Here is a 90,052-nt window from a genome sequence, read left to right as displayed (position 1 = left end):
CCTTCATCGCCGTCGCCAGAAAGCTGCTCATAACCCTCAACGCCATCGTTCGAGATCAAAAACCCTACCACCCGTAAACACAGTTGCCGGGTCTCGCTTTGCTCGCCTGGAATGACGAAGGTTTGGGGTTATTTCACAGCGCTAAGAATTGCTCTTTCCCAGCGAAAGTGTTGTGTCCCGTGAGATTGTTTAGAAGCTCGATGGGGCTTTTGTATCCGAGGCATCGCAAGCGGGTTCGGTTATAGGCCTCGACGAAGTCGCGGATGTAGGCGTTGCGCTGTTCGTGGTCGTCGAAGCAGTTCTTGCCCTGGTTTCTGCCATTGGCGGTCTTGGCGTTGAGGTGATCTTCCAGGCGCCGGTTGAAGCGTTCGACCATGCCGTTGGTCTGGGGCCGGTATGGCCGCGTGAGCCGATGGCGGATCGCATGAGCGGCGCAGATCTGATCGAAGGCGTGACGTCCCGTCCCTAAGGTCCGTTTTCGCCAGCGCGCATCACCGAACCGGTCGGTGAACTCCGAGCCATTGTCAGACAGCACGGTGTGAACGCGCAGCGGAAAGACGGCCAGAAAGCGCTCGAAGAAGGCGGCCGCGTTGGCCGCACTGCGTGCGTAGAGGATTTCCAGATAGACGAAGCGCGTGGCCCGGTCGATGGCGACGAAGGCATAGGCGCGCCGCTTGTCGAGGCGTGTGAGGTATTTGACGTCGACATGGATGAAGCCGGCGGGCCGATCGGTCTCGAAGGCCGCGCTGGGCACGCGTTCGCGCCCGGGCCGGGCCGAGACGCCATGGCGGCGCCAGCACCGGTGAAGCGCGGCCCTGGACAGATCGCGCTTCACGCAGCGGCGCATGACTTCGAGCGCGTCGTCGAGCGACAGGGCGAGTTGCGTGCGAAGCTCGACGGCCAGCGCCTCTTCAACCGGGCTCAACGAGGTTTTCAGTGTATGCGGCGTGTGGGGGCGATCCTCGACATGATCGCGCTTTCGCCAGCGCCGGATCGTCACCTCTGAAACGCCGAGCTCGCGCGAAAGCTCAGAAACCGGCTTGCCGCAAGTCTGGATGTAACGCCGGGTCGCCGGCGTCGTACGGGCATTCGCGTGAAGACGCAGCTCCATCACACCGCTCCAACTCTGGACCGGAGGTAATCTACACCAACGCGAACGCCCCAGGTATCGAAACAATCGTCCGATATGGAACACGAAAGCTGGGACCTAGAGATCGTGGAGCGCTCTCATCCGATGACGCCGCCCCGTCCTCTCCTGGATCCTGACTTTCGTCAGGAAAGAGGACGAGAGAGGGAGAAGAAAACATCCCCTCCCGCGTCACAGCCCCTACCCTTGCCGGGCTCTTTCTCACGTGTGAACCCGCAACACCCCGCGAGCCCGCAAAACCGGCGCCGTGATAGTCGTAATAGTAGGAGGCGATCACCGCGTTTTCCGGCCGGGGGAGTCTCACCGGACCCCGCGTCGGCGCACCGCACCCGATTTGTGACCTCGCCCCTCGCCAAGCGGGGGGTCTCGCCCTAAACCTTCCTACCGCATGTTTAAAACACTTGGACATATCGCTCGCCTGATGCGCGCGGCCTGGACGCTTGCGCGCCACGACGCAATCTTTCCGGCCGAGTACCAGCAGAGCCTGCCGGCTCCGGCGCGCGTTCTCGGCCGGTTCGCGCGCCTGATCGCCATTCGCGACCGGGCGTCCAATCCCGGCGAGCGCCTGGCCCGCGCGCTGGAGGAGCTGGGTCCGTCCTATGTGAAATTCGGCCAGGTCCTGGCCACACGCGCGGACGTGATCGGGGTTGAGTTCGCGCGCGGCCTGTCGCGCCTGCAGGACCGGATGGAGCCGTTCGGCGACGCGCGTGCCCGCGAGATCCTGCAGAGCGAGCTTGGCGCGCCGGTCGAGACGCTGTTTGCCGAGTTCGGCCCGCCGGTCGCGGCAGCCTCCATCGCCCAGGTGCACAAGGCGGTCACGCGCGATGGCGATACGGTCGCGGTGAAGATCTTGCGGCCCGATGTCGAGGCGCGCATCTATCGCGACATTGCCGCCCTGCGCCTCGGCGCGAAACTGGCCGAGGGGCTGCTTCCAAAATCGCGCCGGCTGGAGCCGCGTGCCTTTGTCGAAACCATTGCCCGCTCGCTGCGCCTCGAACTCGATTTCCGCCTCGAAGCCGCCTCTGCGAGCGAGCTGAAGGAAGCCGCGGCGGCTGCGGAGAATTTCTTCATCCCCGACGTGGAATGGGCGTTGACCACCCGGCGCGTGCTCGTCACCGAATGGATCGACGCCATTCCCCTGACCGATATCGAGCGGGTCCGCGCGGCCGACATCGATCCGCTCAAGCTGTCCGAAGACATTACCGACGCCTTCCTGTCGACGGCGCTCGACCGGGGCGTCTTTCATGCCGACATGCATGCGGGCAATCTGTTCGTGACCGAGACCGGCCAGCTCTGGGCGGTCGATTTCGGCATCATGGGCCGGCTCGAAGCGTCCGAGCGGCGCTATCTCGCCCTCATCCTGCATGGCTTCCTGACGAAGAATTACGAGGCTGCGGCCGAAGCCCATTTCAGCGCCGGCTACGTGCCCGGCCGCCATTCCAAGGCCGATTTCGCCAGCGCGCTGCGCGCTGTCGCCGAGCCGATCTTCGGCAAGAAGGCGAGCGAAGTGCCGATGAGCCGCGTGCTGATGCAGCTGTTCGAGATCACCGATCTGTTCGACATGCGTCTGCAGCCCCAGCTCGTCCTGTTGCAGAAGACCATGGTGCAGGCCGAAGGCGTATGCCGCCTCCTGTCGAGCGAACACAATATGTGGAAGGCGTCGGAGGCCTCGGTCGAGCGCTTCATGCGCCGCGAGCTCGGTCCGGAGGGCCTGGTGCTCGACCTGGTCGAGGATCTCAAGCGCGCCCGCAATGCGGTGCGGCGGCTGCCCGACACGCTGGCAACGCTGGAAGCGGCCGCCGATGCCGTGGTGGCGATGGAAGCGCGCAGCGCCGAACGCGCCGCCCGGCGCAGGAAGCAGCGCCCGCTGTGGATCACCGCTGCGATCGTCGGCGCAGCGGCCTGTACCGGCGCGGTCCTGGCCGCCGCGATCCTGCTCTAGACCGGCGCGGGACCGCCCCGTGACCGGGCGCTGGTTTCAGGCTAACACTGCGCTGTGCAGCCCCCGGGGCGCGAAGGATTTGAAGAACGGCCATGAGTGACAAGCGCATTCTCCTGATCATCGGCGGCGGAATCGCCGCCTACAAGTCGCTCGAACTGATCCGCGAGCTGAAACGGCGCGCCATTGCCAGCCGCGCCATCCTGACCTCCGCAGCCAAGCAGTTCGTCACGCCGATGAGTGTCTCCGCGCTGTCGGGAGACAAGGTCTATGACGATCTGTTCTCCCTGACCGACGAGGCGGAGATGGGCCATATCGAGCTGTCGCGTTCGGCCGACCTCATCGTTGTCTGCCCGGCCACGGCCGATCTGATGGCCAAGGCCGCTCACGGCATCTGCGACGATCTGGCGACCACGACGCTGCTGGCCACCGACACCGCGATCGTGATGGCGCCAGCCATGAATGTGCGCATGTGGCAGCACGAGGCGACGCAAGCCAATGCCGCCACGCTGCGCAGCCGCGGCGTCGAGATCATCGATCCCGACGAGGGGGAGATGGCGTGCGGGGAATTCGGCCCGGGCCGGCTTGCCGAACCGGTCAGGATTGCCGACGTGATCGAGGCGCGGGTGTCGGCATGATCACCCGGCCGCTGACCGGCAAACGCATCGTCATCACGGCCGGACCCACGCTGGAGCCGATCGACCCGGTACGCTTCCTGTCCAACCGGTCCTCGGGCAAGCAAGGCTATGCCATCGCCCAGACGCTCGCCAATGCGGGCGCCGACGTCATCCTCGTCTCAGGGCCGACCGCGCTGGATGTGCCGGAGGGCGTTCAGCGTATCGATGTGGAGAGTGCGCGCGACATGCTGCACGCGGTGGAGTCCGCGTTGCCGGCCGATGTCTTCATAGCCGTGGCCGCCGTGGCCGACTGGCGCCCCGCCGAGGTCTCCTCGCGCAAGCTGAAGGGCGAGAAGACCGCCCGCGCCGCGATCGAGCTGGTCGAAAACCCCGACATCCTCAAGACCATCGCCCATCTTGGGGCCAGACGGCCGCGCCTCGTGATCGGGTTTGCAGCCGAGACCCACGATGTCGAGGCCGAGGCCGCCGCCAAGCGCAAGCGCAAGGGCTGCGACTGGATTCTTGCCAACGACGTGTCCGGCGACGTGATGGGCGGAGACGCGAACGCGGCCCTGCTCATTACCGAAGAGCAGAGCGAACACTGGCCGCGGGCGCCGAAAGGCGAAATCGCGCAACGCCTGACCGACCGGATCGCACGATTGTTTTCCACACCGGCTTCTTGCTAGGCTGACGCTCATCCAGCACGCACCGGCATTTCGGGCCAGCGCGTGGAGCGATCAGAAGAGATGATGCGATGAAATCACTTGTCCTGACCGGCGCCGCACTGGCGGCCCTCGGTTTCACCGGCGCGGCCTCAGCCGAATGCTACGCGATCAACGCAGAAAGCGAAGCCACCCCGCTTGACGGATATTCTCTGGAAACAGAGTCCAACCGCGAAGGCCTGATGGCCCCGCCGCCTGTCGGCGAAGATACGGTTGGCCTGCTCTGCGACCGGGCGACCATCGTGCCGCTGGAAAACGATTTCGAGATCCTGCGCCACAGCCTGCCGCTCTACATTCGCACGACCGGCGACGGCGACACGGTGCGCATGCTCTCGCTCGGCTATGAAGACGGCAATTATGTCGTCCAGATGCCCCAGGGCGAGCTGCAGGGCGATGAGCGCGAACAGATCATTGCCGCGCTGGAAGGGTTCAACGAGGGCGAGGCGGCCATCAACGCGTATCTCGCCGCCCAGGAAGCCGAAGCCAACGGCGAAACACCGCAATAAGCGGCTGACGTGATGGCGCGAACCGGGCTAGGAGAGGGCTAATCTGTCCTGTTCTAGCCCGGTTGTGCCCATGTCCGAGTCCAGTCCCGTCACCGTTCGAATTAAAGCGCTGCCCCATTTCGAAGGGCTCGACCTGCCGCGCTACCAGACACCCGGCTCGGCAGGCATGGATCTGCCGGCCGCGATACCCGAAGACGAGCCGGTCGTGCTCCAGCCGGGCGAATGGCAGCTGATTCCGGTCGGGCTCGCCATCGCTCTGCCCAACGGTTACGAGGCGCAGATTCGGCCCCGCTCCGGGCTGGCCGCCAAGTTCGGCATTTCCTGCGTGAACACGCCCGGAACCGTAGATGCCGACTATCGCGGCGAGCTCCGCGTCAACCTCATCAATCACGGCAGGGAACGGTTCATCGTGCGGCGCGGCGAGCGTATCGCGCAGATGATCATCGCCCCGGTCACCCAGGCCAGGCTCGAAGCCGTCGAGACGCTGGACGAAACCAGCCGCGGCGAAGGCGGCTTCGGTTCCACCGGCGTCTAGCTCAGCAGACCCGGCGGCAGCGGATCGCAATAGCTGCGCACGTCGAAAATCCGCGGATCGACGACAAGGTCGCTCGGCGCCAGCCCGCGCGACAGTTCCAGCCCCTCCAGGGAGCGGGCCCGCGACAGCGCGACATAGGCCTGACCATGGGCGAACAGGCGCCCCGGCAGGTCGAGAAAGACCTGATCCAGCGTCAGGCCTTGCGCCTTGTGGATCGTCATCGCCCAGGCCAGGCGCAACGGATATTGCTCGAAGGCGCCGAGCGTTTCCTTTTTCAGAGCCTCGGTCTTGGCGTCGAAGCCGTAGCGGTGCCGCTCCCATTTGACCGGCTCCACGGTGTGGATGTCGCCATTGACCCGGACCCGCACACCCTCGGCAGAGAAACTTGCCACCTCTCCCAGAGAGCCGTTGACCCAGCGGCCCGCCGGATCGTTGCGGATGAGCATGACCCGGGCGCCCGGTTTGAGGATGAGCGGGTCGTCGGTCGGACGCACCCTCTCCTCGAACTCGCCCTCCACCTTTCCGGGCAGGAGCCGCGGCTCCCCCACCAGCGCGTCGAGGCGGGCCGAATTGATCCGGGCGGCCGCGGCATTGGTCGGTGTCAGGACCACGTGGGTGGCACTGGCCTCGAGTGCGCTGCGCCCGGTGACGCGTTCATTGAGCGTACGCCCCTGTTCGCGCCGGATCTCACCCTCACGGATCGCGTTGAGGATCTCGATGAAATCGGGATCGCTCTGCCGGTAGACGGTCTCGAGCTCCACGAGGGTGAAGCCCGCATCGCGAAAGGCCGGCGTGTGGAAGAAGAAGGGGCCGCCATAGGCCATCTCCAGATAGCCCGCCTCCTCGCCCTGCACGATCGGGGGAAGCTGGGCCAGGTCGCCCACCAGCACCATCTGCACCCCGCCAAAGGGGGCGGAGACATCCCGGTTCATGCGCAGCGCCGCATCGATGGCCCACATCATGTCGGACCGGACCATGGAGATCTCGTCGATCACCAGCACCTTCAGCGCCTTGATCGCGCGGGCATTCTTCAGCCGCTTCACATCGCCGGGCTGGATCAGCCGCGGCGGCAGCCGGAAGAAGGAATGCAGGGTCTGCCCGCCGGCATGCATCGCGGCCACGCCGGTCGGCGCCAGAACCGCCGCGTCCGGCCCGAGCCGTTTCAGCAGCGCTCGAGTCAGCGTCGTCTTGCCCGTCCCGGCCCGCCCGGTCAGGAAGACATTCGCCCTTGTGTCGACGATATAGTCGAGCAGGCGGGCCTGTTCTTCGGACAGGGAAGGCGAAAGCGGAGCGTTCACGGGGCGGGATGTCCTGGCTGACAGAGGCGACGCGGCCAGCTTGACGCGCTTTGCCCGTCCGCGCCACAGCGCGAACTGTCCCCCTCCCATCCCGGCCATGCTAGAAAAGCGGCTCGCCCCGCCTGGAGCCCGACATGTCCGTCGATATCGACCGCCACGCCCGCCATATCCTGCTCAGGGAGATTGGCGGCCCCGGCCAGCAGAAGCTCGGCCGCGCATCGGTGTTGATCGTCGGCGCCGGCGGCCTGGGCTCGCCTGCTGCGCTCTACCTGGCCGCCGCCGGCATTGGCCGCCTGCGAATTGTCGACCCCGATACGGTCAGCTTGGACAATCTCCAGCGCCAGATCCTGTTTCGCAGTGGCGATGTCGGCGCCTCGAAAGCCGAGCGAGCGGCGGCAACGCTGGCCGCGCTCGACCCGAATGTGACCGTGGAACCGGTTGTCGGGCGCGCGACATCCGGGACGCTGCCAGACCTGATGGACGGGATGAGCCTCGTCCTGGACGGCTGCGACAGTTTCGAGACCCGTTTCGCGGTCAATGGGGCTGCGGTGGACGCCGGCCTGCCGCTCATCTCGGGCGCCGTCGGCCGCTGGGACGGTCAGGTCGGCGTCTTCGCGCCGCATCTGGGACCCGATCAACCCTGCTATCAATGTCTCGTGCCGGAGGCGCCGCCCGATGCGGCCACCTGCGCCGAAGTCGGCATTGTGGGCGCCCTCACCGGCGTCATCGGCTCACTCATGGCTCTGGAAGCCATCAAGCTGGTTACCGGGGCCGGGACGCCGCTGCTGGGCCGGTTGCACATCCAGGACACGCTGGCGGCCGAGGCCCGTGTTGTGCGCGTGGCCAGGGACCCGGCCTGCGCTGTCTGTGGAAATAGAAATTCCTAATTCTTGCGTGATTTGGGTGGTGGGGGCTTAGTCGAGGTCCCGCCGGTCGCCTTTCCAGCCCTGCCGCCGGACTCTTTCGGCGACCCACTCTCGTTAACCTTTGTAGGTCTGTCGGAAGGCGGACGTGATTTGGGGCCGTCACTCTTTCTATCGGGCATGTCAATTAACCTCAGAATCTTCGTTGTGTGTTGTAGCGCTAAGATTCTCGGCTTGAGCACTAAAGCCCCAGATTGCGAGAATCAGACCAAGTATCACGGCTCCTAGAGAAGCTAGATTTAGCAGATTCGTCGTGATCGAGTAGAATTTACACTGAGAAATCGCACGGCGCTCTTTTGTATCGTCAAATTGGCCATCGTCAATCTCGGCCTTTCTACGAAGATAGTCTTCATCCCACTGATTAATTTCTGCCTTTTTTAGCTGGGAAGAAGCGAGGTAAGATAAGAGGTTGGCTAAAAGCGTGACGACGAAGCACCCTACTGCGAAGTAAATAACGGGCGAGAAGCGACCAAAAATCTCTGCCAATGAAATAACAACTGCGACGGCGCCACCACTTAGTAGCGTGATAGCCTTATCAAACGATCGTTCTTGCTCAGCTAAGAGGGAGAGCAATGTTTGACGATGTTGCAAAAAATCGGATTTCAGAAGTGCGAGCTTCTGGCCTTTATCCACTTCCCAGCCCCCCGATCTACAAGCACGCGAGTCGGTCTCGAGCTTGATGTGTGAAGTGCCTCAAGCGTGAGCATTTATAATTATAACCACTTAAATGCGCTGAGACTACTCCGGCGGTTCGTCCTTGGCGTCACGCGGACGCCGCCGCGACACCCGGTCCTGGAAGATCGCCGCCAGTGCCGCGCCCGTCATCAGGCCAGCTATGACGCCATAGGCGATATTGCCCACCAGCCAGGCGATCAGCGGCATCGCGACAACTCCGGCCGCAAAGCCGGCTATCAACGCCTTGATGCGTGTTCGGGTGCCCTGGCCTTCAGACGCCATCAGCGGCGTTTCCTGACCTTCTTTTCACCGCGGCGCGCCAGGAACAGCACACCGGCGAACGCGACGGCGAATGCCACCCCGACGGCCGCGCCGCTGAGCCAGCTGCCCATCAGAATCGAGAACAGGGCGCCCAGCAGCACCGCGATGCCGATCAGCATCACGAAGACGCGGGGCGGGGGAAGAGTCGATTTATTCTGTTTCACCAGTGATATCCCGATAGAGCGTCCAGATCATGCGTTCGGTCGTGATGAAACCCCAATCCCGGTCCTCATGGAAGTCCGAGAGGGGGTTGGCGGCCTGAATGGCGTCGAGGCCCATGCCCTGATCGACCAGCTCCGCGACGCGGGCGCGCGCCTGCGTCAGCATGTCGATGCTCGCTTCCAGATCGGTCTCATCGGAGAGCGGGCCGTGACCGGCAATGATCTGCGTGTCGGCCTCGGCGCGATCGACGATCATCTGCATGCCGTCGATATAGCCCTGCACCGTCCCGCCATTGTCCAGATCGATATACGGGTAGCGGCCGGAGAAGAGCAGGTCACCGGCGTGGATCACATTGGCATCCTCGAAATGGATGAAGAGGTCGCCATCGGTATGAGCGTTCGGCGCGTGATAGAATCGCGCAGTCTGGCCGTTCATCGTGACGAAGTCGCCTTCCCCCACATTGACCGTGGGCAGGTAAGTGCCGGACAGCGGATCGGGGGTGTTTCCGGAGAGCTGCGACGTCACCGGATCGACCAGGGCCGGGCGGACATTGGGATGGGCCATCACCGTGGCGCCGCGCTCGGCAAAATAGGCATTGCCCTGCACATGGTCGCCGTGGAGATGGGTGTTCAGCACCAGATCGACCTCCCGGCCGTCCGAAAGCGCCTTCTGGGCCTCGTCCAGCAGCGGGGCGAACGGCGCCATCTGCGTGTCGATCATGAAGACCCCGTCTTCGCCGATCAGCACGCCGACATTGCCGGCCCGGTCGGTACGCAGCTCGTAAATCCCGTGCCCGAGATCGGTAGTCGCAACCTCGACCTCCTGCTGGGCGAACGATGCGGCGGTCAGCGCGGTGGTAACGGCAAGCGCGGTAGCAAGCGTGCGGATCATGAAAACCTCTCCGTCCAGATTGTCTCTGCAGGGCGAAGATGGGGCGGTGCGGGGCCGACGTCCAGCACTGTCGCCTTAACCTGCGATTCACCGTGTCGCCCGACACTCGATGCCATGCGGCTCTTGAGTGTGATTCTCCTTCTGGCAAGTCTCGCCGCCGGGCTTCCCCCGGCGATGGCGCAGAGCTGTGACACCCATTCAGGACTGCCCGTTCCCCGCTTTGTCTCGCTCAAGTTCGAAAGCGTGAACGGCCGGTCCGGACCCTCGCTCGGCCATCCGATCGCCTGGGAATATGTCCGGGCCGGCCTGCCCATGGAAGTGACGGCGGAGACAGCCGACTGGCGCCGGGTTCGCGATCCGGGCGGCGAGGAGACCTGGATGCACCGGCGTGTGCTGTCCGGCCGCCGTTCGGTCCTGCTTCAGGAGGACACCGCGCTTCGGGCCCGCCCCGAGACCGAAGGGGTCATCGAAGCCGAAGCCGAGGGAGGCGCGGTTCTCTGGCTTGAACGTTGCCGGACCGGCTGGTGCCGGGTGGAAGCAGGCGGAGAGCGCGGCTGGGTTCCTGCCCGGGCCCTGTGGGGCGTCTACGAGCATGAACGCGATCCGGCCGCCGAGCCGCCTGCGTCCGCGCAGTGCACCTCCGCAGGCATCGACGACAGCACCGGGCTGAGCGACTAGTCCGCCTGCCTCTTTTCTCGTGTATGATCCATGCTAGACAGGAGCTGACAGCACCCCCCGGGGCGCGCCGGGCCGGCTCATGGCCCAGCCAATCAAGGACCCATCCCTCTTGACCCAGTTTGAACGCAAGAACAGCTATTCCTACGAAGACCTTCTGGCCTGCGGCCATGGCGAGCTTTTCGGGCCGGGCAACGCCCAGCTGCCCCTGCCGCCAATGCTGATGTTCGACCGCATCGAGACCATAACCCAGGATGGCGGCGCTCACGGCAAGGGTCACATCGTCGCCGAGCTCGACATCGATCCGGAGCTCTGGTTCTTCAAATGCCATTTCGAAGGCGATCCGGTGATGCCGGGCTGCCTGGGCCTGGACGCAATGTGGCAGCTGGTCGGCTTTTTCCTTGGCTGGTCGGGTGCGCCCGGCAAGGGCCGCGCGCTGGGCGTGGGCGAGGTGAAATTCACCGGCCAGGTCACGCCCGGCGTCAAACGCGTGCGATATGTGATTGATCTCAAGCGGGTCATCATGCGCAAGCTTGTACTCGGCATTGCCGATGGCCACGTGGAAGCTGACGGGCAGGTTATCTACACTGCCAAGGACATGCGGGTCGGTCTGTTCCGCCCGGAAGAAATGTCGAAATCGGGAGCGAGTGCATGAGGCGAGTTGTCGTCACGGGCATCGGGATCGTTTCTGCCATTGGCGAAAACGCCGATGCGGTTGCCAATAGCTTGAAGGCCGGCAAGTCAGGCGTCGTCAAGGCGCAAGACTATGCCGATCTCGGTTTTCGGTGCCAGGTTCACGCGCGTCCTTCGGTTAATCCGGCCGAGCATGTGGACAAGCGCGCCTACCGCTTCATGGGCGAAGGCTCAGGCTGGTGCTACATGTCGATGGAGCAGGCCATTGCCGATGCCGGCCTGGCGCCCGATGAGGTCAGCCATGAGCGCACTGGCCTGATCGTCGGCACCGGCGGCCCTTCGACCGAGGCGATCGTCAAGGCTGCCGACATCACGCGCGAAAAAGGTCCCAAGCGGATCGGTCCGTTTGCCGTACCCAAGGCGATGTGCTCCACCGCGTCGGCCACGCTCGCCACGCCGTTCAAGATCAAGGGCCTGAACTATTCGATCAGCTCGGCCTGCACGACCTCGCTGCACTGCATGGGCGCGGCTGCCGAGCAGATTGCCTGGGGCAAGCAGGACATCGTCTTCGCCGGCGGCGGGGAAGAGCTCGAATGGTCGCTGTCCAACCTCTTCGATGCGATGGGAGCGATGAGCAGCGGCTATAACGAGACGCCGGAGAAGGCCTCGCGGCCGTTCGACAAGAACCGTGACGGCTTCGTCATTGCCGGCGGCGCCGGTATCGTGGTGCTTGAGGAATATGAGCGGGCCAAGGCCCGCGGCGCCACGATCTACGCCGAAATCCTGGGTTATGGCGCGACCAGCGACGGGTATGACATGGTCGCCCCGTCCGGCGAAGGCGCCGCGCGGTCGATGAAGCTCGCCCTGGATGAAGCCAAGGGTCGCACGGTCGACTATATCAACCCGCATGCCACGGCAACGCCGGTCGGCGACATCGCAGAGGCACGCGCCATCCGCGAAGTCTTCGGCGCGAAGCCTCCGCTTATCTCGGGCACCAAGTCGATGACCGGCCACTGCCTCGGCGGCGCCGGCGTCCAGGAAGCGATCTATTGCCTCCTCATGATGCGTGACGGCTTCGTGGCGCCCTCGATCAATATCGAGGAGATGGACCCGGAAATCGGCGATCTGCCTGTCGTCACCGAAACGAAGCACCAGGAGGTCAATACCTGCCTGTCCAATTCCTTCGGTTTTGGCGGCACGAACGGGACGCTGATCATGGGCCGGCCGGACTAGGCCTGGCGTTCACACGCGCATGAAAAAGGCCGCGGCTATACCGCGGCCCTTTTTGCTTGTCACGTTTCCCAAAGTCCCGGACGCGCTCGAAGAGCGCGGACCGGGGATACAGACTTGTCTGCCTATTCCGCCTTCACCCGGACAGGCTCCGCGAACATCGGCGCGATCTGCAAATTCTTGGCCCAGTTCAGCTTTTCGAAAATCAGAAGAGCCGTCCCGTTATAGTCGACGATGCGGTTGATCAGACCCTTGCGCGGCAGGTGCAGGGCGCTGGCCGGATAGTCGTGGTGATGGCCGTGAATGGCTTCTCCGCCGGTCAGCAGCGCGAGCATCCATTCCAGCCAGGCCGGCGCCTTGAGATGGCCGACCACATTCACACCCAGCGTTGTGGCGTGAAACTGCACACCACGCGCCGTCACGGCCGAGGCATGCAGCAGGAAGGTCAGGAGCAGCGAACCGCCCGCCACCGCCACGATGGCGTAGATCGCCGCCGGCACGAGCAGGTGGATCAGCAGGCTCATCAGATTGTAGTTGCGGTCGACGAAAGACACGCCCGGGATGTCGCGCAGCCACATCGCCAGGGGACGCTTCATGTCATTGCGGTCGCGCCAGATCAGCCAGCCGATCCAGGCCCAGGCCTTGCTCTCGTGCGGATTGTGCGGATCGCCCGGCTTGTCGGACAGGCGGTGGTGCTGGGAGTGGTAATTGACCCAGTCCTTGATCTCGCCCTGCATGGCGACGAGGCAATGCACGAGCGTGAGAATCTGGGCCGGCCATTTCAGCTCACCCGCCTTGTGCTGCCAGATCCGGTGCAGGACGCCGATACCCAGATTGCACACGACCAGCGTGGCGGCACCGACGGCCATTGCGAGCGGCACGAACCACCAGGAGAAAGCGAGACTGTCGAGGGCAAGGCCCGCGACGATCGCGCCAACGACGCCGACGACGCCGAGCAGCGGATAGATGATGGCAGCAAACACGCTGGGCCAGTTCAGGTTGGCCCAGGTCTTTTCGATGGATTGGGAGCGGGCGATCGGGGTTCGGCTCATGGAACGACAAGTCCTAGTCGACGGAGACCGCGGAGTGCACGGCCTCGGCAGGGGCAGATCAGAAGTGTCTCACGGTCTGGCAGCACTCAAAAGAGCACGGCTCACTTACAGAAACACAATTCCTGTTGTTGAAAGCTTGCGCAAGCGCGCAAGGCGTGGCTCGACGCGTGAAAGTCCATCTTGTATGTCCAGACGGGAGTTGAAGATTGGGCGGCAGTCCCGCCGCAGAGCGGACGCAACGCCAAGCCGTTGTGTTCTGGATATCCGACAAAGAGGGCCATTCCATGTCCGACACCGTTTTCCCCGCCGGCGATCTGATGAAGGGCAAGCGCGGCCTCGTCATGGGCGTCGCGAACAAGAACTCCATTGCCTGGGGGATTGCCCGGCAGCTGCATGCCCAGGGCGCGGAACTGGCCTTCTCCTACCAGGACGAAGCGCTGGAAAAGCGCGTGCGTCCGCTGGTTGAAAGCCTCGGCGACGAGCCTTTCATGGTGACCGCCGACGTGTCTGACGACGCCTCCATGGAAGCCTGCTTCAAGACCCTTGAAGACAAGTGGGGCAGACTGGATTTCCTGGTCCATGCGATCGCCTTTGCCGGCAAGGACGAGCTGCAGGGCAGCTTCACCCACAATACGACGCGCGAAGGCTTCAGGCGCGCCATGGATATTTCGGCGTATTCCTTCGTAGATGCCTCGCGCCGCGCCAGCGCCCTCATGCCTTCGAAGGAAGAAGGCGGCGGCTCGATCATCTCGATGACCTATCTCGGCTCCGAACGCGTCGTGCCCAATTACAACGTGATGGGCGTGGCCAAGGCGGCCCTGGAAGCCTCGACCCGCTACATCGCCCGCGATCTCGGCCCGCTCGGGATTCGCGTGAACGCGATCTCGGCCGGCCCGATGCGCACACTGGCCATGGCCGGTATTTCCGGCGGCCGCACCCTGATGAAGACGGGCAAGGACTGGTCCATGCTCAAGGAAGACACCACGATCGAAGGCGTGGCCGGCTCCGCCCTCTACCTGCTCTCCGATCTCGGTAAATCGTGCACCGGCGAAGTCCTGCATGTCGATGCCGGTTTTCACGCGGTCGGCGTCCCCGATATCGAGGACGGATCCTAGAACGGCGAAGGCAACCGCCGCGTCGTCCCGGAGCCGTGCGCCGGAGTGACAGCAGCGGGTTCGACCGTGGCCCTACCGGTCTGCCGCGCGCCGCGCGACCAGACGGGCGCGATAGGCACGAAATGCGGCCAAGCGGCTCGGCGGATGGCCTTCGGCCTCGCCCAGCGCGATGGCCCTGTCCAGCGCGGCCAGGGCATCCTCGTAGCGCTGGGTCTGTGCCAGCGCATTGGCGCGCACCGCCACGACCTCGACATTGTCCGGATAGCGCGCTTCGAGCGCGTCGAACACGGCGTGTGATGCAGCCTCCTCACCGGCGAGCGCCAGTTGAAAACCGGCCAGCCCCAGCTCCATCGCCTGTGGCACGAAGCGCCATCCCAGCGCCGTCTCCCGGTCGTCGAACCAGGCCCGGACACCGGCTGGGCCGCCGCGCCGGCCGGCTTCGACCACGGCGCCTTGCTGGTCGGCGAACGGGTAGATGAAGCCGAGCGCCCGGTGCAGGCCCTCGGGCACGTTGGTAAAATGGTTCTCGCCTGGACGGATTTCGAACGTCCAGTCGAGCCCGGTTGGGTCGCGGGCCTCAAGTTCGGCAGCGAAGCGCTCGCCGTCCGGTACGGTCGCGCCGCCATCGGTCTCGCCCACGCCCATGTACAGGACGCGGCCGGCCATCGGCGTCATCGCCGCCTCGTCCAGCCGGTCGAACAGGATCCGCTCGGCGACCCAGGTGCTGGCGCCCAGCGCGATGTACGCGTCAAAGGCTTCCGGCGCGGTCAGCAGCTGATTCAGCGTCATCACCCCGCCGAAAGAATGGCCGAATAACAGCTCGACGCCATTGGTGCGGTAGCGCGCCTCGATCAGCGGAAGCACCTCTGCGGTAACGTGGGCCAGATAGGCATCACCGCCGCCGGTGCCCGGATAGCCGGCGTCGGCGGCCGGAACCAGGTCGAGATTGCGCTCCGGATTGTACAGCCCGACCACGAGATGCTCGGGGATGCGGCCCCAGCGTGCATGGTAATCCAGGGTCGCGGCGACCAGATCGAACTGCCAGATCGCGTCGGTCAGGACGAAGACCGGATAGGTCCGGCCCGGCTCGGCCGCGTAGCTGGACGGGACCTGCACGATCAGACGCCGGGTCTCGCCGAGCCGATCGGACTCGATTTCCAGGTCCGTCCGGCGTTGCGTCAGTCCAGCCGGGTCTGCCCAGGCCGGCATTGCAAGACCGAAAACGGCAACCAGGATTACGGCGCGCAACATCATGGGGAGCCTCCTGAACTCGGCAATGTCCGGTCTAGCGCGCCACGTCGCGCGCCGTCTTGCACGATCGTGACCCCGGGTCAGGCGCCGAACCAGGCGGCAAAGGCGCTGGCGGGCAGACCGATCTGCCGGCGGAAGGCATTGGCGAAATGGCTCTGATCGGCGAAGCCGCAGTCCAGCGCGATGTCGGCCAGACCCTCTCCGGCCTGGATTCGTCCCTTGGCCAGTTCGAGCCGGCTGCGCAGAAGCAGGTCGTGAGGCGTGCTTCCGGTCAGGCGGCGGAAGCGGCGAAAGAAGTACCCTCGGCTGGTTCCGGCCTCTGAGACCAGATCGTCGAGGCTCGTTACAACCGCGCTGGCGCCGTACATCCGGTCCAGAAGCGGCGTCAGGCCGGCCCGTCCGATCAGTGTATCCCCGGGCAGCCCGGGCACTGTGTAGCGCGCGGCAAGCTGGTCGATGATCGCATCCATTACCGAGGCTGCGGCGGCCGGATCCGGACGGCTGGCCCGCATCAGCTCGTACATTGCGCCGGTCAGCCGGCCCAGCGCCGGATCGCGGAACCGTGCCACCCGCCGGACGCCGGCGTTCCCGGGATGGCGCGCAGCGAGACGCTCCGGTGCGATATGCAGGTGCAGGGCCTGGATCAGGCGCCCGGACCAGGTCACGGTCTCGGCGGTCCGGGCGGGATAGAGGCCGAGCGTCCCCCGCGCGGCGAAGAAGCGCTCCTGCCCGGCGCCGTGGCGTCGAGAAATCTCGGTCTCGGTCTCCGGATAGTAGGACAGCACGTGCCATCTGCGCCGGGCCAGGTCGAGCTCACACCCTGCCGATTTCTGCCACTCGGCGCTCCAGCCCGGCCCATTGAAGGGCCGGGCGGTCAGAAGCGTGTTCTCGGGAATGCGAGCCTGCACGTGCACTCCGATCCTGATTGTGCCAGCATTCACCTTGCGCCGAGCCCACACCCCGGGGCAAGCCGGTGTGAGGCCTCGAACGTGCAGGCAGCCTAGCGGCCCGGTATGGAACCCCGCCGTAGCTTCAGGCCGAAGAGCGGTCTCAGAACGTTCACCCGGCGCACGATCTCGAAGCCGATGATCGCCCCGCCAAAGGTCGCGAGCGTCAGGAGCGCGAACTCGGTCCAGACCCCGAAGCCGAGCCTGGTCAGCGCGTAGCCGGCGGCGACGGTGATCGTCTGGTGCAGGATGTAGACTGGAAAGACCGCCTCGGTGAGGTAGCGCCGCGCCGGTCCGTCCGCCGAGAGGAAACGCCGGGCAACTCCCAGCAGGGTGAGAATGGCCGTCCAGGCATAGACCACCCGTCCGGAGCGCGCGGCCCACAGTTCGACGGGGCCGGTCGTGAATGCTTCCCAGTTTTGCCAAACGACCGTGAGCCCGGCGCCAAGAACAAGTGTCAGCGTCAAGGCGTAGGGCAGGGTCCGGTCCACGCATTGCCAGAAGCGCTCGCTGCGCGCCGCGAACACCCCGTAAAGCAGATAGGTCAGGCTGATTGCGTGATTGGCCCAGTCCTCGACCAGGTTGTGCGTGGTCTCGAAATGAGGAACCAGCAGGACCCGGTAGGCCAGGAATGGCAGGACAGGAAGGGTCAGCGCCACCAGCGGCCCGAGGCGCGTGGCAAGCAGAGCGCCGAACGCGGCACCGGGGCCTCGCCCGACCCGTTTGAGCAGTCGCAGGACCGGCGCAAGCAGAAGTGCGTAGACGAAGAGATAGACGACGTACCAGAGGTGGTTCCATGTCGGGACCTCGATCCCGGCTATCTCCCATCCGATGATGTAGCGCGGCCAGAACGCGAGGAGTCCCTGCTCGATCTCGCCCGCCTCGCGCAACTGAAAGTAGGTCTGGGGCATCACCACGACGATCATGCCGAACACGATCACCGGAAGCAGACGGACGATTCGTTCACGCGCAAAGCGCCATGCACCCCCATGCTTGTCGTGGAGATAGGCGAACGCCACCCCGGAGATGAAGAAGAGCAGCGAGAGGCGCCAGGGATTGAGCAGGCTCATGAGCGGCTCGGCGCCCGGTCCTGCATGCACGCTTTTCACGTGCCACTCCCAGGGCGTGTAGAACATGCCCACGTGGTAGAAGACCAGCAGGGCGAATGCGATGATACGCAGCCAGTCCAGATCGTAGCGGCGGGTAGAATGCGTGCCGGCGGGCATGGTCGGGGTCTCTCCTCAGATCGTGCGCTCAGGAGGCCCTGTTTCGACGCTGGCGGCACGCCTGAAGGGACGGGGGGAGGGCCGGCGGGATGGACGGTGCCACGCCGGGGACAATCGGCGGCATGTCCGGGGCAAGCGGCGTGCAGAGACGCTAGGCGGAGACGGCGACACCCGCCATGATCGCCCTCTTCTTGAACCGCCGCTGCGATCCTGACCATGACGACCCCCGATCTTGAACACCGTGTCCTGCGCCACGCCTTCGCCTGCTTCGCGATTGCCTCGGTCGGTTTCTGGCTGGTCAACGGTCTTTCCGCGGCGGAGGAATGGCGTCGCGCCGGCGAGACCGGGGGCTGGGTCCGCGCTCTTGTCCTCGAAGGCACCAGCAACCTGACCATCCTCGCCCTGTTCGTGCCCGTGGCCCTGCTTGAACGCCGCGCCCCTGCCACGCTGGACTCCTGGCGCACCTCGCTGCCTATCCATCTTCTGGGCGGGACGGTGTTTTCCCTGGTCCATATCGCGGCCATGAACGCCATGCGCACGGTGTTGTGGCCGGTTCTTTTCGGGCGGCAGTACGGGCTGGACGGCCAGCTCTGGGGCGAACTGGTCTATGAATACCGCAAGGACGTGCTGTCCTATGCGCTGATCCTGGCAATTCTCGCGGTCTTCCGGGCGCGTGAAGACGCGGTGCAGCAGGCCCGCGCTGCCCGCAGGGATGCCCGGGCCGAGAATATCATCACACTGCGCTGCGGCGGGCGCGAACTGCGCCTCCCGGCCGGCGAAATTCTGTCAGCTGCGGCTGCGGGCAACTACGCCGAAATCCGCACGCGCGCCGGCAGCCACCTCGCCCGCATCACGCTGACCGAGCTGGAGCGGCTGCTGAACGAGGCCGGCCGCGACCCGGTGCGGGTGCATCGCTCCCATCTTGTGGCCCGCCAGGCGGTGCGTGAGATCATCCCGGCCGCAGACGGTGATGCGGAGGCGGTCCTGGAGGACGGCGCCTGCATCCCGGTCAGCCGGCGCTTTCGCGACCGCCTGAAGGGCTGACCCCGTCCCGACCGTCCCTACCGCGACAGCCTTCTTTTCCACAGGCGAAATCTCGCAGGCAACGGAGAGTGTTTAGGATTTGGTTGTGAGCGTCCGTATAAGCCCTCCCCGGAGCAGGGTTATCACCCCTGCGGGGACAAAAGGGACATCCATGAAACTTGCTATGATTACCGGAGCGAGCCTGCTCGCGTTGACCGTTGGCGCACCGGCCCTGAGCGATCCCGGCGAGGATCGAATTGCCGAACTTGAAGCGCGCATCGAGCAACTTGAAGAGACTAATCGCCGCCTGCTCGACTATCTCGAGGCGCAAGGCGCGCTGGACCCGCGCGCTCCGGCCGCGACCGCTGCACCGGCCCGCGACCTGACCCATACGGCAGCGCGCGAGACCGATGACCCGGAAGTGCTGACGCGTCCCGAAGCTGCGCCAGGCGCAGAGCCGTCGCGTACGCTCGGCGACCAGTTCGTCGGCATGAACTCGGCCTATTCCTTCGCCATGCTCGACCACGCCGAGACGACGAATACGCGGCAACTTGTCCAGCTACGGGCGATCCAGAGCGGTGAACTGAACAACCGGGTCACCCTCGGTGGCGAGATCACCGTGCTGGCCGACTATCAGGAATCCAATTCCAACACGAAATTCGGGTGGCTGATGCGTCACCCGACCTCGGCCAACCAGATTGGCGAGACGGTGTCAGAGTTCGTGATTCACAATGCGCAGATCGCGGTTACTGGCCGGCTGACGAACGATATCACCAGCTATGTCGAGCTTCTTTACGATCCTGAGCAGAGCTTCGGCTCGGGCACATTGACCGATCTCAACCGCAACCAGATCCAGCTGCGCCGGGGCTGGGTGATGTGGGGCAATCTGGACGAGCGCCCGGTCTACGTCGCCGTCGGCAAGATGGACACGCCCTTTGGCCTGAACGACACGGTCAGCCCGTTCACCAACTCCACGAACTGGCATGCCTTTGCCGGCCTCGCCTATGGGGGTCTCGCCGGCTACTACAATAATGGCCTCCACTTGCGGGCCATGGCGATCCAGGGCGGGGCTCAGTTCCGCGCTCACAACGCGCCGGTCGAAGACACCGCCGTGCCGAGCCGCGTGAACAATTTCGCGCTCGACGCCAACTACACCGCAGCGCTCGATGCGGGCAGCGTCATGGTCGGGGCGAGCTACACCCATGCGAGCGCGTATTGCCAGGCTTATCCGGTCTTCCACTTCAACCCGTGCGACGACAACAACCCGGCCTGGGCCGTCTATTCGCGCGCCGAACTCGGGGCGTTCGAGTTTCTCGCCGAGTATGGTAGCACGACCGATGCCTGGCCCGGCACGGCCTCGCCGGTGCCGTTCTATACCCAGTTCGAAGCGGTCAAGGCGGAGTCGTTCACCCTGGGCGGGCGCTACTGGATGACTCTTCACCGCGAGGACGATTTCGCACTTAGCGCCGATTTCAGCCGCTTCATCTCCGGCGATGACGGCGCGCCGTGGGAACGTCAGGACCAGTACGTACTCGGGGCCTCCTACTTCGTGGTGCCGAACGTCAATCTGTTCGGCGAAATCATCCACACCAAAGGCTGGGTGCCGCTCAACTTCCTGTCTGGCGGCAACTTTGCCAACGGGACGAGCTGGTCGGAGTCCGACGCCGAGACCAATGTGATCGCGGTCGGCGTACAGGCGGCGTTCTAGCGTCTCCGCCTCACCGGCAGACCTCTGGCCTGACCCGGCGCAGCCGAAGCGCAACAAAAAACCCCGCCAGCTTCTGCTGGCGGGGTTTTCATATTCCAGGCTTTGAAAGCCGGAGGCGGGAGGATCAGCCCTCGTCGCCCTTGGCCATTTCTTCGCCCGTCTCCTGGTCGACTTCCTTCATCGACAGGCGGACCTTGCCGCGATCATCGAAGCCGAGAAGCTTCACGTAGACTTCCTGGCCTTCGGAGACGACGTCCTTGGGATGGTTGACGCGCTCTTCCTTCAGCTGGGAGACGTGAACCAGCCCGTCCTTGGGACCGAAGAAATTCACGAAGGCGCCAAAGTCCATGACCTTGACGACCTTGCCCTTGTAGATCTGGCCCTCTTCCGGCTCGGCGGTGAGACCGTGGATCCAGTCGAGCGCCGCCTTGATCGAGGCGCCGTCCGAGGACGAGACCTTGATCACGCCATCGTCGTTGACGTCGACCTTGGCACCGGTTTCTTCCACGATCTGGCGAATGACCTTGCCGCCCGAACCGATCACGTCACGGATCTTGTCGACCGGGATGGTGATCGTCTCGATACGCGGCGCGTACTGGCCGACTTCTTCGCGGGCGCCGGTCAGGGCCTTGTTCATCTCGTCCAGGATATGGGCCCGGCCGCCTTTGGCCTGGTCCAGAGCCGTCTGCATGATGTCCTGGGTAATCCCGGCGATCTTGATGTCCATCTGCAGGCTGGTGACACCCATCTCGGTGCCGGCCACCTTGAAGTCCATGTCGCCGAGGTGATCCTCGTCACCCAGAATGTCGGACAGGACGGCAACCCCGTCCGGATCCTTGATCAGACCCATGGCGATGCCGGACACCGGGCGTGCGATCGGCACGCCGGCATCCATGAGGGCGAGCGAGCCGCCGCACACGGTCGCCATGGAGGACGATCCGTTGGATTCGGTGATCTCGGAGACCAGGCGCACGGTGTACGGGAAATCCTCGACGCCCGGCATGACGGCGCGAAGGGCTCGCCAGGCCAGCTTGCCGTGGCCGATTTCGCGGCGGCCGGGAGCGAGGCGGAAGCTGGTTTCACCGACGGAGTAGGGCGGGAAGTTGTAATGGAGCATGAAGCGCTCCTTGTACGTCCCCGTCAGCGCGTCGATGAACTGCTCGTCCTCGCCGGTGCCCAGCGTTGCGACGACCAGCGCCTGGGTCTCGCCACGCGTGAACAGGGCCGAACCGTGCGTGCGCGGCAGGATGCCGGCTTCGGACACGATCGAGCGGACCTCGTCCAGCTTGCGGCCGTCGATCCGTTTGCCGGTCTTGATGATGCCGCCGCGGACGACGCTGGATTCAACGCCCTTCAGCACATCCTTGAGAACCGCCTTGTCGACGCCATCCGGATTGTCCTCGCTAGCAGCAAACGCATCGACCGCTTTTTGCTTGGCGGCACCGACGGCTTCCTGACGCGCGGTCTTGTCCTTGATCTTGTAAGCCTTCTCGATGTCGGACCCGACGAGGTCCTTCACCTTGGCTGCAAGATCGGAATGATCTTCCGGCGTGTAGTCCCACGGCTCTTTCGCCGCTTTTTCGGCAAGATTGATGATCGCGTCGATCACCGGCTGGAAGGCCTCGTGGCCCGCCATGACGGCACCGAGCATGATCTCCTCCGAGAGCTCCTTGGCTTCGGATTCGACCATCATCACCGCATCGCCGGTGCCCGCGACCACGAGATCGAGCTCGCTGTCGTCAAGATCGGCCACGCTCGGGTTGATGACGTATTCGCCATTCATGTAGCCCACGCGCGCAGCGCCGATCGGGCCCAAGAAGGGCAGGCCGGACAGAACCAGCGCGGCAGACGCGCCGATCATGGCCGGAATATCGGGATCGTTTTCCAGATCGTGGGACAGAACGGTCAGCATCACCTGGACTTCGTTCTTGAACCCCTTCGGGAAGAGCGGGCGGATCGGCCGGTCGATCAGGCGAGACGTCAGCGTCTCCTTGTCGGTCGGACGGCCCTCGCGCTTGAAGAAGCCGCCGGGGATCTTGCCCGCGGCGAAATACTTCTCCTGATAGTTCACGGTCAGCGGGAAGAAGTCCGCGCCCGGCTTGGCTTCTTTCACGCCAACAGCGGTCGCGAGGACAGACGTCTCGCCATAAGTGACCAGCACCGCACCGTCAGCCTGACGGGCCATGCGGCCGGTTTCCAGGGTCAGCTCGCGGCCGGCCCACTCAATCGTCTCTTTTTGAATATCGAACATGTTCTCTCATACGTACGGATGGATCCCGGCGGTGTCGGGATAGTGAAACGCCGGCGCGCCCGTTGGCGGCCGGCGTTTCGCATGGGTCGGTCTAGCGACGCAGTCCCAGCTTCGCGATCAGGGCCTTGTAGCGATCGTTATCGATACGGGCCAGATAGTCGAGAAGCCGGCGGCGCTGGGAAACCAGCTTCAAGAGCCCCCGCCGGGAATGGTTGTCTTTCTTGTGGGTCTTGAAGTGTTCTGTGAGGTTGGCGATCCGCTCGGTCAGCACCGCAACCTGGACTTCCGGAGATCCGGTGTCGTTGGCTTCGCGGGCATTTTCCTTGATCAGTTCGGCTTTGCGTTCAGCGGTGATCGACATGTGTTTCGGTCTCGTCTCGGTATCGGGTGGATGTCAAAGGCCCGGCCGGGATACCGTCCAGCAGGGTCCATCTTCGAACGGGCCTTATCAACGAAAGGGCGCACGAAGGCAAGGAGAATACCCTTCGCGGGCGCTGGCCCTTACAGGCCTCAGCCTGTCGTGTGTCGCAACTCTTATATGGGCAGTGTCCCGGTAGCTGCCAAGGGGTGCGGCGGCTGCCGCTAACCCCACTGGAAGACACGGACGGGGGCGAACCTGCCTGCTTTCGCCTCGCCGATCGCGATAGCCCGGTCATGGCCCATGGCCAGTGCGGCGCGCGAATAGTCCTTGCCGGCAATTTCGCGCGGCTGGCGGGCGGCCTTGAGGGACTGAGCCGCGTTCGGCAGCAGCACGATGGCACGACCCTGGCGCAACTCGAAAACCTCGTCCTCGGTGACAGCGACACTGGGCAGCTCGGCCAGGGCCGTCTCCAGCGGAAGCAGGGCTTCATCGGCGCGCCCCTCTTCGGCCAGGGCGCGCAGCCCATCCAGGGTGATCGAATTGGCAGCATCGAAGGGGCCGACCTTGACGCGGCGCAGTGCCGCGACATGGGCGACCGTACCCAGCTCGGCGGCCAGATCGCGCGCCAGGGCTCTGACATAGGCGCCCTTGCCACAGCCCATCTCCAGCACTGCGAGATCCGCCTCGGGCATGCCGAGGAGGTGCAGGTGTGAGATTTCGATCTCTCGCGCTTGCAGCTCGACCGTTTCTCCGGCCCGCGCCAGATCGTAGGCGCGTTCGCCATCGACCTTGATGGCCGAATAGGCGGGCGGAATCTGCTCGATCGTGCCGGTGAATGCGGGAAGTGCGGCGCGCAGCGCTTCCTCGTCCGGGCGGACCGGACTATCCCGGACCACTTCGCCCTCGGCATCGAAGGTCGTGGTTTCCTCGCCCCAGCGCACCGTGAAGCGGTAAACCTTGCCCGCTTCCTGAGCGAATGGCACGGTCTTGGTCGCTTCGCCCAGGGCGATGGGAAGGACGCCGCTGGCGAGCGGGTCCAGCGTCCCGGCATGGCCGGCTTTTTTCGCATCGAAGATACGCCGGACCGCCGACACCGCTTGTGTCGACGTCATGTCGAGCGGCTTGTCCAGATTGATCCAGCCGTGGACCGGCCGGCCCTTCTTGCGCCGTGCCATGGCTAGCTCTCGCCTCCATCGCCCTCGAGATCGCGCTTTACGCCCGGTCGGTCGAGAATTTCTTCCACATGCTGGGCTTCCTCGAACCGGTCGTCGGGCCGGAAGACCAACTTGGGCGTGAACTTCATCTCGATCTGGCGGCCCAGCTCTTTCTGAATGAAGCCATGGGCCCGGTTGAGGCCGGCCGCCACGACGTTCGGGTCTTCCAGACCCAGGGCGGAGATGAACACCGTCGCATGGCGCATGTCCGGACTCATGCGCGCCTCGGTGATGGTGATCGAGACACCATCGAGCGCGCGGTCATGCAGATGACCCTCGGCAATGATGTCGGCAACCGCGCGGCGGACAAGTTCACCGCCGCGCAACTGGCGCTGGGATTGGGTCTTCATGGGTGTGTCCTCGTTTCCGCTCGGACGGGCCGGGATCGAACCGGAGCGCCCCTGGAAAGGGGGCGGGTGATACGCGCTCGGCTGCAAGCTGGCAAGCCCTAGCCGCGCACCACCATGAGGCCGCCGGCAAAAAGAAGCGCAACTCCTGCAATACGGATCCAGTTGGCCGGCCTTACCTCCAGCCCGAGAAGGCCGTAATGGTCGAGAACAAGCGAAAGCGTCAGTTGCGCCGCGATCAGGGTTGCGAAGAATGCGCCCGCGCCGATCTTGGGTGTCGCCCAGGCTGCGGTGGACACGAACAGCGCACCCAGCACGCCGCCGGCTATCCACAGGTGGGGCGGGACCCGCGATACTGTCTCTGCACTCGGCAAGCCGGTGCGGATGACGAGCGCGCCGACAATCGCGAAGAGCACAGTCGCCCCGGCGGTGAAACTGACAAGGGCGGCCCGCAGGGGTGAACCGAGGAGAGCCGCGAGCTGGCTGTTGAACGCGGGCTGGGTCGCCACTGCTCCGCCGGCGAGGGTCACCATCAAGATGGGAAAAAGCTGGGAGAGATTCATCAAACCCCTTTCAAATTCCTGGGTCCGTCACAAGGCAAACCCGGTCCGCGCAAGAGCGTTCCGCGTCTGGCCGCATTGTCTGCGTTGACTCTGAATTGAATTCAATTCAGTTTCATTCCAGAATACGGGAGAAGCTCGATGACGAGTCCGCCAGTCGCCCATCCGACCGGTGCCGCACCGCGTGTCCGGCCCCGCGGCCGGGAGAGCCGGGAGAGGCTGATCGATGCGGCCCGGAGCGTCCTCATTGGTGGCGAGGGACATGCCGAAATGTCCGAGATCGCTGCGCGGGCCGGTGTGTCTGCGGGGCTGGCCTATCACCACTTCGGCTCGAAGGATGGGCTCGTCTCCGCTGTCGTGGAGGACTTCTACGCCCGCTACGACCGGACGGCGAACGCGACCTATCGCGGTGAAAGCTGGCCGCAGCGGGAAATACAGCGCGTACGCGCCAGCGTGCGCTTCCTCGTCGAGGATCCGTTCACCGCGACCCTGTTCGGGCCGCTCGGCCGCTCGACACCGGTTGTCAACGCCGAGGCAAGTTGCATGGCCCGGCTGGTCGAACGCGGCAGCCAGAATATCGCCCGCGGGCAGGCAGACGGGGACCTGCCCCGTCAGGTCGATCCGCACCTGGCCGCTGCCTTCGTCCTGGGCGGCCTGCGCCAGAGTGTCGGCGCGGCCCTCCTTATGGAAATCAGGCCCGATCCCGAGCGGCTGGCCGGCGCCATCTGGATTCTTATTGCGCAAAGTCTGGGCCTGAGAGAAGGGAGCAAGTCATGACCGAACCGCGCGGCAAGACGGTCGAACGTTCCAGCGATCTGTTTACGGCCGACCTCGCCGGCACCCACCGGCGCTCCACTGTCCAGACAATCGCGCCGGACCCCGAGACGCTCGCGCTCTACGACCGGGACGGATTCGTGATTTTGAAGGGCCTGATCGAGACGCAAGTCCGCGAGCGCGCGGAAGACGCCCTGCGCGGTGTGCTGGGCCCGACCGGACGTAATAATTTCGAAGGGTTCAACACCCAGCGCGCCTATGCGCTTCTAGCCAAGACACGGGCGCTCGATCCACTCATCGCCCATCCGCAGATTCTTGGATTCCTTGAGGCGCGCCTGCACGCGCATCCGCTTCTTTCCGCCTGTCTGGCCATCAATATCGGCCCGGGTGAATCATCGCAGCTACCTCACGCCGACGACGGTTTCTACCCTGACATGCGGCCCGATGCCCGCCATGGCCTTTCCGTGATCTGGGCTTTCGATTCGTTTACCCGGGAGAATGGCGCGACGTGCGGCTGGCCTGGCAGCCATCTCTGGCCGGCCGGCCGCGAGCCCGGCCCGCAGGACCCTGCTGTCACCGCCATCATGGACCCCGGCGACGCGCTGGTCTTTCACGGCGGGTTCTGGCACGCCGGCGGTGAGAATGTCACCGGCCGGAGCCGGCTCGCCCTGACCGCGCAATATTGCGCCCCGTGGCTGCGAACGCAGGAGGCCATGGCTCTGGCGGTCCCGCCGAACGCCGTGGCCGGGCTCGAACCGCCGCTGCCTTCCCTGCTGGGCTACCAGATCCATCCTCCGTTCATGGGTCACGTGGACGGCATGCATCCCAGGCGGCTCTTGGGCACCTGACACAGAAAAGGGCGGCCCGCCGGGAGCCGCCCTTTTCGTGACATTCGCGAAGATCGCAGCTCTAGAGCGTGCGTTTGAACTCTTCCACGGTGAAGCACTCGATCTTATCGCCGACCTGGATGTCGTGATAATTCTCGAAGCCCATGCCGCACTCTGTCCCGGCGCGCACTTCACTGACCTCGTCCTTGAAGCGCTTCAGCGTAGACAGCTGGCCTTCGTGGATGACCGTGTCGTTGCGCAGCAGGCGCACACCCGAACCGCGGCGCACCACGCCTTCGGTGACGCGGCAACCGGCGACCTTGCCCAGCTTGGAAATATTGAAGACTTCCAGCACTTCGGCATAGCCGATGAAGGTCTCGCGCTTTTCAGGCGCAAGCAGGCCTTCCATCGTGTTCTTCACATCGTCGAGAACATCGTAGATCACCGAGTAGTAGCGGATCTCCACGCCCTCGGCCTCGGCCAGCTCTCGGGCCTGCTTGTTGGCGCGCACATTGAAGGCGAAGATCGGCGACCCGGAGGTCTTGGCCAGCAGAACGTCGGATTCCGACACGCCGCCCGGCGCCGCGTGAATCACGCGGGCGCGCACTTCTTCGTTGCCGAGCTTTTCGAGCGAACTCGAGATCGCTTCGGCTGACCCTTGCACGTCCGCCTTCACGACCAGGGCCAGCTCCTGGACCTCGTTGTCCTTGAGCTTAGCCATCATCTGCTCGAGCGAAGCTCCGCCCGAGCTCATGCCGGAGGACTTGTCGCGGCGCTGGCGCTGGCGATAGTCGACGAGCTCGCGGGCCCGGGACTCGCTCTCGACCACGGCAAAGAGTTCACCGGGTTCCGGCGCGCCGTCCAGGCCGAGAATCTCCGCCGGCAAAGACGGCCCGGCATCCTTCATCTGCTGGCCGCGCTCGTTAACCAGCGCACGCACCTTGCCCCACTGGGAACCGGCCACGACGATCTGGCCGCGTGACAGCGTGCCGCGCTTGACCAGGACCGTGGCAACAGGGCCGCGGCCCTTGTCCACCTGGGACTCGATGACGACACCTTCGGCCGACCGGTCGGGATTGGCCTTCAGCTCGAGAATTTCCGACTGCAGGGTGATGGCTTCGGCCAGCTCTTCCAGGCCCTGCTTCTTGAGCGCGGACACCGGTATGGCTTGGACTTCGCCGCCCATCTGCTCGACGACGATCTCGTACTGCAACAGCTGCTGCAGGACCTTGTCCGGATTGGCGTCGGGTTTGTCGACCTTGTTCACGGCAACGATGATCGGCACACCCGACGCCTTGGCGTGATTAATGGCCTCGATCGTCTGCGGCATGACGCCGTCATCGGCCGCCACCACGAGGATGACGATATCGGTCGCCTGGGCGCCGCGCGAACGCATCGCGGAAAAGGCCGCGTGGCCCGGCGTATCCAGGAAGGTGATCTTGTCGCCGCTCTTGAGCTGAACCTGATAGGCACCGATGTGCTGGGTGATCCCGCCGGCTTCACCTGCGGCCACGTCAGTCGACCGCAGGGCGTCTAGCAGGGAGGTCTTGCCGTGGTCGACGTGGCCCATGACGGCCACGACCGGGGCACGCGGCTGCTTGCTCTCTTCGGGATCTTCCGAGGAAATGAAGCCAGTTTCCACGTCGGCTTCGGACACCCGTTTCACCGTGTGGCCGAATTCTTCCACGATCAGCTCGGCGTCATCGGCGTCGAGCGTATCGTTGGCACGCACCATCTGGCCCTGCTGCATCAGGAATTTCACGATATCGGCAGCGCGCTCCGCCATCCGGTTGGCGAGTTCCTGAACAGTGATGTGTTCGGGCACGACGACTTCGCGAGCAACCTTGTCGCGGCCCTTGCCCTGTTGAGCACGGCGTTGCTTCTCGCGTTCGCGCGCCCGGCGCATCGAGGCGAGCGAACGCTGGCGATCAGAGTCGTCCTCTACGATGTTCTGGATCGTGAGCTTGCCCTGGCGGCGCTTGGGCTCCTTGGAGCGGGTCGCGGACGACTTCTCCGGCGCCGCGGCTTTTTTCTTCACGCGACCGCCCATCTCTTCGAGCAGGCTGCGCTCGTCTCCGCCGGCATCGCCGTCGTGCTCTTTGGGCGCGCGGTCCTTCTCCGGCTTGCGCGAGGGCTTGGCACGGTCGGCATCTTCAGGCGGCATCGCGGCAGCCGCGTTCTCGGCCTGGATGCGCGCCTCTTCCTCGGCTTTCAGACGGGCCGCTTCTTCCTCGCGCGCCTTGCGTTCTTCATCTTCGGCGCGCTTCTGCTTCTCGAGCTCCTCGCGCTGCTCGCGATCGCGGCGCTCAAGCTCATCGGCCTCGGCCTTGCGCTTGGCATCACGGTCGGCCGCTTCGGAACGAGCACGCATGATCGCCTGCTGACGCTTCAGCAATTCCTCTTCGGACAAACCGAGCTGCTTGGCCTTGGCAGACAACGCAGCGCGCGCGGCGCGCGCCTTGTCCTTGGAGGTCTGCGGCGTCTCCGGCTTGGCATCCTGGACCGGCTTGTCTGCGCCGGGACCGCCAGTGCGCTTGCGCTTCTTCTCCACAACGACCTGTTTGGACCGGCCGCGGGCAAAGCTCTGCTGCACCGTGCCTGAGCCGGAGCCGCCTCGGTTGCCACCCAGGGAGAGGGGCTTGCGCCCGGAAGTGTTGCGTTCGTCAGCGTCGCTCATGCACGTCCTTGTTCGCGGCTCTTATGCGACGGGTCGCCGAGGGGCGGCCGCGCGCCCATCGCCGTCTTGTTCAAGACTATACTGGTCCGGTAAGACCAGACCCGGACTTGAAGGCTCGCTAACCTAGCCAGCTTCAGGCCCGTTTCAACCGTTCTCTGCGCCTTCACGCCGATCCTCACGATCGGGATCGGGCTTGGCAAAGCCAGCCAGACGCTGGAGCGTCTGGCGCAATCCCCGCGCTTCCGAGCCCTCGGCCATCAGCGCGTGCACCACGCGGTCGCGACCAAGAGCCGCGCCCAGCGCGTCGCTGGAGAACCGGTCCACGACCAACAGGCCGGGATGGATGGCCTCGGCCAGCCGGTCCAGTTTCTCCCGACCGTCGCGAGCGCCGTCGCTCGCTTCGATCCGCAATCCCGGCCGCGCCTTGGCTTTCAGGCCCAGGCGGACCGCATCGAACCCGGACGCCAGCGTCCCGGAGCGGCGCGCTAACCCCAGAAGAGATAACGCGCGTGCCTCCAGAAGCGCCTCAAACCGGTCTGCCAGATCCGGCGGAGCCTCGACCTGACGTTCGAACGCGCGGGAAAAAAGCCGCTTGGCAACAGCCTTCTCCACACTGGCCCGGTCGGCACTGACCCAGCCGCCACGCCCGGGAAGACGCGCGGCCACGTCGGGAACCAGAACGCCGTCAGGGTCCAGAGCCACACGAAGCAGCTCTGCCTCGGGGCGAACCTGCCCGCTAACGACGCAGCGCCGTTCGCGCGGTGTCTTCACCCGATCGTGCCTGGCGCCGCGGCTCACTTCTCCTCTTCGTCCTCCGAGTCATCGGCGGCGAGGAGATCTGCAAGATCGACGCCCAGGCGCTCGGCCTCGGCTTCCAGATCGGACAGGTCGAGATCGGCGATGTCAGCCTCACTCGGTTCGCTGTCCGTCTCTGCCGCCGGTGCGTCCTCGGACTCCGCTTCGGTCTCGTCCGCGCCATCCTCGGACGTCTCGTCGTCCTCGGCCTGTTCCAGCTCGGCCGGATCGATCCAGCCAGCCGCGACCCGCGCCCGCATGATCATGGCTTCAGCTTCGTCACCGCCGACATTCATGCCGTCCAGGAAACCGGGCTCGCGCACCCGCTCTCCGTCCCGCGTCTCATACCAGCCGCGCAAGTCGTCGGGCACGAGGCCGGCCAGATCATCGACGCTCTGGACGTCGTTTTCACCCAGGCGCACCGCGATCGGCAGCGTCACGCCTTCGATTTCCAGAACCGCATCCTCGACGCCCAGCTCCTTGCGCTTGGTGTCCATCTCGGCGGACTGCCGCTCCAGGAATTCACGCGCCCGGGTCTGGATTTCGGCCGCCGTATCGTCGTCGAAACCTTCGATCATCGCGATCTCTTCCAGATCGACGAAGGCGAGGTCTTCAAGATCGGCAAAACCTTCTGTGGCCAACAGTTGGGCAATGACCTCGTCGACATCAAGAGCTTCCGTGAAGAGCTGCGTGCGCGTGGCAAACTCTTTTTGCCGGCGCTCCGACTCCTCTTCCTCGGTCAGGATGTCGATCGACCAGCCGGTCAGCTGGCTTGCCAGGCGCACATTCTGCCCGCGTCGGCCGATGGCAAGCGAAAGCTGGTCGTCGGGAACCACAACCTCGATGCGCTGGTCGTCTTCGTCCAGCACGACCTTGCTGACTTCCGCCGGCTGCAGCGCGTTCACGATGAAGGTCGCCGGGTCCGGATTGAACGGAATGATGTCGATCTTCTCGCCGGCAAGCTCGTTCACGACCGCCTGAACGCGCGATCCGCGCATGCCGACGCAGGCCCCGACCGGATCGATCGAGCTGTCATTGGAAATCACGGCGATTTTCGCACGGCTACCCGGATCCCGGGCCACGCGCGGGATTTCGATAATGCCTTCGTAGACCTCCGGGACCTCCTGGGCGAACAGGGCCGCCATGAAGTCGGGATGGGCGCGTGACAGGAAAATCTGCGGCCCGCGAACCTGCTCGGACACATCATAGATGAAGGCGCGTACGCGGTCGCCATTCTGCAGATTCTCGCGCGGAATCGATTCGTTGCGTCGGATGATGCCCTCGGCCTTGCCGAGATCGACGATGACGTTTCCGTATTCGACTCGCTTGACGATGCCGTTGACGATCTCGCCCACGCGGTCCTTGTACTCTTCGTACTGGCGCTGGCGCTCGGCCTCGCGAACCTTCTGCGTGATCACCTGCTTCGCGGTCTGGGACGCGACGCGGCCGAATTCGATCGGGGGAAGCTCTTCGGCGAATTCGGTGCCGATCTCGGCGTTCTTGTCGAGCTTGCGGCCCTCCTCCAGCGAAATCTGCTGGTTTTCGTTCTCGACCTCGTCGGCGACCGTCGTGACGCGCGTCAGGCGCATCTCACCGGTCTTGGGATCGATAGAGCAGCGGATATCGAGCTCGGCGCCGTAGCGCGAGCGCGCAGCCTTCTGGATCGCCTCCTCGATCGCGCCGAGCACGATGGATTCGTCGATCATCTTTTCCGATGCGACCGCTTTTGCGATCTGCAGGAGTTCCAGGCGGTTTGCGCTGACCCCGATGGCCATGATGGGCTTCCTCGTCTTCGTGTTTACTGTTCGTCGTCAGTGTCGGGAATAGTCTCGGATTGCGCCGCCTCGGCTGCGCTCGAAGAACTCGCCTTCAAGCTCGCATCCATCAAGGCGTCGGTCAGGATGAGCTTGGCGTCGGCAATCCAGGCGAACGGCAGGACGGCGGTCTCGTCTTCGTTCTCGATGTTGATGAGGACAGCATCCTCTTCGATGCCGGCCAGCTCGCCGCGGAAGCGCTTGCGCCCCTCTACGAGCCGGTCAAGTTCGATCTTGGCGTGAAAGCCTTCCCAGCGCGCGAAGTGCGCCAGCGTTGTCAGCGGCCGGTCGATGCCGGGCGAGGAGACTTCAAGGACGTACTCGCTCTTGATCGGGTCGACGTCTTCGAGAACCGCATTCATTGCGCGCGACAGCCGGGCGCAGTCTTCCACATTCATCTGGCCATCATGGCGCTCGGCCATGATCTGAGCGATCTGACGCTTTCCGCCCTGGACGCGCACGCGCACGATTTCCATGCCCAGCTCCTGGGCGATGGGCTCGGCCAGGGCCAGAAGGGTTTCGTCCTGAGAAGTTTTTGTCTTCACGCCAACACTTCGAATGCTGAGACCGGATTGCCCCGATCGGGGCAACAAAAAAGCGGCCCCCGTTCAGGAGCCGCCCGAAACGCCATCCGGCGTTACGAACCTTGCGAGAGGGCTTATACTCCCCCGAACCCGTTTAGGCAATGGCGATGCTGCGTGGCGGCAAAGCTCGCCGGGACATCACGCATGGCGCTTCACGAAATCCATGAAGACCGGAGCGCAGTCTCCCAGATTCTTCCGCTCGTAGCGGGTCGTCATGTGATCGACCGGGGCCTTGCGCCAGTCATCGGCTGAACGCGCGGTCCATTCCAGCCCGGGCGTGGCGAGCAGGATGGGCAGGGCATGATCGGCATAGATCGTCACATCGGTCGCCACGCGAAGCCGCCCGCCCGGCTTCAGAACCCGTGCCAGATGCCCCGCCGTGCCGGTCTGCACGAAACGGCGCTTGTGATGACGCGCCTTCGGCCAGGGATCGGGGAAAAGCAGGAAGACCCGGTCGAACACCGCATCGGGCATGCGTTCGAGTTCGTCGCGCGCGTCGCCGCGCTTGACGCGAACATTGGTCAGCCCCTCATCCTCGATGCCGCTCAGCGCCTTTGCGACCCCGTTCAGGAACGGTTCGATCCCGATGAAACCAGCCTCGCGATCATGCCGGGCCTGACCGATGAGATGCTCGGCCGCACCGAATCCGATTTCGAGAATATGGCGGTCGTGGCCAGGCAGGAGCTCGGACGGGACAGGCACTTGCCTGTCCGGCCAGTCGAGCTTTGGCAGGAGCGAGTCCACCAGCGCCTGCTGGCGCGGCCCCAGCTTGTGGCCCTGCGCGCGTCCGAACAGGCGCCGCTTCACGGGAGGGGAGGTATCGGTCATGGCGCGCGGTATAGGCAGGTTGCGGGCGTCTTCAAAGCGCACAGTTACACACAACGGGCCGAAGCATGTCGGCCCGCCGGTTTCACGTGAAACACGCTGTGTTCAGGCGAGTTTCTTCAGCTCGTCGACGAGATCGGTCTTTTCCCAGGAAAAGCCCCCGTCTGCATCGGGTTCACGCCCGAAATGACCATAGGCAGCCGTGCGTGCGTAGATCGGACGATTCAGCTGGAGATGGGTCCGGATTCCGCGCGGCGACAGATTGACGAGCTCGCGAAGGCGCAGCTCCAGCTTTTCCTCATCCACATCGCCGGTGCCGTGGGTATCGACATAAAGCGAGAGCGGTTTGGCCACCCCGATCGCATAGGACAGCTGGATCGTGCATTTCCTGGCCAGGCCCGCAGCCACGACATTCTTGGCAAGGTAACGCGAGACATAGGCCGCCGACCGGTCGACCTTCGTCGGGTCTTTCCCGGAGAAGGCCCCGCCGCCGTGCGGTGCCGCACCGCCATAGGTGTCCACGATGATCTTGCGTCCGGTCAGGCCGGCGTCGCCATCAGGACCGCCAATCACGAACTTGCCGGTCGGATTCACGTAGAACTCATCTTCCGGCGGAAACCAGCCATCCGGCAGGACCTGCTGAACGACCGGACGGACCAACTCGCGGATATCATCGAGCGACACGCCGTCGCGGTGTTGGGTGGAGACGACCACGGACGTCACGGCAACCGGTTTGCCGTTCTCGTACTTCAGCGTGACCTGCGATTTGGCATCCGGTTCGAACTCCGGGCGCTCGCCGGTTTTGCGCAGGCGCGCCATTTCCTTGAGAATCTGGTGCGAATAGACGATCGGCGCCGGCATCAATTCCGGCGTCTCGTCGGTCGCGAAGCCGAACATGATGCCTTGGTCGCCCGCACCTTCTTCTTCAAAGCTGCCCGAGCCTTCGTCCACGCCCTGGGCAATGTCGGCGGACTGTTCGTGAAGCAGGTTCATGAAGCGGGCATGCTTCCAGTGGAAGCCATCCTGCTCGTACCCGATATCCTTGACGGCCTGACGGGCTGCCGCTTCGATTTCGCCGTCATCAATGTCGCCCGCGCAGCGAATCTCGCCGGCCAGCACGATCTGATTGGTCGTCGTCAGAGTTTCGCACGCCACGCGCGCAACCGGGTCCTTGGACAGCAAAAGATCGACGATCGTGTCGGAGACACGGTCGCATACCTTGTCCGGGTGTCCTTCTGAGACAGATTCACTGGTGAAGAGATAGCTGGATCGCGCCACGATTTCGGGCTCCCATATAAAGATTGCTTTATATGGCCGTTTTAAAGCCTTTCGTGACCCCGAAAGCAAGGGCGGAACGCGATTAAACCTCTTCGTTCTCGTCCGCGCCGGCCTCGGCTTCTTCAGCCGCGAGGGTTCTGACAAGCTCGAGAATCCGCCTGCGCACCTTGGAATCGCGGATACGAGCGAAGGCCTGAGCCAACTGAACGCCGTCTGCAGACTGGATGAAATCGTCGATAATCGGCGTCTGGTCGCCTTCGGCAAATCCCGACTGGCCGGCATTCTCGCTGGCGCCCTCGAAAAAGAAGGAGACAGGAACATCGAGCACGCGGGCCAGATTCCACAGACGCCCCGCGCCGATGCGATTGGCCCCGCGCTCGTATTTCTGCACCTGCTGGAATGTGACACCCAGCTCCTCGCCCAGTTTCTCCTGACTCATGTTCAAGAGCTGGCGGCGCAGGCGCACGCGCGATCCGACATGACGGTCGACAGCATTCGGGCCGCGGGGATTGGTGCTCATGATCGGCTATTCCTTGTGACCAATCTGGACGAAGACTCAAACTCTACAAGTCTCGGCGCCTGAAACGCGCCTCGGTTGATACCGCCTTGCGCCAAGGTTACCCAAGTCGCGCGTAAATCCGCGGCGCATGAATCAAAAGCAGCATTACGATAAATGCGATAACCCAAGGTGAATCACCATGGGTCGCGTAGAACGGTTTGGCTATCGCTGCAAGCAACCGGATATCTAGCGCTTGGCTGGATTGAAGTCCTGTAAGTTGTGTTCCTCGCCCGAGAGGATCAACCAGTCCGGAGACTCCCGCTGAGGCTGACCGGACCATGGGAAGGCCAGTCTCGATTGAGCGGTACCGGGCAATATTGAAATGCTGATATGGACCGGAGGCTTGGCCGTACCAGGAATCATTCGAAATATTCAGCAACCATGCGGCTTCTGATTGTGCACCGCGGATGAACCCGGGGAAAATCACCTCATAACAAATGAGTGGCAAGAAAGGTGGTAGACCGTTAACTTCCAACACGCTGGCTCCCTCGCCCGGGGTATAAAAAGGCGAGTTTGTAGACAGCGAAGTAAAACCTAAAATTTCTGTTAGATTCCGGATCGGATTGCCTTCGCCGAAAGGAACAAGGCGTGCCTTGTCATAAACGGCGCTGAGGCGCGGCTCACCCGATACCCAGTCGAGAACGGCGAGCGAGTTATAGTAGAGATAGGGACGCGCCCCGGTCTCTACCCGGGCGGTGCCCAGTATCAGGGGAACCGGTCCGAGCGTCTCGCCAATGCGCGATACCAGCTCCGGCTCACGCAGGATCAGGCCCGGAACAGCACCCTCCGGCCAGACGACCGCAGACATGTGTTCCAGTCCCGGTGACGCGGACAGGGCGAGATACTCATCCAGGATCGCCGCTCGGGCCTCGTAGTCGCGTTCCGACTGAGCGAGACCAAGCTTCACGATCCTGAGCTCGGCCCCGGTTTCCTCGATGTCGGTTGCCGACAGCCGGATTGCGCCGAACGCGAACAGGCCCGCGAGCGCAATCACGGCAGCGGCAGGCACGAGGAAGCGGACCGGCGTCCGGCCGCTCCCGCTCAGAGCGGCCGGACTTGAAAGGGTCAGAAGCGTCAGTGCCGAAAGCCCGTTGATCCCGATCACGCTTGCCGTCTGGCTGATCGGCTCGCCAGCAATCCAGACCTGGCCGGGAATATTCCAGGGAAAGCCGGAGAGGATGTGCGCGCGCAGATATTCAGCGAGTGTCAGCAGAGCCGCGAACAGAACCACCCGCACAGGGCCCCGCCGCGATAGGCGCACATAGGCTGCGCTGGCGAGGGCCCAGAACAAGGCGAGCCCGGCCGGCATGAGGATAAGCGGTACCCAGAAGAAATAGGCGTAGGGTTCGCCGCGCTCGATAAAGGCGTTGGCGACCCAGTACACGCTGGCGAGAAACAGGCCCGCCGCGAACATCCAGCCCCGATACAGGCCCGACCGGACCGGACGCGCTTTGGTGCGCGCATCGTCCAGCATGAAAATGAGCAGGCACAGGCCGGCCAGATACACGGGCTGGATATGGAAGGGCGCGAATGCGAGGGAGGAGACCGCGCCGGCCAGGAAGAGGAGGGCCCCTGACGCGCGGCAATCCAGGGTTCGCAGCCGGGCGCGCCCTCTCCGCCACGCCTGGGCCGGGGACACCACGCCTATTTGCCGACGAGGTCGGCTTCAGTCTCGACCTGGTAGGGGCGGACACGAAGGCGCTTGATGCGGCGCGGATCGGAATCGAGAATCTCGAACTCGAAACCTGACGGGTGACGGATCACCTCACCGCGCTCGGGAATTCTGCCGGCCAGCATGAAGACGAGACCGCCGAGCGTATCGACATCCTGCTCCTCCTCCTCGCTAGCGACATCGCGCCCCACCACTTCTTCGAAATCTTCGATGGCAGCGCGAGCGTCGGCCTCCCAGACATCCGGGCCCTTGGCCTTGATCGCCGGAGTCAGCGTCTCGTCGTGTTCGTCCTCGATATCGCCGACAATGGGCTCAAGCAGGTCCTCGAGGGTCACAAGACCGTCCGTGCCGCCAAACTCGTCGACCACCAGCGCCATGTGCATCCGCCGGCTCTGCATGCGCAGCAGCAGATCGGTCGCGCGCATGGAGGGCGGAGCGTAGAGCAGGGGGCGGCGAATCTGCGGCAGAATCTGAAGCTCGGCCCAGTTGGTGGACCGATTTCCGTGCTCGTCGCCCGTCAGATGCGTGATCACATCCTTGATGTGAGCCACCCCGATCGGATCATCGAGCGTATCGCGATAGATCGGAAGGCGGGAATGCGCGGCATTGGAGAAGATGACGGCCAGCTCGTGCAGCGGCGTTTCGACGTCAACCGCGGTAATATCGGCCCGCGGCACCATCACATCGCTGACACGCAGCCGGTCGAAAGCCTGCGCATTGGCCAGCAGGGCGCTCTCCGTCACCGGAGCAGGGTCTGCTGGCAGGGGTGTTTCGCCCGATCCGTTGCGGCCGCCAAGCGCACCGCGGAAACGGGCGAACAAACTTCGAGATTGTGGGTCGTCGTCACTCATTGTCGTTCTGGTATCAAATAGGGATCGGCAATGCCGAGTTCGGCCAGGACCGCTGTCTCCAGCGCTTCCATGGCTTCTGCGGCGGCGTCTTCATCATGGGTATACCCATTGAGATGAAGGAAACCATGAAGGGCAAGATGGGCGGCACGATCGCGTAACGCAATACCGGCCGCGCCCGCTTCGGCAACACAGGTCTGGTAGGCCAGCGCGATATCACCAGGATATCCCTCGCGCTCGGGCGCGGGAAAGGACAGCACGTTGGTGGGTCGCGGCCTGGCGCGGTACTGACCGTTCAGGACCTCGACTGTCTCGTCGCCGGTAAACAGGATAACCGCCGTGCCCGGCCGCCGCTCCGTCATGCGTGAAGCTGCGATCTGTATGGCGCGTTCGCAGACCGCCTCGAGGTCGTCGATCTCGGTCCAGGCGTCGTAATCGGTCACGAACTCACACAGCGGCTCACTCATCACTTCATATCCGCGCGTTCATAGGCATCGACAATCCGGGCCACCAGATCGTGCCGGACCACATCCTTGCGTGTGAAGCGATGGATCGCAATGCCCTGCACGCCCTCGAGAATGTTCAGCGCATGGGCCAGGCCTGACGGGTCCCGGGGGTGCAAATCCGTCTGGGAGGGATCCCCGGTGATCGCCATGCGCGAGCCCTCGCCCATCCGGGTCAGCACCATGCGCATCTGGGCCACGGTCGCGTTCTGCGCCTCGTCGCAGATGACGAAGGCGCGGTTCAGCGTCCGGCCGCGCATGAAGGCGAGCGGGGCGACCTCGACCCGGCCTTCCTCGCGCATCTTGTCGGAGAGTTTCTGGCCAAGCGCGTCGCGCAGCGAATCCCAGATCGGCAACAGGTAGGGATCGATCTTTTCGCTCAGATCGCCGGGCAGGAAGCCGAGACGCTCGCCAGCCTCGACCGCAGGCCGTGTAATGACCAGCCGCTCGATCTCGCCGAGTGCCAGCTGGGCTGCGCCGTAAGCCACGGCGAGCAGGGTCTTGCCGGTGCCTGCAGGCCCGACACCGAAGACCATATCGTAGTCCCGCTCGTTCTTGAGCATGCGGATATAGTCGCGTTGCCCGTCCGTGCGGCCGGCAAAACTGGTTCCGCGCGGCACGCGGATGACGGCATCAATCTCGCTGTCCGGCGCATCGTCGCCCATCAGCGTGGCGGCACGCACTTCGGCCGGGTCGATCTGGAGACCGTCGCCGGCGCGGGCATAGAGCGCGTTGAGCACGCGTTTGGCTTCCGTGCGCGCACGCGCATCGTCGCCGGTGATCACGATCTGGCCGCCGCCTGGCGCCTCCAGGCGGATGCCGATCTCGCGCTCGATAATGGCGAAGTTCTCGTGTCCGGGCCCGGCGACAGCGCGCACCTGCTCTCCGTCCTCGAAGTGCACGGTCTCGGCTGCGGCGCGGCGGGGTCTGCGCGGTTTGGCTGAACGGCTCACGCGGCGCTCCGTTTCCCGCCCGACAGGCGGCCCGCCAGGGCATTCCTGGATGCGGCCACGATTTCGACCTCGACGATCTGGCCGATAAGCTCGGCCGGACCGTCGCAGTGAACGGCCTGCAGGTAGGGGCTGCGCCCGCCGATCTGGCCGTCGCGCCGGCCCTTGCGCTCGAACAGGACCGGCAAGGTGCGGCCGATCGTGGACCGGTTGAACGCTTCCTGCTGTTCGTTGAGCAGGGCCTGGAGCTGGAGCAGGCGCTGCGAAGCCACGGCCTCGTCCACCTGACCCCCGAGCGAGGCGGCTGGCGTGCCCGGCCGGCGCGAATACTTGAACGAGAAGCAGGCCGCGTAGTCCACTTGGCGGACTAGATCCATCGTCGCCTCGAAATCCGCCTCGGTCTCTCCGGGAAAGCCGACGATCATGTCACCGGAAATGGCGATGTCCGGGCGCGCCTCGCGCATGCGAGCGATCACGTCGAGATACTCCGCCGCGCTGTGCTTGCGGTTCATCGCGCGCAGGATCCGGTCCGATCCCGACTGCACCGGCAAGTGGAAGTAGGGCATCAGCTTGGGCTCGTCCGCGAAGGCGGCGATCAGGTCGTCATCCATGTCGCGCGGATGCGAGGTGGTGAAGCGGATACGTTCGATACCGCCGATCAGCGCCAGGTGACGCACGAGCTGGCCCAGCCCCCAGCTACCCTCGGCCTCGCGGCCGCCCGGCGCCGCGCCGTGATACGCATTGACGTTCTGACCCAGCAGGGTCACTTCGCGGATGCCCTTGGCCGCGAGGGCCCGCACCTCCGCCACGATCTGGTCGACCGGACGCGACCACTCCGCGCCCCGCGTATAGGGGACCACGCAGAAGGTGCAGAACTTGTCGCAGCCTTCCTGCACGGTGACGAAGGCTGAATAGCCCTCGATCTGGCGGTCGGGAATGGCGAGCGCGTCAAACTTGTCTTCGACCTCGAACTCGGTATCGAGACCCTCGCCCCGGCCGCGGTGCACGCTGGCAATGAGCTCGGGCAGTTTGTGATAGGTTTGCGGACCGACCACCAGATCGACCACGGGCGCCCGGCGCTGGATCTCCGCGCCCTCGGCCTGGGCCACGCAACCTGCTACTGCGACCGTCATCGAAGATCCGGCCGCCGCCTTCTCTTCCTTCATCGGCTTCAGGCGGCCAAGCTCGGAATAGACTTTCTCGGCAGCCTTCTCGCGGATATGGCAGGTGTTGAGGATGACCAGGTCGGCATCGTCCGGTCGGTCCGCTGGCTCGTAGCCGAGCGGGGTCAGGACATCGCGCATGCGGTCTGAGTCGTACACGTTCATCTGACACCCGTAGGTTTTGATGAACAGCTTCTTGCGCGGGCGGGCCGCAGCGGACATTTCGGGTTCGGACGTCGAGCTATCGGTCATGCGTGCGGGCCGGCCTCCCTGCCGGCATGTCAAAAGGCCAAAAAGCCCGCACGGAGGTCGCGCGGGCTTATCCACAGCTCAATATCTAACGACAACGCGCGTCCTGCGAAAGGGGGCGCAGGTGCAAGACGCGGTCTCCGCGCTCAAGCCTCGTCGTTCTTGAGAGGAACGCCGTACAGTTCGAGACGGTGATCGACCAGCTTGTAGCCAAGCTTCTTGGCGATCGCTTCCTGCAGACGCTCGATCTCCTCGTCGACGAATTCCAGCACCTCGCCCGATTTCAGATCGATCAGGTGATCGTGATGGTCCTCGGTCGCTTCCTCATAGCGGGAGCGTCCGTCGCGGAAATCATGCCGCTCGATGATCCCGGCCTCTTCAAACAGGCGCACCGTTCTGTAGACCGTGGCGAGCGAGATTCGCGGATCTTCGGCCGAGGCCCGCCGGTGAAGTTCTTCCGCGTCCGGGTGGTCTTCAGACACCGACAGGACGCGCGCGATAACGCGGCGCTGCTCGGTCATGCGCAGACCCTTGTCGATGCAGAGCTTCTCAATCCGGTCTGGCAAGGTGTCCTCCGTTGAAGAGCAGGCAGGCGTCACGCCGATCGTCAATTGGTTTAGAGTGATACCGGCACGCGCGATGCTCTGTCCATAGCCGCGTCAGCCACCCGTCCTCGTTCAGCCCAGCATCTTCTCGAGAATCCGGGCGTCGGCCCCGTCCGGGTAATAGGCGTTGCGTCGCCCGCACGTGGTGTAGCCGCAAGCCTCGTACAGTCTGATGGCGGCATTGTTGCGCTCTGAAACCTCAAGAAAAATCCGCTCCGCCCCTTGAGCCGCCGCAAACGCTTCAGCCCCCTCCAGAAGCGACTGGCCCAGCCCGGTCCGGCGAAACTGCGGGCGCACGCACAGGGTCAAAAGCTCGCTCTCCCCGGCAACGGCACGCACCAGCGCGAATCCGGCCGGCTCGCCCTCTTCGCTCATGACCAACGCCCTGACGCCGGGCGAGGCGAGCAGATCGCGCATCTCGGCCTGGCTCCACGGCCGGTCGAAGCTGGTCTCGTGCAGCGCTGCGAGCAGGGCAGCACCCTCAAGGCCGGTGTCGAATGAAGGTTTCACCGGCGCGCTCACGCTACCGGCTCCGGATCGCGTCCACCCGGCACCTTGGCATCGGGCGGGCGCGCGTAGAGCGGTGCCGGCGGCGGAGCGTCATGCGACGCCTCCCCGGTCAACGCAGAAAGCGCCTTCAGGGGCGGCTCCACGATGAAATGAGCCGGGTCCGCACCCAGAAGGACGGCCCCCGAGCCGGTCATGTGAATATCGCCATAGGCGCTCAGGGCCGCACGCGCATCCTCAACCCCGCCCCGTTCGACCCCGCTGACCGGCGCCCCGTCGGTGAATACCTGCCACAGCAGGTCGCCCCGGCGGGCATCGTGAATGGCGGCGACGCTCCAGTGACGATCCGGGTCCGCCCGCCGCGCCCAGGCCTGCAGGGAGGAAATGCCGAGGGCCTTGGCGCCCGTCGCCAGCGCCAGCCCCCGCGCGAACGCCACGCCCACGCGTGTTCCGGCAAAGCTGCCCGGGCCGGTTGCGACACCGATCCGGTCCAGCGCACCCGGCACTATCCCGGCCTGCTTGAGCAGAGCCTGGACCATTGGCGCCAGACGTTCGGCATGGCCGCGGCCGATCGGTTCTCCAGCCTCGTGCCAGGCTGCATCCGGCCCGACGAGGCCCGCGGCGCACCACGGGCCTGTGGTATCGATCACCAGAACTGTCATGGCGTCATGGTGCTCATCTCTGCCGGCTATTTCATCAGCCGAGCGGCCTCGTCGAAGGTGAGGCGCGGAGAGCGCGGGAACAGCTTATCGGTCGTGCCATACCCCAGATTGCACAGGAAGTTGGAACGCCAGCTTCCCATCTCCGGATCGCCTTCAAAAAATTCCTTGTCGACGCCGGACTTGTCGAAGCCAGACATCGGACCACAATCGAGCCCGAGCGAACGCGCGGCCATGATCAGGTAGGCGCCCTGCAGCGAACCATTGCGGAAGCCGTTTTCAAAGCGTGCATCTTCGCTCTCGAACCAGTCCTTGGCCTCGGGCGCATGGGGGAAGAGCTCGGGCACCTTCTCGTGGAAGGTCCAGTCCCAGGCCACAATAACCGTCACCGGCGCCGACAGCGTCTTGTCTACGTTGGACTCGATCAGGTGCTCGCGCAGGCGCTCCTGGCTCTCGCCCTTCAGGAAGACGAAACGCGCCGGGCTCTGGTTTGCACTTGTCGGCGCAAACTTGAGCAGGTCGTAGAGCGCGTAGAGCGTTGTATCCGGGACATCGCGTTCTTCCCAGGAATAGAAGGTCCGCGCGCCGCGAAACAGCTGGTCGAGCGCATGGTCGGGCAGGACGCCGTGACGATCTTCCAGAGCGAGCGGGGCGCTGTCTGCGTGAGCGGTTTCTGGCATGGGAACTCCTTCGATCAAGCCGTTCAGGGGACAAGAATAGATTGAATGTCGACGCGGCACAGCGAACAGGCCGCGAAAGGGTGGCTGCAGGCTGAAGCCGGACCGGCCGGTCTAAAGAACCGCTTCGACCGAGCTGACCTCGGGCACATAATGCTTCAACAGGTTCTCGATGCCCTGTTTCAAGGTCGCGGTCGAGGAGGGACAACCGGCACAGGCGCCGCGCATGGTCAGGCGGACCGTTCCGGACGCCTCGTCGTAATCGTGGAATGTGATGTCGCCGCCATCCTGGGCCACGGCGGGGCGCACCCGCGTGTCGATGATTTCCTTGATCTCGCGGACCACCCCGGCCGCTTCACCGGTATATTCGGTGTGGCCGCCGGACTCCTCGCGGCTGAACAGCGGCCTCTCCGACTGGATCACATCCATGATCGTGCCGAGAACTGCCGGCTTCATGTGAATCCACTCGACTGCGGGATCTTTGGTCACGGACACATAATCGGCGCCGGCAAAGACGCGTGTGACGCCATCAACGCGGAACAACTCCCTGGCCAGCAGGGAGTTCTCGGCATCTTCGGGTGTAGGAAAGTCGCGCGGCTCGTCCGCTGACACGTCCTGGCCAGGCAGGAATTTCAGCGTATGCGGATTGGGCGTTTCTTCGGTCTGGATGAACATAGGGCCGGGCCTTCTCTGTATCGTTCCTTGTCCCTCAGGTGGCGGTTTTCACCGTCCGGTTCAAGCGCGCAGGTTAGGCCAGCCGGTCAATCTCCTCGCGAGACAGCGTTCCGGGGACCACTGTGACCGGGATTTTGCGTCCGGTGAACAAGCCCCGCCCGCGCGCCATTGTGGAAATAAGCGGTCCGGGCGTGTCATCGATTTTCGAGCTCGACAGGATCAGCACCGCAATCTGGCGATCGGCCTCGATCACGTCTCGCAACATGACCAGAAGCTCGCCCTCGCGCAGCAGCATTTCCGGCCGGGTACCGGTTTCGGCCTCCACGTCCTCGGCCAGCGATTCCAGGGCGGCTTCGGCCGCGTCGGTCGCCTCGCGCCGCATCGTTTCGCCAACGCCCAGCCAGTGCTCGAAATTCGTCGGCTCCACCACGGTCAGCAATGTGACCCGGCCGCCGCTATGTTTGGCCCGGCGCGCCGCGAAGTAGGCCGCGTTGGCTGATTCTTCACTGGTGTCGGCAATGACCAGAAATTTGCGGATATCGTCCATGACGGGACGGTGACTGCTTCTTGACGCTTCTGCAAGAGGGCGCGAAGCAGACCGAAGAGCAAAACGAGGCTGCAATGAGCGCACCAACCTTGGACGAGACAGGCGCAGAAGACCGGGCGCTGGCCAAACTCGAAGACCGGCGCAGCCTCACCGGCAAGACTCGCTCAGTGCGCCTTTATGGTGACCGGATCGAGGTTTGCGAACCTGGGGAAACCCTTCAGCGCATCCGCTTGGACTCCGTGACGCAGGTTCGCATGTCGGTGGAGATGGCCGGCCGCGATACGCAGGTCGTGTGCCGGGTCGCCTCCAAATCCACACAGATCGTGTTCGGAAGCCGGAGCCTGTCGGGACCGGGCAGCTGGCAGAATAACGCGGTCGAATTTCGCGGCCTGGTTCTCGCGCTTCACAAGGCGCTGCAGCCGAGAAAGCTCGCTGTGCGCTTCGTGGAAGGCCAGACGCTGGGTTTCCGGCTGATCATGGGCGCGGCAGGTTTGAGCCTTGCAACGGGCGGCGTGGTCTTTGCCGGCTACATGCTGAGTGTGGCCGGAAGTGCGATGCTGGCGGCGGCGGCTCTGCCCTTCATCGTCATCGGCGGCTATCTGGCCTGGGTCTTCCGGCCTGGAGTACCGCTACCCTACAATCCCGACCAGCTCATCGCCCGGTTCGAACGCGCGCCGGAGCCGGATGCCGGTCGGGCGTCTCCAGACTAGCCCAACCGGGCCTTGAGCGCCTGAGCGAATCGCGCGCCCATGCCCGGACCTTGTTCAGGGTAGAGATAGGGCTCGATCAGCTCCAGCTCCATCAGCTTCAGCAAGCCGTCCAGACCGCGGGCCATGTCCACCCGGGCGTAGAGAAAACCGGGCTCGCCGCAGAGCTCGCGCGCGGCAGCCAGGATGTCGCTTGCCACCGCGATCTGATCCGGGGTGGCGGTATGGGTCTGCTCGACGCCGCCATAAACCGACTGGACGCGGTAATCGCCGGACCGGGGCCGTTTGAGAACGGCATGCGAGAAACTGCCTTCGAAGAAGATCAGCGAGTACTCGCCTTCCTCTGCAATGCTCGGCAGGAAGGGCTGGATCATCGCCTCCCGCGGCGGCAGGTCTTCGGCCGGCGGCAGCGGGTCCGCGCGCTTGATCCGAGCCTGGCGCCAGGCGCCGGCGCCCACAAGCGGTTTGACGACGATCTCGTCGCAATCGAGCGTCGCGAATGCCTGCGTGATGGCCGTCTCGTCGGCACGGTCGGCCCAGACCGTGTCGATGACCGGAATGCCAGCCTCTGACAGCGCCTGAAGATAGCGCTTGTCCATATTCCATTCTGCGGTCCGCGAACTGTTCAGCACCCGACACTGGCTTTCCCAATCGCCTAGTGCTCGCAGGAATTTTTCCGGCCTGGATGTGTAATCCCACACCGTTCCGATGACGATGGCCGTGAACTGTGACGCGTCGAAACCGCTGTCCCATACGACCGGCTCGAGGTGATAGCCCTGGGCCCGGCAGGCCGGCTCAAGTTCTGCAAACTCGAGCTCGAATTCATACTGGTCGCCGCGCTCCTGGGCATGGCCCGCGACCATGTCGCCGGATATGAGAAAGGCAATACGCGTCACCGCAACGCTCCCGGACACCGAGGATAAAAAACTGCCCCGGCTTGCTCTGGCAATCGGCCTTGAAAGTCAAACGCCTTCGTCCATCCGATGCGCGCGGTGACAGCCCGGTCGGGACCGGTGCGGTTGAGGTCATGGAAGGAGCACGCTAAGTCCAGCTGCGCTTTCATGCCTTTTCCTTCTTTCTGTCAGGATACCGAGACCCACCATGACCGAGACCCGCTACGACGTGCTTGGCGTCGGCAACGCCATTGTCGATGTGATCGCCCGCTGCTCCGACGACTTCCTCGTCGAGCACGGCATCGAAAAGGGCGGCATGACCCTGATCGATGAAGACCAGGCGACCTCGCTCTATGCCGCGATGGGCGAAGGTACCGAAATTTCCGGGGGCTCTGGCGCGAACACGCTCGCCGGCATCGCCAGCTTCGGCGGACGCGGCGCCTATATCGGCAAGGTGGCCGAGGACGCGCTGGGCGACACGTTCGACCGCGAGATCCGGACCATCGGCGTGGACTACCAGACCTCGCGCTTGGTCGGCGGGGCGGCTACCGCGCGCTGTCTGGTCAATGTGACCGAAGACGCGCAGCGCTCGATGTGCACCTTTCTGGGCGCATCGACCTTTTTTTCCGACGAGGATCTCGACAAGTCGCGCATCGAGGCTGCCCACATCACCTATCTCGAGGGCTATCTGTTCGACCGGGAAGAAGCCAAGCGCGCCTTCGTCCGCGCGGCTGAGATCGCCAAGGCGGCCAACCGCAAGGTCTCGCTGACCCTGTCCGACGGCTTCTGCGTCGATCGCCACCGGGCAAGCTTCCGCCAGCTCGTCGACAACCACATCGACATTCTGTTTGCCAACGAGGACGAGCTCAAATCGCTCTACGAGACCGACGATTTTGATACCGCGCTCTCCCGCGTTCGCGAGGAAGCTGCCGTTGCCGCTGTCACGCGCTCTGAAAAGGGCGCCGTCATCGTCTCTGGCGAGACGACCGTGAAGGTCCCGGCTGAACCCGTCGCGCAGCTGGTCGACACTACGGGGGCGGGCGACCAGTTCGCCGCCGGCTTCCTTCTGGGCATGGCGCGCGGCGCCGATCTTGAAACCTGCGGCCGGCTTGGCGTGATCGCCGCAGCAGAGATCATTTCCCACATGGGCGCGCGCCCCGAGGTCGAATTGAAGACGCTCGCCACCAGGCACGGGATCGAGATTCCCGCCCCCCTCGACTAGGCTCGAAATGCGAATCTGGCGTGCCCGTCAAAGTGTTAACGACGGGTAGCGCCAGCCTTAACGCGATTTTCAGCACATTGTCCGATTGTCCACGTCCAGCGTGACGTGCGTGGGCCGATTTTGTCGTCCGTGCAGTCCTAACCAGTCTTGCCCGATGGGTCCTGCATGGCTCCGATTCGACATGCCGTTTCAAGGATGATGCGCTCACTCGTAGCGAAGTTCACGGTGCTGTGCGGGATTATCCTGATAGCCGCGATCTCGATGCTGGTGGTCATCCAGTACCAGTCCACGGTGCGGGACAATCACCGCTCCAGCCAGGTCCATGCGAGCCTGATCACCGAGTTGTTCGCCAACGGCATTTCCGGTCAGCTGGGCGCAGATAATCGCGCCGGCCTCAACGGACGGCTGCGCGAATTTGCCGGACGTGAGGATGTCGCCTCTGTCTATGTGGTCGACGCGATGCGCGAAGTCATCGGCGCGGCCGGGCCGGGTGTGCCCGCGCTGGGCGTGCGCGCTAGCGAGAATCTGTTGCAGAGCGCGATCGGCGCGGTCGACAGCCGCATGATGATCGCCGACGGCACCATTCAGATCGCCGCGCCCATCTTCGCCGACGGCCGTCTGGCTGGCGCGACCCATGTGACCGTTCCCATCGCAGCCGTGGCCCGCCCCGCCGGCGAACTCCTGCTGCGTCAGGCGATCATCGGCCTGGGATCCATGCTCATCTTCCTGCCGCTGGTCGCCCTGGCCGTGCGTCAGGCCCTCGGCCCGATCAAGACGCTCACCGAAGCGGCGCGCCTGGCCTCCTCGCGCAAGCTGGATCTGCGCATCGACGTGCATACCGGCGACGAGCTGGAAGTGCTCGCAAACTCCTTCAACCGCATGTTCGGCCGCCTCGAAGCCTCGGTGAAGCGCATCCAGCGTCTGGCCTATGTCGATATGGTCACCGAGCTGCCCAACCGTGAACGCTTCCGCAAGGAGCTTGAGCGCGTTTGCGCGCACGCCCAGGATGACGATGCCGATGGCGGCGCGGTTCTTTTCCTCGATCTCGACCGGTTCAAGCGGGTCAACGACTCGCTGGGTATCGGCGAGGGCGACCGGCTGCTCGAAGCGGTCGCCCGCCGCTTGCGTGAAGCGGCGCGCGCCTGGGATCTTTCCAACGGCGAGGGGCGCGAGCCCTCCATGGTGGCGCGCCTGGGCGGGGACGAGTTCACCCTGCTCCTGCCCACCCTCTCCGACCCGGCCGATGCGGCCCGGGTTGCCCATCGGGTCGTGGATGCGATCCGCCGCCCGTTCGAGATTTCCGGTCACCAGGTCTTCCTCGGCCTGTCGGTCGGTGTCGCGCTTTTCCCGCGCGATGGCTCCGACCCCGAAACGCTTCTGCGCCACGCCGATCTTGCCATGGCCACCGCCAAGCGGTCAGGCGGGAATGCCTACGAATTCTTCGAATCTAAGATGAACCAGAGCGCATTCGAGCGTCTGGTGCTGGAGAACGAGCTGCGCGAAGCCGTGCGCGAGGAGCAGCTGGTCGTCTACTACCAGCCCAAAGTCTTCATGACTGACGGCCGCTTTGCCGGCTGCGAGGCGCTGGTGCGCTGGCAGCACCCGACCGCGGGCCTGCTGTCCCCGGGCGCCTTTATCCAGGCTGCCGAAGAGTGCGGCCTGATCGGGGAAATCGGCGATTATGTCCTGCGCCGGACGTGCACCCAGTTTGCCGAGCTCTACAGGCAGGGCATGGCCTATCCGGTCGCGGTCAACGTTTCGGCGATGCAGTTCGAGAGCGAAGGCTTTGCCGACACCGTGCTCGACGCGCTCAACTCCAGCGGTCTGCCGCCTCACCTGCTGGAGCTGGAACTGACCGAATCCACGGCGATGCGCGATCCCGAGCGCGTAATTCACCAGATCGAACCGCTGCGCCAGCTGGGCGTGACCTTCGCCATCGACGATTTCGGCACGGGCCATTCCTCGCTCTCCTATCTGACGCGCATGCCATTCGACGTGTTCAAGATCGACCAGAGCTTCGTGCGTCACATGGAAAGCGACCCGCACGCGAAGATCGTGGTGGAAACCATTCTGGCCATGGCCAAGTCGTTGAAACTGAAAACGGTTGCCGAGGGCGTGGAAACGACCGAACAGCTGGCTTTCCTGCGCGGACAGGGCGCCACCCTGGCCCAGGGCTATCTGTTCGGACGCCCGATGCCCTTGCCCGACCTGGTGCGCTTTGCCGAGCCGGAAAACGCAGCGGCGGCGCGAATCGCGCAATAGGCCGACGCGCGCCGCCTGTGTCAAAAATCACACTTACAAATCCTTTCTCGAATTTAATTGAACAAACGCGCTGGTCCGTGTCATAAATGTCGCTGCAGGCCTTGAAGCTCTGACGCGGCGCCGTCCCCCCGCTGCGCGCTCAGATGTTTTGCCCGCAGCCGCGATCCCCTTCGCGGTAAAGTGCCCGGCGGCGGGCCTCCCCCTTCCGCCGCCGGGCATACCCCGCTCCCCCTTGAAGCGCGCTTGCAGAAGACGTCCCGAAGCCAGACGGCCGAGGATCGCAGCTTTGCGCTATGGTCGGGCGATCTGGCACGCTACATAGCGGGCATGAGTGATTTCGACCCTTCCAGCGACGGCGGCGCAGCGGGCAGCGAAGACATCGTGGCCCGTCTGCTCGATGAAATACCCCTGCTCTACAAGGCTCGCGCCTTTGCCGAGAGCATCAAGGACCCCGCCTTCTTTTCCCGCCTCGGCGAGCCGCTCGACCGGCGCGAGATGACACTGGCCCGCGCCTATCTCGACGGGCTGGGCTTTCCTGAGGCCGAGCCGGCCAGCCTGGGCGACTGGGAGGACGCGATCGCAGCCGCGGAAGCCGGCGACGTCGATGGCGGCGCCTGGGAAGCCGAAGAAATGATCCGCACCGGTCTTGTCGAAGCCGCGCTGGCGCGGCTGGACGAAGAAGCGTTACAGGCCGCGCAGATGCTGGTGGCGTCGAAGATCGGAGAAATAGCGCGCGAGGCCGCAGAGGCGGCCGGCGCAATTGACGACGTCTTCGACGAATCCGTCATCAACGCAGCAGCGGGCGGGCTGGTCCAGGCCGCCAATGGCGCGGTGCTCGTGCTTCTGGCCGAAGCCGAGGACCAGGAACCCCCGCACCCCTTCCTGGCGCGCTGGCGTCTCTATGTACGCGGACGCTGGCCGGTGGGCCTGGCCGGCGCCACCCTCAATATTCTCTGATCAGATAGTCCAGAAGGAGGCCGGTCGTGAGCGGGCTGACCATTGCTACTTGGAACATCAATTCGGTACGCCTGCGCGCGCCGCTCGTCGCCAATTTCGCCGAGCAGGCCGATCCTGACGTGATCTGCCTGCAGGAGATCAAGTGCCAGGAAGATCAATTCCCCTACAAGGCATTCGCCCAGATGGGCTACCCACATGTCCACGTCACCGGCCAGAAGGGCATGCATGGGGTGGCCACGGTCTCGCGCCTGCCGATGGAGACGCTCGACGGTCAGGAGATCTGCTCCAGGCTGGAGGCCCGGGCCCAGCGCGTGCGCGTCCAGGGGATCGAGATCCAGAACTACTACATTCCGGCGGGTGGCGACGAGCCGGACCCGGAGATCAACCCGCGCTTCGCGCACAAGCTGGATTTTCTGGAGAAGCTTGAAGCCTATTTTGCGCGCCGCTCCCGGGAGGATCCAGACATCGTCGCCGTCGGAGATTTCAATATCGCGCCGCACGAAAACGATGTCTGGTCTCACAAGCAACTACTCAAAGTCGTCTCCCACACCCCGGTTGAAACGGAAGGGCTGGAGCGGGTTCGAGCGGCGGCCGATTTCATCGACGTGGCCCGCGCCCTTGCTGGCGAGGATGAGAAAATTTTCACCTGGTGGAGCTATCGCAACCGCGACTGGCGTAAATCCAATCGCGGCCGCCGCCTCGACCATATCTGGGTGACCCCGCCGCTCCGCGCAGCCGCGCTGTCAGCGGGACGATCGGCCTTCACCGTCTGGGACCATACGCGCGACTGGGAAAAGCCGTCCGACCATGCCCCGGTCACGCTGCGCCTGCACCTTTAAAGCTGCAGGCGGTAGCCGCCGCTCTCCGTGACCAGGAGCCGGGCCTTCGATCCCTCCGGCTCTATCTTCTGGCGCAGCCGGTAGACATGGGTTTCCAGCGTGTGCGTGTTGGCCTCGCGGTGATAGCCCCAGACCTTGTCCAACAATTCCTCGCGGGCGATCGTCTCTCCGCCAGCGCGGTACAAGTATTTCAGGATATTGGTTTCCTTCTCGGTCAGGCGGACCTTCCGGTCGCCCTCCAGGAGCAGTTTCATGGAGGGCTTGAACTGGTACGGGCCGAGCTGGAGCACGGCATCCTCGCTCTGTTCGTGACGGCGCAGATGCGTGTTCAGACGTTCCAGCAGGACGACAAAGCTGACCGGCTTGGCGATGAAGTCGCTCGCGCCCGACCTCAGGCCCAGCACGTGATCTGCATCGCCCGACTGCGCGGTCAGGAGAATAACCGGCTTGGTCACGCCATTCTTGCGCAGGATGCGGCACGCCTCGCGCCCGTCCATATCCGGCAAACCGACATCCAGGATCACGATATCGACCTGTTCGTCCTGTGCCAGCTTGATTCCAGGCTTTGCCGAATCGGCCGTCAGCACGGCGAACTCGTCGTCATAAGAAAATTGATCGGCCAGGGCGTCGCGCAGGTCCGCGTCGTCGTCCACGATCAGCACCGTTCGCTTGGCCGCCATGTCAGCTCCTGTGATCTTGCCGGCCTTGGCCAGGCAGAGTTTTCCCGTCGAGACAAAATTGCCGGGCAATTCTTGCCGCGTCGAGGATGGCGCCGCATCAAATTGCTCGATTATGCGAGACCTGCTTCTAGCACCAACTCGGCCCCGGACTTGCTTGAAAAGATTGTGAGCCCATCGTGAAAGGGCAACACCCCGTGGTGGGGGCGGTGGCGGGACATCCGCGGAATCGGCGGTTTCGCGCCGGCGAGCCGGGCGTCCCGCGCCGACCCGCTCTGTCTGAAGAGCGAGCGGCAGCTCGCGCAGGCCTGGACCGCGGTCTTCCTTCTTCTTTTTTAAACCTTCGCTGCGACCAGACCCGCCGAATGGCATGGCTTACGATGTCTCGCCTTGCCGGACGCGCGCGTGTAAGCCTGTCGCTCATGATTCTGCGCGCCACCAAAGACGGCTGGTTCGAATACGGACCCACACCCGATAAGCTGACCCGCGTGCGGTGCGCACTCGGGAAGAACGGGCTGGTCGCTGCCGAAGACAAGCGCGAGGGCGATGGCGCCTCGCCCGTCGGCCATTGGCCAATCCGGCGCGCGCTCTTCCGGCCCGATCGGTTGGCCCGGCCCCATACCCGGCTCGTGATCGATCCGACACAGCCGGAGGATGGCTGGTGCGATTCTCCCGAAGATCCCGCCTATAACCGTCCGGTACGCCTGCCCTATGCGGCCAGTTGCGAGACGCTCCAGCGTCAGGACGAGCTCTACGACATCGTCGTGATTCTCGGTCATAACGACGATCCGCCGGTACCCGGGCTGGGATCGGCGATCTTCCTGCACTGTGCGAAGCCCGGCTATCCGCCGACACTGGGGTGCGTGGCGCTCGCAAAGGAGGACCTGATCGACGTGCTGGGCAAGGTTTCGCCCGGCGACCGGCTCGAGATCACGGTGTGAAAGCCGGGCTTGTCCGACTTGAAGCGGGCACGGCGACCGGCCACATCGAGGCTGGCATTTGAAAACAGTAGGATAAAAGGACAGGCGCGATGAGCGAAGAACGCCAGTTTCCCGGATGGCGCGGCACGACCATTCTGTGCGTACGCAAGAACGGGGCGCTTGCCCTGGTGGGCGACGGCCAGGTCTCCATCGGCAATACGATCGTCAAGGCGACGGCACGCAAGGTGCGCCCTCTGGCGGGTGGCTCGGTCGTGGCCGGATTTGCCGGCACCACAGCCGACGCGTTTGCCCTGTTCGAGCGTCTCGAAGCCAAGCTTGAAAGCCACCCCGGACAGCTCGCACGCGCCTGCGTGGAGCTTGCCAAGGACTGGCGCACGGATCGCTACATGCGCCGGCTCGAAGCCATGCTCATCGTGGCCGACAAGGATGAAACCTACATCCTGACCGGTGCCGGCGACGTGCTCGAACCCGAACATGGCATCGCCGCGATCGGGTCGGGCGGCAATTTCGCGCTGTCGGCGGCTCGCGCCCTCATGGACTACGAGTCGGACGCCGAGACCATTGCCCGCAAGGCGATGAAGATCGCAGCCGAAATCTGCGTCTTCTCCAACGAGAACCTGACAGTGGAGACATTGTAGCGAATGTCTCCACCCGAGGCGGTGCGGGCTGTAGACTTATTCACTCTCGACAGGACAGCCCACCAACCGCCAGCGGAAAGACGCGCATCACCCGCCCGGGCTGAGGGGGCGTGGTAGTCGTGATAGTAGTAGGAGTCGCATCGGCTCGGCCCAGGGAATTTTCTCACGCATTGGCACGTAAGGGCGCTACTCGCTGGCGAAAATCTGCCCCTCATCCCGAAAGGCCTTGAATTCCAGAGCATTTCCGCTGGGGTCGCGCACGAACATCGTAGCCTGCTCACCCGGCTGGTCTTGGAAGCGCACATGCGGATCGACCAGGAAGTCGGCCCCGGCCCGCTTCAAACGCTCCGACAGCTCTTCCCAATCGGTCCAGTCCAGGATCAGGCCGAAATGGCGCACCGGGATCGCCTTGCCGTCCACCGGATTGGTCTCGCCGCGCCCGCACTCTTCCGGAGACAGGTGGGCGACGACCTGATGGCCGTAGAAATCGAAGTCGATCCAGTGCTCGCTTTCCCGGCCGGTCTCGCAGCCCATCGTCCCGGCATAGAAGCGCCTGGCACTTTCAAGATCGTGAACCGGAAAGGCCAGGTGGAAGCGGGGACGGGCAGGTTGGTTCGTCATAAGGGGCAGCTCCGGTCTTTTGTGCGGCGAAGCGCGAGACTACATGAATGCGTCCTTGCCAGAAAATGTGATTGACTGACCCATGACCGACTTTTCCCCGCGCGAAATCGTCCACGAACTCGACCGGCACATTATCGGCCAGCACGAGGCGAAGAAGGCCGTGGCGATCGCCCTGCGCAATCGCTGGCGCCGCAAACGCCTGCCGGAGTCCCTTCAGGAAGAGGTCACGCCGAAGAATATCTTGATGATCGGCCCGACCGGGGTCGGCAAGACGGAAATCTCCCGCCGCCTCGCCAAGCTCGCCGGCGCGCCCTTCCTCAAGGTGGAAGCCACCAAGTTCACCGAGGTCGGCTATGTAGGCCGGGATGTGGACTCCATTGCCCGGGATCTGGTCGAGGTGTCCATCGGGATCGTCCGCGACAGGAAACGGGAGGAGGTTCGCGCCAAGGCTCACTCGGCAGCCGAACGCCGCGTGATCGAGGCTCTGGTGGGTGACAATGCCGGCGAGTCGACTCGCGAAAGCTTCCGCAAGAAGCTCCTTTCCGGCGAGCTCGACGACCGGGAGATCGAGATCGAGGTCACCGACGATGCCGCCGGCGGTCCCGGCCTCGACATCCCCGGAATGCCCGGCTCGGTCTCGATGATCAATCTGTCCGACCTTCTGGGTAAGGGTTTCGGCAAGCAGAAGAAGACGCTGCGCACCACGGTCAAGCAGGCCTATGAGCCGCTGATCGCGGAGGAGGCCGACAAGCTGATCGACGAGAGCCAGATCCAGCAGGAGGCGCTACGCCTGGCGGAAAACGAAGGGATCATCTTTCTCGACGAGATCGACAAGATTGCTGCGCGCGCGGAAGGACGCGGTGCCGATGTCAGCCGGGAAGGTGTTCAACGCGATCTTCTCCCACTCATCGAGGGTGCCACCGTGGCGACAAAGTACGGACCGGTGAAAACCGACCACATGCTGTTTATCGCTTCCGGCGCGTTCCACGTTACCAAGCCGAGCGATTTGCTCCCAGAGCTGCAGGGCCGCCTACCCATACGCGTCGAGCTCAAGGCGCTCACGCGAGATGATTTCCGCGCCATCCTGACGGAGCCTGAAGCCAGCCTCGTCACGCAATACATCGAGCTGATCAAGACCGAGGAGGTCTCATTGATCATCGAGGACAGCGCCATCGATGCCGTTGCCGATTACGCCGCCGAAGTGAATGCAAGCGTGGAGAATATCGGCGCGCGCCGTCTTCAGACCATCATGGAAAAACTGGTTGAAGAGATCAGCTACACCGCGTCGGATCGGGCCGGTGAAACGATCACGATCGATGCCGACTATGTGCGCGAACGTGTCGACAGCCTCGCCAAGAATGCCGACCTCTCGAAATTCATTCTCTAGCTCCAGGCAGCGGTGAGAAACAGAAAAGGCGCAGCCAGCGGCTGCGCCAATCCTGTCCGTCCGAGAGCGTCGATCAGAAGGATTTGCCGACAGACAAGACGACTTGGGATTCCACTCCCTCGCCCTCTTCGCTCGTGTCGACATAGGCAAGACCCCAGTCGAGTCCGTAGCCCGAGGCTGTCAGCCCGAGCGTCCAGTCGATCTTGTCGTCACCATCGCCGTCCGGATCTCCGAAAGCGCCGGTTTCATACCCCACGCCGAAGACGAGCCCGAGCCCGGACTCACCCAGCGGGGCACTGCCGGAATAGAAGACATAGAGATTGTCATCGTTGCCGATATTGTCTTGCTCCGGTGCGTAGGCAACGCCGACAGAGGACTCCACGATACCCGTGGCGCCCGTGAGACTGGCGTAGACTTCGCCATAGGCCGTGTCTTCCTGGCCGGGATAGACATAAGCCAGCACGCCGACATCGAAGCTGAGCCCTTCGGTGAGCTCTGCGCCATATCCGGCATAGAGATCAACCTCTACCTCAGAATCGCCGACCGGTTCGATGCTCGAGCCCCAGGCCCCCACGTAGAGGCCGCTGTCAAAGCCGAGATCGAGCCCGCCCTGGAGCGCCAGTGTCTCATCGCTCAGAGAGACACCGCGGAAGCGATAGTCGGAAACGAAGGCGACATTGGCTTCCACCTCAGGCGCGGTCTGGGCCTGAGCGGCCGGAAGAAGCACGAAGCTGGCAGCTGTCGCCAGGAGTGCGAGATGTGTACGCATGATTGAAACTCCCCATACTTAAGTGTCTAAGGTTGTTAGTGTTGGCGGCTCCGGGGTGTGACGTGGCGTGACACCCCGGGCAAATCGCTCCGCCTATTCAGCCGGCTCTGGTTCCACGAATTCTGGATAGGCCGGATGGCCCAGCTCGCTGAGATCGCCGCCAGCCGCTTCGCTGGCCCGGTCCAGGCGAATTCCAAGCAGCATCTTCAACACCAGCCACACGACAAAGCTGGTCGCGAAGACGAAAGCGCCGATGGCGACAACACCGACGAACTGTCCGAAATAGCTCGCGGAATCGTTCGTAAAGGGAACGACCATCGTGCCCCAGATTCCGGCGAAGAGGTGGACCGGTATCGCACCCACCACGTCGTCGAGCCGAATTTTCTCCATGAGGATGGTGCCGTAGGTGGCGATGGCCGCACCGACGGACCCGATGACGATCGCTTCGATCACGGTGGGTGTCAGCGGCTCAGCGGTAATCGACACCAGGCCGGCCAAGGCGCCGTTCAGTGTCATAACCAGATTGGCCTTGCCCCTATTGACCACCATGGACAGCAAGTACGCGACCACGACACCTGCGGCGGCGGCCATGTTCGTGTTCACGAATATCTGAGCCACTGCTGTCGCATCGGCTGCGCTTCCAAGGGCCAGCTGGGATGCACCATTGAAGCCGAACCAACCCATCCAGAGAATGAATACACCGAGCGTTGCCATGGGCAGGCTGGAGCCGTGCATCGGGACAGGTTTGCCGTCGACGAAGCGGCCTGTGCGCGCACCGAGCAGAATCACGCCCGCCAGCGCCGCCCAGCCTCCGGTGGAGTGAACGAGAGTGGAACCGGCGAAGTCAGAGAACCCGAACTGGGAATCGAGCCAGCCCGCTCCCCACTCCCAAGAGCCCTGGATCGGGTAGATCACGCCGGTCAGAACCACCACGAAAAGGAAGAAAGGGGCAATTCTGACACGTTCGGCAACCGCGCCGGAGACGATGGACGCCGCCGTTGCGACGAACACCATCTGGAAAAACCAGTCGGACGCGCTCGCATAACCGGTCGACAAATCGATCGATTCGTCTCCGGTCAGCTCGCTCGGCGACCAGGGTACCGGGACCCCGAAATAGCCTCCCGAGGCGTCGACATTGAGGTACATCAGATTGTACCCGATGAGGAAAAACATGAGGCCGGCGATCGAGTAGAGGCCAATGTTTTTAAGACAGATGACCGCGGCATGCTTGGATCGGACAAGTCCCGCTTCAAGCATTGCGAAGCCGGCAGCCATCCACATCACGAGGAATCCGCCGATCAGAAAGAGCAGCGTATTGAAAACGTAACTCACATCCGGCGCGATCGCGGCATGAGCCGGCGCTGCGCCGACGCCCAGAGCACTCAGCGAGATGAGGCCGGTTAAGACTGGCCGCTTCCGGACAGATTGAAAGAGGTCGCGATGTCTCATGAAACTCCCCCGAGATTCGATTGCGGTTGCGGCGCGTCGCCCATACAGGCGATGTGAGCGCGAACCGGATGACGCTGAAAATGGACGGGGAGGCCTGACGTCTGACGCCGGTATCGACGCGTCGCCGCGATGCTGTCTTGCAATCATGACCGTCTCCCGTTTGCGGTGCGACGGCCTTTGACGTGTATCTGGTCCCAGGGACTCTGAACGGTCCCGTCAGGCATCGGAGTAAACGGTTGCAGGAAAATTTGTGCGTCGCAACAAGTTTCTTACACTTTTGTAACTGCGAACCCGCCATATCCGAGAGCAGGCCGCGCCAATGGCGTAATTTAGGATAGGCAAAAAAAATGGCGGCTCGTGAGCCGCCAAAGGTTCCAGACACAGCCATTCGGCCGCGACTAGACGCTTCCATAGCGATCTAATTCTGCCAAGAAAAATCTATCGATTGGCATAGAGTTGTCTCGTTTGAAGGTCGTTACCAACAGAGGTGAAACTGTTCCGATTTTTTTGAGGCAATACTTTGTTATCTCGGCTTTTTGTCGACCCGACAGAGTTTTATTCCCCACACGGATCGTCCGTATCGCGACGAAAAATCGGGTCGGTTGCCGCCGCCTCGAAGGCGATTTCTTAAGATTTATGTTGCGTCGCAGCAACACAATCTGACGCCGAACTGGGGGGGGGCTGGCGCCGCATGAAGACGAGCTTACGACCCCGATATCCGGAGATTCCGTGTTCTAAGGCCGTCTCAGCATCACGTAAAAGGCTCCAGATCCGCCGTGCCGGGGGGCTGCGCTTGCGTACCCTGAGACGATGGAAGCGAACGCCGACTCGCCAAGCCAACCGGTGAAGGAGCGGCGCAGGACACCCGGTAATTTGCGCTCATCCGGAGTCCAGGCCTGGAAACGACGCGCATCCAGCGCGCGCTGACCAGCACCTTTACCGGTGATGACGAGCACTGTCCGGCAGCCCTCGTCGCGAGAACGGCGAAGGAAGGAAAGGAGCGACCTGCGGGCCGAGGCTTCGGTCATCCCGTGCAGGTCGATACGCGCTTCGACTTCGATACGACCCCGGCGGACACGCTTCTCATTTCCCCGTTCAGCAGGACGACGCGGCGCTTCATGAGGCGGACCCTGATCGATGAACTGTGCGAAAGCCTGGCGTGAAACGCCGGTAGGCGCGGGACGTTCGGCTGGACCTTGCACGGAATTGATTTCAGGCGGAGCAGTTCGACCCTCCAAGGGCCGTACCGTCCTCGTGACCGAGCGCCAGACAGACTCGTCATCAGGGTTCAAGCCGCGGCCTCGGTCGCGCCGGCTCATGAGGTGCGGGCAATCCGGGCAGCCAGTGCGTTTGGCAATAGCACGAACCAGCGCGCTTGAGCATTCTGACGCCCGGCCCGGAATCCGGCCTCATCGCCCCAACCCACAAACAGGTCACCGCGCAGCGGACCCTGAATGGCTCCGCCTGCGTCCTGTGCGACGACAAGCCCCGACCAATCAGGATCGCCGTAGACCGCTGCGTCGAGAAAGATGGGGACACCCCACGCGTGATAGGCAGGATCCACGGCAAGGCTTGCCATCGGCGTCAACGGCGCGCCTTGTGCGCCGGCCGGGCCAACCGAGCTGTCGCCAAGAGGCTGGAGTTGAAAGAAGACGTAGCGCGGGTTCTCGTTGAAAAGCTCGGTCCACGCCTGTGGGCCGCGCGCGTTGAGCCAGGCCTCGATATCATCCTTGGATGCATTATGAGGCGAGAGGGCCCCCCGATTGATCAATACCCGCCCGATCGAGACGTAGGGCAAGCCATTGTGGGCGGCGAAAGCCGCGCGGGCCTGGCTTCCGTCCGGATAGACAAGCCGTCCCGAGCCCTGGACCTGAAGAAAGAAGATATCGACCGGACGTCCCCACGCGAGCGGGACGCCAAGGTCATAGCGCTCGATCTCTTCGCGCGGGCGATAGGGCTCGAAAGTCTCGGCGCTGGCGCGCCCGACAATACGCTGACCTTCAAGCCCGGCAATGAACTGTCCCAGATCTCCGGTCAGAAGGTCTCCGGGACGCGCCCGGATCGCCATCGAAAACTCCTCGTCCGGCCGGCTTCGAACCTCGACCAGGGGTTCATAGTACGCTGTGAGCTGGCCGGTTCCCGAGAGGGCGAGCGGAGTAAAGGCCCGTTCGAAGAAGTTCCGGGCCGCCACGGCAGTAGTAGCACTTTGGTGAAGGCGCACGGCTTCAGCGCAAACGCCGCGCCAATCCCCGGCAGCCCCAGCATAAGTAACGCGCTCGCTCATCGGAGCGTGGTCGGGCCGGGCCGCGATTCGCTGGCAGCTTTGTACCAGCGCAGACAATGCTCCGCGCGGGTCAGTCCCCGACCACCCGGGCAGGGCGCCGAATGTGGTCGCAGTAGAGCGGGCAGGGGCGACCGGCGTAGCGACACCAACCGCAGGCAAGTGCCGTGGGCCTGTATCCTGACTGGCACACCCAGCCGCGACCAGACAGAAAAGAAGCGCGAGAAGGAGGCTAGACGGGTTTGACCCCCGCAAGCTTCCAGTTCGGATCGGAAGAGGTGACATCGCGCTCAAAACTCCAGACCTCGCTGACTGTTTTCAGACGAGACAAGTCGCCTGAAAGACGTTCACCCTCGGCATCGCGCGTTTCGGTCGCAAGCTCGGCGGCGAAGGCCACCTTTATTCTGGCCCGGTTATCGTTAAGAGAGGCTTCATCAATCCGGGCTTCGCGCAGACGTTCGAATTCGGTGATCTGGGTCTGGCCCTTTTCTTCCCGCTCGGAAATCGCGCGGTCATAGGCGTCGTAGACTCGCGGACCGAGAAGCGTCGACAGTGTTTCGCGATCGCCTTTGGCATAGGCTTCGACCACCATGCGATACGCTTGGCGCGCGCCCTGGATGAAGGTTTCCGGGTCGAAGCTCTGATCGGCCTCGGCAATATCAGTGAGCCCAGGACCCGCCGGTCCGGCGTAATGAGCGGCAATCGCCTCAGGAGCCGCCGACTGACCGGCCGGCTGTGATACCGGTGCGGGTTCGGATGGGGATTTTGACTGCTTGGCCTCGCGTGCGTGCTCTTCCGGCGTTCGTCCGGTGGACTTGCCGAGTGTCATGTAAAGCCGCACTCCCAGAAAGACGGCCAGGGCGGCAAAGAACAGGATCTGTAGAATTTGCATGACGGGTCCGAACGGCCTGAGGTCGATTGGGATACTGACCGATATATAGGGTGTCGCGGCGCTCGCGTCAGCCTTTCTCCTGCGCCGCCTCGCCTTGCCGTTGCGAGCGGCCCATGCTACGCGCCGCTGCCTGTTCTGTCGTGCAGGCCAAGCCTGCTGCGCCTGTGCGCCACTTATCCAGGAAGAGACTTCAATGACCGACGCTCCCGCAACCCCCGAGCCGAACAGCAACGCCCAAGTGCCCCAGCTGCGTGTGATGGGCCAGTATGTGAAGGACCTGTCCTTCGAAAACCCGGGTGCGCCGGGCACATTGCGCGGCGGCGGCGGCCAGCCTCAGATCGACATGGGGATCGATGTCCGCGCCCGCGCACTCGAAGACGGGGCCTATGAAGTCGAGCTGCACCTGACCGCGAATGCCAAACGCGAGCAGGACACGGTCTTCATCGCGGAGCTGATCTATGGCGGCCTGTTCCAGCTCAGCAATCTGGACGACCGCGCGCGCGATCCCTTCCTGATGATCGAATGCCCGCGAATCCTGTTCCCGTTCGCCCGCCGCATCCTCTCGGACGCGACCCGCGACGGCGGCTTCCCGCCGCTCATGCTCGAACCGGTCGATTTTGCCGGCCTGTACCGTCAGCAGCTGGCTCGTCAGCAGCAACAGCAGGGGTCCAGCGAAGGCGGTACCGCCTAGGCGGACCACCGGCTCCTACTACTACGACTACCACCACTATCAGGCTGTATTGCCCGGGTGAGGGTAACAGAGATGAAACGGCCGGGCCTGAAAGGGCCCGGCCGTCTTGCTTTGAACTGTCCTGGCAGGCTTGCCGGCGCTATTTCGCGCCGCTGCCCCCCGGAGAACAAGCGCTAAACGAGACCGAGGGTTTTCCACAGCGTCCTGTCGCCGCCAATCGTCTCCAGGAAGGCCTCGTGCGCGGCGCGCTCTTCCTCGCTGACCCGTGCCGGGAGCGGTTCGGGACGCGGCGGGCGGGCCGGGAAGACGACGGTGTGGCCGGGACCCGAATGATCGTCGAAGGACAGGCCCTGCTCGCGCCCGCCATTGAGTTCCAGATACACTTCGGCCAGCAGATAGGCGTCGATCAGCGCGCCGTGCTTGATGCGGCTGCCAAGCGAGATATCGAAGCGTTTACAAAGCGCATCCAGGCTTGCCGGGCTGCCGGGGAAGCGCTCGCGCGCCATCACGGCCGTGTCCTTGAACCGGTTGCCGGCAATCGGCGCCTTACCGCACCGCTCGAGCTCCATGTTGATGAAGCTCATGTCGAAGCGGGCATTGTGGGCGACCAGCGTCGCGTCACCGATAAAGTCCAGAAACTCCTGGGCAATTTCGCGAAATTTCGGCTTGTCGCGGAGCATTTCGACGGTGTGGCCGGTGATCTGGGTGACTTCCTTGGGGATGTCGCGTTCCGGATTGACCAGATGCTGAAGCTCCCGCCCGGTCGGGATCAGATCGACCACTTCGACACAGCCGATTTCGGTGATCCGGTCGCCTTCCAGCGCATGGAAGCCGGTCGTCTCCGTATCGAAGATGATCTCTCTCATCGGGCCTGATCTTCCAGTTGCTTCAGTATGTTACGCACTTGCTTGCGCGCGTCTTCGATGCCGCGCGACGTGTCGACGACGAAATCGGCGCGCTTCCTCTTTTCACCGTCGGGGAGCTGGCGCGCAAGGATGGCGTCCAGCTTCTCGCCATTCATTCCAGCGCGGGCCAGAACCCGTTGACGTTGCACGTCTTCTGGCGCCGTGACCACGATGACCGCATCGACATGATCGTCCAGGCCGGTCTCGAAAAGGAGCGGCACGTCGAGCACGGCGAACCGGGCACCGCGCGCTTCGGATTGGGCGAAGAAATCCGCGCGTGCGGCCGCCACCAGCGGATGCACGAGCGCTTCCAACCGCTTGAATTCTGAAGGGTTTGCCCGCAGGGCCGCGCTCAGCGCGTCGCGGTCTATCTGCCCCTCGCGCACCACGCCGGGGAAGGCCTTCCCGACCGGCTCGACCGCGGCGCCGCCATGCGTGTAGAGGTCGGCCACCACCGCGTCGGCGTCGAAAACCGTCGCGCCTTCGTCGGCCAGAAGCATGGCCGTGGTCGATTTTCCCATCCCGATGGATCCGGTCAAGCCTATGATTTTCATGACCTTATCTCCAGAATCGACACGAGCAGGTCACGCACGGCGGCGGTGTCGGGAGGCGGGGCGCCGAAGAAGGCTTCGAAGCTTGGACGCGCCTGGCCGATGAGCATGGCGAGCCCGTCCACGCTGCGGCGGCCCGTTTGCCGGGCCTGGCGCAGTAACTGAGTCTCAAGCGGCACGTAGACCATGTCGAAGACCAGCGCGTTGCGGCTACTCGGCGACAGATCCAATGTCAGATTCGGTTGTCCGGCCATTCCCAGACTACTGGCGTTCACGATGAGCGCCGCACCGTCGAGCGCCCCGTTCGCCGAGTCCCAATTGCGGACCAGAACATCGATTTCGAAGTCTTCGGCGAGCTGCCGGGCGCGATCGGGAGTCCGGTTCACGATCCGGATGTCGTCATAGCCTTCGCGCCGCAACTGGTAGAGCGCGGCCCGGGCGGCACCGCCGGCGCCGAGGATAACGGCCGGACCCTCGGCGCGGTCCACGCCGCCCTGCCGGAGCGCGGCGGCGATCCCGATGACGTCGGTGTTATCCCCGTGCAGTCCGCCGTCATCCCTGCGGACCAGAAGGTTGACCGCGCCGACCGCGCGCGCAGCATCGCCGAGCGTGTCGGCAATCTCGAACGCGGCCCGCTTGTGCGGCAGGGTGATGTTGAGCCCGGTAATGCCGAGGGCGGGCAGGGCCCGGATCGCGGTCTCAAATTGTTCGGGCGCGATCTCGAAGGCGGTATAGCGCCCTGGCAGGCCGCTGGTCTCGAGCCAGGCTGCCATCATGGCCGGAGACAGCGAGTGGGCGACCGGATAGCCGGCGACACCGGCCAGAGGCAGAAGACCGGAAAGGCGCGAGGCGGCCAGCATCAGACCGGCGCCGCGTTCTGGTCGCGCAGCATGGACAACACTGGAAGCAGGGGCAGGCCGAGCACGGCGTAGTAATCGCCCTCGACCTCCTCGAAGAGCTGCGCGCCGAGCCCTTCGAACGCGTAGGCGCCGACCCCCTGGGTGAGAATGTCGCCGGCCTCGTCCAGATACCGGTCGAGGAAGGCGTCGGTGAAATCGCGCACCACCATGCGGCAGGCGCTCTTGTGGCGCCAGACGATCTCGCCGCCGCGGGCCGCGGCGATACCGCCCTTCAGCCAGTGCGTGCGCCCGCGCAGGGCGCGCAGCTTGGCTTCGGCCTCCTGAACCGAGCGCGCCTTGTCATGCAGTTCGCCGTCCAGATCGAGAACCTGATCGGCGCCCAGCACCAGACCGTCGCGCCTGGCCGAGACCGCCAGCGCCTTGGCTTCGGCCAGGGCGAGGGCGAGATCGCCGAGATCGCCGGAAAACCCCTCTTTCAGGGCGTCCTCATCGACGTGGGCGGGATCGACCTCGAAATCGAGGCCGGCATTGTTCAGGATGGCGCGGCGCGAGGCCGAGCCCGAAGCCAGGATGAAACTCATATCGTGTTGCGGTGCTCGGTAAGGAGGTTGATGACCTTGGCGGCGGTTTCCTCGATGGAGCGCCGTGTCACATCGATGCTGGGCCAGCCATGCTTGGCGAAGAGCCGCTTGGCGTAGACGATCTCGTCGCGCACGTTTTCCTCGTCCACATAATCGGTCGAGCGGTCTTCCCTCAGATTGAGCAATCGGTTGCGGCGGATCTGGACGATGCGTTCGGGCGAGGCGGTCAGCCCCACAATGAGCGGCTTCTTCAGGGTGAAGAGCTCCTCGGGCAGGGTCGCGCCCGGCACGAGGGGGATATTGGCGGTGCGGATGCCGCGGTGACCCAGATAGATGCTGGTCGGAGTTTTCGAGGTGCGGCTGATGCCCAGAAGAATGACCTCGGCGCCGGCCAGGTTGTCGCCCTGCCCGTCATCATGGGCCATGGAGAAATTCATCGCCTCGATGCGGGCATAGTATTCGGCGTCCAGCGCGCGTTGCGCCCCGGCCTTGCCCATGAGCGGCGCGCCCAGATAGCCCGACAGCGTGGCCTGGATCGGATCGAGCACGGCGATGGCCGGGATGCGCAGGTCCGCGCAGCGATCCTCGATGGCCCGGCGCATGTCCGAATTGACCATCGTGAACATGACGATACCGGGATAGTCGGCGACATGTTCGAGCGCGCGTTCGAGCTGGCGCGGCGAACGCACCAGCGCAAACAGATGCTCGATCGGTTCGGCGCGCTCGAACTGGGCGGCCGAGGCGCGCATCACGCCCATCAGGGTTTCCCCGGTGGAATCGGAGATCATGTGGACGTGGTAGAAGACACGCATATCGGAGGAGCGGGTGGTCATGAGGGTGAGGGGTCCATCCAAATCACTTGGGACAAGACCTAGCTTGCCTGGGAAGTTCTGTGAATAAGCAGGCGTGTTTTCCCGGGGACGCAGGACGGTTTTGCGGTCAAGCAGAAGTTCTGCGGTGCGTTCACCCGCGCTCTCCCCCGGCACGGCCGGAGCGGTGTTCACAACCGGCGCGCTGTGGACGATCGAGAGCCGGCCGGGCACCGGACTCCGGCTCGCGAACGCCCGGGTTACCGCGTTAATGCTTTATAAACTATGGTTAACGAGAGATTAACCACGGGTCCTGAAACTGTGCACTTCACATGTGGGTTTAAGTTTTCCCGGCCCGTGGAAAACGGGTATGACCGGCCCTTCAACCCGACTATCCACACTATCCCCGCCTCTACGACTCCTTCCTTCTATATATATAGAAATATAGAGGTATGACCGGGTAGCGCCGCCTGCGGTGGACAAGCCCGGTCTTTCAATCGCAGCCCCTCATCTGACCGGAGCATTTCATTGGCCGATCGAGACACAGCCCTTCTTGCGGTTCTTCGAGGCGAAACGCGCACCCCGCCGCCCATCTGGCTGATGCGCCAGGCCGGACGCTACCTGCCCGAGTATCGCGAGATCCGCGCCAGGCAGAGCGATTTCATCGCCTTCTGCCTGAACCCGGATGCCGCCAGTGAAGTGACCCTGCAGCCGATCCGCCGGTACGATTTCGATGCCTCCATCGTTTTCGCCGATATCCTGCTGATCCCGTGGGCCCTGGGCCAGAAGGTCTGGTTCGTGAAGGGCGAAGGCCCGAAGCTGGAACCGATGCGGCCGCAAGATGCCGGCATGCTGACCGTGGACGGGGTCGAGGAGCGCCTGGCCCCGGTCTGCCAGACGCTGCGCCTGGTGCGCGCGGGATTGCCCGATGCGTGCACGCTGATCGGGTTTGCCGGAGCCCCCTGGACGGTCGCGACCTACATGATCGAGGGCGGGGGATCGAAGGATCGCTGGAAAGCGCGCACCGCCGCCTGGGAAGACCCCGCCGCCTTCGACCGTTTCATGAACGTCCTGGCCGATGCCACGGCGCGCTATCTGATCGCGCAGGCGCGGGCCGGGGCAGAAGTGCTGAAGATTTTCGAATCCTGGGCCGAGGGTCTGCCGGCGCCGCTGTTCGAGCGCGTGGTGATCGCGCCGACGCGCCGCATTGTCGACCAGGTGCGTGGCGCCGGAATCACGGCGCCGATCATGGGCTTTCCCAAGGGCGCGGGCCCGCTGGTGCCGCGCTATGCGGCGGAGACGGGGATCGACGCGATCGCGCTCGATCACGGGCTGGACACCGACTGGGCGGTGAAGGCCCTGCCCCGGGACATGCCGGTGCAGGGACAACTCGATCCCGCGGTGCTGAAGGCCGGCGGCGATGCGCTGGACCGCGAGGTGGATCGTCTCCTCGCCGCGTGGGCGGGGCGGCCCTATGTGTTCAATCTCGGTCACGGGATCAATCCGGACGTGCCGCCCGATCATGTGACCCGCCTCGTCAACCGGGTGCGGGGCCTGTAGGCAGGCGCGCCGGATCGCAGCGAAGAAGGACAAAGGGCCATGAGCCGTCGTATTGCCGTCGTCTTGTTCAATCTGGGCGGGCCGGACGGGCCGGAGAGCGTGCGGCCCTTCCTGCGCAACCTGTTCAACGATCCGGCCATCATCTACGCGCCCTGGCCGGTGCGCCCGCTGATCGCCGAGCTAATCTCGCGTACGCGCGGCCCCAAGGCGAAGCTGGAATACGCCAAGATGGGCGGCGGCTCGCCGATCATCCCCGAAACAGAGCGCCAGGCCGATGCGCTGACGGCCGCGCTGAAGGCGGCCAGCCCGGACGACGAGTTCGCCTGCTTCCTGGCGATGCGCTACTGGCATCCCTTCACCGAGGAAGCGGTGAGAGAGGTCAAGGCCTGGGGCGCGGACGAGGTGATCCTTCTGCCGCTCTATCCGCAGTTTTCCACCACGACGACCGGATCTTCGCTGAAAGCCTGGCGCGATGCCGGTGGGGGCGAGGCGCGCACGGTGTGCTGCTATCCCCTCCAGCCCGATTTCGTCAAAGCCCATGCCGATGCGATCCGCACGGCCTGGGAGGAGGCTGGCCGGCCGCAGAATGTGCGCGTGCTCCATTCCGCCCATGGCCTGCCCGAAGTGACCATTGCGCGCGGTGATCCCTATCGCTGGCAGGTCGAACAGACGGTGGCCGCGGTAACCGCCAGCCTGCCCGAGATTGCCGATCACATCACCTGCTTCCAGTCCAAGGTCGGCCCGCTGGAATGGATCAAGCCGTCCACCGAGGAGGTCGTGGAAGAGAGCGCGAAGGAGGGCAGGCATATCATCCTGTCGCCCATCGCCTTCGTCTCCGAACACATCGAGACGCTGGTCGAGCTGGACGAGGAATACCGCCTCGTGGCCGAAGAGCATGGCGCTGCCGGATATACACGCGTGCCTGCGCTTGGCGCTGCGGACGGCTTCATCGAGGCGCTGAAATCATTGACATTGGACGCGCTGGACGGTCCGGTGGGACTGAAGCCGCCGAACGGACGCGCGATCTGCCCGGCCGAGTTCGGGCGCTGCCCGTGCCGCGAGGCCGGACTGGCCGGCAACTAGACACACACGCCTTGCAGGACGCGACATGATCGATTTTCTGGCCGCCCATTATCTCTGGCTGAAAGCGTTTCACATCATCGCGGTCATCTTCTGGATGGCCGGGATGCTCTATCTGCCGCGCCTGTTCGTGTATCATCACACGGCCGAGGCGGGCGGAGAGCTGGAAGGCTCGCTCCTGATCCAGGAGCGCAATCTTTTGAAGATCATCGTCAATCCGGCCATGATTGCGGTGTGGACGCTGGCCGTACTGATGCTGATCGCCAATCCGGGCCTGTTCAGCGCGGGCTGGTTCCACATCAAGTTGCTGCTGGTCGTCGTGCTGTCGGGCATTCACGGCTATTATGCCGGGGCGCAGAAGAAATTTGCCAGGGGCGAGCGTCCGCGCACCGAGCGATTCTGGCGCATCCTGAACGAGGGGCCTGCCCTGATGGTGGTCGCCATCGTCCTCTTGGCCATCCTGAAACCTTTCGCCTGAGCAGGCGCCAGCGCGCTTGACGGCGAAGACGGCTTGTGTCAGCAGTTATCCGAGATGTCCGCATTCGCGGACAGCCCTCCAAAAATCCTGGTGTTCGCCTGCCATAGAGCGCGCCGGGACCCCTCAAGACACGTCCATAGCTGTCCGACTCATAACCAGAACACGGGCAGTCTCGCGAGCAAGTGAGTTTTGAAGCGGCGCGCCAGCCCTCCTTGCGAAGGACGGCGGCGGGCCTGTCCGGCCCTGTTCACCCTGACCTTAAAAAACGAATTTTCCCCATGACCGACATACACGACGACGATTACGACGACGATGACGACGATTTCGATCAGGACGACGAGTCCGATGCTCCGGTGCGAAAGCGCAATCCGATCAATGTCGAACGGATGAGCCTTCAGGAGCTGAAGGAAAAATCGCCGGCCGAGCTGCTTCAGCTGGCCGAGCGCCTGGAACTTGAAAACGCCTCGTCGCTGCGCAAGCAGGGCATGATGTTCGCCATCCTCAAGGCGCTGGCCGAAGAGGGCGCCGAGATTTACGGCGGCGGCACGCTGGAAGTGCTGCAGGACGGGTTCGGCTTCCTGCGCAGCCCGGAATCCAACTATCTGGCCGGTCCCGACGATATCTACGTCTCCCCGACCCAGATCCGCCGGCTGGGCCTGCGCACCGGCGACACGGTCGAGGGCGAGATCCGCTCCCCGCGCGACGGCGAGCGCTATTTCGCTCTGCTCAAAGTGGCGTCGGTCAATTTCGAAGAGCCGGAAAACGTCCGCCACAAGGTCCATTTCGACAATCTGACGCCGCTTTATCCCGACGAGCGCTTCAACATGGAGCTGCCCGATCCCACCGTGAAGGATCGCTCGGGCCGCATCATCGACATCGTCGCCCCGCTCGGCAAAGGCCAGCGCGGGCTGATCGTCGCGCCGCCGCGGACCGGCAAGACGGTGCTGCTGCAGAACGTTGCCAGCGCGATCGAGACCAACCACCCCGAATGCTTCCTGATGGTGCTGCTGATCGACGAGCGCCCGGAGGAAGTCACCGACATGCAGCGCACGGTGAAGGGCGAGGTCATCGCCTCGACCTTCGACGAGCCGGCGACGCGTCACGTGCAGGTTGCCGAGATGGTGATCGAGAAGGCCAAGCGCCTGGTGGAACACAAGCGCGACGTGGTCATCCTGCTGGACTCCATCACCCGCCTCGGGCGTGCCTACAACACCGTGGTGCCCAGCTCCGGCAAGGTGCTGACCGGGGGTGTCGACGCCAACGCCCTGCAGCGTCCCAAGCGCTTCTTCGGCGCGGCGCGCAATATCGAGGAGGGCGGCTCGCTGACCATCATCGCCACCGCGCTGATCGATACCGGCAGCCGCATGGACGAGGTGATCTTCGAGGAATTCAAGGGCACGGGTAACAGCGAGATCGTGCTGGACCGCAAGGTCGCCGACAAGCGCGTCTTCCCCGCCATCGACATCCTCAAGTCGGGCACAAGGAAAGAAGAGCTGCTGGTCGACAAGAAAGAGCTTCAGAAGACCTATGTGCTGCGCCGTATCCTCAACCCGATGGGGGCGCAGGACGCGGTCGAGTTCCTGCTCGGCAAGCTGAAAGAGACGAAGACCAATTCCGAATTCTTCGACAGCATGAATACCTGAGCAAGTTCAATATCTTGTGACGATTGAAAGCCGGTGCGCTCCCTGCGTGCCGGCTTTTTCTTTGCAAGGTGGCTTGCTATGCAGGGTATGACCGTGCATAACAGGGTCAATGGTTATGCAGGGACGTGCCCATGATCGAGGCGTGGAAATCTCAATTGCGAAAAGGCGCCGCCGAGCTGGCGGTCCTGGCGGTCCTCGACAAGGGGGACGCGTTCGGCGTGGCCATACTGGACACGATCGAGAGCGGGGACGGGGTGGGGGTGTCGGAAGGCGCGCTCTACCCGCTTTTAAAGCGTCTGGAGACCGGCGGGCGGATCCAGTCCTACTGGTCGGAGCCTGACGGGGCTGCCGCCCCGCGCAAATACTACCGCCTCACGGGCGAGGGCCAGGATGCACTGCGTGCCATGCGCGATGCCTGGACAAGCTTTCGCCAACGCATGGATGAAATTGTGGGAGCCTCACATGACGCATGACATCGATCTTTACCTGCGCCGGCTTCGTGCCGCACTGAGGTCCCTGCCCGAGGCCGAGCGCGAGGAAATCCTCGCCGAGACCCGCTCCCATCTGCGCGAGCGCGAGGAGGCGGACGGTCAGGCGGGCGTGGAGGCGGCGCTGCGCGCCTTCGGACCGGCCGAAGCCTATGCCGGCGCCTTCGTGGACGAATACCGCCTGCGGGCCGCGAGCGCGGGGGGCGGACCGCTGGAACTCGCCGGAGTCCTGCTCGGGCAGGCGACGCGGCGCGTGACCGCCTGCTTCGGCTTCGTGCTGGCGGCGGTGGCCTATCTGTTCGCCGGGGCGTTCGTGCTGATTGCCGCCGTGGAAGTCATCCGGCCCGATCTCGCCGGGATGTGGATCGGCCCGGACGTGTTCGTGCTGGGCGTCATCAATCCTGCCTCGCGCGGACCGGACACGGCCGAGCTTCTCGGCCCCGCGCTCATCCCGCTCATGCTGGTGGCCGCGCCGCTGGCTCTGGCGCTGGGCTATGCGATCTCGCAGGCCACGGTGCGGCATCTGCTGCGAAAGCACTGACGGTGACCCTCGAGAGCCGGCGGGGCGGGGCGGTGCTTTCGGTTTGGGGTGCGCCCGACGATCTCGCCCCCTCCGTCCCTTCGGGACACCTCCCCCGTGTACGGGGGAGGACATCGCAAAGGGCAGTGAGTATTCGCCAGAGGGCAGACATGGGTGTGCTCCCCTGCTTGCGGGGGAGCTGTCCGCGAAGCGGACTGAGGGGGCGGACGCCAAGCTGGATGTCCCCCTCCGTCTGACCCTTCGCGCCAGACACCTCCCCCGTGAACGGGGGAGGACATCGGAGTGTGATGGCCCTTTCCCTCTTCGGCGAACGCGATAGGCTGGCGCCGATTGCAAGAAGGATTGCCCGCCATGCCGACACCAGACTTCACGCTCTACCATGCTCCGATGACGCGCTCGGTGCGCGTGCGCTGGGCGCTCGAGGAGATGGGCCTGCCCTACACGCTGGAATCGGTGGCGTTCACGCGCGGCGATGTGGGCGGCGACGAATTCCGCCAGGTCAATCCGCTGCAGAAAATCCCGGCCTTCAAGGATGGCGACACGGTCATCCTGGAATCGCTGGCCATCGTGCAATACCTGATCACCAAGTACGGCCCGACCCCGCTGGCGGTGACGCCGGACGAGCCGGACTACGCGGCCTATCTCGAATGGCTGCATTTCGGCGAGGCGACGATGTCGATGGCCACCAATCTGGTGCTGGCCCATACGACGCTGCTGCCGGAAGCGCACCGCAATCCGGGCCTGGCCAAATGGGCCAAGGCGGAAGTGAACAAGCATCTCAACATGATCGCCGAACGCGGCCTGAAGGGCGGCAAGAGCTTCCTGGCCGCAGACCGGCTCACCGCGGCAGACCTGTCGGTGGCCTACATGCTCTACCTTCTGAAGATCGTGAAGCAGTTCGACGGGGCGCCGGACAGCGTGGCGGCGTATTTCGACCGCATCCGGGAGCGCCCGGCCTGGAAAGCCGCCAGCACCGACTAGGATCAGCCCCGATCATGACACGGCCGCCCCGGAAAGTGTCCGCGGGCGGCCGTGTCATGTTTCACGTGAAACGTCTCAGCGCGCGGCCTGGCAGCTGGCCAGGACGCCGCGGGCGGTCTGTGCGGCGCGCAAGGCCCGGGCGGCGGCCTCGACATCGTTGACGGAAATGACCTCCGCACCGTTGTCGGACATTTCGAGATAATCGGCCGTGCCGGCTGCCTCGGCGCGGAAGTCGCCAAAGCTGGTCTCGATGCCCTGACCGGCGAGCCATGCGTCGAATTCCGGCTCACCGCTGCCGAGGCCGAGCCAGGCGACGATGCGGGTCAGGTCGACATCGTTTTCGCGCAGCCGGTCAAAATCGGCCTGGCTGAACAATCCGGCCGAGACCATCAGCTCGGGCGCGCGCCGGTGCGCCGCGATGGCGTCATCGAGCGAGTAGGTGATGAGGACGGCGCGATCGATGGCGCCGCCCTCTTCCAGTCCGGAGATGGCCTGGTCCAGCGTGATGTCTTTGAGATCGACCTGGGCGATTCCGATCCCGTCGAGCGCGGCGAGGGCCTGGGCAAAGGTGGGCGGGGCCTCGTCCAGCGCTTGGCCGGTCTCATCGACGAGGCGCAGCGCCTGGAATTCCTCCAGCGTCATCGCATCGACCCGCCCGGTCCCGGTGGTCGTGCGGTCCACCGTGTCGTCGTGCATCAGCACCAGGACGCCGTCCTGGGTCCGCGCGACGTCCATTTCCAGAAACACCGCACCGTCCTCGATCGAACGCTCGAAGGTCGAGATCGCGTTTTCGGCATAGCCCGGACGCGGCCCGCCGCGATGGGCCTGAACCAAAGTCGCTCCGCTCTCGCGCGTGCAATCGAGCCAGGAACCCAGGGACACGCCGTCCAGCCAGCGGGTTTCGATGGCCGACTGGTCGGTCTCGGCGCGTGCGGCCTCGTAGCTCTCCCCGCGTGGCCCGCAAGCGGCAAGGGTCAGCGCCCCGAGGAGGGGCAGCGGGGCGGCCGCGATCAAGCGCAGCAGGGAGGAAGACGTCATGATGGGTGGGCCTTTGCGACAGGTTAGCCGAGATGATCCTGGAAAAACTTGCGCGTTCTCGTATTCGCGAGACCGGCAGCTTCCGCGTCATAATGCTCTCCGCCCTCGCGTGCAAAGGCATGATCGACGCCCTCATACCGGAAAAGCGTCGTATGCGGATTATCTTCCAGCCCGTCGATCATCGCCTTCTGCTGGTCCTTGTCCACGAAACGGTCTTCCGCGGCGATGTGCAGGGTGAGGGGGCGCTCGATCTTCGAGGCTTCGTCGAGATATTTGTCGACATTGACGCCGTAATAGCCGACGGTCGCGTCGCTGTCGGTGCGGCAGGCGGTGAGATAGGCGAGCAGGCCACCGAGGCAGTAGCCGACGGCCCCGACCTTGCCGGTGCCCGTCCGGCGGGCGTAATCGATGGTCTGCGCGATGTCGTCCACGCCTTTGTCTATGTCAAAATTATTCATATATTCAAAGGCTTGATTCCATTCTTCCTCGGTCTTGTCAGTCAGTTCGACGCCAGGCTTCATACGCCAGAACAGGTCAGGGCAGATCGCCGTGTAGCCCTGCTCCGCAAAGTCGTCGCATAGATCGCGCATGACCTGGTTGATGCCGAAAATCTCCTGAATCACGACCAGGCCGGGCCCGGCGCCGTTCTGATAGGCCTCGAAGCTGCCATCGGGCGTGGTAATGGTGACGGTCTGACCAGCCATGCGGGACTCTCCTGTGATCGGTTGCGGACTGACGAAGGGGAAGGCCATGCCTCCCCTGGGCACAACACATGACCGGTCCGTTTGTGCCATGTGCCATTCGATTGTATCCGGTTCGAGGCCGGATCCAGGAGAGTATAGACGATGAGTGACACCATCTTTGCGCTCGCCTCCGCACCCGGCCGCGCCGGGGTCGCGGTGCTGCGGGTGAGCGGCCCGCAGGCCGGCGCCGTTCTGGATGGTCTGATATCCGGCACCCGGCCTGCGCCGCGCGCTGCGGCCCTGCGCGATTTGCGCGCGCCGGACGCGCCGACGCCGGATGCGACGATAATCGACCGCGGGCTGGTCCTGTGGTTTCCCGGACCGGCGAGCTTTACCGGCGAGGACTGCGCGGAGTTTCACGTGCATGGCGGACCGGCCGTGGTCTCGGCGATGAGCGAGGCGCTTCTGGCCGCCGGTGCGCGTCCGGCCGAGCCTGGCGAGTTCACCCGGCGGGCCTTCGAGAATGACAAGATGGATCTGACCGAGGCGGAGGGGCTTGCCGACCTGGTCGATGCCGAAACCGAAGGCCAGCGCGCCCAGGCCCTGTCGCAAATGACCGGCGCGCTGAAAAGCCTCTACGAGGACTGGCGCGAGCAGCTCATCACCATACTGGCCGCGATCGAGGGCGAGATCGATTTTCCCGATGAAGACGATGTTCCCGATGCGCTGTCGCACACCGGGGCCGCGCCGCTGGGCGCGCTGATCGAGGCGCTGCGCGATCACCTGGCCGATGAGCGTCGCGGGGAGCGGGTGCGCGAGGGCTTCACCATCGCCCTGATCGGCGAGCCCAATGCCGGCAAGTCCTCGATCCTGAATGCGCTGGCGCGGCGTGAGGCCGCGATCGTGACCGACATTCCCGGGACGACCCGGGACGTGGTCGAGGTGCGCCAGGTCCGGTCCGGCTTCCCGGTCATCCTGGCCGACACGGCCGGGCTGCGCGAGGCCGCCGATGCGGTGGAGGCCGAAGGTGTGCGCCGGGCCCTGGCGCGTGCCGAAGATGCCGATCTGCGTATCGCGGTGATCGATGTTTCACGTGAAACAGCCGAACAATGGCGGGCCTTGCAGCCGAGACTCCGGGCCGGCGATCTCATTGCCCTGAACAAGGCGGATCTGGAGCCGGGCGATGCCAGCGCCGGTCTGAGCGATGCCGATGCGGCGCGGATGGTTCGGGTTTCGGCGAAGACCAGCGCGGGCCTCGACGCCCTGGAAGGTCTGATCGACGAGATCGTGTTCGAGCGTCTCGGGTCGCGGGAAACCCCGGCGCTGTCGCGGGCGCGCCATCGCCGGGCGGTGGGCGAAGCCCTGGAAGCGCTGGAGCGGGCGCGGGCTCAACTCGGCGTGCATCCAGAGCTCGCGGGGGCCGATCTGCATCTGGCGGTAAGAGCGCTGGAGAGCCTGACGGGGCGGGTTGATGTCGAAGATGTGCTGGACCGGGTGTTCAGTCAGTTCTGCATCGGGAAATAGGCGCGGTCGGGCGAAATGTTTCACGTGAAACATGAAGGCGGTCAGCGCGACATCTCGACTTTTCCACCGTCTTCGCTTATCTGACAGGCAACGGAATGCGCGCCGCGGGCGCGCCCTGGGCCGTCGACGGATTTTTCCCATGACTCTCGATGCTACCGCCTCAGCCCGGCGCTGGGACGTCATCATTATCGGTGGAGGCCATGCCGGCTGCGAAGCCGCATCGGCCTCCGCACGCGCCGGCGCGGCGACGCTGCTGCTGACGCACCGGTTTTCCACGATTGGCGAGATGAGCTGCAACCCGGCCATTGGCGGTCTGGGCAAGGGCCATCTGGTCCGCGAGATCGATGCGCTGGACGGGGTGATGGGCCGGATCGCGGATGCGTCCGGCATCCAGTTCCGGCTGCTGAACCGGTCCAAGGGACCTGCTGTGCGCGGCCCGCGCACGCAGTCGGACCGCAAGCTCTATCGCGAGGCGATGCAGGCGGAAATGGTCGCCACGCCCAATCTCTCCATCTGCGAAGCGGCGGTCGAGGATCTGATCGTCGAGGGGGATCGGTGCACCGGGGCAGTCGACGCGCAGGGCCGGGCGTTCCGGGCAGGGGCAGTGGTGCTGACGACCGGGACCTTCCTGAAAGGCATGATCCATCGCGGTGACGAGCGCATCCCGGCGGGCCGCGATGGCGAGGCGCCGGCCAACGGGCTGGGCGACCGGCTGTACGGGCTGGGTCTGGATATGGGCCGGTTGAAAACGGGCACGCCCGCAAGGCTGGACTCGGCGTCCATCGACTGGGCGTCGTTGGAGATGCAGGCGGCGGACGAAGAGCCGGTGCCGTTCTCCTTCCTGACCGGGACGATCACCGTGCCGCAGATTGCCTGCGGTATTACCCGGACGACCGAGGCGACGCACAAGATCATTGCCGACAATCTGGGCCAGTCGGCGGTGTATGGCGGGCATGTCTCCGGCAAGGGGCCGCGCTATTGCCCGTCCATCGAGGACAAGGTGGTGCGCTTTGCCGACCGGACGAGCCATCAGGTTTTCCTGGAGCCCGAGGGGCTGGATGACGACACGGTCTATCCCAACGGGATCTCGACCTCCCTGCCGGCGGACGTGCAGGACGCCTTCCTGAAGACGCTGCCCGGTCTGGAGCGGGCAAAGGTCAAGCGCTACGGCTATGCCATCGAGTATGACTATGTCGATCCGCGAGAATTGAACGCCGCGCTGGAAGTGCGCCGCCTGCCGGGGCTCTACCTGGCTGGGCAGATCAACGGAACGACCGGTTATGAGGAAGCGGCGGCGCAAGGCCTGATGGCCGGCCTCAATGCGGCGCGGGCGGCGGGCGAGTCCGCGCCTTTCATCCTGGACCGCTCCGAGGCCTATATCGGTGTGCTGATCGACGATCTGACGACGCGGGGGGTGAGCGAGCCCTACCGCATGTTCACCTCGCGGGCCGAATACCGGCTGACGCTGCGTGCCGACAATGCCGATCAACGCCTGACCGACCGGGCCATCGAGCTGGGGATTGCGAGTGTTTCACGTGAAACATCCTGGCGCGAGAAGCAGACGGCCCTGGCGGCGGCACGGGCGCGCGCGACCGAACTGACCCTGACGCCGAACGAGGCGGCCAAGGCCGGCCTGACGGTGAACCAGGATGGCCGGCGCCGGAATATCTTCGAGCTTCTGTCCCACCCGAGCGTCGGCTGGGCCGAGATAACGCGGATTTGGCCGGAGCTGGACGCCTTGCCCAAGGCCGTGGCCGAGCAGATCCAGATCGACTCGGTCTACCATGGATATCTCGACCGGCAGGAGGCCGACATCCTGGCTTTCCGCCGAGATGAGGGAGTCCGGATTCCGGGCGATTTCGATTATGGCGAGGTGGGCGGCTTGTCCAACGAGGTCCGCGAGAAGCTGAAATCGGCCGCTCCGGCGACGCTGGGCCAGGCCGGCCGGGTGGAAGGCGTGACGCCCGGGGCGCTGACCGCGCTGCTGGCTCACCTGAAACGTGCCTCACGGCAGAAAGTATCCTGACGATGCTGGACGAAGGACTGGACGCAGACGGCTTTCGCGAACGCACCGGTGTTTCACGTGAAACACTGGCGCGCTACGAGACCTGGCGGTCCATGCTGGAAGAGCGCAACGCGGTGATGAATCTGGTAGGGCGCTCGACCCTGCCCGATTTCTGGCACCGCCATGCGCTCGATAGCTGGCAAATCCAGACCCATGCGCCCGAGGCCGATCACTGGCTGGACCTCGGTGCCGGCGCGGGCTTTCCGGGCTTCGCCATTGCATTTGCCCTGATGGAACGCGGTGGCGAGGGCAGCGTCACGCTGGTGGAATCGGTACAGAAGAAAGCGAGCTTCCTGCGCGATGTCGCCGACGCGACGAAGGCGCCGGCCATCGTCAAGCCGGTGCGCGCGGAAAGCCTGGACCCGCATTCGCGCTACCAAGTGGTAACCGCGCGTGCGCTTACATCGCTGACGCGCCTTATCGAGTATGCGAAACCCTTTGTGGATAACGGCGCGATTTGTCTGTTCCCCAAGGGCGCGCGCTACGGTGAGGAATTGACCGAGGCCCGTAAAAGCTGGACCTTCAATCTGGACGTCATACCCAGCCTGACGTCGCCTGACGCCGCAATTCTGCGCATCGAGGATGTGACCCGTGTCTGATCTTAAAAACGGCCCGCCCAAAGTGATTGCCATCGCCAACCAGAAGGGCGGTGTGGGCAAGACGACCACGGCGATCAACCTGGCCACGGCGCTGGCCGCGATCGGCAAGCAGGTGGTGGTCCTCGATCTCGACCCGCAGGGCAACGCCTCGACCGGTCTGGGCGTCGGCCGCGCCGCGCGCCGGGCGACCTCCTATGACGTGCTGGTCTCCGAACGCGCGATGGAAGATGCGCTGATCGATACCGCGGTGCCGGGCCTGTCCATCATCCCGTCCGACGCCGACCTGTCCGGGGCGGAGCTGGAATTGTCGAATGCGCCACGCCGGTCCTACCGGCTGCGCCATGCGATCGACCGCTTCCGCCGGGCACTCAGCGCGCGTCAGGCGCAGTGCGACTACGTGCTGATCGATTGCCCGCCCTCGCTCAACCTGTTGACTGTCAACGCGATGACCGCCGCGGATTCGGTGCTGGTGCCGCTGCAGTGCGAGTTCTTCGCGCTGGAGGGTCTGTCCCAGCTCATGCGCACGATCGAGCTGGTGCGCGCCAATCTGAACAAGGACCTGCAGATCCAGGGCGTAGTGCTGACCATGTATGACAAGCGCAACAATCTGTCCGGCCAGGTGGCCGCCGATGTGCGCGAGCATTTCGGCGACAAGGTCTATGACACGATGATCCCGCGCAATGTGCGCGTCTCCGAAGCGCCGTCCTTCGGCAAGCCGGTCCTCCTCTACGACATGGCGTGCACCGGTGCGCAGGCCTATATCAGCCTGGCCAAGGAAGTCGTGCGCCAGGAGCGCAGCACGCCTGAGGCTGTCAGCGCATGAGTGGCGAGAAGGAAGCGCGCACCCGCGGTCTCGGCCGTGGGCTCTCGGCTCTGTTCGACGAGGGTGACGAGGCCGATGCGGCCCGCGGTCACGAGTCCGGCTCGGGCGGTGGCGGCACGGGCGTACGCAGCCTGCCGGTCGAGCTGATCGAACCGAATGCCAGCCAGCCGCGCAAGAGCTTCAGCGAAGCCGAGCTGTCCGAACTCGCCGAATCCATTGCCGACAAGGGCGTGCTTCAACCGCTCCTGGTCCGGCCGATGCCCGGTAGTGCCGAGCGCTACCAGATCGTGGCCGGGGAACGCCGCTGGCGGGCGGCGCAGCGTGCGCGCCTGCATGAAGTGCCGGTCATCGTGCGCGAGTTCACCGACCGCGAAACGCTTGAAATCGCCATTGTCGAGAACGTCCAGCGGGCCGATCTTAATGTAGTGGAGGAAGCGCGGGCCTTCCGCCAGCTGATCGACACATTCGGTCATACCCAGGACGAGGTGGCGCGCGCGGTCGGAAAGTCGCGTGTGCACATCGCCAACACGATGCGGCTGCTCTCGCTGCCCGACAGCGTGTTGACCCATCTTGAGGCCGGCGAGCTGAGTGCGGGTCATGCCCGGGCCGTCGCGGCGTCGCCGGATCCCGAAGCGCTCGCCCGGCGCGTCATTGCCGAGGGCCTGTCGGTGCGCGCGACCGAAGCGGCAGCACGCACCGCCGGGGCATCGACCCGGCCGGGCTCCGGTCCGAAAACGGGGGGAGCGCCCGCAGAGAAAGATCCCGATACGCGCGCGCTGGAAACCGATCTCTCCCAGCGCCTGGGCCTGGCGGTCGATCTGCGTCACCAGGGCGATGCCGGAGAGCTGCGCATTCGCTACTCGACGCTGGAACAGCTCGACGAGCTCTGCCGGCGACTGAGCCAGCTCTCAAAGTCGTAATCGGCGAAAATACACGTCAAACATGCGGCGCTGTGACGCGCTAAAATTCCAGACGGTGGGGCTGGGTACGCTTCACTGCGCCAGAATCGAATTCGACCCGCAACCTGTTGATTTAATTAGGGTCGAAATCGGGTCAGCGTCGGGCCGACTGGGCGCCGCGCGCGATCCGGATCAAAAGTTCGCCGACAATGGCTTCGGCCGGGGCGCCGGAGCGCTTGACCGCCCGCTCGGCATCGAAGGCGAGCTTGCGCGCATGCTCGAGCCGCCGCCCGGTCCAGAGCCGGCTCTGCTGGCGGAAGAGGTCGGCGGGGGGACCGAAGCGCGGGACGCCCGCGCGCATCATCGCGCCGGTATCGCCGCCCGAAGCCGCGGCCACATCGATCTGATCGATCTTGCGCTGGAGGGCACGCAGCACGCCGACCGCCGACAGGCCCGAGGCCATGGCCCGGCCATAGCCGCGATCGGCGCCGGCCGCATCGCCCAGGAGCGCCGGATCGACCACCTGATCGAGCGCGGCATCGCCGGCTGCGGCGCAGACATCGGCAATGTCATCGCGCGAGATCAGACCGGCTTCCTGGCCGCGCTGCTCCAGCGTGCCCTTGTAGAGGATGAGTTTCTCGATCTCGGCGCGGGCAAGCTGGCGATTGCCTTCAATGAGGGGCACGAAGAAGGCCTTGGCCTCGGGCGCCAGGCTCAGACGCTCTTCAGCCAGCAATTCCTCGGCGAAGCGCACGATGTCGCCGCCGCTTTCCGCGTAACAGGCGAGCGCGGCGCAGCGATCGCCCTCCTCGGCCAGCTTGCGCAGCCTGGAGCCCTTCTTCAGATCGCCCGCCTCGATGACGAGACGGGCCTCGGCCGGGGCGTGACCGGCCTGAAAATCCTTCAGCCAGGACGCGGCAGGCGCCGAATCTCCCGACAGGCGGAGCCGGACCAGACGGTCGCCCCCGATCATCGACAATGCGGCCATGGCGTCGCCCAGCGCGGCCGGATCGGATTTGAGATCGTCCTCCGACAGGCGGCTGACCGCAAACGGATCGTCGGGATCCTCGATCAGGGCCCGCACGAGGGTCTGAGCCCGCTCGCGCACCAGCCCGCCCTCCGGACCGAACACCAGGAAGACAGCCAGAGCACCCGGCGGTTCAGAGATGAAGGCAGGGATATCGCGCGGTTTGACCTTCACGAGCCTGGCTCGCCGGCCTCCTCGCGCAGGGCCAGAGCCACGGCGCGAGACACGCGCCGCGCGAGCGCGGCAGCGGCCTGCTCCTCGGCCGTGCGCCGCGCGGCGATGAGTCCGTAAGGATTTGAAGGAGCAGGGAAATACAGGATTTCACGTGCGGAATCGGTGACGATGACCTGACCGTTTCGCTCCAGTGAATAGCGCACGCTCACCGACAGCTCGTAGCGGGTGACCGCGGCATTGGCGGCGACGCCGACGGCAGATTCGCGTGAGGAGCTGTTCACCGTAAGCCGGTAGGGGCTGCGGCCCGCGCCGAACTCTTCTTCAAGAGCGTCGGCGACCAGATAATCGAGACGGCTGGAGCCGGTATCGATCTCGACACCGGCAATCTGGCTGTAGCCCGGCGTGCCGTAAAGCGGCTGGAAGCCGCATCCTCCCAGCAGCGCGGGGAGGGTCAGGGCGAGCGCAAAGCGGCGCCATCGTACAAGCAGACTGGCCGACATGGTCACGCGCACCCCTTCTTCACCTCCAGCCCGGAGAGGGCCGGCCGATTACTGGTCCAGACCGGCGATGCGCAGCTGGCGCGCCCGGGTCAGGATCGCGTTCTCGATCTGGATCCGGGTGGCCGAATCCACATTCGCGTCGACCCATTGGCCGGTCTCGTTGCTGCGCACCTGCTTGAAGAGCTGGACCGAAAGCGCATCGGCCCGCAGGCGGCTGTCGAGAATGTAGACTGTCGCCTTGAACTGCTCGCCCGGCTGTTCGGGACTGGCGTACCAGTCGGTGATGATCACTCCGCCGAACGGGTCGACCGAATCCAACGGCATGAAGGAGAGCGTGTCCAGAGTGGCGCGCCACAGGAAGCTGTTCACGCCAATTCCGGGCTGGGCGCTGTTACTGGACGCGCCCCCGCCACCGCCGCCGGGCAGGCGACCGAGGAGACCCCGGTCGGAACCGTCGTCGGAACGCGAGCTGCATCCAGTCAGGAGGGCGGCAAGAACAAGGCCGCTGGCGCCGGCAATCAACGGGCGTACGCGCATGAAATAGAGCCTCCTTGGGGGAGATGGCCGAATCAAATGGATTCAGCGATATGTGGACCAATCAATCTTGCCTGCCTCTATACCATGGCAGGCGGCCATGGCCAGAGCCCTCGACGCTGTCGGGACGCGGTTCGTATCGTGACCTTTTTGCCACGTTCAGTCGCGTATGGCGCACAGGCATGGGCTTGCCCGCTTGCGTCTTCACCGAACACCCTGTCTCTTACATCCGCGTCCGGGGGGACGGGGCCGATCGGTGAGGCCGCGAGCCAATGACTATTCGCGCTGGGCACGGGGGTGCCGCGCGGTTCGCGGCCCGCCGATATTTCACAGCACCACGCCTCTTGCGGACGGCTCATGGACATTAGCGGCCTTGCAATGATTTCCGCGCTGGCCTCGTCGCAGGCCGCCGTCGAGCCCTTTTCCCAAATCGACTGGTCTGTTGAAATCGCTGCCGATGCGGTGATTTCGACCGAGCCGGCGAGCGATGCGGGGATGACCCCCCTGGGGGATGTAACCCTGGATATCGCGGGCGAGCGGATCGATTCCGCCGGCCGCCGTTACGGATTGGCCGCGACCGTGCGCGCCCAGGCGGATTCCGAGCGCCGCGGTCTGGCCCGGCAGGTCACGCCCTGCGCTGTGCAGACCGAGGCCTGCTCATCCCTGCCCGGACCGGCGCAGGCCGGCTTGCTGACCGGGCTCCACCGCGCCGACCTGTTTGACGATGGCGATAGCCGGGTCGCGCTGGAAAGCGCCTATGCTTATGTAAAACTGGCCTATTTCGACGTGCGTGTGGGACGGGGCGAGGGCGCGGCCCGGCTGGAAGCCGACCCGCTTCCGGGCGCGTTCCGCCTGATGCGCGCCGACGGGCCGCGCGTCGACCCGGGCGGATTGAGCATCGCCGATACGGCCAACACGCTGTCGACCAACAGCGCAAAGCTCACGGTGCAGAGCCGCCGGCTGGCGGGCCTGCGCGCCTCACTCTCCTACACGCCCGAGGCGGACGATTGCGGGCTGGACGTGTGCCGGCCGGGGCCGGACCGCGCGGGACTGGCGATCGGGGAGGTCGACGATGTCATCGAGGCCGGTCTGTCCTTCGATCACCGCTTCCGGACCAGCGGCCAGCGCTGGACTCTCGCCCTGTCGGCCAGCCAGGGCCGGGCGTCAGGCGAATTTGCTGCGAACCATGAGGATCCGTGGGCGGTGGGTGCGAGGGCGATCTGGTCGAAGGGTCCCGTCTCGCTGGGCGCCGCCTGGCTGAGCAGCAATGACGGGGTAGATGACGGCCGCTATACCAGCTGGGCCGGATCGGCCGCGTACGAGACCGGACCCTGGCTGAGCGCGCTCGAGCTGTCCTGGGCCCGAAGCGATCTGGTCGAGGCGCAAGGATGGACTGCGCAGATCGGAAGCTCGCGCGTGTTCGACACGGGCTTCGTGGCCGGAGCCGGGGTTCGACATAGCGAGCTTGATGTCGATCCGGGGCCGGCCAATGCCGGATTTGCGGCCGCATCGGGGCGGCTGACCGCCGGCACGCTGGTATTTGCCGAGGCCGGGTTGCGTTTTTGACACGGTCCCGGGTGATTCGCCGTGCTGCCATGAAAACGCTCTTTTCCGGTAAGATATCGTGGTTTATCTCGTTATCTCAGGAATTGGAGTAGACGATGACGTCCTGGAGTTTGCGCATCGCGACCGGCCTTGCCGCGGCAGCTCTGCTGACCGCGGGGCAGGCGTATGCGCAATCGGGCGAGTTCCGGCTGGGCGGCGGCGAGTTCGAGTTCTCCGAATTTGAAGGCATTCCGACGCTGACCCTGACCGCGGGACAGGCAGGCGATGCCGGTTCCGATGCCCAGACGGGCGAGGAGCCGGGTCTCGAGGCGGTCGATCCGGCCAACGATACCGGCACGGCCAGCGCGCTGCCCTGGTATGAGCGTTTCACCGTCTCCACGCCGACGAATTTCCGCTCCGCCTGGGGCGACGATGCGACCGAGTTCCGCTTCTCGGCCGGCGAACGCTGGGGCTTCACCCTCGGGTTCACGGAACAAGAGCGCGGACCGCAATTCCAGCTCGACGACATGTCGGCCGGGGCCTTCTACGAGCTGAGCGATCGCTTCCGCGTCGGAACCAATCTGCGCTTCTCCTCGCCGACCGAAGACGTTTTCGGCGAGCAGGGCGAAGAGCGCGCACCCGAGCTGAAGTTCGAATCCGCGTTCCGCTTCTAGCGTTCTGCCTCTTCCCGGATAAGAGAGTCGAGCTCGTCCGCCTCTTCGGCAGGACGGCCTGCTGTTTTCGCGGACACCGCGCAGGTACCTGAAAATACGGTCCGATCCAGCTCTTTCAGCGTCTTTGTGTCGACCCCGCCAAGCGCGTAGACCGGGCTTGCGCTCGCTCTCGCCCAGCGCCTCGAGAGGACCGGGTCGAGCGCCGGGCCTGCACTCGGGCTGTCACTCTCGAACACAGGCGACAGGAAGCAGGCGTGCACCGGCAGTTTGCGCCGCAGAGCGCGCGGCCCGTGGGCGCTCGCCGTCATGCGCCAATGGGGCATGCGCCGGGACCAATAGGCGGCCCGTCCGGCGTCGGCTTCCGGCCAGTGGACTCCGCCGGCGCGCACCTGGAGGACAAGTCCGGGATCGTTGGCGATCAGAAACAGAAGCTTCCGCTGACGCGCGATGCGCGCAAGCGCCGGGGCCAGATCCATCAGGCCGGGCAGACCGAAATGACGCAGCACCAGGCCGCTGCCGTGCGGCAGCCGGCGGGCCAGCGCGACCGGATCGGGCGTGCGCTGCGGGTCGGTGAGCGCGAAAAATGCCGGAAGGCCGGGCGGCGGCGCGAAACGACGGGCACTGGCCCTTGCCAGCGCGGCAACGCCCTCATAGGTCTTGGCACACGATGACACAGTCTCATTCCTCCCCGCGCGACGCGCGCGATACCATCCTGTCGCGTATGGACCAGGCTGCCAAGGCGGCGGGCCGTCCGGCGGGCGATATCACCCTTGTGGCCGTCTCGAAGAAGCAGCCCGACGCGCGCGTGGAGGCGGTCCTGGCCACCGGCCAGCGTGTCTTCGGCGAGAACCGGGTGCAGGAGGCCCAGGCCCGCTGGGCCGGGCGCCGGGCCGATCATGACGGGCTGGAATTGCGGCTGATCGGGCCATTGCAGTCCAACAAGGCGCAGGATGCGGTCGAACTGTTCGACGTGATCGAGACGCTCGACCGGGAGAAGCTCGCCAAGGCGCTGGTGAAAGCGATGGACGCGACGGGGCGCCGGCCGCGCCTCTATGTGCAGGTCAATACCGGCGAGGAAGAGCAGAAGGCGGGGCTCGCCCCGGCCGAAACGGCCAATTTCGTGGCGCGAATGCGCGAGGCTTACGGTCTGGAGATCGAAGGGCTGATGTGCATTCCGCCGGTGGAGGAGCCGGCCAGCCTTCACTTTGCGCTGCTGGCAAAGCTTGCCGCCGAATGCGGGCTTGCAAAGCTCTCCATGGGCATGAGCGCGGACTATGAGACGGCGATAAAGCTCGGCGCCACGTCGGTGCGTGTGGGGTCGGCCCTGTTCGGACCGCGCCCGGATCCCGCCTAGCGTGCCGGCCTAGCGCCGTGTGCGGCGCGAGCGCTCGAACAGATCGTCGTCCAGCACGAAGAGGCGCGGGTTGAAGGAAACGCCGCGCTCGTTGCCGGTGAGGCGCACTTCGGTAAAGCCTCCCATCGCGTCGACGGCGATCCAGCCGGCCAGACGCATGTCTTCGGCGGGGCCTTCAGGATCGGAATCCTCGAACACCAGCGTGACGCGCCCGTCAATCTCGTTATCGGGGTCAACCAAAGAGAGGTAGAGGGCGCCGTCAAAGCGGCTGACCTCGTCGACCGCACTGGACGAGGCCGGGTCGAGATCGGGCTCCAGCAGCCATTTCAGAGGGGTCTGCGCAATCGGAAGGCGGTCGACCGTCTCCAAGTCGAAATCGGCGATCGCCACGGTCTGCCCGTCCGCGACGAGCAGGATGGGCGTGGGCGCCTCGTATTCGAACCGCACCCGGCCGGGCCGGTCGAGCGAAAGCGTGCCGGTCGCGACCGCCCCGTCGGCGCCGACCTGTTCGAAGCCGGCCCGCAGCGTGTCCAGCCCGGAGAAGTAGGTGTCGATGCGCGCCAGCTCCACCTCGCGCGGGCGCTGGGACTCGCGTTCCATGCGCTGGGGCACGTCCTGCGCATCGGCGTCGAACGCGTCCACGGCGCTCTCCACGGGCGTCTCGGCCTGTGTCTGAGCGGGCGGGGACTGCGCGCCGGAGGTGTCCGGCCGCGAAGCGGCAAGCGGCGCAGTTCCTTGCAGGAGCGCGGCGGCGGTGGAGAGGAGAAAGGTCAATCCGGTCATGGGCTTTGTCTAGCCTTTGATTGGGGCGCGAGAAAGGCCCCGTCATTCATCTGCCGCTCACGCGGCGGACGGCTGGGAGCGGGCGTTCGGCTGCCTTATATTGGAGGTCATGGAACGGCGCGCAACGTACGAGACCTGGCCTGCCGAGGCGACCGGACGCGGGCTTGGAACCCTGCCCGGCGCGGAGGGACGCGTCCTGTTCGACGCGCATATCCGGCCCAACCGGTCGCTGCCCAATCCCGGCTTTCATGCCCTGATGATCGCGCTCGTGGCCTTGAGCTTTACCGCCGGCATGGCCTTCCTGCTGATGGGGGCCTGGCCGGTAGTGGGCTTTTTCGGGCTGGATGTGCTGCTGGTCTGGCTGTTCTTCAAGCTGAACTACCGCGACGGGCGCCGCCTCGAAATCGTGCGCGTGACGGAGCAGGATATTCACGTCGCCCGGCGCGGCCCGACCGGGCTGGAGACGCGCTTTCGCCTGCCCTCCGCGTGGACACGCGTCGAGCTGGTGGGCAAGGGCGAGCCGGATGTGCAGGCGCGCCTGAACTCGCAGGGCCGCTCGCTCATCGTGGGCGCGCTTTTATCGCCGAAGGAGCGCGAAAGCCTGGCCGACGCGATCCGCGGCGCGCTGGACGCGGCACGCAGGGCGCGCGGGCCACAGCCCGGACCGCAAGAAACGGGTGGCGCGCCGGGCTAGGCCGCGCCATCGTCGCCCCATGATGAGCGATACCCTCTCCCTTCTCGACGAGCGCGCGCGCGACTATCCGCGGATGACGGCGGCGCTCGACTATCTGAGCGAACACTGGAGCGAGCAGCCCGATCTTGATGCGGTGGCGCGAGCGGCCGGGCTGTCGCCCTATCACTTCCAGCGCGTCTTCAAGCGCTGGACCGGCACCAGTCCCAAGCGGATGGTCTCCGCCCTGACCCACGCGACCGCGCGGCGCATGCTGGTCGAGGGAGCCAGCGTGCTGGAGGCCTCGCTGGAGACCGGCCTGTCCGGCCCGTCCCGGCTGCACGACATCTTCATTGCCGAAGAAGCCGTGACGCCGGGCGAGGCCAAATCAGGTGGCAGGAATTGTGTCTTCGACGTCGGGGTCGCCGCTTCGCCCTTTGGCAACGCGATCGTGCTCGTTGCGCCCAAGGGCCTGTCCGGCCTCGCCTTTGCCGATGAGGGCGAAGAGGACGAGGCGATCAACGACCTGACCGGGCGGTTTCCCGGCGCCGCCATCCGGCGCGACGACGTGCTGGCGCAGGACTGGGTGAGCCGGATCTTCGATGCGCGTCCCGGCGAGGCGGCGCTGCCGGTCGCGCTGTACGGGACACCCTGGCGGCGTCAGGTCTGGCGGGCGCTGCTCGCCATTCCTCCCGCGCGCGCGGTCAGCTATCGCACCATCGCCGAGCAGGTCTGCACAGCCAAGGCATCGCGCGCGGTCGGCGCGGCGGTCGGCGCCAATCCGATCAGCTGGCTGATCCCGTGTCACCGCGTCCTGTCGAGCGACGGGCGGCTGACCGGATATCACTGGGGGCTGAATCGCAAGCGCGCCATGCTCGCATACGAGGCCGCGATGGATTAGATAACGGAGCATGATCTCGAGCTATGTCTACATCATCGCCTGTCTCGCCCTGTGTGTGGCCGCCCTGTTCGCGCTTCGCTGGGCCCTCGCGGTCCGCAGCCTGAAGAGCGATGCGCGCGCCGAATACGCCGAACGCTCGGTGAGCAAGCCGGCCAGCATCGCCAATGTCAGCGAAACGGCGTTCACCGGCCTTTATGTCGCGAGTTTCCAGCCGCGCTGGGCGCTCTATGCGGCCGGGGCGCTGGCCAGCGCGGTGCTGGCGAGCCCGCTCGTCCTGCTGTTCGTGACCGGGGTGTACGAGCTGGCCTGGCAGGCTGCCGGCGCGCCGGCCTGGGCCGGGCGTACGGGATATGTCTTCATGTTCGCGCTCTTCTTCGGCACCGTCTTCCTGTGGGCGCTGATCGGCGGCGCCTTTGCGCGCCTGCACCACAAGCGGACGCCCGAACCTTTCACCCATGCCCTCGCACGAGCGCGTGGCGAGCCCATTCCGGAGACGGGCGGCTTTCGCCGACGTCCGGCCTGGGCGCGCCGCGCCCGTCCCGACCCGCAGCCTGAAGAGACCCAGACCTGATGCGATTTCTCCACACCATGGTCCGCGTGAGCGACCTCGACGATTCCCTGGAATTCTACTGCAAGGGCCTCGGCCTTCAGGAAATCCACCGGATGGACAGCGAAGAGGGCCGGTTCACGCTGGTCTATCTGGTCAGCCCGGACGATCTGCGCGAGAGCGGATATACCGGCAAGGAACGTCCCCTCCCGCCCGGCCTGCCGCTGGTCGAGCTGACCTATAACTGGGACCGGGAAGAATATACCGGCGGCCGCAATTTCGGACATCTCGCCTTCCAGGTGCAGGATGTCTATGCGGTCTGCGCCTTCCTGCAATCGATGGGCGTGCCGATCAACCGGCCGCCGCGCGACGGCCGCATGGCGTTCGTGCGCTCGCCGGACGGGATTTCGATCGAGCTGTTGCAGGCCGGCGAGGCGCAGGAGCCCGAGGAGCCCTGGGCGAGCATGGAAAACACCGGCAGCTGGTAGGCGCGGCCGGCGGGCTATTGCCCGCCGAGCTGTCCCTTCGGCCTGAAATGTTCTGCTCTTGATCTGGACCGATGTTCTGCTTATGTTCTCATTATCGAGAACAGGAGTTGGACATGGCTCAGCATTTCAAAGCCTCTTCCCTGAAGGGCGGCTATAGCCGCAATGCCGGCCGGAAATGGCGCGCAGGCGACGTCTCCGAGCTGCGTCAGCTCGTCCGCCGCGGCACACCACTGCGTGTCATGAGCTTGAAGCTGGGCCGCCCCGAGAGTGCGATCCGCACCAAGGCGGGCGGCCTGGGCCTTTCGCTTCCCGACGAGAGCGAGGGAGCGGTGCGGCACAGCGGCACGCGCTCGTCTCTGCCTGTGCGCGACACGCCTGCCATGGCGCCGCGCGCCGTATGTCAGCTGGAATTGTTCGGCTAGGGCTGGCAGGCTGAGCGGCCGCGCTAGAGCTTGAGCCCGAGCACGTCGCGCATCGAGTAACGGCCCGGCGCCTGGCGCGACAGCCAGAGAGCGGCCTCCACGGCGCCGCGGGCAAAGACGAAACGGTCCAGCGCCCGATGGGAAAGCTCGATCTCCTCGAGAGCGCCGAGGAAGCGGACGGCATGCTCGCCCACGATACCGCCGCCGCGATTGACCGAAAAGCCGATCTCCCCGTCCGGCCGGCGGGCATCCTGGCGCGCATAGTCAAAACGCGCGACCTCGCCGAGATCGTCGCCGCGGCCGCGCGCACCGGCCTCACCCAGCATCATCGCCGTGCCGGACGGAGCGTCGGCCTTGAAGCGGTGGTGGGTTTCATGGATTTCCAGATCGTACTGGTCGCTTTTCAGTGCGCCGGCCGCGTGCTCGACCAGAGCCTCCAGCACGCTGACGCCGAGCGAGAAATTGCGCGCATGCAAGACGGGGATGGTTTCGGCCGCGCTCGCAAGGGCTTCGGTGCCGGCTTCATCGAGACCGGTGACGCCGCAGACCAGCGCCTTGGCGCCGGTTTCGCCGAGGCGGCGC

The 90,052-nt window shown here is 64.7% G+C and carries 95 protein-coding genes and 1 pseudogene (1 of these 96 cut by a window edge); 42 read left to right on the top strand and 54 right to left on the bottom strand.

Translation table 11 applies throughout. The features are described 5' to 3' along the window. Window positions 1–133: 133 nt before the first annotated feature. Window positions 134–1,111 carry an IS481 family transposase gene (locus E5162_RS13055; RefSeq protein ID WP_135945685.1) on the bottom strand — a complete coding sequence of 326 codons (978 nt, stop codon included), beginning with the start codon at window positions 1,109–1,111 and terminating at the stop codon, window positions 134–136. A gap of 424 nt (window positions 1,112–1,535) precedes the next feature. Between E5162_RS13055 and ubiB the strand changes: the two genes are divergently transcribed. The 4 genes and pseudogenes from ubiB (at window position 1,536) to dut (ending at window position 5,466) form a co-directional block, all read left to right on the top strand. Then, window positions 1,536–3,089 (top strand): 2-polyprenylphenol 6-hydroxylase, encoded by a 1,554-nt coding sequence (gene ubiB, locus E5162_RS13050; protein ID WP_135945684.1) that lies wholly within the window; start codon window positions 1,536–1,538, stop codon window positions 3,087–3,089. 92 nt (window positions 3,090–3,181) lie between these two features. After that, window positions 3,182–4,389 (top strand): annotated as a pseudogene (coaBC, locus tag E5162_RS15220) (bifunctional phosphopantothenoylcysteine decarboxylase/phosphopantothenate--cysteine ligase CoaBC). A 68-nt stretch (window positions 4,390–4,457) separates the two neighbouring features. Continuing rightward, a complete protein-coding gene (locus E5162_RS13040; RefSeq protein WP_135945683.1) occupies window positions 4,458–4,931 on the top strand; it encodes a hypothetical protein in 474 nt (157 codons plus the stop codon). Between the two features lie 70 nt (window positions 4,932–5,001). Then, the gene (gene dut, locus E5162_RS13035; RefSeq protein ID WP_135945682.1) at window positions 5,002–5,466 is read left to right on the top strand and encodes a dUTP diphosphatase; all 465 of its coding nucleotides are present in this window, start codon (window positions 5,002–5,004) and stop codon (window positions 5,464–5,466) included. Here dut and E5162_RS15145 read toward each other — a convergent pair. Then, entirely contained in the window at window positions 5,463–6,764 is a 1,302-nt protein-coding gene (locus E5162_RS15145) for an ATP-dependent DNA helicase (RefSeq protein WP_270374097.1), read from the bottom strand. The genes dut and E5162_RS15145 overlap by 4 nt on opposite strands. 134 nt (window positions 6,765–6,898) lie before the next feature. Between E5162_RS15145 and E5162_RS13025 the strand changes: the two genes are divergently transcribed. Further along, entirely contained in the window at window positions 6,899–7,651 is a 753-nt protein-coding gene (locus E5162_RS13025; protein WP_135945681.1) for a HesA/MoeB/ThiF family protein, read from the top strand. 159 nt (window positions 7,652–7,810) lie between these two features. Here the strand turns inward: E5162_RS13025 and E5162_RS13020 are convergent, their stop codons facing one another. The 4 genes from E5162_RS13020 to E5162_RS13010 all read right to left on the bottom strand — a co-directional run bounded on the left by E5162_RS13020 (window position 7,811) and on the right by E5162_RS13010 (window position 9,736). Next, the gene (locus tag E5162_RS13020) at window positions 7,811–8,320 is read right to left on the bottom strand and encodes a hypothetical protein (protein WP_135945680.1); all 510 of its coding nucleotides are present in this window, start codon (window positions 8,318–8,320) and stop codon (window positions 7,811–7,813) included. 105 nt (window positions 8,321–8,425) lie between these two features. Next, the gene (locus tag E5162_RS13015) at window positions 8,426–8,644 is read right to left on the bottom strand and encodes a hypothetical protein (protein ID WP_135945679.1); all 219 of its coding nucleotides are present in this window, start codon (window positions 8,642–8,644) and stop codon (window positions 8,426–8,428) included. Further along, window positions 8,644–8,847, bottom strand: a complete 204-nt coding sequence (locus E5162_RS14775) for a hypothetical protein (RefSeq protein ID WP_158291306.1) — start codon at window positions 8,845–8,847, stop codon at window positions 8,644–8,646. Before E5162_RS14775 ends, E5162_RS13015 begins: the two co-directional genes overlap by 1 nt. Next, complete coding sequence (locus tag E5162_RS13010; RefSeq protein WP_135945678.1) at window positions 8,834–9,736, bottom strand: MBL fold metallo-hydrolase; 903 nt, start codon at window positions 9,734–9,736, stop codon at window positions 8,834–8,836. Before E5162_RS13010 ends, E5162_RS14775 begins: the two co-directional genes overlap by 14 nt. A gap of 114 nt (window positions 9,737–9,850) precedes the next feature. On the opposite strand from E5162_RS13010, the gene E5162_RS13005 reads away from it, so the two are divergent. The 3 genes from E5162_RS13005 (at window position 9,851) to fabB (ending at window position 12,277) form a co-directional block, all read left to right on the top strand. Next, window positions 9,851–10,414 carry an SH3 domain-containing protein gene (locus E5162_RS13005; RefSeq protein WP_135945677.1) on the top strand — a complete coding sequence of 188 codons (564 nt, stop codon included), beginning with the start codon at window positions 9,851–9,853 and terminating at the stop codon, window positions 10,412–10,414. 109 nt (window positions 10,415–10,523) lie between these two features. Further along, entirely contained in the window at window positions 10,524–11,066 is a 543-nt protein-coding gene (gene fabA / locus E5162_RS13000) for a 3-hydroxyacyl-[acyl-carrier-protein] dehydratase FabA (protein ID WP_233342175.1), read from the top strand. Beyond that, the gene (gene fabB / locus E5162_RS12995) at window positions 11,063–12,277 is read left to right on the top strand and encodes a beta-ketoacyl-ACP synthase I (RefSeq protein ID WP_135945675.1); all 1,215 of its coding nucleotides are present in this window, start codon (window positions 11,063–11,065) and stop codon (window positions 12,275–12,277) included. The genes fabA and fabB overlap by 4 nt, the downstream gene beginning before the upstream one ends. A 122-nt stretch (window positions 12,278–12,399) precedes the next feature. Here the strand turns inward: fabB and E5162_RS12990 are convergent, their stop codons facing one another. Continuing rightward, entirely contained in the window at window positions 12,400–13,326 is a 927-nt protein-coding gene (locus E5162_RS12990) for a fatty acid desaturase family protein (protein ID WP_135945674.1), read from the bottom strand. 284 nt (window positions 13,327–13,610) lie between these two features. On the opposite strand from E5162_RS12990, the gene E5162_RS12985 reads away from it, so the two are divergent. Beyond that, complete coding sequence (locus tag E5162_RS12985; RefSeq protein WP_135945673.1) at window positions 13,611–14,441, top strand: enoyl-ACP reductase FabI; 831 nt, start codon at window positions 13,611–13,613, stop codon at window positions 14,439–14,441. A gap of 72 nt (window positions 14,442–14,513) precedes the next feature. Here E5162_RS12985 and E5162_RS12980 read toward each other — a convergent pair whose 3' ends face one another. The 3 genes from E5162_RS12980 to E5162_RS12970 all read right to left on the bottom strand — a co-directional run bounded on the left by E5162_RS12980 (window position 14,514) and on the right by E5162_RS12970 (window position 17,865). Beyond that, entirely contained in the window at window positions 14,514–15,695 is a 1,182-nt protein-coding gene (locus tag E5162_RS12980; RefSeq protein ID WP_135945672.1) for an alpha/beta hydrolase-fold protein, read from the bottom strand. Between the two features lie 77 nt (window positions 15,696–15,772). Then, entirely contained in the window at window positions 15,773–16,600 is an 828-nt protein-coding gene (locus E5162_RS12975) for a helix-turn-helix transcriptional regulator (protein WP_135945671.1), read from the bottom strand. 92 nt (window positions 16,601–16,692) lie between these two features. Beyond that, window positions 16,693–17,865, bottom strand: a complete 1,173-nt coding sequence (locus E5162_RS12970; RefSeq protein ID WP_135945670.1) for an acyltransferase family protein — start codon at window positions 17,863–17,865, stop codon at window positions 16,693–16,695. Window positions 17,866–18,081: 216 nt separating this feature from the next. On the opposite strand from E5162_RS12970, the gene E5162_RS12965 reads away from it, so the two are divergent. Together E5162_RS12965 and E5162_RS12960 are read left to right on the top strand one after the other, a co-directional pair. After that, window positions 18,082–18,909, top strand: a complete 828-nt coding sequence (locus E5162_RS12965) for a LytTR family DNA-binding domain-containing protein (RefSeq protein WP_135945669.1) — start codon at window positions 18,082–18,084, stop codon at window positions 18,907–18,909. A 151-nt stretch (window positions 18,910–19,060) separates the two neighbouring features. Next, window positions 19,061–20,596 (top strand): hypothetical protein, encoded by a 1,536-nt coding sequence (locus tag E5162_RS12960; protein ID WP_135945668.1) that lies wholly within the window; start codon window positions 19,061–19,063, stop codon window positions 20,594–20,596. A 124-nt stretch (window positions 20,597–20,720) separates the two neighbouring features. On the opposite strand, the gene pnp is transcribed toward E5162_RS12960, so the two are convergent. From pnp to E5162_RS12935, 5 genes are all read right to left on the bottom strand, one after another. Then, window positions 20,721–22,847, bottom strand: a complete 2,127-nt coding sequence (pnp, locus tag E5162_RS12955; protein ID WP_135945667.1) for a polyribonucleotide nucleotidyltransferase — start codon at window positions 22,845–22,847, stop codon at window positions 20,721–20,723. A 91-nt stretch (window positions 22,848–22,938) separates the two neighbouring features. Further along, complete coding sequence (rpsO, locus tag E5162_RS12950; RefSeq protein ID WP_135945666.1) at window positions 22,939–23,208, bottom strand: 30S ribosomal protein S15; 270 nt, start codon at window positions 23,206–23,208, stop codon at window positions 22,939–22,941. Between the two features lie 221 nt (window positions 23,209–23,429). Beyond that, window positions 23,430–24,383 (bottom strand): tRNA pseudouridine(55) synthase TruB, encoded by a 954-nt coding sequence (truB, locus tag E5162_RS12945; protein WP_135945665.1) that lies wholly within the window; start codon window positions 24,381–24,383, stop codon window positions 23,430–23,432. Window positions 24,384–24,385: 2 nt separating this feature from the next. Next, window positions 24,386–24,772, bottom strand: coding sequence for a 30S ribosome-binding factor RbfA (gene rbfA, locus E5162_RS12940; protein WP_135945664.1), 387 nt, complete (start codon window positions 24,770–24,772; stop codon window positions 24,386–24,388). 98 nt (window positions 24,773–24,870) lie between these two features. Next, window positions 24,871–25,332 carry a DMT family transporter gene (locus E5162_RS12935; protein ID WP_135945663.1) on the bottom strand — a complete coding sequence of 154 codons (462 nt, stop codon included), beginning with the start codon at window positions 25,330–25,332 and terminating at the stop codon, window positions 24,871–24,873. A gap of 138 nt (window positions 25,333–25,470) precedes the next feature. Here E5162_RS12935 and E5162_RS12930 point away from each other — a divergent pair, with 138 nt between their 5' ends. After that, on the top strand, window positions 25,471–26,106 hold the full coding sequence (locus E5162_RS12930) for a TetR/AcrR family transcriptional regulator (RefSeq protein ID WP_135945662.1): 636 nt from the start codon (window positions 25,471–25,473) through the stop codon (window positions 26,104–26,106). Beyond that, a complete protein-coding gene (locus E5162_RS12925; RefSeq protein ID WP_135945661.1) occupies window positions 26,103–26,951 on the top strand; it encodes a phytanoyl-CoA dioxygenase family protein in 849 nt (282 codons plus the stop codon). The genes E5162_RS12930 and E5162_RS12925 overlap by 4 nt, the downstream gene beginning before the upstream one ends. 61 nt (window positions 26,952–27,012) lie before the next feature. On the opposite strand, the gene infB is transcribed toward E5162_RS12925, so the two are convergent. The 18 genes from infB to E5162_RS12835 form a co-directional block, all read right to left on the bottom strand. Further along, entirely contained in the window at window positions 27,013–29,607 is a 2,595-nt protein-coding gene (infB, locus tag E5162_RS12920) for a translation initiation factor IF-2 (RefSeq protein ID WP_135945660.1), read from the bottom strand. Window positions 29,608–29,751: 144 nt separating this feature from the next. Further along, a complete protein-coding gene (locus tag E5162_RS12915) occupies window positions 29,752–30,405 on the bottom strand; it encodes an RNA-binding protein (RefSeq protein WP_135945659.1) in 654 nt (217 codons plus the stop codon). Beyond that, on the bottom strand, window positions 30,402–32,177 hold the full coding sequence (nusA, locus tag E5162_RS12910; RefSeq protein WP_135945658.1) for a transcription termination factor NusA: 1,776 nt from the start codon (window positions 32,175–32,177) through the stop codon (window positions 30,402–30,404). Before nusA ends, E5162_RS12915 begins: the two co-directional genes overlap by 4 nt. Before the next feature lie 23 nt (window positions 32,178–32,200). Then, window positions 32,201–32,761, bottom strand: coding sequence for a ribosome maturation factor RimP (rimP, locus tag E5162_RS12905; RefSeq protein ID WP_135945657.1), 561 nt, complete (start codon window positions 32,759–32,761; stop codon window positions 32,201–32,203). A gap of 177 nt (window positions 32,762–32,938) precedes the next feature. Further along, window positions 32,939–33,628, bottom strand: a complete 690-nt coding sequence (gene trmB / locus E5162_RS12900) for a tRNA (guanosine(46)-N7)-methyltransferase TrmB (protein WP_135945656.1) — start codon at window positions 33,626–33,628, stop codon at window positions 32,939–32,941. A gap of 102 nt (window positions 33,629–33,730) precedes the next feature. Further along, window positions 33,731–34,903, bottom strand: a complete 1,173-nt coding sequence (gene metK, locus E5162_RS12895; protein WP_135945655.1) for a methionine adenosyltransferase — start codon at window positions 34,901–34,903, stop codon at window positions 33,731–33,733. An 82-nt stretch (window positions 34,904–34,985) separates the two neighbouring features. Further along, complete coding sequence (locus E5162_RS12890; protein WP_135945654.1) at window positions 34,986–35,423, bottom strand: helix-turn-helix domain-containing protein; 438 nt, start codon at window positions 35,421–35,423, stop codon at window positions 34,986–34,988. 97 nt (window positions 35,424–35,520) lie between these two features. Continuing rightward, window positions 35,521–37,104: an apolipoprotein N-acyltransferase gene (gene lnt, locus E5162_RS12885; protein WP_158291304.1), complete on the bottom strand. Its 1,584-nt coding sequence runs from the start codon at window positions 37,102–37,104 to the stop codon at window positions 35,521–35,523. Window positions 37,105–37,106: 2 nt separating this feature from the next. After that, window positions 37,107–37,985 carry a hemolysin family protein gene (locus E5162_RS12880; RefSeq protein WP_135945652.1) on the bottom strand — a complete coding sequence of 293 codons (879 nt, stop codon included), beginning with the start codon at window positions 37,983–37,985 and terminating at the stop codon, window positions 37,107–37,109. Next, complete coding sequence (gene ybeY / locus E5162_RS12875; RefSeq protein WP_135945651.1) at window positions 37,982–38,449, bottom strand: rRNA maturation RNase YbeY; 468 nt, start codon at window positions 38,447–38,449, stop codon at window positions 37,982–37,984. The genes E5162_RS12880 and ybeY overlap by 4 nt, the downstream gene beginning before the upstream one ends. After that, window positions 38,449–39,438, bottom strand: coding sequence for a PhoH family protein (locus E5162_RS12870; protein ID WP_135945650.1), 990 nt, complete (start codon window positions 39,436–39,438; stop codon window positions 38,449–38,451). The genes ybeY and E5162_RS12870 overlap by 1 nt, the downstream gene beginning before the upstream one ends. Continuing rightward, window positions 39,435–40,850, bottom strand: a complete 1,416-nt coding sequence (gene miaB, locus E5162_RS12865) for a tRNA (N6-isopentenyl adenosine(37)-C2)-methylthiotransferase MiaB (RefSeq protein WP_135945649.1) — start codon at window positions 40,848–40,850, stop codon at window positions 39,435–39,437. The genes E5162_RS12870 and miaB overlap by 4 nt, the downstream gene beginning before the upstream one ends. 143 nt (window positions 40,851–40,993) lie before the next feature. Then, window positions 40,994–41,368, bottom strand: coding sequence for a Fur family transcriptional regulator (locus E5162_RS12860; RefSeq protein WP_135945721.1), 375 nt, complete (start codon window positions 41,366–41,368; stop codon window positions 40,994–40,996). A gap of 156 nt (window positions 41,369–41,524) precedes the next feature. Continuing rightward, window positions 41,525–41,974: a ribosomal protein S18-alanine N-acetyltransferase gene (gene rimI / locus E5162_RS12855; protein WP_233342176.1), complete on the bottom strand. Its 450-nt coding sequence runs from the start codon at window positions 41,972–41,974 to the stop codon at window positions 41,525–41,527. Continuing rightward, complete coding sequence (gene tsaB, locus E5162_RS12850) at window positions 41,971–42,621, bottom strand: tRNA (adenosine(37)-N6)-threonylcarbamoyltransferase complex dimerization subunit type 1 TsaB (RefSeq protein ID WP_135945648.1); 651 nt, start codon at window positions 42,619–42,621, stop codon at window positions 41,971–41,973. Before tsaB ends, rimI begins: the two co-directional genes overlap by 4 nt. 26 nt (window positions 42,622–42,647) lie before the next feature. Next, window positions 42,648–43,298: a malonic semialdehyde reductase gene (locus tag E5162_RS12845; protein WP_135945647.1), complete on the bottom strand. Its 651-nt coding sequence runs from the start codon at window positions 43,296–43,298 to the stop codon at window positions 42,648–42,650. A gap of 111 nt (window positions 43,299–43,409) precedes the next feature. After that, window positions 43,410–43,970 carry a NifU family protein gene (locus tag E5162_RS15165; RefSeq protein WP_135945646.1) on the bottom strand — a complete coding sequence of 187 codons (561 nt, stop codon included), beginning with the start codon at window positions 43,968–43,970 and terminating at the stop codon, window positions 43,410–43,412. A gap of 73 nt (window positions 43,971–44,043) precedes the next feature. Next, on the bottom strand, window positions 44,044–44,517 hold the full coding sequence (locus tag E5162_RS12835; protein ID WP_135945645.1) for a universal stress protein: 474 nt from the start codon (window positions 44,515–44,517) through the stop codon (window positions 44,044–44,046). 74 nt (window positions 44,518–44,591) lie between these two features. On the opposite strand from E5162_RS12835, the gene E5162_RS12830 reads away from it, so the two are divergent. Then, a complete protein-coding gene (locus E5162_RS12830; RefSeq protein WP_135945644.1) occupies window positions 44,592–45,227 on the top strand; it encodes a hypothetical protein in 636 nt (211 codons plus the stop codon). Here E5162_RS12830 and E5162_RS12825 read toward each other — a convergent pair. Beyond that, window positions 45,224–46,120, bottom strand: coding sequence for an ATP-grasp domain-containing protein (locus tag E5162_RS12825; protein ID WP_135945643.1), 897 nt, complete (start codon window positions 46,118–46,120; stop codon window positions 45,224–45,226). The genes E5162_RS12830 and E5162_RS12825 overlap by 4 nt on opposite strands. Window positions 46,121–46,325: 205 nt before the next feature. On the opposite strand from E5162_RS12825, the gene E5162_RS12820 reads away from it, so the two are divergent. From E5162_RS12820 to xth, 4 genes are all read left to right on the top strand, one after another. Next, window positions 46,326–47,339 (top strand): adenosine kinase, encoded by a 1,014-nt coding sequence (locus tag E5162_RS12820; RefSeq protein ID WP_135945642.1) that lies wholly within the window; start codon window positions 46,326–46,328, stop codon window positions 47,337–47,339. A gap of 195 nt (window positions 47,340–47,534) precedes the next feature. Beyond that, entirely contained in the window at window positions 47,535–49,601 is a 2,067-nt protein-coding gene (locus E5162_RS12815) for a putative bifunctional diguanylate cyclase/phosphodiesterase (protein ID WP_233342217.1), read from the top strand. Between the two features lie 243 nt (window positions 49,602–49,844). Continuing rightward, on the top strand, window positions 49,845–50,558 hold the full coding sequence (locus E5162_RS12810; protein WP_233342178.1) for a hypothetical protein: 714 nt from the start codon (window positions 49,845–49,847) through the stop codon (window positions 50,556–50,558). 26 nt (window positions 50,559–50,584) lie between these two features. Further along, complete coding sequence (xth, locus tag E5162_RS12805; RefSeq protein WP_135945640.1) at window positions 50,585–51,397, top strand: exodeoxyribonuclease III; 813 nt, start codon at window positions 50,585–50,587, stop codon at window positions 51,395–51,397. On the opposite strand, the gene E5162_RS12800 is transcribed toward xth, so the two are convergent. Then, window positions 51,394–52,077, bottom strand: coding sequence for a response regulator transcription factor (locus E5162_RS12800; protein ID WP_135945639.1), 684 nt, complete (start codon window positions 52,075–52,077; stop codon window positions 51,394–51,396). The genes xth and E5162_RS12800 overlap by 4 nt on opposite strands. Before the next feature lie 419 nt (window positions 52,078–52,496). On the opposite strand from E5162_RS12800, the gene E5162_RS12795 reads away from it, so the two are divergent. Then, window positions 52,497–53,015 (top strand): L,D-transpeptidase family protein, encoded by a 519-nt coding sequence (locus E5162_RS12795; protein ID WP_135945718.1) that lies wholly within the window; start codon window positions 52,497–52,499, stop codon window positions 53,013–53,015. Window positions 53,016–53,104: 89 nt separating this feature from the next. Beyond that, complete coding sequence (gene hslV / locus E5162_RS12790) at window positions 53,105–53,653, top strand: ATP-dependent protease subunit HslV (RefSeq protein WP_135945638.1); 549 nt, start codon at window positions 53,105–53,107, stop codon at window positions 53,651–53,653. A gap of 186 nt (window positions 53,654–53,839) precedes the next feature. Here hslV and E5162_RS12785 read toward each other — a convergent pair whose 3' ends face one another. Beyond that, entirely contained in the window at window positions 53,840–54,274 is a 435-nt protein-coding gene (locus tag E5162_RS12785; protein ID WP_135945637.1) for a VOC family protein, read from the bottom strand. Between the two features lie 82 nt (window positions 54,275–54,356). On the opposite strand from E5162_RS12785, the gene hslU reads away from it, so the two are divergent. Next, a complete protein-coding gene (hslU, locus tag E5162_RS12780) occupies window positions 54,357–55,661 on the top strand; it encodes an ATP-dependent protease ATPase subunit HslU (protein WP_135945636.1) in 1,305 nt (434 codons plus the stop codon). 73 nt (window positions 55,662–55,734) lie between these two features. On the opposite strand, the gene E5162_RS12775 is transcribed toward hslU, so the two are convergent. The 5 genes from E5162_RS12775 to E5162_RS12755 all read right to left on the bottom strand — a co-directional run bounded on the left by E5162_RS12775 (window position 55,735) and on the right by E5162_RS12755 (window position 61,052). Next, the gene (locus E5162_RS12775; protein WP_135945635.1) at window positions 55,735–56,430 is read right to left on the bottom strand and encodes a TorF family putative porin; all 696 of its coding nucleotides are present in this window, start codon (window positions 56,428–56,430) and stop codon (window positions 55,735–55,737) included. 93 nt (window positions 56,431–56,523) lie between these two features. Beyond that, window positions 56,524–57,879 (bottom strand): ammonium transporter family protein, encoded by a 1,356-nt coding sequence (locus E5162_RS12770; protein WP_135945634.1) that lies wholly within the window; start codon window positions 57,877–57,879, stop codon window positions 56,524–56,526. Window positions 57,880–58,613: 734 nt separating this feature from the next. After that, on the bottom strand, window positions 58,614–59,198 hold the full coding sequence (locus E5162_RS15215; RefSeq protein ID WP_135945633.1) for a Smr/MutS family protein: 585 nt from the start codon (window positions 59,196–59,198) through the stop codon (window positions 58,614–58,616). Beyond that, window positions 59,195–60,070: an MltA domain-containing protein gene (locus tag E5162_RS12760; protein WP_325063726.1), complete on the bottom strand. Its 876-nt coding sequence runs from the start codon at window positions 60,068–60,070 to the stop codon at window positions 59,195–59,197. The genes E5162_RS15215 and E5162_RS12760 overlap by 4 nt, the downstream gene beginning before the upstream one ends. 322 nt (window positions 60,071–60,392) lie before the next feature. Further along, the gene (locus tag E5162_RS12755) at window positions 60,393–61,052 is read right to left on the bottom strand and encodes a Tim44/TimA family putative adaptor protein (protein WP_135945631.1); all 660 of its coding nucleotides are present in this window, start codon (window positions 61,050–61,052) and stop codon (window positions 60,393–60,395) included. 193 nt (window positions 61,053–61,245) lie between these two features. On the opposite strand from E5162_RS12755, the gene secB reads away from it, so the two are divergent. Beyond that, on the top strand, window positions 61,246–61,743 hold the full coding sequence (gene secB / locus E5162_RS12750) for a protein-export chaperone SecB (RefSeq protein WP_135945630.1): 498 nt from the start codon (window positions 61,246–61,248) through the stop codon (window positions 61,741–61,743). A gap of 173 nt (window positions 61,744–61,916) precedes the next feature. On the opposite strand, the gene dnaQ is transcribed toward secB, so the two are convergent. The 5 genes from dnaQ to E5162_RS12725 are packed head-to-tail and all read right to left on the bottom strand — an operon-like array spanning window position 61,917 to window position 65,473. Then, window positions 61,917–62,609, bottom strand: coding sequence for a DNA polymerase III subunit epsilon (gene dnaQ, locus E5162_RS12745; protein WP_135945629.1), 693 nt, complete (start codon window positions 62,607–62,609; stop codon window positions 61,917–61,919). Beyond that, a complete protein-coding gene (gene coaE / locus E5162_RS12740) occupies window positions 62,606–63,202 on the bottom strand; it encodes a dephospho-CoA kinase (RefSeq protein ID WP_135945628.1) in 597 nt (198 codons plus the stop codon). The genes dnaQ and coaE overlap by 4 nt, the downstream gene beginning before the upstream one ends. Then, window positions 63,199–64,059 (bottom strand): shikimate dehydrogenase, encoded by an 861-nt coding sequence (locus E5162_RS12735; protein ID WP_135945627.1) that lies wholly within the window; start codon window positions 64,057–64,059, stop codon window positions 63,199–63,201. The genes coaE and E5162_RS12735 overlap by 4 nt, the downstream gene beginning before the upstream one ends. Beyond that, a complete protein-coding gene (locus E5162_RS12730) occupies window positions 64,059–64,640 on the bottom strand; it encodes a Maf family protein (RefSeq protein WP_135945626.1) in 582 nt (193 codons plus the stop codon). Before E5162_RS12730 ends, E5162_RS12735 begins: the two co-directional genes overlap by 1 nt. Continuing rightward, window positions 64,637–65,473: a pyruvate, water dikinase regulatory protein gene (locus E5162_RS12725; RefSeq protein WP_135945625.1), complete on the bottom strand. Its 837-nt coding sequence runs from the start codon at window positions 65,471–65,473 to the stop codon at window positions 64,637–64,639. The genes E5162_RS12730 and E5162_RS12725 overlap by 4 nt, the downstream gene beginning before the upstream one ends. A 504-nt stretch (window positions 65,474–65,977) precedes the next feature. Between E5162_RS12725 and hemE the strand changes: the two genes are divergently transcribed. From hemE to E5162_RS12690, 7 genes are all read left to right on the top strand, one after another. Continuing rightward, the gene (hemE, locus tag E5162_RS12720) at window positions 65,978–67,009 is read left to right on the top strand and encodes a uroporphyrinogen decarboxylase (RefSeq protein WP_135945624.1); all 1,032 of its coding nucleotides are present in this window, start codon (window positions 65,978–65,980) and stop codon (window positions 67,007–67,009) included. Between the two features lie 39 nt (window positions 67,010–67,048). Next, on the top strand, window positions 67,049–68,092 hold the full coding sequence (gene hemH, locus E5162_RS12715) for a ferrochelatase (RefSeq protein WP_135945623.1): 1,044 nt from the start codon (window positions 67,049–67,051) through the stop codon (window positions 68,090–68,092). Between the two features lie 25 nt (window positions 68,093–68,117). Then, a complete protein-coding gene (gene hemJ / locus E5162_RS12710; RefSeq protein ID WP_135945622.1) occupies window positions 68,118–68,567 on the top strand; it encodes a protoporphyrinogen oxidase HemJ in 450 nt (149 codons plus the stop codon). Between the two features lie 386 nt (window positions 68,568–68,953). Further along, a complete protein-coding gene (gene rho, locus E5162_RS12705; protein ID WP_135945717.1) occupies window positions 68,954–70,210 on the top strand; it encodes a transcription termination factor Rho in 1,257 nt (418 codons plus the stop codon). A 131-nt stretch (window positions 70,211–70,341) separates the two neighbouring features. Beyond that, window positions 70,342–70,683 (top strand): PadR family transcriptional regulator, encoded by a 342-nt coding sequence (locus E5162_RS12700; protein WP_135945621.1) that lies wholly within the window; start codon window positions 70,342–70,344, stop codon window positions 70,681–70,683. Next, window positions 70,673–71,239, top strand: coding sequence for an HAAS signaling domain-containing protein (locus tag E5162_RS12695; RefSeq protein WP_135945620.1), 567 nt, complete (start codon window positions 70,673–70,675; stop codon window positions 71,237–71,239). The genes E5162_RS12700 and E5162_RS12695 overlap by 11 nt, the downstream gene beginning before the upstream one ends. Window positions 71,240–71,590: 351 nt before the next feature. Next, window positions 71,591–72,220, top strand: coding sequence for a glutathione S-transferase family protein (locus E5162_RS12690; protein WP_135945619.1), 630 nt, complete (start codon window positions 71,591–71,593; stop codon window positions 72,218–72,220). Between the two features lie 75 nt (window positions 72,221–72,295). Here the strand turns inward: E5162_RS12690 and E5162_RS12685 are convergent, their stop codons facing one another. Further along, window positions 72,296–73,258: a glycerophosphodiester phosphodiesterase family protein gene (locus tag E5162_RS12685; protein ID WP_135945618.1), complete on the bottom strand. Its 963-nt coding sequence runs from the start codon at window positions 73,256–73,258 to the stop codon at window positions 72,296–72,298. 23 nt (window positions 73,259–73,281) lie between these two features. After that, a complete protein-coding gene (locus E5162_RS12680; RefSeq protein WP_135945617.1) occupies window positions 73,282–73,962 on the bottom strand; it encodes a dienelactone hydrolase family protein in 681 nt (226 codons plus the stop codon). A 141-nt stretch (window positions 73,963–74,103) separates the two neighbouring features. On the opposite strand from E5162_RS12680, the gene mnmE reads away from it, so the two are divergent. The 5 genes from mnmE (at window position 74,104) to E5162_RS12655 (ending at window position 79,872) form a co-directional block, all read left to right on the top strand. After that, complete coding sequence (mnmE, locus tag E5162_RS12675; RefSeq protein ID WP_135945616.1) at window positions 74,104–75,465, top strand: tRNA uridine-5-carboxymethylaminomethyl(34) synthesis GTPase MnmE; 1,362 nt, start codon at window positions 74,104–74,106, stop codon at window positions 75,463–75,465. Between the two features lie 139 nt (window positions 75,466–75,604). Continuing rightward, entirely contained in the window at window positions 75,605–77,491 is a 1,887-nt protein-coding gene (mnmG, locus tag E5162_RS12670) for a tRNA uridine-5-carboxymethylaminomethyl(34) synthesis enzyme MnmG (protein ID WP_135945615.1), read from the top strand. Window positions 77,492–77,493: 2 nt separating this feature from the next. Continuing rightward, window positions 77,494–78,129, top strand: a complete 636-nt coding sequence (rsmG, locus tag E5162_RS12665) for a 16S rRNA (guanine(527)-N(7))-methyltransferase RsmG (protein ID WP_135945614.1) — start codon at window positions 77,494–77,496, stop codon at window positions 78,127–78,129. Then, window positions 78,122–78,952, top strand: a complete 831-nt coding sequence (locus tag E5162_RS12660) for a ParA family protein (protein ID WP_135945613.1) — start codon at window positions 78,122–78,124, stop codon at window positions 78,950–78,952. Before rsmG ends, E5162_RS12660 begins: the two co-directional genes overlap by 8 nt. Continuing rightward, window positions 78,949–79,872, top strand: coding sequence for a ParB/RepB/Spo0J family partition protein (locus E5162_RS12655; protein ID WP_135945612.1), 924 nt, complete (start codon window positions 78,949–78,951; stop codon window positions 79,870–79,872). The genes E5162_RS12660 and E5162_RS12655 overlap by 4 nt, the downstream gene beginning before the upstream one ends. A gap of 133 nt (window positions 79,873–80,005) precedes the next feature. On the opposite strand, the gene holA is transcribed toward E5162_RS12655, so the two are convergent. Genes holA through E5162_RS12640 form a run of 3 tightly spaced genes read right to left on the bottom strand, consistent with a single transcriptional unit; the run spans window position 80,006 to window position 82,089 of the window. Further along, window positions 80,006–81,052: a DNA polymerase III subunit delta gene (gene holA, locus E5162_RS12650; RefSeq protein ID WP_135945611.1), complete on the bottom strand. Its 1,047-nt coding sequence runs from the start codon at window positions 81,050–81,052 to the stop codon at window positions 80,006–80,008. Beyond that, a complete protein-coding gene (lptE, locus tag E5162_RS12645) occupies window positions 81,049–81,552 on the bottom strand; it encodes an LPS assembly lipoprotein LptE (RefSeq protein WP_188634455.1) in 504 nt (167 codons plus the stop codon). The genes holA and lptE overlap by 4 nt, the downstream gene beginning before the upstream one ends. 48 nt (window positions 81,553–81,600) lie before the next feature. Beyond that, window positions 81,601–82,089 (bottom strand): DUF3576 domain-containing protein, encoded by a 489-nt coding sequence (locus E5162_RS12640; RefSeq protein WP_135945609.1) that lies wholly within the window; start codon window positions 82,087–82,089, stop codon window positions 81,601–81,603. Window positions 82,090–82,443: 354 nt separating this feature from the next. On the opposite strand from E5162_RS12640, the gene E5162_RS12635 reads away from it, so the two are divergent. Next, the gene (locus E5162_RS12635) at window positions 82,444–83,652 is read left to right on the top strand and encodes a porin (RefSeq protein WP_135945608.1); all 1,209 of its coding nucleotides are present in this window, start codon (window positions 82,444–82,446) and stop codon (window positions 83,650–83,652) included. A 95-nt stretch (window positions 83,653–83,747) separates the two neighbouring features. Continuing rightward, window positions 83,748–84,305, top strand: coding sequence for an NtrZ family periplasmic regulatory protein (locus E5162_RS12630; RefSeq protein ID WP_135945607.1), 558 nt, complete (start codon window positions 83,748–83,750; stop codon window positions 84,303–84,305). Here E5162_RS12630 and E5162_RS12625 read toward each other — a convergent pair. Continuing rightward, window positions 84,302–84,979: a thiamine phosphate synthase gene (locus E5162_RS12625; RefSeq protein WP_135945606.1), complete on the bottom strand. Its 678-nt coding sequence runs from the start codon at window positions 84,977–84,979 to the stop codon at window positions 84,302–84,304. The two genes, E5162_RS12630 and E5162_RS12625, sit on opposite strands and share 4 nt — an antisense overlap. Between E5162_RS12625 and E5162_RS12620 the strand changes: the two genes are divergently transcribed. Next, entirely contained in the window at window positions 84,973–85,659 is a 687-nt protein-coding gene (locus E5162_RS12620; protein ID WP_135945605.1) for a YggS family pyridoxal phosphate-dependent enzyme, read from the top strand. The two genes, E5162_RS12625 and E5162_RS12620, sit on opposite strands and share 7 nt — an antisense overlap. Window positions 85,660–85,668: 9 nt before the next feature. Here E5162_RS12620 and E5162_RS12615 read toward each other — a convergent pair whose 3' ends face one another. Beyond that, on the bottom strand, window positions 85,669–86,442 hold the full coding sequence (locus E5162_RS12615) for a LolA family protein (RefSeq protein WP_135945604.1): 774 nt from the start codon (window positions 86,440–86,442) through the stop codon (window positions 85,669–85,671). A 109-nt stretch (window positions 86,443–86,551) separates the two neighbouring features. Here E5162_RS12615 and E5162_RS12610 point away from each other — a divergent pair, with 109 nt between their 5' ends. The 5 genes from E5162_RS12610 (at window position 86,552) to E5162_RS14930 (ending at window position 89,470) form a co-directional block, all read left to right on the top strand. Further along, window positions 86,552–87,136, top strand: a complete 585-nt coding sequence (locus E5162_RS12610; RefSeq protein WP_135945603.1) for a DUF2244 domain-containing protein — start codon at window positions 86,552–86,554, stop codon at window positions 87,134–87,136. A 19-nt stretch (window positions 87,137–87,155) separates the two neighbouring features. Then, window positions 87,156–88,013 carry a methylated-DNA--[protein]-cysteine S-methyltransferase gene (locus tag E5162_RS12605; RefSeq protein ID WP_233342181.1) on the top strand — a complete coding sequence of 286 codons (858 nt, stop codon included), beginning with the start codon at window positions 87,156–87,158 and terminating at the stop codon, window positions 88,011–88,013. Between the two features lie 10 nt (window positions 88,014–88,023). After that, on the top strand, window positions 88,024–88,584 hold the full coding sequence (locus E5162_RS12600; protein WP_135945602.1) for a hypothetical protein: 561 nt from the start codon (window positions 88,024–88,026) through the stop codon (window positions 88,582–88,584). Beyond that, entirely contained in the window at window positions 88,584–89,048 is a 465-nt protein-coding gene (locus E5162_RS12595) for a VOC family protein (protein WP_135945601.1), read from the top strand. Before E5162_RS12600 ends, E5162_RS12595 begins: the two co-directional genes overlap by 1 nt. A 113-nt stretch (window positions 89,049–89,161) precedes the next feature. After that, the gene (locus E5162_RS14930) at window positions 89,162–89,470 is read left to right on the top strand and encodes a hypothetical protein (protein ID WP_188634454.1); all 309 of its coding nucleotides are present in this window, start codon (window positions 89,162–89,164) and stop codon (window positions 89,468–89,470) included. A 23-nt stretch (window positions 89,471–89,493) separates the two neighbouring features. On the opposite strand, the gene dapB is transcribed toward E5162_RS14930, so the two are convergent. Then, window positions 89,494–90,052, bottom strand: partial view of a 4-hydroxy-tetrahydrodipicolinate reductase gene (dapB, locus tag E5162_RS12585; protein ID WP_135945600.1) — the 3' portion only. The gene runs 269 nt beyond the window's last position; the window shows 559 of its 828 coding nt (coding positions 270–828); its start codon lies beyond the right edge, outside the window — the gene reads right to left on this strand; its stop codon occupies window positions 89,494–89,496.

This window comes from Marinicauda pacifica (genome assembly GCF_004793635.1).
Taxonomy (GTDB): Bacteria; Pseudomonadota; Alphaproteobacteria; order Caulobacterales; family Maricaulaceae; genus Marinicauda; species Marinicauda pacifica.
Note: the sequence above shows the minus strand (reverse complement) of the source record. Positions and strands in the feature narration are given on the sequence as shown.

Bases quoted from the DNA above. Each gene is read 5' to 3' on its own strand.
- E5162_RS12785 (WP_135945637.1), bottom strand. From the start codon at position 54,274: ATGACGAACCAACCTGCCCGTCCCCGCTTCCACCTGGCCTTTCCGGTT.
- E5162_RS12615 (WP_135945604.1), bottom strand. From the start codon at position 86,442: ATGACCGGATTGACCTTTCTCCTCTCCACCGCCGCCGCGCTCCTGCAA.
- E5162_RS12655 (WP_135945612.1), top strand. From the start codon at position 78,949: ATGAGTGGCGAGAAGGAAGCGCGCACCCGCGGTCTCGGCCGTGGGCTC.
- dut (WP_135945682.1), top strand. From the start codon at position 5,002: ATGTCCGAGTCCAGTCCCGTCACCGTTCGAATTAAAGCGCTGCCCCAT.
- rpsO (WP_135945666.1), bottom strand. From the start codon at position 23,208: ATGTCGATCACCGCTGAACGCAAAGCCGAACTGATCAAGGAAAATGCC.
- nusA (WP_135945658.1), bottom strand. From the start codon at position 32,177: ATGGCCATCGGGGTCAGCGCAAACCGCCTGGAACTCCTGCAGATCGCA.
- E5162_RS12960 (WP_135945668.1), top strand. From the start codon at position 19,061: ATGAAACTTGCTATGATTACCGGAGCGAGCCTGCTCGCGTTGACCGTT.
- E5162_RS12980 (WP_135945672.1), bottom strand. From the start codon at position 15,695: ATGATGTTGCGCGCCGTAATCCTGGTTGCCGTTTTCGGTCTTGCAATG.
- E5162_RS12830 (WP_135945644.1), top strand. From the start codon at position 44,592: ATGAGCGCACCAACCTTGGACGAGACAGGCGCAGAAGACCGGGCGCTG.
- E5162_RS12640 (WP_135945609.1), bottom strand. From the start codon at position 82,089: ATGCGCGTACGCCCGTTGATTGCCGGCGCCAGCGGCCTTGTTCTTGCC.
- hemH (WP_135945623.1), top strand. From the start codon at position 67,049: ATGAGCCGTCGTATTGCCGTCGTCTTGTTCAATCTGGGCGGGCCGGAC.
- E5162_RS12815 (WP_233342217.1), top strand. From the start codon at position 47,535: ATGATGCGCTCACTCGTAGCGAAGTTCACGGTGCTGTGCGGGATTATC.
- E5162_RS12925 (WP_135945661.1), top strand. From the start codon at position 26,103: ATGACCGAACCGCGCGGCAAGACGGTCGAACGTTCCAGCGATCTGTTT.
- E5162_RS12635 (WP_135945608.1), top strand. From the start codon at position 82,444: ATGGACATTAGCGGCCTTGCAATGATTTCCGCGCTGGCCTCGTCGCAG.
- E5162_RS12985 (WP_135945673.1), top strand. From the start codon at position 13,611: ATGTCCGACACCGTTTTCCCCGCCGGCGATCTGATGAAGGGCAAGCGC.
- E5162_RS12685 (WP_135945618.1), bottom strand. From the start codon at position 73,258: ATGACGTCTTCCTCCCTGCTGCGCTTGATCGCGGCCGCCCCGCTGCCC.
- E5162_RS13005 (WP_135945677.1), top strand. From the start codon at position 9,851: ATGCGGCTCTTGAGTGTGATTCTCCTTCTGGCAAGTCTCGCCGCCGGG.
- E5162_RS15165 (WP_135945646.1), bottom strand. From the start codon at position 43,970: ATGTTCATCCAGACCGAAGAAACGCCCAATCCGCATACGCTGAAATTC.
- E5162_RS12755 (WP_135945631.1), bottom strand. From the start codon at position 61,052: ATGCAAATTCTACAGATCCTGTTCTTTGCCGCCCTGGCCGTCTTTCTG.
- E5162_RS13055 (WP_135945685.1), bottom strand. From the start codon at position 1,111: ATGGAGCTGCGTCTTCACGCGAATGCCCGTACGACGCCGGCGACCCGG.
- E5162_RS12770 (WP_135945634.1), bottom strand. From the start codon at position 57,879: ATGAGACATCGCGACCTCTTTCAATCTGTCCGGAAGCGGCCAGTCTTA.
- infB (WP_135945660.1), bottom strand. From the start codon at position 29,607: ATGAGCGACGCTGACGAACGCAACACTTCCGGGCGCAAGCCCCTCTCC.
- ubiB (WP_135945684.1), top strand. From the start codon at position 1,536: ATGTTTAAAACACTTGGACATATCGCTCGCCTGATGCGCGCGGCCTGG.
- E5162_RS13040 (WP_135945683.1), top strand. From the start codon at position 4,458: ATGAAATCACTTGTCCTGACCGGCGCCGCACTGGCGGCCCTCGGTTTC.
- mnmE (WP_135945616.1), top strand. From the start codon at position 74,104: ATGAGTGACACCATCTTTGCGCTCGCCTCCGCACCCGGCCGCGCCGGG.
- rsmG (WP_135945614.1), top strand. From the start codon at position 77,494: ATGCTGGACGAAGGACTGGACGCAGACGGCTTTCGCGAACGCACCGGT.
- E5162_RS12845 (WP_135945647.1), bottom strand. From the start codon at position 43,298: ATGCCAGAAACCGCTCACGCAGACAGCGCCCCGCTCGCTCTGGAAGAT.
- E5162_RS12860 (WP_135945721.1), bottom strand. From the start codon at position 41,368: ATGACCGAGCAGCGCCGCGTTATCGCGCGCGTCCTGTCGGTGTCTGAA.
- E5162_RS12690 (WP_135945619.1), top strand. From the start codon at position 71,591: ATGCCGACACCAGACTTCACGCTCTACCATGCTCCGATGACGCGCTCG.
- coaE (WP_135945628.1), bottom strand. From the start codon at position 63,202: ATGAAAATCATAGGCTTGACCGGATCCATCGGGATGGGAAAATCGACC.
- lptE (WP_188634455.1), bottom strand. From the start codon at position 81,552: ATGTCGGCCAGTCTGCTTGTACGATGGCGCCGCTTTGCGCTCGCCCTG.
- E5162_RS12700 (WP_135945621.1), top strand. From the start codon at position 70,342: ATGATCGAGGCGTGGAAATCTCAATTGCGAAAAGGCGCCGCCGAGCTG.
- E5162_RS13015 (WP_135945679.1), bottom strand. From the start codon at position 8,644: ATGGCGTCTGAAGGCCAGGGCACCCGAACACGCATCAAGGCGTTGATA.
- E5162_RS12600 (WP_135945602.1), top strand. From the start codon at position 88,024: ATGATCTCGAGCTATGTCTACATCATCGCCTGTCTCGCCCTGTGTGTG.
- E5162_RS12890 (WP_135945654.1), bottom strand. From the start codon at position 35,423: ATGAGCACCAATCCCCGCGGCCCGAATGCTGTCGACCGTCATGTCGGA.
- trmB (WP_135945656.1), bottom strand. From the start codon at position 33,628: ATGACCGATACCTCCCCTCCCGTGAAGCGGCGCCTGTTCGGACGCGCG.
- secB (WP_135945630.1), top strand. From the start codon at position 61,246: ATGACCGACGCTCCCGCAACCCCCGAGCCGAACAGCAACGCCCAAGTG.
- E5162_RS12970 (WP_135945670.1), bottom strand. From the start codon at position 17,865: ATGCCCGCCGGCACGCATTCTACCCGCCGCTACGATCTGGACTGGCTG.
- E5162_RS12630 (WP_135945607.1), top strand. From the start codon at position 83,748: ATGACGTCCTGGAGTTTGCGCATCGCGACCGGCCTTGCCGCGGCAGCT.
- E5162_RS15215 (WP_135945633.1), bottom strand. From the start codon at position 59,198: ATGAGCCGGCGCGACCGAGGCCGCGGCTTGAACCCTGATGACGAGTCT.
- E5162_RS12965 (WP_135945669.1), top strand. From the start codon at position 18,082: ATGACGACCCCCGATCTTGAACACCGTGTCCTGCGCCACGCCTTCGCC.
- E5162_RS12990 (WP_135945674.1), bottom strand. From the start codon at position 13,326: ATGAGCCGAACCCCGATCGCCCGCTCCCAATCCATCGAAAAGACCTGG.
- E5162_RS12835 (WP_135945645.1), bottom strand. From the start codon at position 44,517: ATGGACGATATCCGCAAATTTCTGGTCATTGCCGACACCAGTGAAGAA.
- mnmG (WP_135945615.1), top strand. From the start codon at position 75,605: ATGACTCTCGATGCTACCGCCTCAGCCCGGCGCTGGGACGTCATCATT.
- E5162_RS13025 (WP_135945681.1), top strand. From the start codon at position 6,899: ATGTCCGTCGATATCGACCGCCACGCCCGCCATATCCTGCTCAGGGAG.
- E5162_RS12610 (WP_135945603.1), top strand. From the start codon at position 86,552: ATGGAACGGCGCGCAACGTACGAGACCTGGCCTGCCGAGGCGACCGGA.
- ybeY (WP_135945651.1), bottom strand. From the start codon at position 38,449: ATGAGTGAGCCGCTGTGTGAGTTCGTGACCGATTACGACGCCTGGACC.
- fabB (WP_135945675.1), top strand. From the start codon at position 11,063: ATGAGGCGAGTTGTCGTCACGGGCATCGGGATCGTTTCTGCCATTGGC.
- rho (WP_135945717.1), top strand. From the start codon at position 68,954: ATGAGCCTTCAGGAGCTGAAGGAAAAATCGCCGGCCGAGCTGCTTCAG.
- pnp (WP_135945667.1), bottom strand. From the start codon at position 22,847: ATGTTCGATATTCAAAAAGAGACGATTGAGTGGGCCGGCCGCGAGCTG.
- truB (WP_135945665.1), bottom strand. From the start codon at position 24,383: ATGGCACGGCGCAAGAAGGGCCGGCCGGTCCACGGCTGGATCAATCTG.
- E5162_RS12695 (WP_135945620.1), top strand. From the start codon at position 70,673: ATGACGCATGACATCGATCTTTACCTGCGCCGGCTTCGTGCCGCACTG.
- hemJ (WP_135945622.1), top strand. From the start codon at position 68,118: ATGATCGATTTTCTGGCCGCCCATTATCTCTGGCTGAAAGCGTTTCAC.
- E5162_RS12820 (WP_135945642.1), top strand. From the start codon at position 46,326: ATGACCGAGACCCGCTACGACGTGCTTGGCGTCGGCAACGCCATTGTC.
- E5162_RS13010 (WP_135945678.1), bottom strand. From the start codon at position 9,736: ATGATCCGCACGCTTGCTACCGCGCTTGCCGTTACCACCGCGCTGACC.
- E5162_RS12795 (WP_135945718.1), top strand. From the start codon at position 52,497: ATGATTCTGCGCGCCACCAAAGACGGCTGGTTCGAATACGGACCCACA.
- tsaB (WP_135945648.1), bottom strand. From the start codon at position 42,621: ATGACAGTTCTGGTGATCGATACCACAGGCCCGTGGTGCGCCGCGGGC.
- E5162_RS14930 (WP_188634454.1), top strand. From the start codon at position 89,162: ATGGCTCAGCATTTCAAAGCCTCTTCCCTGAAGGGCGGCTATAGCCGC.
- E5162_RS12595 (WP_135945601.1), top strand. From the start codon at position 88,584: ATGCGATTTCTCCACACCATGGTCCGCGTGAGCGACCTCGACGATTCC.
- E5162_RS12775 (WP_135945635.1), bottom strand. From the start codon at position 56,430: ATGCGTACACATCTCGCACTCCTGGCGACAGCTGCCAGCTTCGTGCTT.
- E5162_RS12730 (WP_135945626.1), bottom strand. From the start codon at position 64,640: ATGAGTTTCATCCTGGCTTCGGGCTCGGCCTCGCGCCGCGCCATCCTG.
- E5162_RS12735 (WP_135945627.1), bottom strand. From the start codon at position 64,059: ATGCTGGCCGCCTCGCGCCTTTCCGGTCTTCTGCCTCTGGCCGGTGTC.
- E5162_RS12680 (WP_135945617.1), bottom strand. From the start codon at position 73,962: ATGGCTGGTCAGACCGTCACCATTACCACGCCCGATGGCAGCTTCGAG.
- E5162_RS12935 (WP_135945663.1), bottom strand. From the start codon at position 25,332: ATGAATCTCTCCCAGCTTTTTCCCATCTTGATGGTGACCCTCGCCGGC.
- dnaQ (WP_135945629.1), bottom strand. From the start codon at position 62,609: ATGAGAGAGATCATCTTCGATACGGAGACGACCGGCTTCCATGCGCTG.
- E5162_RS12620 (WP_135945605.1), top strand. From the start codon at position 84,973: ATGACACAGTCTCATTCCTCCCCGCGCGACGCGCGCGATACCATCCTG.
- E5162_RS12930 (WP_135945662.1), top strand. From the start codon at position 25,471: ATGACGAGTCCGCCAGTCGCCCATCCGACCGGTGCCGCACCGCGTGTC.
- rbfA (WP_135945664.1), bottom strand. From the start codon at position 24,772: ATGAAGACCCAATCCCAGCGCCAGTTGCGCGGCGGTGAACTTGTCCGC.
- miaB (WP_135945649.1), bottom strand. From the start codon at position 40,850: ATGACCGATAGCTCGACGTCCGAACCCGAAATGTCCGCTGCGGCCCGC.
- E5162_RS12880 (WP_135945652.1), bottom strand. From the start codon at position 37,985: ATGAGTGACGACGACCCACAATCTCGAAGTTTGTTCGCCCGTTTCCGC.
- E5162_RS12605 (WP_233342181.1), top strand. From the start codon at position 87,156: ATGATGAGCGATACCCTCTCCCTTCTCGACGAGCGCGCGCGCGACTAT.
- hslU (WP_135945636.1), top strand. From the start codon at position 54,357: ATGACCGACTTTTCCCCGCGCGAAATCGTCCACGAACTCGACCGGCAC.
- hslV (WP_135945638.1), top strand. From the start codon at position 53,105: ATGAGCGAAGAACGCCAGTTTCCCGGATGGCGCGGCACGACCATTCTG.
- E5162_RS12800 (WP_135945639.1), bottom strand. From the start codon at position 52,077: ATGGCGGCCAAGCGAACGGTGCTGATCGTGGACGACGACGCGGACCTG.
- E5162_RS12725 (WP_135945625.1), bottom strand. From the start codon at position 65,473: ATGACCACCCGCTCCTCCGATATGCGTGTCTTCTACCACGTCCACATG.